102 protein-coding genes, 8 tRNA genes, 1 rRNA gene, 7 pseudogenes and 2 riboswitches (1 of these 120 running past the window's edge) are annotated in these 115,343 nt (G+C 43.3%); of the genes and pseudogenes, 35 read left to right on the top strand and 83 right to left on the bottom strand.

All coding sequences use genetic code 11. The features are described from left to right. From rsbRA to acpS, 6 genes are all read right to left on the bottom strand, one after another. Window positions 1-36, bottom strand: partial view of an RsbT co-antagonist protein RsbRA gene (gene rsbRA, locus M313_RS0111030; protein ID WP_010195164.1) — the start only. The gene continues 795 nt to the left of window position 1, outside the view; 36 of the gene's 831 nt are visible here — the first part of the coding sequence; the start codon lies at window positions 34-36; its stop codon lies beyond the left edge, outside the window. Window positions 37-333: 297 nt separating this feature from the next. Continuing rightward, window positions 334-684 (bottom strand): type II toxin-antitoxin system endoribonuclease NdoA, encoded by a 351-nt coding sequence (ndoA, locus tag M313_RS0111025; protein WP_010195163.1) that lies wholly within the window; start codon window positions 682-684, stop codon window positions 334-336. Between the two features lie 4 nt (window positions 685-688). Further along, a complete protein-coding gene (locus tag M313_RS0111020) occupies window positions 689-970 on the bottom strand; it encodes a CopG family ribbon-helix-helix protein (protein WP_010195162.1) in 282 nt (93 codons plus the stop codon). Window positions 971-1,115: 145 nt separating this feature from the next. Next, window positions 1,116-2,285, bottom strand: a complete 1,170-nt coding sequence (gene alr / locus M313_RS0111015; protein ID WP_010195161.1) for an alanine racemase — start codon at window positions 2,283-2,285, stop codon at window positions 1,116-1,118. A gap of 189 nt (window positions 2,286-2,474) precedes the next feature. Further along, on the bottom strand, window positions 2,475-3,497 hold the full coding sequence (locus M313_RS0111010; RefSeq protein ID WP_010195160.1) for a LolA family protein: 1,023 nt from the start codon (window positions 3,495-3,497) through the stop codon (window positions 2,475-2,477). 163 nt (window positions 3,498-3,660) lie between these two features. Next, entirely contained in the window at window positions 3,661-4,026 is a 366-nt protein-coding gene (gene acpS, locus M313_RS0111005) for a holo-ACP synthase (RefSeq protein ID WP_010195159.1), read from the bottom strand. A 118-nt stretch (window positions 4,027-4,144) separates the two neighbouring features. On the opposite strand from acpS, the gene M313_RS0111000 reads away from it, so the two are divergent. Further along, window positions 4,145-4,858 carry a rhomboid family intramembrane serine protease gene (locus M313_RS0111000; protein WP_010195154.1) on the top strand — a complete coding sequence of 238 codons (714 nt, stop codon included), beginning with the start codon at window positions 4,145-4,147 and terminating at the stop codon, window positions 4,856-4,858. Between the two features lie 36 nt (window positions 4,859-4,894). Here M313_RS0111000 and M313_RS0110995 read toward each other — a convergent pair whose 3' ends face one another. The 12 genes and pseudogenes from M313_RS0110995 to M313_RS0110940 all read right to left on the bottom strand — a co-directional run bounded on the left by M313_RS0110995 (window position 4,895) and on the right by M313_RS0110940 (window position 20,571). Next, entirely contained in the window at window positions 4,895-6,379 is a 1,485-nt protein-coding gene (locus M313_RS0110995; protein ID WP_029326451.1) for a PH domain-containing protein, read from the bottom strand. Next, entirely contained in the window at window positions 6,369-6,848 is a 480-nt protein-coding gene (locus tag M313_RS0110990) for a PH domain-containing protein (protein ID WP_010195149.1), read from the bottom strand. The genes M313_RS0110995 and M313_RS0110990 overlap by 11 nt, the downstream gene beginning before the upstream one ends. Window positions 6,849-6,921: 73 nt before the next feature. Next, window positions 6,922-7,898: pseudogene (gene uvsE, locus M313_RS23405) on the bottom strand (UV DNA damage repair endonuclease UvsE). 467 nt (window positions 7,899-8,365) lie between these two features. Beyond that, the gene (gene cshA, locus M313_RS0110980; RefSeq protein ID WP_010195146.1) at window positions 8,366-9,889 is read right to left on the bottom strand and encodes a degradosome RNA helicase CshA; all 1,524 of its coding nucleotides are present in this window, start codon (window positions 9,887-9,889) and stop codon (window positions 8,366-8,368) included. Between the two features lie 291 nt (window positions 9,890-10,180). Next, the gene (locus tag M313_RS0110975) at window positions 10,181-11,542 is read right to left on the bottom strand and encodes a UDP-N-acetylmuramoyl-tripeptide--D-alanyl-D-alanine ligase (protein ID WP_010195143.1); all 1,362 of its coding nucleotides are present in this window, start codon (window positions 11,540-11,542) and stop codon (window positions 10,181-10,183) included. A gap of 458 nt (window positions 11,543-12,000) precedes the next feature. Then, window positions 12,001-13,071, bottom strand: coding sequence for a D-alanine--D-alanine ligase (locus M313_RS0110970; RefSeq protein ID WP_010195140.1), 1,071 nt, complete (start codon window positions 13,069-13,071; stop codon window positions 12,001-12,003). 549 nt (window positions 13,072-13,620) lie between these two features. After that, the gene (locus tag M313_RS0110965; RefSeq protein ID WP_010195139.1) at window positions 13,621-15,825 is read right to left on the bottom strand and encodes a beta-propeller domain-containing protein; all 2,205 of its coding nucleotides are present in this window, start codon (window positions 15,823-15,825) and stop codon (window positions 13,621-13,623) included. 138 nt (window positions 15,826-15,963) lie between these two features. After that, window positions 15,964-16,590 (bottom strand): NAD(P)/FAD-dependent oxidoreductase, encoded by a 627-nt coding sequence (locus M313_RS0110960; protein ID WP_010195138.1) that lies wholly within the window; start codon window positions 16,588-16,590, stop codon window positions 15,964-15,966. Between the two features lie 15 nt (window positions 16,591-16,605). Next, window positions 16,606-17,475, bottom strand: a complete 870-nt coding sequence (locus M313_RS0110955) for a DUF8832 domain-containing protein (RefSeq protein WP_010195137.1) — start codon at window positions 17,473-17,475, stop codon at window positions 16,606-16,608. A 24-nt stretch (window positions 17,476-17,499) separates the two neighbouring features. After that, window positions 17,500-19,923: pseudogene (locus M313_RS23400) on the bottom strand (heavy metal translocating P-type ATPase). Between the two features lie 93 nt (window positions 19,924-20,016). Beyond that, complete coding sequence (gene copZ, locus M313_RS0110945; protein ID WP_010195133.1) at window positions 20,017-20,223, bottom strand: copper chaperone CopZ; 207 nt, start codon at window positions 20,221-20,223, stop codon at window positions 20,017-20,019. 12 nt (window positions 20,224-20,235) lie between these two features. Further along, window positions 20,236-20,571, bottom strand: a complete 336-nt coding sequence (locus M313_RS0110940) for a metal-sensitive transcriptional regulator (RefSeq protein WP_010195132.1) — start codon at window positions 20,569-20,571, stop codon at window positions 20,236-20,238. Window positions 20,572-20,673: 102 nt separating this feature from the next. On the opposite strand from M313_RS0110940, the gene M313_RS0110935 reads away from it, so the two are divergent. Then, window positions 20,674-21,225: a TVP38/TMEM64 family protein gene (locus M313_RS0110935; RefSeq protein WP_010195131.1), complete on the top strand. Its 552-nt coding sequence runs from the start codon at window positions 20,674-20,676 to the stop codon at window positions 21,223-21,225. Between the two features lie 436 nt (window positions 21,226-21,661). Here M313_RS0110935 and helD read toward each other — a convergent pair whose 3' ends face one another. Next, window positions 21,662-23,968: an RNA polymerase recycling motor HelD gene (gene helD / locus M313_RS0110930; protein WP_029326450.1), complete on the bottom strand. Its 2,307-nt coding sequence runs from the start codon at window positions 23,966-23,968 to the stop codon at window positions 21,662-21,664. Between the two features lie 271 nt (window positions 23,969-24,239). On the opposite strand from helD, the gene bioB reads away from it, so the two are divergent. Further along, entirely contained in the window at window positions 24,240-25,250 is a 1,011-nt protein-coding gene (bioB, locus tag M313_RS0110925) for a biotin synthase BioB (RefSeq protein ID WP_010195128.1), read from the top strand. Between the two features lie 45 nt (window positions 25,251-25,295). Here the strand turns inward: bioB and M313_RS0110920 are convergent, their stop codons facing one another. The 4 genes from M313_RS0110920 to M313_RS0110900 form a co-directional block, all read right to left on the bottom strand. Further along, on the bottom strand, window positions 25,296-25,625 hold the full coding sequence (locus M313_RS0110920; protein WP_010195125.1) for a YciI family protein: 330 nt from the start codon (window positions 25,623-25,625) through the stop codon (window positions 25,296-25,298). A gap of 552 nt (window positions 25,626-26,177) precedes the next feature. Then, a complete protein-coding gene (locus M313_RS0110910; RefSeq protein WP_010195123.1) occupies window positions 26,178-27,056 on the bottom strand; it encodes an SDR family oxidoreductase in 879 nt (292 codons plus the stop codon). A gap of 101 nt (window positions 27,057-27,157) precedes the next feature. Next, window positions 27,158-27,589, bottom strand: coding sequence for a hypothetical protein (locus tag M313_RS25850; protein ID WP_010195122.1), 432 nt, complete (start codon window positions 27,587-27,589; stop codon window positions 27,158-27,160). 251 nt (window positions 27,590-27,840) lie between these two features. Further along, window positions 27,841-28,029 (bottom strand): CsbD family protein, encoded by a 189-nt coding sequence (locus M313_RS0110900; protein ID WP_010195116.1) that lies wholly within the window; start codon window positions 28,027-28,029, stop codon window positions 27,841-27,843. A 245-nt stretch (window positions 28,030-28,274) separates the two neighbouring features. Between M313_RS0110900 and M313_RS25845 the strand changes: the two genes are divergently transcribed. Then, window positions 28,275-28,424, top strand: coding sequence for a lmo0937 family membrane protein (locus tag M313_RS25845; protein ID WP_010195115.1), 150 nt, complete (start codon window positions 28,275-28,277; stop codon window positions 28,422-28,424). A gap of 93 nt (window positions 28,425-28,517) precedes the next feature. Continuing rightward, window positions 28,518-28,664: a lmo0937 family membrane protein gene (locus M313_RS25840; protein ID WP_010195114.1), complete on the top strand. Its 147-nt coding sequence runs from the start codon at window positions 28,518-28,520 to the stop codon at window positions 28,662-28,664. 231 nt (window positions 28,665-28,895) lie between these two features. On the opposite strand, the gene M313_RS0110885 is transcribed toward M313_RS25840, so the two are convergent. From M313_RS0110885 to M313_RS0110855, 6 genes are all read right to left on the bottom strand, one after another. After that, window positions 28,896-29,477, bottom strand: coding sequence for a CDP-alcohol phosphatidyltransferase family protein (locus tag M313_RS0110885; RefSeq protein WP_010195113.1), 582 nt, complete (start codon window positions 29,475-29,477; stop codon window positions 28,896-28,898). 13 nt (window positions 29,478-29,490) lie between these two features. After that, on the bottom strand, window positions 29,491-30,468 hold the full coding sequence (locus M313_RS23385; RefSeq protein ID WP_010195112.1) for an ABC transporter ATP-binding protein: 978 nt from the start codon (window positions 30,466-30,468) through the stop codon (window positions 29,491-29,493). After that, the gene (locus M313_RS0110875; RefSeq protein WP_010195111.1) at window positions 30,465-31,268 is read right to left on the bottom strand and encodes an ABC transporter permease; all 804 of its coding nucleotides are present in this window, start codon (window positions 31,266-31,268) and stop codon (window positions 30,465-30,467) included. The genes M313_RS23385 and M313_RS0110875 overlap by 4 nt, the downstream gene beginning before the upstream one ends. A gap of 1 nt (window position 31,269) precedes the next feature. Continuing rightward, on the bottom strand, window positions 31,270-32,136 hold the full coding sequence (locus M313_RS0110870; protein WP_010195110.1) for an ABC transporter permease: 867 nt from the start codon (window positions 32,134-32,136) through the stop codon (window positions 31,270-31,272). Then, window positions 32,114-33,370, bottom strand: a complete 1,257-nt coding sequence (locus M313_RS0110865; protein ID WP_010195109.1) for an ABC transporter substrate-binding protein — start codon at window positions 33,368-33,370, stop codon at window positions 32,114-32,116. The genes M313_RS0110870 and M313_RS0110865 overlap by 23 nt, the downstream gene beginning before the upstream one ends. Window positions 33,371-33,912: 542 nt before the next feature. Then, entirely contained in the window at window positions 33,913-34,842 is a 930-nt protein-coding gene (locus M313_RS0110855; protein WP_010195106.1) for a manganese-dependent inorganic pyrophosphatase, read from the bottom strand. A 194-nt stretch (window positions 34,843-35,036) separates the two neighbouring features. On the opposite strand from M313_RS0110855, the gene M313_RS0110850 reads away from it, so the two are divergent. Then, a complete protein-coding gene (locus M313_RS0110850) occupies window positions 35,037-36,578 on the top strand; it encodes an FAD-dependent oxidoreductase (protein WP_010195105.1) in 1,542 nt (513 codons plus the stop codon). 80 nt (window positions 36,579-36,658) lie between these two features. Here M313_RS0110850 and M313_RS0110845 read toward each other — a convergent pair whose 3' ends face one another. Beyond that, window positions 36,659-37,057: a general stress protein gene (locus M313_RS0110845; protein ID WP_010195103.1), complete on the bottom strand. Its 399-nt coding sequence runs from the start codon at window positions 37,055-37,057 to the stop codon at window positions 36,659-36,661. Between the two features lie 93 nt (window positions 37,058-37,150). Then, on the bottom strand, window positions 37,151-38,860 hold the full coding sequence (locus M313_RS0110840) for an ABC transporter ATP-binding protein (RefSeq protein WP_010195101.1): 1,710 nt from the start codon (window positions 38,858-38,860) through the stop codon (window positions 37,151-37,153). Window positions 38,861-39,056: 196 nt separating this feature from the next. On the opposite strand from M313_RS0110840, the gene M313_RS0110835 reads away from it, so the two are divergent. The 5 genes from M313_RS0110835 to M313_RS23370 all read left to right on the top strand — a co-directional run bounded on the left by M313_RS0110835 (window position 39,057) and on the right by M313_RS23370 (window position 42,310). Continuing rightward, window positions 39,057-39,728: a response regulator transcription factor gene (locus M313_RS0110835; protein ID WP_010195100.1), complete on the top strand. Its 672-nt coding sequence runs from the start codon at window positions 39,057-39,059 to the stop codon at window positions 39,726-39,728. A 7-nt stretch (window positions 39,729-39,735) separates the two neighbouring features. Further along, window positions 39,736-41,103: a HAMP domain-containing sensor histidine kinase gene (locus M313_RS0110830; RefSeq protein WP_010195098.1), complete on the top strand. Its 1,368-nt coding sequence runs from the start codon at window positions 39,736-39,738 to the stop codon at window positions 41,101-41,103. Beyond that, the gene (locus tag M313_RS24595) at window positions 41,100-41,660 is read left to right on the top strand and encodes a PepSY domain-containing protein (RefSeq protein WP_010195096.1); all 561 of its coding nucleotides are present in this window, start codon (window positions 41,100-41,102) and stop codon (window positions 41,658-41,660) included. Before M313_RS0110830 ends, M313_RS24595 begins: the two co-directional genes overlap by 4 nt. A gap of 117 nt (window positions 41,661-41,777) precedes the next feature. After that, the gene (locus M313_RS24590) at window positions 41,778-42,134 is read left to right on the top strand and encodes a PepSY domain-containing protein (protein WP_010195093.1); all 357 of its coding nucleotides are present in this window, start codon (window positions 41,778-41,780) and stop codon (window positions 42,132-42,134) included. Next, on the top strand, window positions 42,131-42,310 hold the full coding sequence (locus tag M313_RS23370; RefSeq protein WP_010195092.1) for a PepSY domain-containing protein: 180 nt from the start codon (window positions 42,131-42,133) through the stop codon (window positions 42,308-42,310). The genes M313_RS24590 and M313_RS23370 overlap by 4 nt, the downstream gene beginning before the upstream one ends. A 570-nt stretch (window positions 42,311-42,880) precedes the next feature. Here the strand turns inward: M313_RS23370 and cydC are convergent. Both cydC and cydD read right to left on the bottom strand, forming a co-directional pair. Beyond that, window positions 42,881-44,605 (bottom strand): thiol reductant ABC exporter subunit CydC, encoded by a 1,725-nt coding sequence (gene cydC / locus M313_RS0110800; RefSeq protein WP_010195089.1) that lies wholly within the window; start codon window positions 44,603-44,605, stop codon window positions 42,881-42,883. Next, window positions 44,602-46,335: a thiol reductant ABC exporter subunit CydD gene (cydD, locus tag M313_RS0110795; RefSeq protein ID WP_010195088.1), complete on the bottom strand. Its 1,734-nt coding sequence runs from the start codon at window positions 46,333-46,335 to the stop codon at window positions 44,602-44,604. Before cydD ends, cydC begins: the two co-directional genes overlap by 4 nt. A gap of 281 nt (window positions 46,336-46,616) precedes the next feature. After that, window positions 46,617-46,737, top strand: a riboswitch (SAM riboswitch). A 127-nt stretch (window positions 46,738-46,864) separates the two neighbouring features. On the opposite strand from cydD, the pseudogene M313_RS23365 reads away from it, so the two are divergent. The 4 genes and pseudogenes from M313_RS23365 (at window position 46,865) to metH (ending at window position 54,496) form a co-directional block, all read left to right on the top strand. Next, window positions 46,865-47,982 (top strand): annotated as a pseudogene (locus tag M313_RS23365) (methionine biosynthesis PLP-dependent protein). Then, complete coding sequence (metC, locus tag M313_RS0110785; RefSeq protein WP_010195079.1) at window positions 47,979-49,181, top strand: cystathionine beta-lyase; 1,203 nt, start codon at window positions 47,979-47,981, stop codon at window positions 49,179-49,181. The pseudogene M313_RS23365 and the gene metC overlap by 4 nt, the downstream one beginning before the upstream one ends. After that, window positions 49,165-51,027 carry a bifunctional homocysteine S-methyltransferase/methylenetetrahydrofolate reductase gene (locus M313_RS0110780; protein WP_010195077.1) on the top strand — a complete coding sequence of 621 codons (1,863 nt, stop codon included), beginning with the start codon at window positions 49,165-49,167 and terminating at the stop codon, window positions 51,025-51,027. Before metC ends, M313_RS0110780 begins: the two co-directional genes overlap by 17 nt. Further along, window positions 51,020-54,496: a methionine synthase gene (gene metH / locus M313_RS0110775; protein WP_010195076.1), complete on the top strand. Its 3,477-nt coding sequence runs from the start codon at window positions 51,020-51,022 to the stop codon at window positions 54,494-54,496. The genes M313_RS0110780 and metH overlap by 8 nt, the downstream gene beginning before the upstream one ends. Before the next feature lie 288 nt (window positions 54,497-54,784). On the opposite strand, the gene M313_RS0110770 is transcribed toward metH, so the two are convergent. The 14 genes and pseudogenes from M313_RS0110770 to M313_RS0110710 all read right to left on the bottom strand — a co-directional run bounded on the left by M313_RS0110770 (window position 54,785) and on the right by M313_RS0110710 (window position 67,792). Further along, entirely contained in the window at window positions 54,785-55,813 is a 1,029-nt protein-coding gene (locus M313_RS0110770; RefSeq protein ID WP_010195073.1) for a LysM peptidoglycan-binding domain-containing protein, read from the bottom strand. Between the two features lie 376 nt (window positions 55,814-56,189). Continuing rightward, a complete protein-coding gene (locus M313_RS0110765) occupies window positions 56,190-57,482 on the bottom strand; it encodes a DUF4179 domain-containing protein (protein WP_010195070.1) in 1,293 nt (430 codons plus the stop codon). Further along, window positions 57,469-58,002, bottom strand: a complete 534-nt coding sequence (locus M313_RS0110760; RefSeq protein ID WP_010195068.1) for a sigma-70 family RNA polymerase sigma factor — start codon at window positions 58,000-58,002, stop codon at window positions 57,469-57,471. Before M313_RS0110760 ends, M313_RS0110765 begins: the two co-directional genes overlap by 14 nt. A 379-nt stretch (window positions 58,003-58,381) precedes the next feature. Further along, complete coding sequence (locus tag M313_RS26975) at window positions 58,382-59,212, bottom strand: methyl-accepting chemotaxis protein (protein WP_442778101.1); 831 nt, start codon at window positions 59,210-59,212, stop codon at window positions 58,382-58,384. A 111-nt stretch (window positions 59,213-59,323) separates the two neighbouring features. After that, window positions 59,324-60,229: pseudogene (locus M313_RS26970) on the bottom strand (cache domain-containing protein); the annotation flags it as partial. Window positions 60,230-60,469: 240 nt separating this feature from the next. Continuing rightward, the gene (locus M313_RS0110750; protein ID WP_010195063.1) at window positions 60,470-60,883 is read right to left on the bottom strand and encodes a hypothetical protein; all 414 of its coding nucleotides are present in this window, start codon (window positions 60,881-60,883) and stop codon (window positions 60,470-60,472) included. A gap of 3 nt (window positions 60,884-60,886) precedes the next feature. Then, entirely contained in the window at window positions 60,887-61,102 is a 216-nt protein-coding gene (locus tag M313_RS0110745; protein ID WP_010195061.1) for a helix-turn-helix transcriptional regulator, read from the bottom strand. 98 nt (window positions 61,103-61,200) lie between these two features. After that, window positions 61,201-62,304, bottom strand: coding sequence for an ABC transporter permease (locus M313_RS0110740; protein WP_010195058.1), 1,104 nt, complete (start codon window positions 62,302-62,304; stop codon window positions 61,201-61,203). Continuing rightward, window positions 62,305-63,567 carry an ABC transporter permease gene (locus M313_RS0110735; RefSeq protein ID WP_010195057.1) on the bottom strand — a complete coding sequence of 421 codons (1,263 nt, stop codon included), beginning with the start codon at window positions 63,565-63,567 and terminating at the stop codon, window positions 62,305-62,307. A gap of 12 nt (window positions 63,568-63,579) precedes the next feature. Beyond that, a complete protein-coding gene (locus M313_RS0110730; RefSeq protein WP_010195055.1) occupies window positions 63,580-64,512 on the bottom strand; it encodes an ABC transporter ATP-binding protein in 933 nt (310 codons plus the stop codon). A 67-nt stretch (window positions 64,513-64,579) separates the two neighbouring features. Then, window positions 64,580-64,756: a hypothetical protein gene (locus tag M313_RS25835; protein WP_010195053.1), complete on the bottom strand. Its 177-nt coding sequence runs from the start codon at window positions 64,754-64,756 to the stop codon at window positions 64,580-64,582. Between the two features lie 503 nt (window positions 64,757-65,259). Then, window positions 65,260-65,901 carry a response regulator transcription factor gene (locus M313_RS0110720; protein WP_010195052.1) on the bottom strand — a complete coding sequence of 214 codons (642 nt, stop codon included), beginning with the start codon at window positions 65,899-65,901 and terminating at the stop codon, window positions 65,260-65,262. Next, complete coding sequence (locus tag M313_RS0110715) at window positions 65,902-67,035, bottom strand: sensor histidine kinase (RefSeq protein WP_010195050.1); 1,134 nt, start codon at window positions 67,033-67,035, stop codon at window positions 65,902-65,904. A 79-nt stretch (window positions 67,036-67,114) separates the two neighbouring features. Next, window positions 67,115-67,792: an AlkZ-related protein gene (locus M313_RS0110710; RefSeq protein ID WP_010195048.1), complete on the bottom strand. Its 678-nt coding sequence runs from the start codon at window positions 67,790-67,792 to the stop codon at window positions 67,115-67,117. Between the two features lie 211 nt (window positions 67,793-68,003). Here M313_RS0110710 and M313_RS0110705 point away from each other — a divergent pair, with 211 nt between their 5' ends. From M313_RS0110705 to M313_RS0110695, 3 genes are read left to right on the top strand one after another with little or no spacing between them, the layout of a single operon-like run. Then, entirely contained in the window at window positions 68,004-68,336 is a 333-nt protein-coding gene (locus M313_RS0110705) for a PadR family transcriptional regulator (RefSeq protein WP_010195045.1), read from the top strand. Then, window positions 68,333-69,013, top strand: a complete 681-nt coding sequence (locus M313_RS0110700; protein ID WP_010195043.1) for a DUF1129 family protein — start codon at window positions 68,333-68,335, stop codon at window positions 69,011-69,013. Before M313_RS0110705 ends, M313_RS0110700 begins: the two co-directional genes overlap by 4 nt. 18 nt (window positions 69,014-69,031) lie before the next feature. Next, complete coding sequence (locus tag M313_RS0110695; RefSeq protein ID WP_010195040.1) at window positions 69,032-69,793, top strand: HAAS domain-containing protein; 762 nt, start codon at window positions 69,032-69,034, stop codon at window positions 69,791-69,793. Between the two features lie 41 nt (window positions 69,794-69,834). Here the strand turns inward: M313_RS0110695 and M313_RS0110690 are convergent, their stop codons facing one another. The 4 genes from M313_RS0110690 to M313_RS0110670 all read right to left on the bottom strand — a co-directional run bounded on the left by M313_RS0110690 (window position 69,835) and on the right by M313_RS0110670 (window position 72,773). Continuing rightward, complete coding sequence (locus M313_RS0110690; RefSeq protein ID WP_010195038.1) at window positions 69,835-70,284, bottom strand: SRPBCC family protein; 450 nt, start codon at window positions 70,282-70,284, stop codon at window positions 69,835-69,837. Next, window positions 70,284-70,625, bottom strand: coding sequence for a MerR family transcriptional regulator (locus tag M313_RS0110685; RefSeq protein WP_010195036.1), 342 nt, complete (start codon window positions 70,623-70,625; stop codon window positions 70,284-70,286). The genes M313_RS0110690 and M313_RS0110685 overlap by 1 nt, the downstream gene beginning before the upstream one ends. A gap of 448 nt (window positions 70,626-71,073) precedes the next feature. Further along, window positions 71,074-71,484, bottom strand: a complete 411-nt coding sequence (locus M313_RS0110675; RefSeq protein ID WP_010195034.1) for a hypothetical protein — start codon at window positions 71,482-71,484, stop codon at window positions 71,074-71,076. Between the two features lie 122 nt (window positions 71,485-71,606). Beyond that, entirely contained in the window at window positions 71,607-72,773 is a 1,167-nt protein-coding gene (locus M313_RS0110670) for an FtsW/RodA/SpoVE family cell cycle protein (protein WP_010195033.1), read from the bottom strand. Window positions 72,774-72,978: 205 nt separating this feature from the next. Here M313_RS0110670 and M313_RS0110665 point away from each other — a divergent pair, with 205 nt between their 5' ends. Beyond that, window positions 72,979-74,208, top strand: coding sequence for a hemolysin family protein (locus M313_RS0110665; protein ID WP_010195032.1), 1,230 nt, complete (start codon window positions 72,979-72,981; stop codon window positions 74,206-74,208). Window positions 74,209-74,260: 52 nt separating this feature from the next. Here M313_RS0110665 and M313_RS0110660 read toward each other — a convergent pair whose 3' ends face one another. Further along, entirely contained in the window at window positions 74,261-75,589 is a 1,329-nt protein-coding gene (locus tag M313_RS0110660) for a hemolysin family protein (RefSeq protein WP_034774788.1), read from the bottom strand. A gap of 437 nt (window positions 75,590-76,026) precedes the next feature. Next, window positions 76,027-76,794 (bottom strand): MerR family transcriptional regulator, encoded by a 768-nt coding sequence (locus M313_RS0110655; protein WP_010195030.1) that lies wholly within the window; start codon window positions 76,792-76,794, stop codon window positions 76,027-76,029. 261 nt (window positions 76,795-77,055) lie between these two features. Between M313_RS0110655 and M313_RS0110650 the strand changes: the two genes are divergently transcribed. Then, window positions 77,056-78,618, top strand: coding sequence for a glycoside hydrolase family 10-like protein (locus M313_RS0110650; RefSeq protein WP_010195029.1), 1,563 nt, complete (start codon window positions 77,056-77,058; stop codon window positions 78,616-78,618). Window positions 78,619-78,681: 63 nt separating this feature from the next. Here M313_RS0110650 and M313_RS0110645 read toward each other — a convergent pair whose 3' ends face one another. Together M313_RS0110645 and M313_RS0110640 are read right to left on the bottom strand one after the other, a co-directional pair. Next, complete coding sequence (locus tag M313_RS0110645) at window positions 78,682-78,996, bottom strand: YbjQ family protein (protein ID WP_010195027.1); 315 nt, start codon at window positions 78,994-78,996, stop codon at window positions 78,682-78,684. After that, window positions 78,977-79,183 carry a hypothetical protein gene (locus M313_RS0110640; protein WP_010195025.1) on the bottom strand — a complete coding sequence of 69 codons (207 nt, stop codon included), beginning with the start codon at window positions 79,181-79,183 and terminating at the stop codon, window positions 78,977-78,979. Before M313_RS0110640 ends, M313_RS0110645 begins: the two co-directional genes overlap by 20 nt. Window positions 79,184-79,331: 148 nt before the next feature. Here M313_RS0110640 and M313_RS0110635 point away from each other — a divergent pair, with 148 nt between their 5' ends. Next, window positions 79,332-79,994 carry a spore coat protein gene (locus M313_RS0110635; RefSeq protein ID WP_010195024.1) on the top strand — a complete coding sequence of 221 codons (663 nt, stop codon included), beginning with the start codon at window positions 79,332-79,334 and terminating at the stop codon, window positions 79,992-79,994. A 59-nt stretch (window positions 79,995-80,053) separates the two neighbouring features. Here the strand turns inward: M313_RS0110635 and M313_RS0110630 are convergent, their stop codons facing one another. The 8 genes and pseudogenes from M313_RS0110630 to M313_RS0110600 all read right to left on the bottom strand — a co-directional run bounded on the left by M313_RS0110630 (window position 80,054) and on the right by M313_RS0110600 (window position 85,896). Beyond that, window positions 80,054-80,857 (bottom strand): cytochrome c oxidase assembly protein, encoded by an 804-nt coding sequence (locus M313_RS0110630; RefSeq protein ID WP_010195023.1) that lies wholly within the window; start codon window positions 80,855-80,857, stop codon window positions 80,054-80,056. Next, window positions 80,854-81,324: a DUF2243 domain-containing protein gene (locus M313_RS0110625; RefSeq protein ID WP_010195022.1), complete on the bottom strand. Its 471-nt coding sequence runs from the start codon at window positions 81,322-81,324 to the stop codon at window positions 80,854-80,856. Before M313_RS0110625 ends, M313_RS0110630 begins: the two co-directional genes overlap by 4 nt. A 167-nt stretch (window positions 81,325-81,491) precedes the next feature. Then, entirely contained in the window at window positions 81,492-81,677 is a 186-nt protein-coding gene (locus tag M313_RS26145; protein ID WP_010195021.1) for a hypothetical protein, read from the bottom strand. A 118-nt stretch (window positions 81,678-81,795) separates the two neighbouring features. Continuing rightward, a pseudogene (locus tag M313_RS26965) lies at window positions 81,796-82,398 on the bottom strand (methyl-accepting chemotaxis protein); the annotation flags it as partial. Between the two features lie 576 nt (window positions 82,399-82,974). Continuing rightward, window positions 82,975-83,478 (bottom strand): peroxiredoxin family protein, encoded by a 504-nt coding sequence (locus M313_RS0110615; RefSeq protein WP_010195019.1) that lies wholly within the window; start codon window positions 83,476-83,478, stop codon window positions 82,975-82,977. A 15-nt stretch (window positions 83,479-83,493) separates the two neighbouring features. After that, complete coding sequence (locus M313_RS0110610) at window positions 83,494-84,165, bottom strand: haloacid dehalogenase type II (protein WP_010195018.1); 672 nt, start codon at window positions 84,163-84,165, stop codon at window positions 83,494-83,496. A 125-nt stretch (window positions 84,166-84,290) separates the two neighbouring features. Beyond that, window positions 84,291-85,121, bottom strand: a complete 831-nt coding sequence (locus M313_RS0110605; RefSeq protein ID WP_010195016.1) for a DUF2935 domain-containing protein — start codon at window positions 85,119-85,121, stop codon at window positions 84,291-84,293. Window positions 85,122-85,221: 100 nt separating this feature from the next. After that, on the bottom strand, window positions 85,222-85,896 hold the full coding sequence (locus M313_RS0110600) for a YdeI/OmpD-associated family protein (RefSeq protein ID WP_010195015.1): 675 nt from the start codon (window positions 85,894-85,896) through the stop codon (window positions 85,222-85,224). Between the two features lie 219 nt (window positions 85,897-86,115). On the opposite strand from M313_RS0110600, the gene M313_RS0110595 reads away from it, so the two are divergent. From M313_RS0110595 to M313_RS0110565, 7 genes are all read left to right on the top strand, one after another. Next, window positions 86,116-86,475 carry a cupredoxin domain-containing protein gene (locus tag M313_RS0110595; RefSeq protein ID WP_010195014.1) on the top strand — a complete coding sequence of 120 codons (360 nt, stop codon included), beginning with the start codon at window positions 86,116-86,118 and terminating at the stop codon, window positions 86,473-86,475. Between the two features lie 15 nt (window positions 86,476-86,490). Further along, window positions 86,491-86,658: a cytochrome c oxidase subunit 2A gene (locus tag M313_RS25220; RefSeq protein ID WP_010195013.1), complete on the top strand. Its 168-nt coding sequence runs from the start codon at window positions 86,491-86,493 to the stop codon at window positions 86,656-86,658. Window positions 86,659-86,685: 27 nt separating this feature from the next. Continuing rightward, window positions 86,686-87,159, top strand: coding sequence for a cytochrome c oxidase subunit II (locus M313_RS0110585; RefSeq protein WP_010195012.1), 474 nt, complete (start codon window positions 86,686-86,688; stop codon window positions 87,157-87,159). Continuing rightward, a complete protein-coding gene (locus tag M313_RS0110580) occupies window positions 87,156-88,814 on the top strand; it encodes a b(o/a)3-type cytochrome-c oxidase subunit 1 (protein WP_010195010.1) in 1,659 nt (552 codons plus the stop codon). The genes M313_RS0110585 and M313_RS0110580 overlap by 4 nt, the downstream gene beginning before the upstream one ends. Window positions 88,815-89,183: 369 nt before the next feature. Then, a complete protein-coding gene (locus tag M313_RS0110575) occupies window positions 89,184-90,896 on the top strand; it encodes a glutamine--tRNA ligase/YqeY domain fusion protein (RefSeq protein WP_010195008.1) in 1,713 nt (570 codons plus the stop codon). 103 nt (window positions 90,897-90,999) lie between these two features. Next, window positions 91,000-91,185, top strand: coding sequence for a hypothetical protein (locus M313_RS0110570; RefSeq protein WP_157182457.1), 186 nt, complete (start codon window positions 91,000-91,002; stop codon window positions 91,183-91,185). A gap of 13 nt (window positions 91,186-91,198) precedes the next feature. Next, a complete protein-coding gene (locus M313_RS0110565) occupies window positions 91,199-92,164 on the top strand; it encodes a nuclease-related domain-containing protein (RefSeq protein WP_010195004.1) in 966 nt (321 codons plus the stop codon). Between the two features lie 54 nt (window positions 92,165-92,218). Here the strand turns inward: M313_RS0110565 and M313_RS0110560 are convergent, their stop codons facing one another. Beyond that, window positions 92,219-92,416 carry a hypothetical protein gene (locus M313_RS0110560; protein WP_010195003.1) on the bottom strand — a complete coding sequence of 66 codons (198 nt, stop codon included), beginning with the start codon at window positions 92,414-92,416 and terminating at the stop codon, window positions 92,219-92,221. Window positions 92,417-92,738: 322 nt separating this feature from the next. On the opposite strand from M313_RS0110560, the gene M313_RS0110555 reads away from it, so the two are divergent. Both M313_RS0110555 and katG read left to right on the top strand, forming a co-directional pair. Further along, window positions 92,739-93,785, top strand: a complete 1,047-nt coding sequence (locus M313_RS0110555) for an NAD(P)/FAD-dependent oxidoreductase (protein ID WP_010195002.1) — start codon at window positions 92,739-92,741, stop codon at window positions 93,783-93,785. Between the two features lie 308 nt (window positions 93,786-94,093). Beyond that, the gene (gene katG, locus M313_RS0110550; RefSeq protein WP_010195001.1) at window positions 94,094-96,280 is read left to right on the top strand and encodes a catalase/peroxidase HPI; all 2,187 of its coding nucleotides are present in this window, start codon (window positions 94,094-94,096) and stop codon (window positions 96,278-96,280) included. A 120-nt stretch (window positions 96,281-96,400) separates the two neighbouring features. Here katG and M313_RS25215 read toward each other — a convergent pair. Then, window positions 96,401-96,787 (bottom strand): annotated as a pseudogene (locus M313_RS25215) (GNAT family N-acetyltransferase); the annotation flags it as partial. A gap of 30 nt (window positions 96,788-96,817) precedes the next feature. Beyond that, entirely contained in the window at window positions 96,818-97,489 is a 672-nt protein-coding gene (locus M313_RS0110540; protein ID WP_010194999.1) for a GntR family transcriptional regulator, read from the bottom strand. A gap of 221 nt (window positions 97,490-97,710) precedes the next feature. Here M313_RS0110540 and brnQ point away from each other — a divergent pair, with 221 nt between their 5' ends. After that, a complete protein-coding gene (gene brnQ / locus M313_RS0110535) occupies window positions 97,711-99,063 on the top strand; it encodes a branched-chain amino acid transport system II carrier protein (protein ID WP_010194998.1) in 1,353 nt (450 codons plus the stop codon). Window positions 99,064-99,189: 126 nt separating this feature from the next. Here brnQ and add read toward each other — a convergent pair whose 3' ends face one another. Next, window positions 99,190-100,191: an adenosine deaminase gene (gene add, locus M313_RS0110530; protein ID WP_010194994.1), complete on the bottom strand. Its 1,002-nt coding sequence runs from the start codon at window positions 100,189-100,191 to the stop codon at window positions 99,190-99,192. A gap of 58 nt (window positions 100,192-100,249) precedes the next feature. Continuing rightward, window positions 100,250-100,349, bottom strand: a riboswitch (purine riboswitch). A 198-nt stretch (window positions 100,350-100,547) separates the two neighbouring features. Here add and M313_RS0110525 point away from each other — a divergent pair. Genes M313_RS0110525 through M313_RS0110515 form a run of 3 tightly spaced genes read left to right on the top strand, consistent with a single transcriptional unit; the run spans window position 100,548 to window position 104,460 of the window. Then, complete coding sequence (locus M313_RS0110525) at window positions 100,548-102,161, top strand: spore germination protein (protein ID WP_010194992.1); 1,614 nt, start codon at window positions 100,548-100,550, stop codon at window positions 102,159-102,161. A 29-nt stretch (window positions 102,162-102,190) separates the two neighbouring features. Beyond that, on the top strand, window positions 102,191-103,282 hold the full coding sequence (locus M313_RS0110520) for a GerAB/ArcD/ProY family transporter (protein WP_010194991.1): 1,092 nt from the start codon (window positions 102,191-102,193) through the stop codon (window positions 103,280-103,282). After that, the gene (locus M313_RS0110515; RefSeq protein WP_010194987.1) at window positions 103,279-104,460 is read left to right on the top strand and encodes a Ger(x)C family spore germination protein; all 1,182 of its coding nucleotides are present in this window, start codon (window positions 103,279-103,281) and stop codon (window positions 104,458-104,460) included. Before M313_RS0110520 ends, M313_RS0110515 begins: the two co-directional genes overlap by 4 nt. Before the next feature lie 83 nt (window positions 104,461-104,543). On the opposite strand, the gene glmS is transcribed toward M313_RS0110515, so the two are convergent. From glmS to sigW, 6 genes and pseudogenes are all read right to left on the bottom strand, one after another. Beyond that, complete coding sequence (gene glmS, locus M313_RS0110510; protein ID WP_010194985.1) at window positions 104,544-106,349, bottom strand: glutamine--fructose-6-phosphate transaminase (isomerizing); 1,806 nt, start codon at window positions 106,347-106,349, stop codon at window positions 104,544-104,546. Between the two features lie 927 nt (window positions 106,350-107,276). Then, window positions 107,277-108,623, bottom strand: a complete 1,347-nt coding sequence (gene glmM, locus M313_RS0110505) for a phosphoglucosamine mutase (protein ID WP_010194983.1) — start codon at window positions 108,621-108,623, stop codon at window positions 107,277-107,279. Between the two features lie 20 nt (window positions 108,624-108,643). After that, window positions 108,644-109,894, bottom strand: a complete 1,251-nt coding sequence (locus tag M313_RS0110500) for a CdaR family protein (RefSeq protein WP_010194981.1) — start codon at window positions 109,892-109,894, stop codon at window positions 108,644-108,646. Continuing rightward, a complete protein-coding gene (gene cdaA, locus M313_RS0110495) occupies window positions 109,887-110,708 on the bottom strand; it encodes a diadenylate cyclase CdaA (protein ID WP_029326443.1) in 822 nt (273 codons plus the stop codon). Before cdaA ends, M313_RS0110500 begins: the two co-directional genes overlap by 8 nt. 340 nt (window positions 110,709-111,048) lie before the next feature. After that, window positions 111,049-111,678 (bottom strand): anti-sigma factor family protein, encoded by a 630-nt coding sequence (locus M313_RS0110490; protein WP_010194974.1) that lies wholly within the window; start codon window positions 111,676-111,678, stop codon window positions 111,049-111,051. A gap of 20 nt (window positions 111,679-111,698) precedes the next feature. Beyond that, window positions 111,699-112,264, bottom strand: a pseudogene (gene sigW, locus M313_RS23355) (RNA polymerase sigma factor SigW). A gap of 182 nt (window positions 112,265-112,446) precedes the next feature. Here sigW and M313_RS23350 point away from each other — a divergent pair. Then, window positions 112,447-112,629, top strand: a complete 183-nt coding sequence (locus tag M313_RS23350) for an aspartyl-phosphate phosphatase Spo0E family protein (RefSeq protein ID WP_010194972.1) — start codon at window positions 112,447-112,449, stop codon at window positions 112,627-112,629. 190 nt (window positions 112,630-112,819) lie between these two features. On the opposite strand, the gene rocF is transcribed toward M313_RS23350, so the two are convergent. The 10 genes from rocF to rrf form a co-directional block, all read right to left on the bottom strand. Next, window positions 112,820-113,722, bottom strand: coding sequence for an arginase (gene rocF, locus M313_RS0110475; protein ID WP_010194970.1), 903 nt, complete (start codon window positions 113,720-113,722; stop codon window positions 112,820-112,822). Window positions 113,723-114,197: 475 nt separating this feature from the next. After that, window positions 114,198-114,270, bottom strand: a tRNA-Ala gene (locus M313_RS0110470). Between the two features lie 34 nt (window positions 114,271-114,304). Next, window positions 114,305-114,377 (bottom strand) — tRNA-Lys (locus M313_RS0110465). Between the two features lie 2 nt (window positions 114,378-114,379). Next, window positions 114,380-114,454, bottom strand: a tRNA-Gln gene (locus M313_RS0110460). A gap of 134 nt (window positions 114,455-114,588) precedes the next feature. Continuing rightward, window positions 114,589-114,672 (bottom strand) — tRNA-Tyr (locus tag M313_RS0110455). Between the two features lie 8 nt (window positions 114,673-114,680). Further along, window positions 114,681-114,756, bottom strand: a tRNA-Val gene (locus M313_RS0110450). 79 nt (window positions 114,757-114,835) lie between these two features. Further along, window positions 114,836-114,910, bottom strand: a tRNA-Glu gene (locus tag M313_RS0110445). Between the two features lie 13 nt (window positions 114,911-114,923). After that, window positions 114,924-114,997, bottom strand: a tRNA-Thr gene (locus M313_RS0110440). A gap of 1 nt (window position 114,998) precedes the next feature. Then, a tRNA-Asn gene (locus M313_RS0110435) sits at window positions 114,999-115,073 on the bottom strand. A 9-nt stretch (window positions 115,074-115,082) separates the two neighbouring features. Next, window positions 115,083-115,199, bottom strand: a 5S ribosomal RNA gene (gene rrf, locus M313_RS0110430). Window positions 115,200-115,343: the final 144 nt, after the last annotated feature.

Raw genomic sequence — 115,343 nt, 5'->3', positions numbered from 1 at the left:
GTTTTCATCAATATACGTGATTATGTTTTGATTCATTATCCCGGCTCCTTTTTTCAGTAATAGATATATTTATAAATTCGACAAATAATTTTAGCTATACTAATACAACTATAAATTTTTATTGTTTTAAAAGTCAAATATGTTTAATCCCAGTTCATCCATAAATGTGGTTTATTTACCTAATTATGGTGGTATCTTCTTAGAAATGAGTGTTATTTGGTACAACACCGCTGTTGATTTCCGCATACAGCTAGGGGTATTCTGTCGATACAAAATAAAAAAGCTACTCACGCGCTTGTGAATAGCTTCTTATCGAAAAAACGGATTCAAATATTAAAAGTCAATAAGTCCTAAGCTTATTTGAAGCGCCTCATCCACTTTGTCCATCATCTCTTCGTCAAGATGAGTAATTTTGTCCGTTAATCTTTGTTTATCAATTGTTCGAATTTGTTCGAGCAGGATAACAGAGTCACGTTCAAAACCATAACGCTTCGCATCGATCTCTACATGTGTTGGGAGTTTGGCTTTTTGGATTTGAGCAGTAATGGCAGCTACTATAACGGTCGGGCTAAATCGATTTCCGATATCATTTTGGATGACAAGTACTGGTCGAACGCCTCCTTGCTCAGACCCAACAACCGGGGATAAATCAGCAAAATAAACGTCACCGCGTTTGACAATCAAATGATTACCCCCCGCTAACTAAGCGTTCAACCGTATGCTCCGCCTCATATTCAGCCAAGAAAGCTTCAGATGCAATGTTTAGATTGATTTTAGACATTTCCATGTAGCCACGTCTCATGGACTCGCGAATTTGACGCTTTTTGCGCTCGCGAAGATACATCTTTGTTGCTTGAAAGATTAATTCGTTTCGATTGCCGTTTTCTTGTTTTACCAAACCATCTAATTCCGACACTAAGTTTTGAGGTAATCGAATCAAGATTTCAGTTGTTGCGCTGGATTCAGACACAGCATACACCTCCAAGAACTACAGACACATAATACTATTCCATATTCCATAATACCATCATTGCCGATAATTGCAAAGTCCATTTAGCGAATTCTTCTCTATTATCACTATATAAACCCTTTTTTATGCAGAAAATTACCATTTACTATTCTAATGGTTTGTCTTGCAAATAGTTTCTCACTTCCATTATACTCCCATTCCGCAAAAACATGCGGGGCACACGGTAGCTGATCATACACGGCACCTCGTAGTTGATGGTGTCAAGCTTGGCAGCAACATCGTTTGAGCTGATCTTCTTGCCGTCCTGTTTTCCTATAAGCGTCACCTTGGTTCCAATTGGAAGTTCATGTGGCAATTTAACCATAAACTGGTCCATGCAGATTCTTCCAACAATTGGAGCGAACTTTCCGTCTACAAGAATGTTCATTCCTTGTAATTTTCTAATCCATCCATCCGCATAACCAACCGGCACCGTTCCGATCCATTCTTCTTCTTTTGTCGTGTAGGTGGCCCCATAACTGACGCTCTCACCAATGGATAATTTTTTTACATGTACAAGTTTGGTATGAAGGGAGAATGCCTCTTTTAGCGGAAAAGGCAGTTCTGGTTCCATTTCCAGTGATGGCGTTAGCCCATACATCGCTATCCCAACACGTACCGCATTGAAGATCCTTGTAGGAAATCTTAGCGTAGTGGCACTGTTTCCGCAGTGGATCATCGGGATGCTGTATTGGTTTGTGACTTGATTTAACAAAGAGTGAAACCTTTCAAATTGTTGTTCCACATAACTTGATTGCAACTCATCCGCGGTAGCAAAATGCGTATAAATCCCCTCAATTTGCAGGTTTGGGGCTTTGTCAATCAACTCTAGTATTTGGGCGACTTCTTCTTGTGTTCTCGCCCCTATTCTTCCCATCCCCGTATCTAGCTTCAGGTGCAGTTTAACCACTTCTGTACCTTGATATGCGGAAGTTGCTTCTTCTACCCATTCTTTTTGGAAAACCGTAAGCGTGATATCCTCTTTCGCAGCAAGCGGCAGGTCTGAAACCCTTGAAGCACCGAGTACAAGGATTGGTGCCGTTATTCCTTGCTGTCTTAAAGACATCGCCTCATCTAAAAAAGAAACAGCAAGATACTTTGCACCTGCTTCCAACGCCACGTTTGCCACTTGCACATCTCCATGCCCATATGCATTCGCCTTCACGACCGCAATCACCGTGACATCCTTTGTCACATGCTCCTGTATCGCCTGCACATTTTCATAAATACAATCCAAATCTACCTCAACCCAAGTATCCCGATGAAAGCTCGACATCTTCCTTAGCACTTCCTTTACCTATCTACAACCTCAAATTAATATGTACCTATCATAACCAAAAAACGCCCCAAAGTCATGTGAAGAAAGCCCCTTCGACATAGAGAGCGAAATTCCTGTGAGGGTCTGACCCCTTTTCGAAAAAAAAATACAGGCCCGTCTGCAACGGGCCTGCTGATTGTTGTTTGTTTATTTGATGGCTGCGCCTTGGACGGAGCGGGCGACCATGAGCATTTCTTCTTGGGAGAGGTCTTTGGATGCTAGGGTGAAGTCTACGCCTTGGTAGGTCCATGTTAGGCTGTTTTCTGTCATGGCGCCGACTGTGAAGCCTAGGTCCGCTGGGTTTCCGTTGACAAGCTGGGATGTCGGCACTTCGGAGTTGCGCGCCTTCTCTTGGATCAACGTAAAGGTCTTGGTGCCTTCATACGTCATGACGACGCGTTTTCCATTTGCTGTTTCCACGACGGTTTCTTCTTTAAGATCCGTACCGGCTGGCGTATCTAGCGGTGTCATAGCGGAAAATTCATCCGACTCTTCGGTAACCGGGCCAGATGCAGGCAGTTCTAGGCTTGCACGGGCACCCGTCATGTTCTTTTTCACATCAAATGCGTCGGCATCAAAGCTTGCATCAAATTTGAAATCAGAGAATTCCACTAGAACCAACGGCTTTTTATCTGGATCCATCACCTTTACAGAAACAGGTGACAAGTCTTTTTTGCTCAGTGTAATCTCCTGAGTCGGAAGAAGCTTATTATTTTGATAGTTTGTTTTCGTTTCAAATACATAATGTTCCTCTGTTGCGGTGAATTTCGCTTCCGGATCATTTTTGATGTCATTTACAAGCGACTCAAACAGATAAGCCTGGCTGCTGTTTTGCGGCCATTCGCTATGGAAGCGGAAGCTCTTGTTAAGCGCCGGTGTTAAGACAAATACACCTTCGTCATTGCGGATGATGATCTGGCTTTGATCTTTTTCCGCATTTTTCAAATTTACTTTGTAATAGTTCGGTTTGTTGTGACCGATTTGCACCTCGTACACTTGTGGCTCCGCTCCAGTTTGAAGGGTCATCTTCGCATTTGATTCATACCCCTTCATCTCTTCTACTTTGGCACCAAGTGAAGCTGTTACATCTTCTTGCGATTTCGTACCGCACCCTGCGAGAACAAGGATACTCACAAGGCCAACCACTACCAATAGCCATGCTTTTCTCAAATTATTCATCCCCTTTGCCTTCATTACATGATTATCTTAGAGAAAAGTGAGAGTGCAGAGATACCAGGCCATCCCTCCAGACACAGGTAGGCAGAACCTCTACTTGTACACCTTGTCTCCTTTCTGAATTATGTATATGAGCCAGTTTCGGGGATTATGCAGACTAGCTTGACAAGCTTTCGATAATTACTTGGGCGATGGCATATTGATCACTATGGGAAATGGACAAGTGGACATTACCACCTGTTATTTCAGGCTCAGAAAAATACGGCTTCCCTTTCTCCGTTGACCCTATAGTCATGTCTTGAAAACTGAGTTCCTTCCCTATGCCTGTTCCTTTCGCCTTGGAAAAGGCCTCCTTTGCCGCAAAGCGACCTGCGAGGAATTCCACTTTTCGTTTTTCACTTAGCGTTATGAACCTCTCTTTTTCCAGCGGTGTGAGGATACGGTCCACAAAATTAGGTTGGCGGTTCATCAATTTCTCGATGCGCCCAAGCTCCACAATGTCGATTCCAGTTCCGATAATCATACTTTGACCAACCTCTTTCATATAGTAATGATATATTTTCTGATTCTCCTAAAAAGACTTTTAGGAGCTAACATGATAATCTGAAAAGAGCTAATTTAAAGAACAAGGGGTGAAGCGGATGTTCGTCCGAACGGAAAACTTTCGTACTTTTAGAAGATTATATCCTATTATTACCACAATTGTTGCCATCCACCTTATACTTTGGCTGGTTGTACAATTTTCTCCGACTTTCTTAAACCTTACCGTCGGATTCAACCTATTTATATGGCAAGGAGAATGGTGGCGGCTAGTTACCCCAATTTTCCTGCATGCCAGCTTGACTCACTTCTTATTTAACTCCCTGTCGCTTGTCCTGTTCGGACCGGCCGTAGAGCGGATGTTAGGAAAAGGGAAATTTATTACCTTCTATTTATTAGGTGGTATTCTAGCAAACGTTGCCACCCTACTATTAAAACCTGACATTTACAGTCATCTCGGAGCTTCCGGTGCCATATTTGCGATATTCGGCCTCTATTTTTACATGGTATTCTTACGACCGGACCTATTGGACAGAGCAAATTCCCAAGTTATTTTGACCATTTTGGGAGTCGGGCTTGTGATGACCTTCCTGAATTCTAATATCAATTGGATTGCGCACTTATTCGGATTCTTTGCCGGTACCGTGTTAGCACCATTTTTCCTGGGAAGAGGACCAGCCACATCTCCTAGATCATTGCGCGCCATATTCCCTAATATCGGCAGACCGAGCGCACCACGAGGCGGAAAACAAAATATTTTTTGGATCGTCTTAGGCGCATTAGTGTTGTTTGGAATTCTTTCAAGGTTTATGTAAATTCTATTTTCAAAAACAAAAGCAAGGGTTGTCACCTCACATGACATCCCCTTGCTTTTTTTCATAAGAATACCACTCGTAAATTTGTTCGCCGTCAAGCTGCTCCACATCCACCACTTGAAAATTTTTGCCTCCAAGACCGGTTTTAATGGCAGCTTTAATTGTAAACAGTTTTCTTTTCCCTTGAAAAAATGACTCCCGCAATTCAAAGGATTGAATTCTTTTTTTACGCACAAGCACAGTGTTCTTACTTAAATGTCGATAAGAAAGTTGAAGTTGCTCATTTTCCATTGCCCATCCTGCAACCTTATATTGGCTGTAGCCTAGCAATCCGGCAACCGCCACAGACAAAAAGGCAAGATACCCATACGGTTGAAAGAAATAGGCAATCGGAATAGATAAGAGTGTTGCAGGGACCATTAAACGGATAAGATACCGAATCACCGACCTCTTCGGCAGACCGTGAACCTCTTGTGCCAGAAAGTACGACGGGACGAACTCCTTCAAATGGGCTTCCACTTCAGAAACCTTCAACAACGGAAATAGGATCGTGGAAAAGTCAGACTCTTTCCCTCCTGAACTTCCTGCACTCTCCACATAAACGGTGGCATATCCGAAAGGTTGTCGTAAGAGGTTTTGTGAAATCCTAATTGCTTGTATTTTTTTCAAGGAAATCGTCAATTGCCGTTTTTCGATTATCCCCCTTGAGATTAGCAGTTCATCGTCTTGCTTAGTGACAGTGAAATTACCGTATTTAAACATGGTCATCACAATAGAGATAAGCCATGACACCAACAGTACAACAAAAACGATCGAGGCAATCAAATACACACTTGTCTGCAAGACCATCCCAAAACGGTCGATAATATCCTCGTATGGGACAAATTGATCGAATTGGGAAGTGAACGCGATGACCGCCGACAACACAACACCGATCCCACCTGAAGTTGTTCCCACAATAAAGAGTGTTTTCCAGGATGCTTTATATGTTGGCTTTTCTACAGGCTCCGCGCTCGGTTCTTGCTGAACAGGCAGTTTCGGCCCATATACATCAACGTTTTCGTCTTTATTTTTGTAATACAATAAAGCGTCCCTCAGCCTGATTGCCTCGTGTTTTGTTACAGCCGTCAAACTTGCTTCCGCTTCCGTTCCGCCACCGGCTGTTTCTATTTGCACTTTTACTAAACCGAAGATACGCTGGATAATCCCTTCCGAAGTATCCAAAGTCTGAATCCGCTCTTGCGGGATGAACCGGCGTTTTTTCACAAAAACACCGTATTCCATACGCAGCTCCCCATCTTCTATCCAATAGTAAAATCGATACCAAGAGACCACACCGATTGCAATTAAACCCGCGAACCATAAAACCATTACAGCTATGTAAATGATGCTGAAAAAACCTTCTCCAGAACTACTCCCAAAGAATACGAAAATAATAATCGGAAACAAAAGCTCACGCAGTTGTTTGAAAAAAGCTACAACGATGGCGGCCGGATGCATCCTCTTTTTATCAGACATCATCTTCTGTCACCCTCGCAAGCCTTGATATGTAATCCCTGACTTTGTCTGCTTGTTCTTCGTCAAGAGCCGGTATCTCATGAATGGTTGCCGCGGTTGAAATGAGCACCGTGGAGAGGTGGAACTTTTTCAAAATCGGCCCCTGCCGTGTATCAACATGTTGGACCCGGACCATCGGCACCAAGGTTCTTTTTTTGATAAAAATGCCATGTTGCAAGTCAATTTCATGTTCATGCACTTCAAATCGCCAGCGCTTCCACTGCATAGATGGGAAAATAACGACGGTAAATAAGAAAATCAGTACAAACAGAACCCCCGCAATTAGCAGTGTCCACCAAGGGAATTCAAATGAACGTTGTATAAACCAATACCCCACAATAAGCAGGACGTAAAATATAGAATTCAGTGCGGCGGAGATTCTCCATACCGACAAAGCTTTTCTATCTATCATCTGATTAGGCTCCGGCCTCATTTGCTCTCCCTCCAAATCACTTTCTAGCTATCGCTTTTCCTAGTATACTATGGATGCCCTCTGTTGGAAAATTCTATTTAAATTTGAAGGAAGCACCGTCAATAATCTCTATTTCAGGATAACTTTTCATTTCTTTCATCAATTGAAAATAGTGCTTCATCCTTTTTCTTCGCCTCAATCATGCAATGGATTTCGGGCACGCTTCCTTTGATCCCTTTGGAGGAAATCCATAAACATTTTAGGATCCACATAATCGGCATGTGCACGGAAGTTCTTTTCGTCCCTCGGACTTGATATATGCATCTTCACAGGCAGGGACGAATGCTCCCACGTTTGCACTACTCGGTCCCAATCTTTTTCCCACCCCTCTGCATCCTCATCAAAATGCGCAAGGTGATGGTGATAATCAAAAACGAAGCGGCACATTCAGTTTTTCACAAACATATAAAGCATCGCGCAAGTGGAATGTCGTATCATCATTTTCAAGGATCAGCATTTCCTGAATAGGTTGCGGTACAAGCGCAAAAATTATGGATAAACTGCTCAAGCGCCAGCTCCCTATCATCATACCCCCCACCAATATGAAGGACACAACGGTGCTGTGTGGGAACCCTCATTCCTTTTAAAAGAGAGCGGTGCATACTGAGCGTCTTGATGGTCTGGTTGATGATTTCTTTTTTCTTTAGAATTCAGCAGCACAAAATGATCCGGGTGAAAATCTACACGCATCGGGTTTTCTTCGATATAGTCGGCTATTTGGGATAGGATTTCTTTTAGCGGCCGCATAAATTTCCAGTCGTTCACCTCTTCGTGGTTTGCGAGCGGAATCAGTTTGGAGCTGAACCGGAAAAATCGAATATCGTTTGCGACATTGTGCTTGAGTAGGCGCAGGCAGTTTTCTAGGTTTTCAACTGAGATGCGTTCTAGCTTTTCGATTGCTGCGTCCCGGTCCTTGATTTTACTGAACTGAGCAAAGGTCATCGTTTTGGACGGGGAAGCGTTGGTGAGATGCACGCTCATGGCGACGTAGCCGAGTTTTACGATGGTCATGGTGGTATGGGACCTCCTTTTGGTTGGGAATTGTTTAGAGGTAGTATGCCCAAGTGAGGGGAGATTTGTTCTTTTTGGGTGATGGTCTGTTGGCGGGTTTATATGGAGGGAGTTGGGTTGTAAATTAGGAGAACTGGAATTTATATGGGTTCTATTGGACGTTTCGCGTTGATTGTGTGAGGGTTCGGGCATATAGAGGCGTTCTATTTGACCAATCACTCCGATTTCTTGATTGTTCGGGCGTATAGAGGCGTTCTATTTGACCATTCACTCCGATTTCTTGGTCGTTCGGGCGTATAGAACCGTTCTATCTGCCCTTCCAACCCGGTCCCTTCTCCATTCGGGGGTATAGAACCCTTTTATTTACAATTCACCTCACTGGCGGCACCCCCCACCAACAATAAAAAAGCTCGAAAACCAACCGGTTATCCCAGTCAGTTTTCGAGCTTCTGCAATTAAAATGCTAATTATACGCGCTCTTTGCGAGAAGAACGTTTGTAGCCTTGGCGCTTAGCGTTTGCGTCTCTTGAACCAGAACCGCCGCCTGGCTTGCCGCCACGGCTGTCGGAGCGTTTGTTCCAGCCGCCTTTTCCACCGCTGCTAGAGCTCTTTCCGCCACCACGGTTACGGTCGCCGCCACGGCCACCACCACCGCCGCCGCCTCTTCTTGAGTGCATTGGAGCTTCTTCAGTAAGACGGATTGGAGTTTCGTCCGGCTCTTTTGTGAACAATTTCAGAGCTGCAGATACAAGTGTTATTGCATCGTGCTCTTCTAATAATTGTTCAGCTGCATTGCGATAAAAACCAAGGTTTTTTGCTTCAACAGCTTGCGTTAATTTTTCCATGGACATTTTTTGTTGGCCTTCTAGTGCTTCGTCTAGAGTTGGTGCCTTCAATTTATCCATTTTACGTTTTGTTACGCGTTCTACATGGTGCAAGTAGCTAACTTCACGCGGGCTAACGAATGTGATCGCCAATCCGCTCTTACCAGCACGACCTGTACGTCCAATACGGTGAACATAGCTTTCAGGATCTTGCGGGATGTCGAAGTTGTAAACGTGTGTTACACCAGAGATATCAAGTCCACGAGCAGCTACGTCTGTTGCAACAAGCACATCAATGGAACCTTCTTTAAACTTGCGAAGTACACTCATACGCTTCGCTTGAGAAAGATCACCGTGAATTCCCTCTGCAGAGTATCCGCGCACGTTCAATGCGTCAGATAGCTCATCTACACGGCGTTTTGTACGGCCGAAGATGATAGCAAGCTCTGGAGATTGGATGTCAAGAAGACGAGTCAATGTGTCAAACTTCTTCTTTTCCGGAACTTCCACGTAGAATTGTTGGATATTGGATATTGTTAGTTCTTTCGCTTGTACCTTTACATTTACAGGCTCGCTCATGAAACGCTCAGCGATTGCACGGATTGGTGCAGGCATTGTAGCAGAGAAAAGTAATGTTTGTTTCTTTTCTGGTGTTTCAGCAAGGATTTTTTCGATATCCTCGATGAATCCCATGTTCAGCATTTCATCTGCCTCATCAAGAACAACTGTGTTCACATTTTGAAGACGAAGAGTCTTACGGTTGATATGGTCAAGTAAACGACCTGGAGTACCAACTACGATGTGAGGGTTCTTTTTCAATGAACGAATCTGTCTGCTGATGTCCTGTCCTCCAAATACGGAAAGAACACGAGCACGTTTATGGTAAGAAGCTTTATAAATTTCTTCAGCAACCTGGATAGCTAATTCACGAGTCGGTGCGATAACGATACCTTGAATGGATTCGTTTGTCACATCTACATTTTCAAGCAATGGAAGACCAAATGCAATCGTTTTACCTGTACCTGTTTGAGCTTGACCGATAACATCTTTACCAGTTAATGCAACAGGAATCGTTTCCGATTGGATAGGGGTAGCTTCTTCAAACCCCATTCTGTCGATAGACTTCATTATATCTTCTGATAAACCTAATTCTTTAAATAACGCCAAATTATTCCTACTCCTTTATCTATACAAATTAATAAATTAGGCACGCGTCTGGGCGCTTGCCTAATCTTTATAAGTAGACATATTAAACACATTACCTGTTATCATAACACTTTGGCTACTAAATAGCAATAAAGGTTAATGCCAACTTATAGGAGGTTGCGCTTTCAATCGCGCCCCTCTGCCGAATAAATCGGCAAAATATTTTTCTTTCCGCACAACTTTGATCAAATGCAGCATGCTTACTATTAATTTTCTCTTTAAAAGAACTTTGTATTCCTTGAAAATAAGGAATTACTTGATTCCTTCAATAACCTCTTCTAATTTCATGCCTCGTGAACCTTTTACCATCACCACATCACCATTTTCTAAAAGCGGCCGCAGTTCGCGGGTTAATTCTTGCTTGTTCATGAACGGTTTCACATGAGAAGGTTCCATCACTTCCTGGGCACCTTTTGCAATCTCCATGCCGAGGGCACCGAATGTGAAGACATAATCCACATTCTTATCTTTTACATATTGCCCAATCTCATGGTGAAAAGTCTTTTCCATGTCACCAAGTTCCAGCATATCACCAAGAACGGCAATCTTTTTCCCATATCCGTCGAGGCTGCCCAATAAATCCAATGCAGCTCTCATGGACGTAGGACTTGCGTTGTAGGCATCATTGATGACCGTCCAACCACCGGAGGTCTCCACCACTTCATTCCTCATTCCCGTGATGACAAGTTGCTCCAAGCCTTTTTTTCGGTTCTCCTCAGACACACCAAAAAGTTCTCCGACGATGATGGCAGCAAGGGCATTTGTCACATTGTGGGCACCAAGTACCGGGATGAAGTACTCTGTTTCTTCTATTATAAAATGAGTGCCTATCCCTTTCAACATGATGTCTTTTGCCTGGTAGTCATTGTTAGCCTTCAATCCAAACGGAATGACGTTGGTCTTGCCTCCCACTCTGTCTGTCAATAACGGTTCATCACCATTGATGATGAGCTTGCCATCTTGCTTAAGGCCGGCAGCAATTTCAAGTTTAGCTTCTGCGATTCCTTCACGCGAGCCGAGATCCTGCATATGAGACTCCCCGATATTGGTGATAACGGCAGCGTCTGGCTTGGCGATAGATGAAAGCAGCTCGATTTCTCCTCGGCCACTCATCCCCATTTCCAACACTGCAACTTCCGTATCCTCTTTCATGGAAAGAATCGTTAACGGCAAGCCAATATGGTTATTGTAGTTTCCAGCCGTTTTATGCACGCGGAATGTTGTCTCTAACACAGAAGTGACCATATCTTTTGTGGTGGTTTTCCCGTTGCTTCCGGTGATTCCCACTACCTTCATACCGATTTGGTTTCGATAACTGCTTGCTAGGTGTTGCAACGCTTCGATGGTGTCGTCCACAACTATAAGGTTCAGGTCTGTTGGAGGCTCTGGTTGGTCTTTTTGCCAGAAGGAAGCAACCGCGCCTTTTTTCTCGATGGCATCACGGACAAATGCATGGCCGTTAAAATTCTCCCCGATAATCGGTATGTACAATTTCCCGCTCATGTCTTCACGTGTATCTTTTGATACGCCCTCTACCACGATGGCGCTGTATTCTGAAGAGATTGGCTGGCCTTGCGCCATTTCTTGTATTTGTTTTAGTGTTCTTTTAATCATTTTTGGCGTCCCTCCTATTCTCTATACACAGAGAAGGAGCTGACATCACGCGTTTATACTTTTCTCGTGATGACCCAACCCCTGCCTGTTTAAATTTCCGTTCCAGGTGTTCGCTTATCCAGAGGACGGTGCTTGAGCATCCTCGGCTTCGCCGGGGCCACTGAAAATGTAACTGATTTAATATGTTGTTTAGACACCGCTGTTGATTTCCGCAAATGGCTCCGCTTTCCTAGGGGCGCTGCTGGAGCCTCCTCGGCTACGCCTGCGGGGTCTCCACCTAGCACTATCTCCCTCAGGAGTCTTCGCCTTTTGCTCCAATCCACAGCTAGATATTAACTAAGCACATGATATATCAGTTTTTCAATGGCCTCGGCTTCGCCTGTGGGGTCTCAACCTACCGTTACTCCCCCGCTGGAGTCTCACACCTTGCACTTCAATCTACAGGAGAAATCTTTTTATTAAAATGTATGCTTGATTTTTTGTTTTTCTTCGTGGCGTTGTTGTGCGTATCCTACTAGTTTTTCGATTAGTTGTGGGTAGGACACATCAGTATGCTGCCATAATAATGGGAACATGCTGAACGGGGTGAAACCTGGCATTGTGTTGACTTCGTTGATGTACAGTTTACCCTCTTTTGTTAAAAAGAAGTCTGCGCGAACAAGGCCCGCTCCATCAATTGCTTTAAAAGCAGTAATAGCCATTTCTTTTACTTGCTCATAGATGTCTTCACTGATCTCCGCAGGGATGATCATGGCCGTATCGCCATCTTCATACTTTGCTTTGTAATCGTAAAACTCTGTCTTAGGAGCGATTTCTCCAATCACCGAGCATTCCGGCTCGTCGTTACCAAGGACGCCAATCTCGATTTCACGTGCACCTTCCAAGCCTTGTTCCACGATGATTTTGCGATCATAGTCGAACGCTTCACGGAAAGCCGTTTCCAATTCTTCGCGATTTTTCGCTTTACTGATCCCAACACTGGACCCTAAGTTTGCAGGTTTAACAAAGCATGGATACCCAAGCTCAGATTCTACCTTTTCATATGTTGTATCTGCAGCCTTTTCCCATTCAGAACGAAGGAAGTGTGCATAGCCAACTTGTGGCAGTCCTGCTTGGTCGAAAAGGTTTTTCATGATAACTTTATCCATTCCAGCTGATGATGCCAACACACCGTTTCCTACATAAGGAAGGTTTAAAAGTTCCAACATTCCTTGAACTGTTCCGTCTTCCCCGTTCGGGCCATGTAATAGTGGGAACACGACTGTTTGCGTCTGTTCCGTTTCTTCTTCGTATGTCAATGCAAGAGGTGCGATGGTTGTGCCGCCCTCTTCCAGCTTCAGTTGGTGTACGCTCTCTGCCGGTCCATTCAACAAGCCACCGCGCTTCCATTCTCCTGTTTCCGTTATGTATAACGGATATACTTCAAATTTATCTGTATCTATAGCCTTTGTTACAGCTAATGCTGTTTGCAAGGAAACTTGGTGTTCCGCTGATTTCCCGCCATATAATAAATGCAATTTTGTTTTCATATTGCTTCCCCCTCAAAGAGATGATCTATTTTATATTTTTCACCTTTATGTCCTTACTTCAATTATTTCATTATAGCACCTACATACAAGAATTCGAAACTGCTTCGTCCATTTAAGTAGGTGGAAAAGATAAAATCTTTTTCCTTAATATATGAATGTCATTCCACTGAGGTGTTGCCCGCAAACCTAAATGCCTAGATTATTTTCGACAAGTTTCTTTTCCTAGGAAATAAAATGCCGGCGATTGTTGTCATTATTTCCTGCTTTTTCGTGAAAAAAGAGAGCGGGGGCGATCCGCTCTCTCAAATTTTTATAGTTACATAATCGGGTTGATCTCCGTTCCAGGCGCTTCGCTTTCCCTGGGCGGTCCGGAAGCCTCCTCGGGCAAGCCCTGCGGGATCTTCCCTGTCCCTTCCTCCCATAGGACAAGGAAAGCTTCGACAGCAGTTCATCGCACGAAGAAAATGCGTTAGCATTTTCGAGGAGTCTGCGCGCCTTCCACTCCAATCAACCTGGTTTTTAAATAATTTCAAGTTTCTCTTCACTCTACTACCATGTAATTTTAGTCGCCTTTATTTCTTTTGGGGTAACGGTGTAGAGGTGGTCATCGATATAAAGAATACGTTGGACCATGTTCTCCCAGTCTTCATATAACGTGTTTTCCTGCTGATGCGTTATTTTGGTGTGCAGGGTAAACCCTTTTTCTGGATCAATTCCATATACCATTGCCCCTTCAAAATCGAGGCGGTAGCTGCCATCTTTTTGATTTTCGTTATACTTGGTGATTGGAAAGGCGAAAATATCTTTATCTTTGTTGAAAAGAAGTGCTTTATGATCGTGATTTAACGGCGAATTGGTAGATTGCCCACCGATAATCTCTGTATGTTTTTCAAGCGGATTTGTCGGGTCACTCACATCAAACAAGGAAATCTTCACCCCGTTTGTCAACACCCGTGTTCCCCATTGATCTTTTTCCAACTTCGTATCATAGCCAAAACCAATCAAATGATTTTCATCATACGGGTGCAAGTAATTACTGAAACCGGGGATCTTTAATTCCCCAAGCACTTTTGGCTCAGCCGGGTTGCTCAGGTCAAAGACAAATAGTGGATCTACTTCCTTGAACGTCACCACATACGCCTTATCCTGCATGAAGCGGACAGAATAGATGCGCTCTCCCCTTGCCAAGTCTTCCACACTGCTGACGACATTCATTCCACCATCTAAAATAAAGAGGTGGTTGCTTGACGGCGAGCTTTCATCCCATGCCTGCCCCTTAGTTGCGGCCACTCGAAAGTGCCCTTTATACTCATCCATGGAAAATTGGTTTAAAAGATGACCTGGAATGGCTCCATTGGCCCGGAATTCAACAGTCATGCCATCAACCGCAAATTTATAGACTTCCGTACTTTCATTATTTGCCCAGTTCGGCCCATACCCATAGTTCGGCACCGCGACATATAGGTTTTCTTTTGACATATAAATCTGATTTCCACTGCCCACATACGTTGTAATGGCCGCATCCTCTTGTGGTTGATTCAAATCGAGGGTGGCAATTGTCATAAAATTATCCTCTGTAGAATCAGGAAAATAACGGATATCCTCATAAGGGACACCTTTCAAATCTCCTTCTTCCTCCCCTTGTGTATCAGATACTCGCGGTCTCAAATCTGCCTCAGGGTGCTCTTCTAGCATCCAAAAATCAGCGTACTTGTTTGTGATTAAGTAAACGTGGTTATCTATCTTCCTGCTTGAGACATAACCCCCTTCTAGGGTGACTGTTTTTTGAACAGTTGGATTGGCTCGGTCTGTAATATCATAAACAATGGCCTTCGTTGCCTCATGCATCGGCATGATCATATCGCCTTCACTACTTTTACCTTCACCATAGCCGCCATACATCATCTTTTCATCCCAATAATGACCGATGACCACTAGCTGATTGCCATCCAAAAACAGTTGATACGGATTAAAGTCCTTATAACGTAGCTCTGTCAGCACCGTCATTTCTTCGACAGGGTCTGCCTCTGTAATCTTTAACTTTTGATCGGTTGCTTGATAGATGAAGTCGCCATCTGTTTTTACGATGTCCGCTTCATCCACTCCTTGAACCTGAACGTTTGTTTCGGAATGGCCGTCTGGACTGCCACTGCTGCTGGATTCGCTTTCGGTTGCCATATCGGCATTTGCAGCGCCGTCACTGTCCTCAGAGCTTGATGTTGATTCATCGCCACTCCTACCAAAGTTAAAGAACTGTTTACTTTCTTCCCTCTCTTGTTTCATTTGTTCCAGTCGGGCTGTTAACAATGAATTTAGTTCTTTATTGGAAGCAACCGTCGGCAATTGTTTCATAGCCGTGAATTTGATTTTCTTTTGTTTTCCGAGCGTTTTGCCGTCCACCGATTCAATTTCTCCGCTAATGTGAAGCTCATATGGTCCTTTGTTTGGGTCATAGCCGCCTTCTGGAGGAGAAACTGTGACAAAGTCTTTTGAAACTTCCAGATTTGCTTCTACCTTGTTGCCGTCCTTGTCCGTCACATAGATAGACTCATTTTCTTTGATGCTTTCTTGTTTGAACTCTTTGGTAAAAGTCAGCAACCATTTTTTATCTGAGAGTACGGTTTGCGTGTCTTTTTCGGAATAGGGATTGCCGGTGCCATTAACCGCGAAAGGTTCTCTCGATTGATAGATGAACGCGAAGATGATGGCCAGGCTTACTATAATAGAAGAAAAGATAATTACCTTTTTTTTCATGTAACTGCCCCCTTTTATACCGTTAGACGAGGGGGATGTAAAAAAGTTACATTGGAGGGAGGGAAATAAAAATACAAAAAGCCAGCAGACAATCAAACTCATCCACTGGCTTCCCGAGCAACACTACTACTCGACTTCCTATGCCATTACCTGCTCCTTCAGCTCATCAAGCCCGTAACGCCCGACAAACTTGGCAAACTGCTCACGCTTCTTGCCTTCTGCAACATATAAATCTATCAATCTATCAATATATACATACAGCGCGTCTTCCTCCAACCCGCCTGCAAACAATACTCCTGTTCTGGCATCAAGCCCCTTTGCTTTGCCCCCTACATAGAGGTCGAATCGTTCACCGTGTTGTTTGATCACGCCAATATCATTGACCAACGGCTCGCCGCAGCCGACCGGACACCCTGTATAGGCCGGCTTCAATGTAAAAGGAACCGGTCTTCCTGCAATGCGGCGGTTGATTTCTTTTGCCACAGGCATCCCTTCTTCTAGCTCTCCCTTACAGAAGTTGCAGGTGCGAAGACTTTTGACATAATTGCCGACAGGATAGCAGCTGAGCCCGACGCTTGCAAAGTCGGCCTTCACTACTTCCAAGCTGCTCTCGGGAACGTCCACATACAATTGTTGAAAGGTGGTGACTTCTAACTCCTGGTCTTCTCCCATATAGCGTGCAAGCATCAATAGCTGTTTGCCATTCAACTTAGCCCCAAAATCTATTCCTCCGTTGACCGCGAGCTTGACTAGTTTTTCTCCCATACCAACAAATCCCCTTTATTCTGTGATTTCCAACACATAAGGGAAGGCGTAAACGTTCCCGTCCAGTTTAAATTCGGCCCAAAGTTTATACATGCCAGGCTTGCTGAAGTGCGCTTCAAACACTGGTTCCTCCCCTTCGCGAGGGTGTACATGGATAAACTCGTCTAGCGCTTCATCCACCACGACCACATGTCCGAGCGCTCCAAGATAATCTTCTGGCTCTGCCCCTTCTATGTCAAAAGAAAGCACTACGTTTTCTTTTACCGAAAAGTTGTTCACATCAAGTGTTACCGAATAGCCCTCTTGTTCCTTCGTCCATTGTGTTTCTGGATCTAAATGGACATGAGCATCTTCATGCCCACCATGCTCTCCTACCATCACTGGATGGGCTTCATTTACATAATCCAGCTCACTTGGCTTGATATCGACAAACGCCTGGTACATGCCTTCTTCCAAATCTGCCTTCGCTGTAAAAACACCTTCAGAAACCTTTTCTGGATGTAAATGGTTGAATTTCTCCAAATCCTCACTGATTACAATTAGATGCATCAGTTTTTCGTGATTTACTTCAAGACTATCCATTGGGTTGCCTTCGAGATCTGTCAGGGTAATGGTTAGTTCTTCCCCATCTAGCTTTAAATCTGCTTGAACTTCACTAGCGGACTCTCCTTCATGTTCGCCATGATCGTCGTGCCCACCGTCATTCCCTTCCTCTTCATGTTCACCATGTCCTTCTTCCTCACCGTGCGCTTCTTCATCCTGATGTTCCTCATGACTGCCTTCCTCACCTTGCGATACATTTTCACTTGCATAAAACGAATACGCCGTATAGCCTCCGACCACTAACAACAGATAAACAAGCGCAGATCCAATCCATTTTTTCATCGTGTTCCCACCTTATCGACCTTATTAAAGTTTCACTTTTTGCAATCTGAGTGCATTCAATACAACCGATACCGAACTGAATGCCATTGCTGCTCCTGCCACCCACGGCGCCAAGAAGCCTAAAGCCGCAATTGGAATTCCCATGGAGTTATATGCAAATGCCCAGAATAGATTTTGTTTGATGTTAGTAATGGTTTTTTTACTCATAATGATGGCATCGGCAATGCTGTTTAGGTCACCGCGCATTAACGTGATGTCTGCTGCTTCCATCGCGACATCTGTTCCTGTTCCAATTGCCATTCCGATATCCGCTGTTACCAAGGCTGGAGCGTCATTAATGCCATCGCCGACCATTGCCACTTTCTTGCCTTGTTTTTTGAAGCTTTGCTACTTCTTCCGCTTTTTGTTCGGGAAGTACTTCGGCAATGACTTGATCGATTCCGGCATGGTGAGCAATGGCTTTTGCTGTCCGTTCGTTATCGCCTGTCATCATGACAACTTCCAGCCCCATATCCTTTTAACCGTTTTACTTGCTTGTTTAGAAGTATCCTTTATGGTGTCTGCAACCGCGATGATGCCTTTGTATTCTCCATTCACCGCAATGAGCATAGCCGTTTTTCCATTCGTTTCAAGCTCACGGACCACTCCTTCCGCGTGCTCAACAGAGACATGGTGCTTGTTCATTAATTTACGCGTACCAATCACCACTGTGTCTTCTCCTACGACCGCTTCGATACCATAGCCGGGTATTGCTTCAAATGACCCCACAGAGCCAAACTCGATACCTTTTGCTTGGATTCCTTCTACAATCGCTTGCGCCAGTGGATGTTCGGATTGTTTCTCCGCTGCTCCAACCATTGCAAGAATTGTCGCTTCATCCTCACCAGCTTCAAGCTTTACATCGGTTAGCACAGGTGCTCCATTTGTCACCGTACCTGTTTTGTCCAGCACAACAGTTGTAATGCGGTGCGTCTGCTCTAGGTGCTCGCCGCCTTTAAAAAGGATACCGAGTTCGGCTGCCCGTCCGGATCCCGCCATGATAGATGTTGGCGTTGCAAGGCCAAGTGCACACGGGCAAGCAATAACCAGAACCGCAATCAAGTTCACCAATGCTTGCGCGAAGTTTCCTGGATCGACGATAAAATACCAAACTAAGAAAGTAAGGACCGCGATTCCCACAACAATTGGAACGAAAATGCCGGAAATTTTATCTGCCAGGCGCTGAATCGGTGCTTTGGAGCCTTGTGCCTGCTCTACAATCCGGATGATTTGAGCAAGGGCTGTTTCTTTTCCGACTTTTGTTGCTTTCATTTTCAAGAAGCCGTTCTTATTTATAGTAGAACCATAGACAGAATCTCCTGATTTTTTATCGACAGGAATGCTTTCTCCAGTCAGCATGGACTCATCCATCGCTGATTGCCCTTCGACAATTTCGCCATCAACAGGAACTTTCTCCCCCGGCTTAACAGAAACGATATCTCCTACCAGGACCTCATCCAATGGAATTTCCATTTCTTTTCCATCTCGTAAAACAAGGGCCGTTTTTGCCTGTAGGCCCATCAATTTTTTGATTGCTTCGGAAGAGCGCCCCTTCGCTCTTACTTCAAAAAGCTTTCCTAAAATAATTAGGGTGATAATGACTGCACTTGTTTCAAAATACAGCTCGACCATATGCGCACCTGAACCAATTGATTCAACCGATAAATACAAACTGTACACATACGCTGCAGTTGTTCCGAGTGCCACCAATACGTCCATATTCGCACTTTTATTTTTCAGCGCTTTATAAGCACCTGTGTAGAATTGCCAGCCAATGAAAAATTGGACAGGGGTCGCAAGTGCGAGCTGCACCCACGGATTCATCAGCATATCAGGCAGATAAATAAAAGAAGTAATGGAAAAGTGACTCACCATTGCCCAAAGCAACGGGACTGTCAGGATTAACGAGAAAACAAACTTGCCTTGTTGCTTTTCTAATTCCTTTTGACGGAAGTTCTCGGCACTTTCACTTTTTTCTACTTTTTCCGTAGCACCGTAACCCGCTTTTTCAATAAGGGCAATGATGTCAGACGGCTTTAGCTTGGAAGGATTATATTCCACCGTCCCGCTTTCTAAAGCAAGATTTACATTAGCAGAATTCACGCCTTCCATTTTACCGAGCACCTTTTCGATTCTGCTGGAACATGCCGCACACGTCATTCCGGTGATAAGGAATTCTGCTTTTTCTTTCACGACATCATAGCCAAGGTCCTGGATCTTTTTCTCAATGTCTTTTTCAGATACTTGTTTCGGATCATAGATGACAGATGCGTTTTCAAGGGCAAGGTTCACATTGGCCGTTTCCACCCCGGCCAGTTTGTTCAATCCTCTTTCCACCCTTGTGGAACAAGCAGCACATGTCATTCCCGTTATCTGTAATCTGGTTTCTTTTTTCTTCTGATCACTCATCATGCTGACCTCCTTTATACCTATAGGGGGTATATTATTCTGCAAATAAAACGTGCTGTTCTCGTAAGAAAAGCACGTATCTGACCAGAGAGATTATGCTACTTCATAACCTTCTTCGTCGATTGTTTCCTTAATTTTATCCACTGTTACTTGCTCGCTTTTGTATTCTACCGCTACAGTTCCGGATGCAAGATCCACCTTAACGGAATTCACACCTTCAAGTTCCCCAACGCTTCCTTCCACCGCTTTTACACAATGACCGCAACTCATACCATTTACTTTTAATGTTACTTGTTCCATTTTTATCTCCCCTTATTTCATCAGTCTTTTAACTGTTACTAATAGTTCATCTATCACTTCTGTATCGCCATCTTGAATTCTTTCCACGATACAGGATTTCATATGTCCCTCTAAAAGCATTTTCCCAAGTCCATTTAGTGCAGACTGTACTGCAGAGATTTGAGTGAGCACATCATCACAATAGGTGTCCTCTTCAATCAAACGTTTAACCCCTCGCACCTGACCTTCAATACGGTTCAAGCGTGAGATCAACGCCTTCTTTTGTTCTTCAGAATGGTGACTTTTACGCTCACCTTTGTCTGTATGGCAACACTCTTCATTTAAAGTTTCAACTGGAAGGTTTTCCATCGTTCTTGACCTCCTATCTCTTATAAAGTAACATACCCCTATACGGTATGTAAAGGAATTGAATTTATAATTTTACAATAACTTCAGAAGAGGTACGTTACCATGTGGAAAGATCAAGTACTAGAATGGTTTTCAGCAGTAGGACCGTTTGCTATCCTACTTAGTATTCTTTTCAATACCATCATAAGCATACTCGCTTTTATGCCGAGTGTGTTCCTTACCGCTGCCAATCTGGCATTCTTTGGATTTTGGTGGGGGACGTTGATTTCGTTTTTAGGGGAATCGATTGGGGCAGTTGTAAGCTTTTGGTTGTATCGAAAAGGCATAAAGAAGTTCGCACCGGATGCGTTGATGAAAAATAAATGGCTGGTAAGATTGCAGGAGACTGATGGCAGGGAAGCATTTTTGTTAGTTCTCGCTTTACGATTATTCCCATTTGCGCCATCTGGACTTGTTACATTGGCAGGAGCTACAAGCAGAATAGGCTTGGTGGGGTTTGCCGTTGCGAGTACGGTCGGAAAGATTCCAGCTTTGATGTTAGAGGCAGTTTCTGTGTATCAGGTACTGCAATGGAATACGGCCGGAAAGGTAATCTTGGCTTTGGTGGCGGTTGGGGTTGTGGTGTTGGTGTTACGCGGGCGTTTGAAGAGATAGCTGGTATGATAAATAAGGAAAATTCAGTTTTAAAATTTTGAAGATTGTTTAAACGCCGCTGTTCCTTTCCACAAATGGCTTCGCTTTCCTAGGGGCGCTGCTGGAGCCTCCTCGGCTTACGCCTGCGGGGTCTCCACCTAGCGCTATCTCCCTCAGGAGTCTCCGCCATTTGCTCCAATCCACAGCTGAAAATTGAGTAGATGTTAGATACTTTTTCATAAACCCTTAAATGAATGAAGCCATCTTGTTGATTGGAGTGGAAGGCGCGTAGACGCCCGCGGGAGGAAGGGACAGGGAAGACCCCGCAACGGAGTGAGGAGGCTTCCGGACCGCCCGCAGGCAAGCGAAGCGCCTGGAACGGAAATCAACCGGATTATAAATTTTCCTTTTTTAATAAAAACAGAGCCCCTACTAAAAAGGCTCTGTATCAGCTCGTTTATTCTTCTATTAAGATCTTCCCCTCGGACACACTCCCAAGCAAAAAGTCACTTTCGTCATTTCCATAAAAACTTAAATGATGCAGCGGCCTTGTCATCGCCACATATAACAGCTTTACGTCAATTTCGGTTTCGGTGAAAACCTCATCCAACGTGCACAACAGCACAGCGTCAAACTCCAGTCCCTTTGCCAACTGCGCATGGACAATGACGACATCCTCCTGGTTGATTTCCTCATTTTCCAAGAGCAATTGCACCTTTAAGTCTGTATATTTGCTAAGCATCCCCTCAATCTTCTTACATTCCTTCTCGGTTTTCCCAATCACTGCGATCGTTTTTCGACCGTCTTTATACAACTTCACTATTTCCGCCTCTAGCATGCCCGCCATTTTAGCCGCCCCACCAGAGGTAGACCATTTATGAAAGGTCGGTTTCGCACCATGCCTCACCACAGGCTCCACTTTTGGGAGTTCAAAAGGCAACAGCTTTAAAATGTCATTAGCCGTTTCCATGATTTCCACTGTTGTACGATAACTTTTTTGCAACGTCGTGTAGGCAGCCCTTGGGAAAATTTCCTCCTTCACCTTGTTCCAATCCTGAATGCCGCGATAAGAATGGATTCCTTGTGCCAAGTCACCTACAATGGTGAACATATCCGTTTCCAACGCGCTTTTTAACGCTGCCAGCTGAAAATAACTGTAATCCTGCGCTTCATCAATGACCACATTCCGAGCACGCAAATCTTTATCTATCCCATACAAATAGTGCTGCAAATAAAGTAACCCTGCCAAGTCTTCTAGCTCATACTGCCTTTGTCTATGTAATTTCACTTGATGGTCGACAAAGTACTTAATCTGATAGTCATCCAAATAATCACTTGCATACTTCGAAAAAGTGGCACGGTCTGTTACCAGCTCTTTAAAATAATGAAAAAGTGTGTGCTTAGGAAGCTTGCGGATAAAAGCGTTAACGGCTGTTCTGGATTCCCGTTTAATCTCCTCTATCATCTCATCCTTTTTGTCCATCGCTTTTGTCACATAGCTTTTTCGTTTAGCAGGATCAAGGTTCATATTGAACAGAGCTTTGTCGAGTTTGTTGTCGTAGAATCTCTCCACTTTATGCAACAGTACTTTTTTCTCTGTACGCACATAGTTTTGCAGAACACTTTTCACCTTTTCCACTCGACGATAATACGGGAGGTAGGTATATTCGTTGCGAATCAGGTTTTCCATTTTTTCAGCGGTGTAGAGTTTGAATTTAGAAGTCAGATAGAAATCTTCTGTTGGAATGAGTGTTTCTAAGATGTCAGATAGATAGCGGTCGATGATGTCTTTGAATTCGAGCGAGCCTTTGAAGCTTGCTAACCATTGGACCATTTCGGGATCTTCATATTCGTGATTAATGAAGCCCATCAACTTTTCGGACGGAGGTCGCAATTTCACCTTTTTGCCAATGCAGCTTAAGACAAAATCAATAAATGTTGTCTGTAAGATCCGGTCCACCCCAAGCTCTGGAAGGACTTCAGAGATGTAGTCGATGAATAGATTGTTCGGTGCGAGGATCATCAGTTGTTCCGGTCGAAATTGATCCTGGTAGGTATAGATAAAATAAGAAATTCGGTGAAGCGCTATGGTCGTCTTTCCGCTCCCTGCCGCTCCTTGCACGATAATCGGTTTATTTAAATCCGCGCGGATGATTCTATTTTGTTCTTCTTGAATGGTAGAGACGATATCGGTCAGGCGGTTGCTGGAACTTCCGGAAAGCGATTCTTGTAGAAGTTCGTCTGTCGTTGTCAGGTCAACATCCCTTATGTCTTGGAGCTCGCCGTCTTCCATAATATATTGACGTTTCAAGGAAAGGTACCCGTCATACGTTTCCCCTTCCGCTTCGTACTCCACTTCACCAAGCCTGCCGTCATAGTATAGGTTTGCTATCGGGGAACGCCAATCAACAATGATCGGGTCTTGGGTTTCTCGATCAAATAATGAGGCCTTTCCAAAGTAAAGGACTTCCTCTTCTTCTTTGCCAGCCCGCTTGTAATCAATTCTGGCAAAGTAGGGCTTATGGTAGATTTTCTTGAGGCTGCGAATCTCTTCTGTCGATCGCTGGAGCATGTTCGCATTGGTGAGCATGTTCAAATAACTTAAACTACTGTCTGAAAAATCAGTTCCATCCAACGCTTCTTTAAAACTGGATTTAAACGATTCCTCATCCAACTCTGTTGCTTTGATGACAATGTCCATATACTTTTTGGTAAAGATAAGCCGTTCTACTTCCTGATTAAAGTCAGGATGCTTTTTCTTCATTTCTGCCAAACTCTTCACACTCCCCAGGTTTATGTAGAGACGCAAAAAACCATGAACTAGAGTTTTCTCCATTCATGGTAACTATCCCTTAAGGAACCTTTTCAAAGTACACAACGGTTTTCTGTTCTTTTTTGCCGGAAAAATAATTATAACCGCTTACAAAACAATTTGCAATTTTCCATCAGATTTGCTACTTTCCCTTGTCAGCTCCCGAACACAAATGTAAACTTAGATTATATTTTAGTTTACATATAATTTAGGAGTGATTACTTTGACTTGGAAACAGCTTGCAGAAAAAGTGGTAGAAGGTTATCACATAACACCCGAGGAAGCCTTAAGCATATTAAACGAAGACGACGACAACGTATTAGAACTCATCCAATCAGCCTTTCATATCCGCAAACACTACTACGGAAAAAAAGTAAAACTGAACCTGATCATTAACGCAAAAAGCGGATTATGCCCAGAAGATTGCGGCTACTGCTCCCAATCCATGAAAGCAGACACCGAAATTGACAGCTATCCGCTTGTCAGCAAAAAAATAATCGTCGACGGAGCGAAAGAGGCCAAGAAAAATAAAATCGGCACCTACTGCATCGTCATGAGTGGCCGAAAGCCTACAAACCGAGACGTGGACACAGTGGTGCAGGCGGTTCAAGATATTAAAAAAGATGTAGATAATATGAAGATTTGCGCATGTTTGGGGATAGTTAACGATGCACAAGCGAAGCTCTTGAAGGAAGCCGGTGTGGACCGATTCAACCATAACATCAATACAAGTAAAGGTCATCACAGCGAGATTACCACGACACATGATTACGAGGACCGTATCCGCACACTTGAAACACTGAAAAGTGCAGGAATCTCCCCTTGTTCTGGTGTAATTTGCGGAATGGGTGAAACGCTGGAGGATATCGTAGAAATGGCATTTTCGCTAAAAGAATTAGATGCGGACTCTATCCCAGTCAATTTCCTGCATCCAATCGAGGGGACAAAGCTTGCCGGTATGGATGATCTGACTCCCCTAAAATGCCTGAAGATCCTTGCGATGTTCCGCTATGTGAATCCAACAAAAGAGATCAGAATCTCCGGAGGCCGCGAATACAATCTTCGTACACTTCAAAGTATGGGGCTTTACATGGCGAATTCTATCTTTGTCGGTGACTATTTAACCACTAGCGGCCAAGCATCCAACCAAGATCACCAAATGATTAAAGACCTTGGTTTTGAGATTGAGGAAAATGCATTCGAAACAGAAAGCCAGCAGTTTGCCGGCGTGTAAGCAGCATTCATGGACAGTGGAACAGCCCGTGCCACTGTCCTGTTTTTATTTAACACCTATAGAGAACTTTTCATTCATTAACGCCAGGCGGTAAGGGGATAATTCTGCTGTCATAATTTCGCTTTGTACGGCAGGGTCGTTATTCATAAACCTTTCTGCTTCGGTTTCGTTACGTGCCAAGAATATAACAATCCCAAACCCCGTTTCATCCGTCTGTTCGGTTCTTCCCGCAAGTATGACCACTCCACTGTCCACATTCTTTTTTAAGTAGCTGAAGTGTCTGGATACTATTGTTTTTTCCTCTTCCGTCCAATGCTCAGGATCATATAATCTTTCGGGCAATCTTAGTAAATAGATATAGGTTTGCAGGCTCATGGATTTCCCCACTCCTTTCCTTTCCTTAAATTTCTACAAATTATGAGGAAATCCTTTTCCTGAAGGCAGAAAAACAATCACGTTAGAAAAACCGGGCAAAAAAACGCCCTGTCTTCTTCTGCTTAGCATAGAACCTCATTATTCTGTGGGCCACCGCTGTTCCTTTCCGCAAACGGCTTCGCTTTCCTAGGGGCCCTGCTGGAGCCTCCTCGGCAAGCCTGCGGGGTCTCCACCTAGCGCTATCTCCCTCAGGAGTCTTCGCCTTTTGCTCCAATCCACAGCTAGAAGTTATGGCATAGAAATGTTATTGGATGATCAAAATTTCTACTAGAAACTTTATTAAACTTAAAGTGAATGAAGTACCCGTGGTGATTGTAGTGGAAGGCGCGCAGACGCCCGCAGGAGGAAGGGACAGGTGAAACCCCGCAACGGAGTGAGGAGGCTCACGGACCGCCCGCAGGCAAGCGAAGCGCCTGGAACGGAAATCAACTTGTATTACATTTTCCCTATAAAAAAGAGACAGCATGAGCTGTCCCCAAAAAATAAATATTCTTAACCGTTCACTACCGTCCCACCGTTAATGTGAATCATTTGTCCGGACACATAGGAGGAATCCTCTGAAGCTAGGTAAACATAGGCCGGAGCTAGTTCAGCAGGTTGGCCCGGACGCCCCATTGGAGAATCGGTACCGAACTCCTCTACCTGTTCTCCATCAAAGGATGCCGGAATAAGAGGCGTCCAAATTGGTCCAGGTGCTACACCGTTCACTCTGATTCCGCTGCCCACGATGTTCTCTGACAAGGAACGCGTCAACGCTACAATTGCTCCTTTGGTTGCCGAATAGTCCATTAATACAGGCATTCCTTTATAGGCCACCACAGAAGCCGTGTTGATGATGGAGCTTCCTTTATCAAGATATGGCATTGCCGCCTGGATAAAATAAAAGTAGGAAAAGATATTTGTCTGGAACGTACGCAACAGCTGCTCTTCGGAGATATCCTCGATCTTCTTCTGCACATGCTGTTCGGCAGCATTGTTCACGAGAATATGTAAACCTCCCAACTCTTCTGCTGTCTGTTTTACTACATCTGTACAAAAATCCTTTTGGCCGATATCACCAGAATACAACAGACATTTGGCGCCGTATTGTTCCACCATTTGCTTTGTTTCTTTTGCATCATCATGTTCATCAAGATAAACAATGCTGATGTTGGCGCCTTCTTTTGCATAGGCAATCGCCACTGCACGGCCGATTCCGCTGTCGCCGCCAGTTATAATGGCATTTTTCCTTTTTAGTTTGCCGCTTCCCTTATATTCAGGGTTATCGCAGATTGGTTCTGGGATCATTTCATTTTCGTCACCAGGTTGTTTGCCTTGTTCTTGTGGCGGTTGGCCATCTGTTTGTACGGAATAAAATCGTTCTTCGCTCATTTTCTCCACTCCTTTTTGGAATTTGTTAATTTCCGCTGTTACTTTTTCTATTTTCGAATGATAAAGAGCAGCCTTTGTGCTTCGGGGCTGCCCTATAGTTCTTATCTATGGTTGTGGCATTTATGAATTGGAGTTCGAGTTGTTGCTGCTGTTGCTGTTATTGCCGCTATTGCTGTTATTGCCACTGTTGCTGTTGTTACCGCTGTTGCTGTTGTTGCCGCTGTTGCTGTTATTGCCGCTATTGCTGTTGTTGCCGCTATTGCTGTTGTTACCGCTATTGCTGTTATTCCCGCTGTTGCTGTTGTTGCCGCTGTTGCTGTTGTTACCGCTATTGCTGTTATTCCCGCTGTTGCTGTTGTTGCCGCTGTTGCTGTTATTCCCGCTGTTGCTGTTGTTACCGCTGTTGCTGTTGTTCCCGCTGTTGCTGTTGTTCCCGCTATTGCTGTTGGTGCCGCTATTGCTGTTATTCCCGCTATTGCTGTTGTTGCCGCCTTTTTGGCCGATTTCTTCAAAGTGCTCTCTGCCGTGTTCATTCAGCGTCTTGTTACCGCCTTTTTGGCCGATTTCCTCGAAATGCTCCTGACCATGCTCCTGCTTGGTCTTTTCTCCACCCTTACGGCCGCGCTCTTCGTAAGTCATTGTAGAGTTGTTAGAATTGTTGCTATTGTTGCCGCTGTTGCTGTTGTTGCCGCTATTATTAGAATTATTGTTACTATTGTTATTGTTGTTAGCCATCTTAAATCCTCTCCTTTAAGTAATTATTAAAAGATGCTTAAGTACTGACCTACATCCAATCGTCTACTTCACGTTCCGCCTCATCTTTTGACTTCCCGTGGCGCTCCTGAATTTTGCCTACCAGTTTATCACGATCTCCCTCAATTTGTTGAAGATCATCATCCGTGAGATTTCCCCATTTCTTCTTGGCGTCACCTTTCATCTGGTTCCACTTACCTTTCATGGTTGTCTGATTCATAATCAACATCACCTCCCACTTCAATTTGTGACATCTGATAGCTCGTCACTAGTTACTCCATTTCCTTTTTTACATAATTTAAAACCTAATTACTGGGACAAAATCTTATTCCAACTTTTGGCCTAAATCCACTCTTCTCCAAACAATTAAAAAAAATATTGGTTTAACATTTTACAGGCTAGGGAATTACCTTCTGTGTAGACGTTGAAAAAAAATAACCAAAACTATATTAGGAGGAAAATCATATGTTATGGACAATTTTTGCAGTACTTTTAGTTCTTTGGTTACTTGGTTTCGCAATGGAAATCGGCGGAGGACTAATTCACATTCTTTTAGTTCTTGCAGTGTTAGCTATCGTGTTTAACCTATTCGGAAGAAAACGTGGTGTCAGGTAACTCATCCATAAATTTCTACGATTAATTGAATTCTCTAAGGGAAAAACAAATAGTACAGTTACTTTAAGTCGGACGTTTAGGAGGCATATCACTATGTTATGGACAATCTTTGCAGTATTACTTATTCTTTGGTTACTTGGATTCTCTTTTGATATCGCAGGGAACCTCATTCACATTATTCTTGTATTAGCACTAATCGCTTTAGTCTTTAACTTATTCGCTGGCCGCAGAAGGCCTTAGGTATAGAAACAAAAGAAAAAAGCTGGAAAGAATCAGTGTTGTCACTGAAACTTTCCAGCTTTTTTTGTTGGTGAGAAAATCACACTGACGCCGCTGTTGATTTCCGCAAATGGCTTCGCTTTCCTAGGGGCTGACGAGAGCCTCCTCGGCAAGCCTGCGGGGTCTCCACCTAGCGCTATCTCCCTCAGAAGTCTTCGCCTTTTGCTCCAATCAACAGCTAGGATATCTTAGCTACTGCAATATCCTTTTTGCTTCGAAGAAACGTTGGAGGCCGGTGATGATTTCGACTGCCAGGAATATCAGGGTGGTCCATAGGACAAATGCAGGCAGCAGCATCATGAGGGAGAGCAAGATAAATCCTTCTGTTCTTTCTGCAAGCCCGGCTTGATAATAAAAGGACTTCATCCCCTGCTTTTCAGAAACCGCCCCGACCGTCAAAAAGACCGTAATGGAGAAAATAATGGACACGCTCAACAATAACAATGCCCACTGTATTTCGGGATAGACAAAAGCTACACCGAGGATGACGCTGATCTCAACCAGTCGATCAAAAGTGACATCCATCACCGTTCCCCATGGAGAGGACTTCGTTTTGCGAGCCATGGTGCCATCGACCGCATCAAGAAAGCCCGAAATCCACAGAACCAATACTGCTATGATGGGCAGACCAAAATAGAAGAAAGCTCCGGATGACACGCCAATGAAAAAAGAAATGACAGTCACCTGGTTTGGTGTCAATCCTAACTTCAACAATTGCTCCGCCGTATTTGATATCAATGGTTGTACATATTTTCGGGCATGCGTATCAAGCATAAGAACCTTCCTTTTATAATGAATTTTTAAAATGTACGATATCCTGTTCTTTTTTCACCGAGACCCATAAGTGTTCGCCCAGCTCTAAATTTTCCATTGAAGGAAGTGTGAGCTTTTGATGGAGGGATTCTATTTGAATATCATAAAAAAGACTGCCGTGTTTTACTTTTTTCTGTACTACTTTACCTGCATGGGATTGATAGCAGTCCTCTGATAGTTCTTTCACTAAGGTTAATTTTTTGGAATGAATAAAGGCATCCTTTCCAATTAAAAGACCATCAGAATAGAATTTTGCCACAAATGGTGTTGCCGGCTCTTCATAAACGTCCATCGGTTTGCCAATCTGCTGGACTTTTTGCTCTGCAAATACTACGACCCTATCGCCCATCAGCATGGCTTCTTCTATATCATGGGTGATAAAAAGGCTTGCAATACCTTCTTCTTTCAATAAATTTCTCACCCATAATCTGAGTTCGTCCCTTTTTTCATTATCTATGCTGCTAAACGGCTCGTCCAACAACATAAGCTGCGGATTTGTTATCAATGCGCGGGCCAGTGCCACCCTTTGCTGCTGCCCGCCGGAAAGTTCATAAGGATAATTTTTTCCGTAGCCCTCAAGTCCAACTTTCATGAGAAAATTAGCAGCCTGCTCTTTTCGCTCAGCTTTTGTCCCTTTTCTTTTAAAAGATAAACCGCTCATGACATTTTCCAAGACAGTCATATGCGGAAACAAAAGCGGTTGCTGAAACATCATTACGATTGGACGCTGATTGGCCTGCATGGAGGTGATATCCTTTTCCCCTACTTTAATGCTTCCTGCTGAAACGGGTTCCAGTCCTGCAAGGCACTTCAATAAAGTCGATTTTCCGCTTCCTGATGGGCCGACAACACTGATGATTTCTCCTAGATCAATCGTTAAACTCATATTACTAATGATGCATTTCTCACCATAACTTTTCGATAATTTTTTGATTACTATTTTTTCATTCAATCTAAAAACACCCTTTTCTGATAAGGAATCACCAGTCGAAACACTAGCTCAAACCCGATCATCACACAAATCGGTAGCAGTGCAAACACGATCGAAAAACTAGCAATGACTGCTTCATCTACTGACGACAAGAACGGAAAATATAGCATTGCCAACGTCAACACGTTTCCACCACCGATGATGGATGTTAGCGCGTATTGACTTAGGGAAATCACAAAAATTAAAAACACCATACTTCGAAAGCTTGGCAATAATTGCGGCAAGTAAATTCGGTAGAGGATTGCCATTTTTGTGCCACCAAGGGAGCTTGCTTGTTCCTCCCACTTCTGCCCCAGTCTTTCAAAGCCCGATCGTAATATTTTTATAGAATAAGGTACTGTCGGGATGAGGTGAACCAACACAACACCAAGCCACTGATCCGCCAAGCCCAACCGTATCATGGTGATATGAATTCCCATCGCCACCGCGAGGCTAGGAATAAGGATTGGGAGGAGGAGCACCACTTCAACGAGCGATTTTCCTCTGAAAGTGTGAAAAGCCAGTGCCCTTGCAGCCGGTACAGCGATCAACAAATTTAGGAGAATAACCATAATCCCAATCAAAAGCGTCATTCCAATTGCCGAATAAAAGCGTGAATCATTTAGCAGGACGGTAAAGCCTCTGACAGAAAATGATGTTGGAATAATTTCGCCCCACCGCCAACCGTACGATACGCTCTTCACCAGCAATAGCAGGACAGGAAAAAAGAGAACGGACGCGAAAATGATATACAAAATACTCAAGTTTCTATTCTTTCTCATCCTACATCCCGTTTCCTTTCATCATCCGATACCGTGACCTTGACACCATACTTAACAGGATGATAAGCAGACCAAAGATTATCGCGGTCACTGTCATCATCACAGCAAATGATTCCGGCCTTTTGCTCCAGTCCCCTTGATAAAACCACTCATACGCTAGGACAGATACCATTTTCGGATAAGTCGTCCCAAGTAAATACGGCACTTCAAATGCCGCCAATATAAAGGCAAAAACAATCAGCCCCGCTTCCATCAGCACCGGAAACAACCACGGCCACTCCACTGTTTTAAAGACATGCCATTTGTTGCCGCCAAGAGTCATCACCACATTTGGCAAATCCCGGTTGAGCTGTGCATATACAGGCAACAACATTAGCACGACAAAGGGAATTTCTTTTAACGTGTACGTTATGATGATGCCAATCCCTAAGCGGTCATTGGTCAGTACCGGAAATTGATCCGGACTATCTATGATGGACATGGCATACAACAGGGTGGAAAACCAACCTGTTTGCGAAAAGAGCAGAATCATCATATATCCCCAAACAAAATGAGGAAATAGCATTGGCAACCAAACAACTGACCTTGCCAAGTGGTTGTTCAAGGTTTCAAATAGGAATTTAGTTAGTAAAAGACCACATACGAGAGACAGTGCCGTTGAAACGAAGGCAATCCTGAGACTGTATGTTAACGACTCCAGAAAAGCCTCGTTCTCAAATATGTTTTTATATGCATCCAAGGAAAAGCCGTTTAAGGTTGTCACACTCTCTTGTGCCGCCATAAACAGCCCATAGACGACAAGGCAGAATGTAAAAAGAAAAGCTGGTAGGAGCGCAAGACTCCAGCTATTGCTTTTGAACCACTTCATTGACCCAATGCTCCTTCAACCAATTCACATATTCTGCATCCACTTCTGGTAACAGGCTTTCACTCAACTTTTCCGGTGACAGGACAGAAGCTCCGCGATCCATATCGGCTAGCTTTTTCTGTGATTCTTCTGGCAGCTTTGTTGGATCCAGCGCCATATTTTCTCCCCAATATGTCGACTCGTATTTGGCAAGTTGTGCATCTGGGGACATCAAGAAATCAATCGCCACCATCGCTCCTGCTTTATTTGGACTGTTAAACGGGATCGCCAGAAAGTGCGTGTTACCGATAGAACCTGAATATAACACAAAAGATTTCGTGCTTTCAGGGAAAACGCCGTCCTTGATAAGACTTTCCGCCCTGGCCTCGTTATACCCCATCGTCATCCAGACTTCCCCTTGGCTGTAGAGGCGGTCGAGATCGGTTAGAGTTGCTGGGTAGGTTTCCCCGTTTCTCCATAAGGACGGCTGGATTTCTCTTAGATAGCTCCAGATGTCTTCTTCGTGTTCCGCTAAAACCTCTTCATCGAAGCCGTTTTCTAATAATTTCTCCGGTCCGCCCACCGCATCGTAGAGGACATGTCTAAGGAACGCATTCCCTGTAAAATCATTGGCATCAGGATACGTGAACTTTCCTGGGTTTTCTTTTATCCAATCTTTTAACTCTTCAAAGTTGGCAGGAGGGGTTGGGATTTTTTCTTCATCATATTGAAAGACGAACTGCACTTTCCCCCAAGGCGCCTCCAGTCCTTCCACTTCCGTACCGAAATCATATTGGACGTCAAGACTTTCTGTGTCGACATAGTTCTGATAGTTTGGGAGTTTTTCGCTGAATGGACCGTAAAGTAGTTCAAACTCCTTGGCGTTCTTGAAGTTTTCCCCGTTTATCCAGATGATGTCGATGGTGCCTTCTTCTTTGTTTGCACGCTTTTCCGTAGATAGTTTTTGAAGGATTTCATTTGTATCCATTGGGACTCGTTCTAGTTCGATATTATGCGCTTCTTTTAGATTCGGTGCGACCCATTCATCCATGTAGCGGTTGATTCCGTCATCTCCGCCCCACATAAAAATGCGCACTTTGGAGCCGTCGGCAAGATTGGTGATGTCGCTCCATTCTTTTTCTTTTATTTCTTCGCCGGCGTTGTCGTTGCTTGAGTTTGAGTTGGTGTTCGAGCAACCAGCTGCTATTAAAAGTACGATTATTAATGATAATGCCAGTAACCTTGTCTTTATCATAGGCGTCCCTCTTCTCTCTTTATCGAATCTCTCTATCTATATATATAACACTATCCTTTTATACTTTAAAATGTTGGTATGTTTAGGGTGGGTTTAGGTTCTTTATGAACCTAACGTTTTGGGTTGAGGATTTGGATCACTTTTGGGTGAATTTTGGTCGGAACGCTGATGGACGGGGGGTCTGTAAGATGATTTATCTTCCATTTTGGACAAATGTCCGAAGTTTTTCAGTTTTTGACCGAAGTTTTGGCAAAGTTGACCGAAGTTTTTACAAAAGTGTCCAAAGATTTCCGGAATTTGACCGAACGAAATTTTCAAATGACCGAACGTCTTGAAATGTTGACCGAACCTGACTATGAATTTGTCCGAACTATTGCCAAAAAGTAGCTAAAATTGTCCGAAGCATCCGCTTAATTGACCGAACGGTTTAAAAGCATCTAAAAAACATAAAAATCATCTAAAAAACCCTTCATTTTCCCCAAAAACTAAAAAAACGCATGGACCAACTCACTAAAAGAATCAATCCATGCGTTTTTTTTATCTTATTTTGTTAATGCATCCGTCAACACAGGTACAACCTGCTTCTTACGGGACACAACACCCTTCAACAAAGCAGTGTTGTTCTCAAGCTTTACGTTGTATGCTTTCTCCACAACCGGAGCTTGGGATCCTAGTGCAAGTGCAACAGAATCATTCTCCAAGATATCCGTTACGACAAGTAAGAACAAATCTAAGTCCTTGTCCGCAACGTTGGCTGTTATTACTGCTTCTAACTCTGCTTGTTTTGCAAGAACGTCGTTTGTATCCACCGTGTTTACTTGTGCGATTTCCACTTTGTAATCACCCATTTGGAATTCTTTAGCGTCCAGAGAGATAAGCTGCTCTACTGTTTTGTCGCTAATGTCCGCTCCCGCTTTTAACATCGCTAAGCCGTACTCCTCTGCATTCACACCCGCGATTTCTGCAAGTTCTTTAGCAGCTTGTACATCTTGTTCTGTGCAAGTCGGGGATTTGAATAATAGAGAGTCAGAAATGATGGCAGAAAGCATCAAACCTGCAACCGGTTTGGAGATTTCCACGCCATTTTCTTTGTAAAGCTTGTTCAAGATTGTCGCTGTGCAACCAACAGGCTCTGCACGGTAGTATAAAGGATCTGCTGTTTCAAAGTTTGCAATACGGTGGTGATCGATTACTTCAAGGATGCGAACTTGATCGATATCACTTACGCTTTGTTGGCGCTCGTTGTGGTCAACCAAAATTACTTCCTTTACTTCGTTTGCAACAGTTTCCACAAGGCGCGGAACTTCACTGTTGAATTCTTTTAACGCATATTCTGTTTCACCGTTAAGTTCACCTAAGCGAACCTGCTCTGCATCCATGCCTAATTGTTTTTTTAACTCTGCATAAGCGATGGCTGAACAGATGGAATCTGTATCTGGGTTTTTATGTCCTAGTACTAAAACTTTTGTCATGAGTACTCTCCTTGCGTATATGTTTTATCGAGCTAATTCTACTAACTCTTCCACTTTGTATATTACCTTAAAACAACTTTTGTTTCAAAATGAAAATCTATTTGTCCTATCACTTTTCCAAATACTCTGCAGAACGATATTTTCCCATCAGGTTAGGGTAGGAATTAGTAACACTATTTAATGGAGGGTCTGATATGCCTAATCATTCAAAATTACCTACCTATCCTGCTTCCCTATGGAAGGAACAAGACTCAGACAATACCTTTTCCCCGCTTACGGAGGATGTCTCAGCGGATGTGACTGTCATCGGTGCTGGGATTACCGGGATCACAGCCGCTTATCTGCTTGCAAAGGAAGGGTTGAAAGTCGCTCTCCTTGAAGCTGGGAGGGTCATCGGCGGGACCACCGGGTTTACCACTGCCAAGATTTCCTCTCAGCATGGATTGATTTATCAAGATTTGATTAATCAACATGGCCAAGAAAAAGCGCGGCTTTATTATGAGGCAAATAAGAAAGGCTTATCTTTCATTCAGGACTGCATCAACGAACTTCAGATAGATTGCGATTTCCAGACACTCCCTTCATTTATTTACTCGACAAGCAAGGAAATGGAGCAAAAAGTGGAGGAAGAGGCAAATGCCTATCTTAAGCTTGGGATAAATGGGGGCTTTGCTCATAAGGGAGATCTTACCCTACCCTTTTCCATAAATAATGCTGTGATGATGCGGGACCAGGCACAGTTTCATCCAGTCAAATACCTTAATGGACTGCTGCGGGCTTTTACAAAACTTGGCGGGAAAGTGTTTGAGGATACAAGAGCTACTGACATACAGAAGAATTCTTCGATTGTTGAAACGGAAAACGGGTTTGAGGTAAAAAGTAAGCATATCATCGTCAGCACCCATTACCCCTTCAATGATAGGAACGGTCTTCTCTTTTCCAGATTACATGTGGAACGCTCTTACGCCCTGGCAGCAAAAATAACTGAAGAAAACATACCGGATGGCATGTACTTGAATGCCGAAAAACCGACACGCTCCATCCGCTCTGCAACTGGTCCTAATGGAGAGAAATTATTGCTTCTTGGAGGGGAAGGTCATCCTACCGGACAAAATGATCGAGACACCCTCACCAATTATGAGAAACTTGCCGATTTTGGAGCCCGGTATTTTGATATAGATGAGATTCCGTATCATTGGTCCTCACAGGATATTTTTTCGCTTGACAGCCTGCCTTACATCGGTCCCATTCAGTCAGGAACTGAAAATGTGTTAATAGCTACCGCCTATGCCAAGTGGGGAATGACAAACGGTACTATTGCTGCTTGTATATTGAAAGATACTATCCTTAACAAAGAAAATCCCTACAAGGACCTTTTCCATCCGAGCAGAAACGAAATGGATTTCAGCAGCGCCAAAAATTTTGTGAAGGAAAATGCAACAGTTGCAAAAGAGCTCATAAAGGGAAAAATAAAAAGAGAGTCCCGTAGCATCGAAGAACTGGAATATGATGAGGGAGGCATCATACAGCTTGATGGCAAAAAAGTTGGAGCCTACAAGGACAAGGAAGGCACATGTCACATCTTGAAGCCTACCTGTACCCATATGGGGTGCGATGTGGTGTGGAATGATGCGGAGCGTTCGTGGGATTGTCCATGTCATGCATCAAGGTTCTCCTATAAGGGGGACGTATTGGAGGGGCCGGCAACGAAGCCGTTAAAACGGATTGACTCATAACACTTCTCACCTCTATGAACATAAAAAGAGGAACGCCCCCACTATAGGGAGCGTTCCTCCAATTTTATAAGTCTACCTGTCTAGTGCATTTCCTGCTGTTCACGATCTCCCACACATGGCTCAACTGTACGTGCTTCCTGGCTCTCTTTTTCATTCGTCAGCACCAGGATTCTGCCGTTTTCCACATCTGTTGCATACATTGGTGCATCTCGGTCGGATAGGCCTAGTTCAAGCAGCTTGTTGCCCACTCCTCTTGGAGCCTGTGCTTCATCCGGCAAAAGGAGTTTGTCTACCACAGAATCGTCTTCTTCCAGGGTAATGTGTTCTACCCTTGTTCCTGTTGGATAGTCGGATTCCATTTCATCACCAAGTGCAACCACGACGATCTCTTCCGCCCGGTATCCTTGGACAATCAATCCCTCCACTACATTTCTGGCTTTTTTCTCTGTATCATATACACCTAATATCGTTTTTTTCATTGTCGTTTCCTCCTAGGAAAAATGATAGCTCTTTTCTCTATACATTCCCCCGTGGAGACAGTTGAAACACCCTTACAGAAATTTCCTCACTCTTTAACCGAATTGTGCATGATGCAGTCTGCTATAGATTCCTTCTGCCTCAATCAGTTCCTCATGTCGGCCTTGTTCGGCGATGCCATCTTTTGTCACGACCATAATACGGTCCGCATTTTTGATGGTGGCAAGGCGATGGGCAATGACTAGCGTTGTCCGGTCTTTGGAAAGCTCGGTCAACGATTCTTGGATAGCGCGTTCCGTTTCGGTATCAAGTGCGGAAGTCGCTTCATCTAAAATAAGGATTGGTGGATTCTTCAGGAAAATCCGTGAAATGGCAAGGCGTTGCTTTTGGCCGCCAGACAGTTTCACTCCGCGTTCCCCAATGACGGTATCAAGTCCCTGTGGCTGTGTGGAAATGAATTCATCCAGTTGGGAACGTCTTGCCGCCTCCATGATTTCTTCATCTGTCGCATCAAGTTTTCCGTATGCAATATTTTCTCGAATCGTTCCGGAAAATAAAAATACATCCTGTTGCACGATTCCAATCTGGCTTCGCAAGGATTCTAGCTTTAGTTCGCGCGTATCATAACCGTCAATAAGAATGCTGCCTTCCTCTAGTTCATAGAACCTTGGCAAAAGACTACAAAGCGTTGTTTTACCGGCACCTGACGGACCAACAATTGCCACTGTTTCCCCCGCTCTGACGGTAAGGTTAATGTTTTTCAATACTCGCTCGTTTCCTTCATAACCGAACGAAACATTACGGTAGTGAATCTCTCCTTCAAGATCTGCATGGACTGCATCTGATGCATCTGCAATATCAGGTTCTGTATCCATGATTTCTGTGTATCGTTTGAACCCGGCAATCCCTTTCGGATAGCTTTCGATTACCGCATTTATTTTCTGAATCGGCCCTAATAAAATATTGGACAGAAGGATGAATGCGACAAACTCCCCGTAGCTAAGCTCTCCGCGAATGACGAAGAAAGTACCAAACAACAGGGTAAATAATGTGACAAGACGCATCAGCATATAGTTAGCTGTGACATTCTGCGCCATTATTTTATAAGATGCGAGTTTCGTAGAACGGTAACTTTCATTGTTCACGGCAAATTGCTTCTGTTCATGTTTTTCGTTGGCAAAAGCCTGCACCACACGGATTCCTCCGATGCTGTCTTCTACTCTTGCATTAATTTCTGCGACGTCACTGAACATTCTGCGGAATGTGCGTGTCATTTTTTTATTAAAATGAATGGCAAGAATCATTAATAGTGGAATGACTAGGAATGATAGAATAGCAAGCTTCCAGTTGATAGTAAGCATGATGAAAAATGCGCCGATAAGCGTCATCAATGCCACAAAGACATCCTCAGGTCCGTGGTGGGCAACTTCTCCGATTTCTTCTAAGTCCTTGGTAAGCCTTGATATGGAGTGCCCTGTTTTATTGTTGTCGTAATAACCAAACGAAAGCTTTTGCATGTGCTGAAATAACTTTCTGCGCATGTCGGTCTCAATATTAATCCCGAGCATATGCCCCCAGTAGGTAACCACATAATGTAGCCCGGTATTGATGGCATAAATAGCAAGCAATCCAATGCACGCCCAGACGATGAGCGTCCAATTTTCTTGCGGTAAAAGTCTATCAATCACCTGGTTTACGGCAAGCGGAAACGCAAGTTCCAGCAACCCTACTAAAACGGCGCAGGAAAAATCCAAAATAAACAGCCACTTATATGGCTTATAATACGAGAAAAACCGTCTTACCAATACTTCCACACCCTTTTTAAAATAGTTATGTATATTAATTTCTTTTACTTCGATACCCTAATGATAATCGTTATCATTTAAACTCTACTATACTACCCTTTCCACATAAACGTCAATGCTAATTATATTAGGAAACAGACGCTACCTATGTTATAAAGAAATCAAAAGATTCCTTTAGAGAGTAGGAAAATCTGCGATGGCAAACATATTGATTATTGAAGACGAAAAAAAGATTGCCCGTGTCCTTCAATTGGAGCTTGAGCATGAGGGCTATGAAACAGACGCCGCATTTACTGGCACGAGCGGCTTAGAAAAGTTCAAAGAGAACCATTGGGACTTGGTGTTGCTTGATGTGATGCTACCGGAGCTTAGCGGTTTAGAAGTATTAAGGAGAATTCGCGCCACTGACACCAGTACTCCCGTCATCCTATTGACCGCCCGCAATTCCATTCCAGATAAGGTAAGCGGTCTGGATCTTGGCGCAAATGATTATGTGACAAAACCTTTTGAAATAGAAGAACTTTTGGCAAGGGTACGCGCCTCCCTCCGCACGGTACAATCGGGCACAGAAAAGAACGCCGGCGTGCTGACCGTGAACGATTGGAAGGTGAATGAAAAAACCCGGGAGGTTTCCCGCGGCGATGAACATGTCGACCTTACCCCTAAAGAGTTCGATCTGCTTGTTTATTTTATCGAAAATAAGGGGCAGGCTTTAAACCGCGAACAAATTCTCAATCGCGTATGGGGATTTGATTATTACGGAGATACCAATATTGTGGACGTCTATGTAAGGCATCTTCGTAAAAAATTGGACCTATCTGAAGTGCTAGTGACCTTGCGCGGTGTCGGATACCGATTAAAGGAGTAGCAAACCTATGAAAATAAAAAGCAAAATCCTCTTGTTTTCTACCGTCTGGCTTGTCATCATGTTGCTCCTTGTCAACGGGGCGATCTATTTTCTTTTCCAAAAAAACATCTTGGATAATGACTTGAACCGGGTGAAGGATCATGCGGAATCGGTGACAGCGGCCGTAAACCGGGCGATAAGCGAAAACGAAACAGATTTCAGCTCCCTGCTCAACGCCTATCTTCCTCCTAACGGAATGATCCGCATCGTCACAGAAGACAATACCTCTGTTGCGAACAGTGCGAAGGAGTATGACTTAAGGCTTATCCCCACTAAGTTTCAAAATCAGCAATTTTCCACTGTCCGAACACTGGAGGGCACTCCTTACGCCGTTGTCTCTTACCCGCTCATTTGGACGGACGGAAATATCGTGATGCTTGAGGTGACCGAAAAACTCGAAGATTCTAAACGCACCATCGACACGTTGCTTATTGTATTGCTTTTGGCATCTGTCTTTCTCTTAATCCCCGCATTATTTTTCGGCAATGTATTAAGCCGCATCATCTTGACGCCAATCCAGGCCATGACCAAGACGATGAAGCAAATCCAACAGACCGGGGATTATCAGAAGCTACAATTGCAAGGAAACTCTAAGGATGAGTTGTATACGATGGGGCATACGTTTAATCAGATGATTGATATTTTGGAAGGCAACTATCAGAAGCAGCAGCAATTTGTTTCAGACGCCTCTCATGAATTGAAGACTCCGCTCACTGTCATTGAAAGTTACGCAAGCATGCTGAAACGCTGGGGCATGAATAAGCCGGAGCTGCTGGAAGAATCCGTGGACGCCATCTATTCAGAGTCGATTCGAATGAAAGAAATGACCGAGCAAATGCTGCAGCTGGCAAATGCTGATAATGATATGGTGTTGAAAAAAGAATCAGTCGATCTGCATTCCCTTTGCAAACAAGCGGCGCATAATATGGAGGTTTCTTTTGGCAGGGACATTCTTATTAATGATCGGGGGCTTTCCTCTTCTGTCTTCGCCGACACCAATAAAATAAAGCAATTAGTATATATCCTTTTAGATAACGCGCGGAAATATAGTGAAGCGGAAATTGTGGTGGAGCTAGATGAGATGGCTGGCAACTGCTATTTTTCCATCTGTGATAAAGGGATGGGGATACCAAAAGATGACCTTGATAAAGTCTTTGATCGCTTTTACCGTGTAGATAAAGCCAGAAACCGCGAATCAGGCGGCGCTGGCCTTGGTCTTTCCATCGCCAAGCAGATTGTTGATGCGCACCAGGGGACCATTGACTTTGTAAGTGAAGAAGGAAAAGGCACCACGGTAAAAGTAATGTTGCCAAGAAAGGACAGTGAGGCCGAATGAAAAATAAAAAAGTTTTTACGACTCTTATCGCAGGTGCTTTCCTGGTACTTTCGGGGGCTGCCATTTATTATTTATTTTTCAACAAAACAGAAGCGCTGGCTACGGAAACAGAAGTGCGGGAACTGGTGGAAAGCCAATATAGCGGCAGTATCATCACCTCCTTGGAGCAAAAAGAAGAAATGTATGAAGTATATATGGAAAATGACATGGGAGAATACGAACTCACAGTCGACGTCCGAACAAGCGAAATCACCTCTTTGAAACTCGTGAACCGTAAAGGGAAAACAGGTGTCGGCGAGAAGGAGCCTGCTGACGATCCAGTGGGCGAAAAACCAGATGCGCCCGCGACAGAAGAACCGGCACCGAGCATGCTGACCCGAGAAGAAGCAATTGAAATTGCCACACGGGAAGTGCCGGGCAGAGTGGAAGATATCGAGCTAGACGAAGAAGATGGCATCAAAGTGTATGAGGTGGAAATGGAAGTGGATGATGAGTCGGAAGCAACCATCCTCATCAATGCCTATACAGGTGAAATTCTGTCTTTGACATGGGATTAAGATAAACAGCCGTTTCATTAAGATTTTTTAATGTTATCCTCCTTTTCTATTAATGTTCACTGGCTATGATGTAAGTGTAGCAAACGAAACTACTAAATATTCAAGGAGGAACAACATATGAAAATCTTTACAGCAGTAATGGCAGGAGCAGTCCTTATCGGCGGAATCAGCGTGGGAGCGGAAGCGTTAAAGAATAAGGACACAAAGGAAACGTTGCAGCAGGTTCAAGTTGCTGAGCCGTCAGGAGAAAAGGCTGGTATCACATTAGCCGAGGCATCTGACATTGTATTGGCGAAAGTCGAAAACGGCGTGATCCATGAAGCAGAAAAAGACCGTGAAAACGGACGCCTTGTGTATGAAATTGAAGTAAAGAATGATGAGTATGAGTTTGAATTCAAGGTGGACGCTGAGAATGGCGAGATCATTAAGGAAGAAAGAGAGGAACGCCGCGGACAAAAAGCAGCTTACTGGTGAAAACGGAAAATACAGAGAACGCAGCCAAGGATGAAGCCGTGATTTCCATCGGAGAAGCCAAGGGAATTGCGAAAAAGGAAGTACCGGGAAAGCTTGAAGATATTGAGCTTGAGCGCGAAAACGGAAAGCTTGTGTATGAAGTCGAAATCAAAAAACCATCAAAACGGCGACGATGACGATGTAACGGTCTATGTGGACGCCATTACGGGGAAAGTATTGTATGTGGAGTGGGATGATTAATAGTTAGGTAAGTCGAGGCGGCCCTTTGATGGGGCTGCTTTTTTTGGTGCGGGAACGTTTTGACTCCTTGAGGGGCGAAGAAAGGTTTTTTGGAAAGCTGTTTAGCAAATTAGGGTTTGAACTTTCGAGTTTTATTGATTTTTGGTGTAAAAAGAGTGGGGAATGAGCAACTTTTGGGGTGTGAAAAACCATTCGGACAACTTTCCCATTGGTTCAGACATTTTATTACCTATTTTGGTGGGGGTTCGGACATTTACAGGCGGATGTTCGGTCAAATATTTTGGGCCTTCGGTCATTTAAAAAATTCGTTCGGTCAAATTCCTCAAAACTTCGGCCAACTTTGGAAAATCTTTGGACAACTTCGCGAAATCTTCGGTCAACTTTTTAAAAACTTTGGACATTTGATCTAACCCCTACCAACATCGTCACCAAAATAGCAGAAAAAACCGCCCAAGGGACCAACAAACTCTCCCCCAGACGGCCTAGCCAAAGCTAAAACCCCTAACCTACATAAACACACTCTTCTCAATCTCTTTCATCTCATAAAAATACCCTTGCATCCCCATCAACTCGTCGAATGTCCCTGCCTCCACGACACGACCATTCTCCATGACAACAATCTGATCCATCTTCTCGAGACCCGTCAAGCGGTGACTCACCAGCACCAATGTATCCTCTGCCGCCACCTCAAAAAGCTTCTCAAAAATTGCCGCTTCTGTAACAGCGTCCACGGAGGAAGTCGGCTCATCAAGCAGCCACAAACGTTCTCTCTTCAACAACGCACGCGCGATAGCAAGGCGCTGCTTCTCCCCGCCGGAAAGGTTCTCTCCCTTTTCGAGCACCTCATCATCTAAGGAAAACCCGTCAAGCTTCACCGCGCCTAATGCCTCTAACATCTCTTCATCTTTCAATCCATCTTTGGCAAGCGCAAGATTCTCCCGTATCGTACCGTAGAAAAAGTGATTTTCCTGCAGGACGACGTTTGCCACGCCCCACAAGTCTTCCTGATCAACAGAGGCATAATCCCATCCATCCAACGAGACATTCCCATCCTCAGTTTCATAAATTTTCAGCAACAATTGCAACAGCGTCGATTTCCCAGAACCACTAGGCCCAACAATCGCCGTCTTCGATCCAGAAGGCAAACTGATATTCACCCCATCCAGCGTCAAACGAGATTCTCCAGGATAGCGGAAGCGGACATCCTTCATTTCGAAAGAAAATGCCTGTTGTTCAGGTAGTTCTACAGCAGCACCAACAGTCGCTGCACCTCCAACCGGTTCTCTTTCCACCACATCATCCAATCTTACCGCAGCCCGTCTGCTCTCCTCATAATGATTCGGGAAAACAGCCATCGGCGCAGCATTTTCAAACACCGTCAAGGAAATCATCACTAGCATTGCCAGGAACAATCCTTCAAACTGGCCTTCCACGGTCAGGTATGCCCCCAGCGCAAGCAAGGCCCATGACACAAGCAACGTAATAAACGTGTTCATCGATTGATTGAACATCGCCTGTTTTCCTTCTCGCTCTTGCTCCGCTACATAAGAACCGGCAGCATCAGCAAGCAACTTCTCTTTTACATCGAGTTGCTGATAGATCTTCAAGTCGCGGAACCCATAAAACAGTTCCGTCACCTCTGTCGATAGCGCCCCTCTCTCTTCTCTGACACGACTTTGCAATCGGCGTTGCCCGAGCGCAAAGTACGCTGGCACCACAAACCCTGTCAAAATTAATCCGACGAACATTACCAATGCCAGATAAATAGAGAAAAAGGAAATGAAAAATATCGTACTTAAAAAGACGAGCACCAGCACAACCGGCGGGTAGAACACACGTAGAAAGAAGTTTTGCAAGCTTTCTACATCCCCCACAATTCGTGCAAGCAAATCACCGCTTCTGTATTTTTGGAAAATTTGCGGCGCAAGCGGCTCTATTTTTTTATAAAAAGAGACACGTAGATTACTTAAAATCGTAAAAGTTGCCCTGTGCGAATACAAACGTTCTCCATATCTACTAAATGCCCGCGCGAAACCGAAGAGCTTCAGGACCGCAATCATCACGGTCAAGGTATAGATCGGCGGAGCCAGTGCCGCTTTGGAAATGAGATATCCACTAGAGGCAAACAGTCCCACTGCCGTAATCCCCGCTGAGAACCCGAGCAAAATGGAAAGGAGTATGTCCTTTTTCTCCAACATGACCAGCTTTACAACATGTGCTAATTCTCTCATCCTGCGCTCCCTCCTTGCTGGACAGACACCATTTTACGGTAAGCCGGTATTGCTACGACCAACTCTTCATGTGTTCCTTGAGCAAGTAACTGACCCGCGTCTAATAGCAGTATGGAGTCTGCCTGTTTAATCGTATGCAATCTGTGCGCCACGGTAATTACCGTCGACGTTTTCGCCAGCTCCTTCATCGAAGCTTGGAGAATCCGCTCTGTCTGCAGATCCAGACCTGTTGTTGGCTCATCAAACAGGATGACAGATGGTTTTTTCAAGAAGGCTCGCGCCAATGCTAACCGCTGCTTCTCACCGCCCGACAAACCTCTCCCAGCTTCGCCGATTTTCGTTTCGAAACCTTCTGGTAACGATTCAATCAACGGAAGGATACCCGCTTTCTCTGCAGCACTTCTTATCTCCTCTTGTGTTGCATCCGCCTTCCCGCCAATTGCAATGTTATCGGCAATCGTTCCTGAAAAAAGATACGGATTTTGCGAAATATAGCTGACCCGCTCAAACCACGCTTTTTCCTCGTATTCATATAAAGGCTTTCCGTCCACCAGCACTTCCCCTTCTGACGGGCGAATCAACCCTGCCATCAGATTGAGCAGTGTTGATTTCCCGGCACCACTTCGCCCGATCAAAGCAAGCTGTGTAAATGGCGGGATATTCACTGTTATATTTTCAATAGCAAAGCCTTGGTCTCCATACCGGAATCCGAGGTTTTTCAATTGTATTGCAGGTGGACCCTGTTTCTTTTGAAAAGAAGCGTCTCCCCATTCTATAGGATTCTCTTCTACTGCAAGCTCATCTGTCACCTTTTTCGCGGCTCCCATGCTCCCACGTCCAGTATGAAAGGCGCTTCCAAGTTCCTTCAGATACAGGTAGAACTCAGGTGCCAATACCAATACAAAGAAAGCAGTAAAGAACGTAACATTTTTAAAAACAACAAGCTGCAAGCCTACTTCAAGTGCGATCAAACCAATAGCAAGCATCGAAATGAATTCCAGCATTAACGAAGACAGAAATGCTATTCGCAACACTTCCATCGTTGCATCACGGAAGCTTAAACTGCTGTTTTCAATTGTTTCTTGCTGCTTTGCTGAGCGACCGAAAAGCTTTAACGTCGTGAGCCCTTGCAACGTATCAAGAAACGTTCCGGAAAAAGCATTCAGTTTATCCATCTGCTCTTCTGATTTTTTCTTTGTTTTCAAGCCTACCACAATCATGAAAATGGGAATGAACGGCGCCGTGATTAGTATAATCAAACCTGTATTCACATGCTGGCTGAATGCCGCGATTAAGATCATGATCGGGATGATGCTCGATTGAATGACCTGTGGCACATATCTGCTGAAATACGGGTCAATCTCATCCACCGCATCCATCATCACGCTCACCTTTTGACCGGACTGCCCCTTAAGGGAAGCTTGAACCGGACTGTTGGAAAATTTCTTGAGCAACGCAATCCGGAAATCTCTCTTTACTTTTGCAGCAAGCTTCACTCCAGTAATGCCGCTCCAATAGGTCAACCCCGCTCGTGCAGCCAATACTACCAGGAGGCCACCCAGGAATGGCAGTATTTCTTGAAAAGTGTGGCCCTTTAGGAAGACTCGATCCACGATGGTGACGAAAAAATACGCCTGCCCGATAACCGTTGCCCCTGTCAGGATGGCAATCAAGATCAGCGTCATCCTTGTGCCTCTATGTGATTTAGCGATCGTATTTAAATCAGTCATTATGTTAAATCCCTCTTTTCTATTAATGAAAATCGGATTGTATAGTTTAGTTAGTGAAAAGTTTCACATACTTTATAGTTAACATTATATAACATGCTTCATTGAATTTCCTCTTTCGGGATTGACCATTTTATGACAAAAAAATTCTTCTACTACTTCACTTCTACCCCACTCCTTCACCGCATAAAATTAATTCATCCAGAAAAAAACATTGCATTTCACACCCACCTGTTGTAAATTAGTAAAATAATTAAATTGTTCAGATAATTAAATAGTGAACTTTCTTATCCAGAGAGGTTGAGGGAATGGCCCGAAGACACCTCAGCAACCAGCAGCGCCCGTTAGAATGGACGTTGAAAAGGTGCTAATTCCAGCAAGCTGTGATGCTTGCAGAGATGAGAAGAATGAACTTTTCGATAAAAGTCTTCTTCTTATAGAAGGCTTTTTCTTTTTATTCCGATAAAGCATTAAAGCCCCTGCCCTCTGGAAGAAACGATTGTCACTTACCATATAGGAGGCCCATTCATGTATAAAACGGAAACAAAAGCTTGCACAAATCGGAAATCGCTCAGAAACTGCCACTGGAACGGTCAATCCGCCTGTTTTATTTTTCCACTGCCTATCGACACGAAGGTATTGGGCAGTCAACAGGATACGACTATACAAGAACCGGCAATCCCACACGCCATGTGTTGGAAAAAGCAATTGCAGACCTTGAGAGCGGCGACCAAGGGTTTGCCTGCAGCTCCGGCATGGCGGCGATATTGACCATCCTATCCCTTTTCAAGTCCGGAGATCACCTTATCGTCTGTAAGGACTTGTACGGCGGCACGTACCGCCTTTTTGAAGAAGGCTATAAAAAATAGGGGACTGTGTTGTAGCTATGTGGACACAACCGACCTTTCAGAAATCGAAAAAGCTATTACTTCCCAAACGCAGGCTATCTTTGTGGAGACTCCAACTAACCCCCTGATGGTAGAAACAGACTTAGAAGCAGTCTCGGAGCTCGCGAAAGCGCACGGACTTCTACTGATCTGTGATAATACGTTCTACACTCCTGTTCTATTAAATCCCATAAAATTAGGTGCGGACATCGTCATTCACAGTGCGACCAAGTATCTTGGCGGGCATAATGATGTGCTGGCAGGACTGATTGTCGCAAAAGGCGTGGAGCTTTGTGAATCCCTTTCGCTTCACCATAATGCAGCAGGTGCGGTTCTCAGCCCATTCGACTCCTGGCTGTTGATCCGCGGCATGAAAACCTTGTCCCTTCGCATGGAACGGCATGAAAAGAATGCGCAGCGAATTGCGACATACTTAGCTCAGCATGATTCCATCACAGATGTACTTTATCCGGGAAGAGGCGGCATGCTCTCCTTCCGCATCCAAGACGAGGCATGGGTCAATCCGCTACTTCAAAACTTGAACCTTATTACGTTTGCCGAAAGCCTTGGCGGCGTGGAAAGCTTCATCACCTATCCTGCCACGCAAACGCATGCGGACATTCCCGAAAAAATCCGCATAGAGACCGGTGTATGCAACAGATTGTTACGCTTTTCGGTCGGCATTGAAGACGCAGAAGACTTGATTCAAGATTTAGAGGCGGCGCTGAAAGCTGCTTCCATCCAAAAGGAGGTCCTATCATGAGCCATTCTTTTCAAACGAAGTTGTTACACAACCGCCATAAGTTTGATAAAAGCAATGGTGCGGTGAGCGTGCCCATACAACACGCATCCACTTTTCATCAGCCTGATATCGATTCCTTTGGCAAATATGACTATGGACGCTCTGCCAATCCGACCCGGGAAGCACTCGAAGAAACAATTGCCCACTTAGAAGAAGGAACGCGAGGCTTTGCTTTTTCATCTGGAATGGCTGCGATCTCGACTGCTTTCCTTCTTCTTTCACAAGGTGATCACGTATTGATTTCAGAAGACGTATACGGCGGCACTTACCGGATGGTTTCTGAGGTACTTACCCGTTACGGTGTGGAGCATACGTTTGTAGATATGACAGATTTGGAAAAAGTGAAAGCAGCCATCCAGGCCAACACTAAATTGCTTTATGTAGAAACACCATCCAATCCATTGTTAAAAGTAACGGACATCACGGCTGTGGCTACTCTCGCCAAATCAATCGGATCTTGGACTTTCGTCGACAACACCTTCTTGACGCCTTCCTTGCAAAAGCCGCTGGAGCTTGGTGCCGACCTTGTTCTGCACAGCGCAACGAAGTTCCTGTCCGGACACAGTGATGTCGTGGCAGGGCTTGCGGTGGCAAAGGATCCTGTGCTTGCCGACCGTTTAGCCTTTTTGCAAAATTCCTTCGGCGCGGTGCTTGGTGTCCAAGATGCATGGCTCGTCCTAAGAGGGCTCAAAACGTTACATGTAAGGCTGGAGCAGTCCCAAAAGTCCGCTTATAAAATAGCCAGTTATTTAGAAAAACATCCTGCCGTTAAAAAGGTTTATTTTCCAGGATTGACGACACATCCTGGCTTCACCCTTCAACACAGACAGGCGCAGGGACCTGGAGCTGTCCTTTCTTTTGAATTGCACAGCGAGGAGGATTTAAGGAAGTTTGTCGGTAAGGTCGAGATCCCGGTTTTTGCAGTGAGCTTAGGGGCAGTAGAATCCATCCTTTCCTTCCCGGCGAAAATGTCCCATGCGGCAATGCCGGAAGCAGAACGATTAAAACGCGGCATCACAAACTCCTTACTCCGCCTGTCGGTAGGACTTGAAAGCGCAGATGATTTAATAGAAGACTTCGAACAGGCATTTCAACAAACCATTACAGTAGCAAGCGGTAACCAAGAACAACGGAGGGTATATCATGGGAATCTTAGATAGTTTACAACAAGACAAAATACTAATTGCAGACGGCGCGATGGGGACCCTCCTCTATTCCTACGGTTCTGATTGTTGCTTTGAGGAATTAAATTTATCGCAACCAAACCAAATCTATAATATTCATAAAGCTTATCTGAACGCCGGCGCCAATCTTATCCAGACCAACACGTATGCGGCCAACTACCACAAGCTCGAGCGCTATGGACTGCAGGATCAAGTGAAGGAGATAAACAGTGCGGCGGTCAGGCTAGCGAAAAGGGCCGTGGCGGATCACCCTGATGCGCATGTGGTCGGTACAATCGGCGGGATTCGCGCGATCAAGCCCGAAGCCATCCCGCTTGAAGAAATCAAACGTACCTTCCGCGAGCAGCTCTACTGTCTGCTACTTGAAGGGGTCGACGGTATTTTACTAGAAACGTTTTATGACCTGGAGGAATTAGAGACAGTCCTGCAGATTGCTAGAAAAGAAACGGATTTGCCGATCATTGCGCAAGTGTCACTCCAAGAGGTTGGTTATTTGCAGAACCGCGTGCACATCACAGACGCCTTAAACCGCTTAGAATCTCTTGGTGCTGATATTGTGGGGCTCAACTGCCGTTTAGGTCCCTATCATATGATTTCCACCCTGGAAGAGGTATCGATTCCAAAGACTGCTTATCTTTCGGCTTATCCGAATGCGAGTCTTCCCTCTTATGTAGATGGAAAGCTTGAGTATGACAGCGATGCGGATTATTTTAAAGAAACGGCATTAGCGTTTCGGGACCAAGGCGTAAGATTAATAGGAGGCTGTTGCGGTACCACGCCGGCTCATATCAAGGCCTTTTCCGATGCGCTTGAAGGCGTGGCTCCTCTAAAAGAAAAGCAGGTGAAGCGAAAGGAACGAACGATTATCCTTCCTTCTTCCAAAAAGAAGGACGTTCCGACACCACTCTTTGAAAAGGCAAAAAAACAACAATCCATCATCGTGGAACTCGATCCACCGCGTAAACTGAATACAGATAAATTCATGGCCGGCGCGAAAGCTTTAAAGGACGCGGGCATTGATGCGCTCACGTTAGCGGACAATTCCCTTGCCTCCCCAAGAGTCTGCAACACTGCTCTTGGATCCATCGTGAAATCAGATATCGGTCTGCGCCCACTGATTCATATCACCTGCCGCGACCGCAATCTGATTGGCTTGCAGTCACACTTAATGGGGCTACACCAGCTTGGAATTCATGACGTGTTGGCAGTCACTGGAGACCCAACGAAGGTCGGTGATTTTCCGGGTGCCTCCTCTGTCTATGACGTCACCTCGTTTGGTCTCATCAATATGATTAAACAGTTTAACCAAGGTGTCTCCCTTTCCGGAAAAGAACTTGGCGAGCGCACCAGTTTCTCTGTCGGAGCTGCTTTCAACCCGAATGTCCGCGTGATCGATAAGGCGGTCCAACGCTTGGAGAAAAAAATTGATGCAGGTGCGGATTATTTCATCAGTCAGCCTGTCTTTTCTGAAGAAAAATTACTGGAAGTCTTTCAGGCTACGAAACATATTGATGCCCCAATTTATATTGGGATCATGCCGCTTACAAGCAGCCGTAACGCCAACTTCCTTCACCATGAGGTGCCGGGAATCAAGCTGACTCCACAGGTGCTTGAGGTGATGAACCGCCATCAAGATGATCCACAACAGGCAAGTCTTGAAGGGTTGAACATTGCGAAGGGGCTGCTTGATGCCGCACTTGAACTATTCAATGGCATCTACTTGATCACACCGTTCATGCGCTATGAACTGACAGTCGAGCTTGCCAACTATGCCAAAAAATACGGTCCGTTCCATTCATCCAGGAGGGTTCAAAATGTCTAAAGCTATCACACTACTAGAACAACAGCTGCAAAAGAAAATACTGATTATGGACGGCGCAATGGGAACGATGTTGCAGCAGGCAAACCTTACGCCAGATGACTTTGGCGGCGAAGAATATGACGGCTGTAACGAGAACCTGAATATCACCGCACCGGACGTCATTGAACGGATTCATGTAGAATATTTAAACGCCGGTGCTGATATCGTGGAGACGAATACGTTCGGCGGAACAGATCTTGTTCTTGATGAGTATGAGCTTGGTTTTAAGGCTTACGAGATTAATAAGCTTGGCGCGGAAATCGCCAAGCGTGCGACCGCTCAAGTTTCCACCCCGGAGTGGCCGCGCTTTGTGGCAGGCTCCATTGGTCCGACAACCAAGACACTGAGTGTTACGGGTGGAACCACTTTTGACGCACTGACAGATTCCTATGAAGAGCAGGCCCGCGGATTGATAGACGGCGGCTCTGATTGTCTTTTAGTAGAGACGAGCCAAGATTTATTGAACGTGAAATGCGCGTTTCTTGGAATCCAGCGTGCTTTTGAAAAGACTGGTGTTACCGTCCCTGTCATCATCTCCGGAACCATCGAACCGATGGGAACCACCCTTGCCGGTCAGGCAATCGATGCGTTTTACGTATCTGTGGAGCACATGAAACCCCTTGCAGTCGGGTTGAACTGTGCGACCGGACCGGAATTCATGCAGGATCATATCCGGACACTTTCCAATTTGTCCAAAAGTGCGGTCAGCTGCTATCCGAACGCCGGCTTGCCAGATGAAGAAGGTCATTACCATGAAACACCACAGTCCCTTGCTACCAAACTTGGCGGATTTGCGGAACAAGGCTGGCTGAACATCGTCGGAGGCTGTTGTGGCACGACACCAGATCATATTCGCGCGATTGCGGATGTGATGAAGGATTACAAGCCACGAGCAGCAACTGTTTCCGACCACCACAGCGTTTCCGGGATTGAGTCATTCATTTATGACGACCCTTCCCTTCGCCCAATCATGGTCGGGGAGCGCACCAATGTCATTGGCTCCCGCAAGTTTAAGAGGCTGATTGCGGAGAAAAAATTTGAAGAGGCGGCAGAAGTGGCGCGTGCCCAAGTAAAAGGCGGCGCCCACGTCATCGACATCTGCCTTGCCGACCCGGACCGCGATGAGCTAGAGGACATGATAGCATTCGTGCAAGAGGTCGTGAAAAAAGTGAAGGTACCGCTTGTCATCGACTCCACCGACGAACAGGTCATCGAAGCAGCGTTGAAATACTCGCAAGGAAAAGCAATCATCAACTCCATCAACCTTGAGGATGGCGAGGAACGCTTTGAAGCGATCATTCCGTTGGTTCATAAATACGGGGCGGCGCTTGTCGTCGGCACCATTGACGAAGAAGGTATGGGCGTCAGTGCTGAACGAAAGCTTGAGATTGCACAGAGGTCCTATGATCTTTTGGTAAACAAGTACAAGGTCTCCCCTACTGACATCATCTTCGACCCGCTTGTTTTCCCTGTCGGTACCGGTGATGAGCAGTATATCGGTTCGGCGAATGCGACGGTGGAAGGAATACGATTGATAAAAGAACACTTCCCTGCCTGTCTGACGATACTTGGCGTCAGCAACGTTTCTTTCGGCCTCCCACCTGTCGGACGTGAAGTACTCAATGCCGTTTACCTCTACCACTGCACACAGGCAGGCCTGGACTATGCAATCGTGAACACGGAAAAGCTGGAGCGTTTCGCCTCCATCCCGGCCGAAGAGATCGAGATGGCGGAAAAATTGCTGTTTGAAACGACCGATGAGTCGTTGGCTGTGTTTACGGACTTTTACCGAGGCAAAAAGAAAGAAGCAAAGTCCAATATTCCGGATTTACCTCTAGATGAGCGACTTGCCTACTATGTGGTGGAAGGGACAAAAGAAGGGCTCCTTCCTGACCTTGAGCTTGCGTTGGCAGCTTACCCTACACCATTGGAAATCATCAATGGTCCATTAATGAACGGGATGAAAGAAGTCGGCCGCTTGTTCAATGATAACCAGCTGATCGTTGCGGAAGTGCTACAAAGCGCAGAGGTTATGAAAGCCTCCGTCGCATTTTTGGAGCCGCATATGGAAGCAAGCGATACCTCTTCTTCTAAGGGGAAGATCTTGCTTGCAACCGTTAAAGGGGATGTTCATGACATTGGGAAAAACCTGGTCGACATCATCTTGAGCAATAATGGTTATGATGTGGTCGACCTCGGAATCAAAGTGACTTCCATCGACTTGATTCAAGCTATTAAAAAAGAAAAGCCGGATATTGTTGGCCTATCCGGACTGCTCGTAAAATCTGCACAACAAATGGTGTTGACGGCGCAGGATATGAAGCAATCCGACATCTCCGTTCCTATTTTAGTAGGAGGAGCTGCGCTATCTCGAAAATTCACAGACAACAAGATCTCCAAAGAATACGAAGGGCTTGTCCTGTACGCAAAAGATGCGATGAACGGTTTGTCCCTTGCCAACCAGCTGCGTTCCCCTGAAGAGTTGGAAGTGTTGGTTAATGAGCAGGCGGAAAAACAGAAGAGATTGCGTGAGGCAGCGGCTGCTGCAGAGAGCGCGTCTGGTGCAACTGAGGACAGCAGTGCTGTAGCGACGGCCGTTAAGGTTCGCTCTAATGTTTCGAGGGATGTACGTGTATTCACGCCAAGTGATACGAAGCGTCACCTGCTGCGGAACATTTCCGTTTCCCATGTGGAACCGTACATTAACATGCAGATGTTAATTGGCCATCATCTAGGCGTAAAAGGAAAAATTGAGAGATTAGTAGCGGAAAAAGATGAGCGCACGTTGCAAGTGAAAGGTGTGGTAGATCAGCTGCTGACAGAAGTTAAGCGGAATAAACTCATCACTCCAGCTGCCGTGTATCAATACTTCCCTGCTCAGTCAGAAGGCGATACCCTGTTTATCTATGATCCGCAGGACACTTCTAAGGTGATAGAACAATTCGATTTTCCAAGACAGGCAAAAGCACCTCATCTTTGCTTGGCCGATTATGTGAAGCCCCGCTACAGTGGCGTCATGGATTATGTGGGACTGTTTGCCGTAACTGCCGGCCGTGGAATTCGCGAATTGGGTGCGGCTTATAAAAAGGAAGGCCGTTTCTTGGAAAGTCATGCCCTGCAAGCTTTGGCGCTTGAGACAGCAGAAGGTTTGGCTGAACTCGTCCACCAGCAAATGCGCGACCGCTGGGGCTTCCCGGACCCTGTCAGCTTTACGATGAAGGAGCGATTCTCAGCTAAGTACCAAGGGCAGCGATTCTCGTTTGGATACCCTGCATGTCCGAACTTGGAGGATCAGCAGAAGCTGTTCAAATTGATCCAGCCGGAGGATATCGGCGTGGAGCTGACGGACGGCTGCATGATGGAGCCGGAAGCATCGGTGTCGGCAATTGTGTTTGCGCATCCGGAGGCTAGGTATTTTAATGTGTTGTAGGTTGGAACCCCCGCGTGGTTGCGTGGGGTTTTTTTATTGAACAAACGTTTGATTAATTGCGGTGGTGGGATGGATTGCCGAGAGTTTTATGTTTATACAAACGTTTGATTAATAGCCGTTGGAGCATGCGGGGCAACGGATTGGGGACTTAAACAAACGTTTGATGGATGGTTTAATTCTATTGGTAGCCAGTTAATTATTTTTTAAACAAACGTTTGACCAAAGAATTCATTTCTTTCCTTTGCCAAAAGAAAAGGACCACCATAAGTGATCCTCCCCCTACAAATTCTAATAACCAAACTCCTCATTAGCAAACACAAGATCTACTAAAACAGGACTGATCCCCTTTTTATAAATGATAGACAGCTCCGCTCCTGAAATAATGTCATAATTAGGTGCCGTCCCGTAAGCAACCCTCAGAACAACCGGCTCCTTCTCTCCTTCTATCAGAAACTCCACTGAATTGCGATCTACTACTCCAGTTATGACCGCATTGGCTTTTATCATGCCGTCCGTTTGGATTTTCAATTCCTGACCTATCAGCACAAATTCCGAGGACATGTGGTTATCTTTCTTAATTTTATGTACGGACATATTGAACTTTTTGGCAATGCCCCACAGCGTTTCCCCTGGTGCTACGGTGTAAAATGCCTTTGTTACTTTTTCCTGAGACTTTTCCACCTCATGATGATTAGATGTAGGAATGATTAACTGCTGCCCTATGCGAATTGTATCCGTTGTGAGGTTATTCTCCTTTTGGATGGAACCAACCGTCACATTGAATTTTTCACTTATAGAGAAGAGGGTATCTCCAGTAATTACTTTATATAAAGTGGTTGTACCTCCAACCTTCAGGACCTGGCCAACTTTGATTAGGTCCGTTTTAAGGTTATTTACTTGTTTAAGTTCCAGAACAGAAAGACCATATTTCTTCGCTATTGAAAATAATGTATCTCCAGATGACACTTCATGGATTGATTTCTTGTTTTCTTCCACTTCTTTAGAACCAGTTTCACTCAGTTGCAAAATTTGACCCACTATTATGATGTCAGACTTTAGACCATTCAACTCTTTTAATTCCTTGACGGACACCCCATACTTTTGAGCTAGTGAAAATAACGTATCTCCAGGTTTTACTTGGTGTACTGCTTCATTCGCAAGCACTTCACCTCTGGCGTTAACTGTGATAAACGCACTAACCGCAAGAGTTCCAGCTAGGACATAACTAACAATTTTTCTATCTCTCTTCCCCTTGTTGATTCTCTTTTGCGTCTCAATTCTCTCTTTACGAGACCTAATATTCTGACTTTCCACCATAATCCCCCTCGTTTTCTACCAATATATTCTTCCGTTTGAAGTATTTTGTCGAAATCACAGAGATATTTCGTAAAGTAGTCACTAATTATTAGGGTGGGGCAAAAAGTAGGGAGAATAGTAATAACCATTGTATTTTAGTGGATTTTTATTGAGTAAATTTACTCAACCGACTGTAGTTTGCATTGTTTTTCGATTGCGGCTTTTGTCACGGAGGTGTATTTACGTTGATATCCATCCAAAAAGACCATTTATCCATTGTAAAATAAATATATCAACCGTAGATTCGATATATCCATTGTAAAATCGTTTTATCCATTGTAAAACGGATATATCCATTGAAGCAAAAAAGCGGCTGGATCGGCAGCCGCTTTTCTTCCTATTCTACCTCGATGGCCAGATCTTCAAAGAAATATTCCACTGGCTGATAGACAATATTTAAGTCTTCCTTCTTACCTTTTATCTCAAAGTACAGTTCAACGTAATTCCCTTTATCTCTATAGAACACATTCTTATACCTGTTAAAATTCTTATCTTCAATTTGGACATTTTGACCGATTAGCTCAGTTGGGACCCTCCCCTTATCCAATTTGACTAACAATCTATTTTCTTTATTCGTCATACTAACCAGCTGTATTGTTCCATTTTGGGAAGATAAAACTGCCCCTTGCTTCAAAGGCTCGGTAATTGCCTTATTATAATCAATTACATACGGTATAACTTTAAACGAATCCACTTTGCGTAATGGCGCAAACTCAGAGTGTGATGTATAACTCTTACTAACTTTCATCCGTTCAGCAAAGCCCCAATTGCCGCTCTGTCTGTAATAGCGATTTGATATAAAGGATCCATCAGGTTGTTCCCCCACCACAATCATTTCTAACAACATATCGTCTGTTATGGTTTTTCTAATGTCATCAGGTAAATAAAAACTTGTAGTCAGTTCGAGCCTGGAGGCCGTTTCTTCTAGGAGAGAAACTCTGAACCTGCTACCTTCGTCCTGCTTTTCAAGTCCAAGACCTCTTACCAGTAATCCTGGTTCTTTTTCCACTTTAACTTGGAAGTGCCATTCTCCTTGTTTTTCATTGAATTCACTAAATTCGACATTCAATTCGATTGTGCCGGCATCAGCAAGGTCTTCTGCATCAAAATCAAGTATGCCTCTATGTGTTTGATCGGCGGCTATATCCCAGTTTCCTGTGCCTCCACCAAGATCTTTACCGTTAAATGACACAGTAGAGTATACCTGCCCTTTCTTAGCTTCCTCCGCTTCCACCTCATACCCCACAGCAACACGGCTTTCATCAAAATATACCTCTTTTATCTTGATTGTCATTCCATTCGACTTTTCTTCCAAATTCAATGCGGTCGTTTTTCCCTCTTTGGCAACGAGGTTGATTCCAGGGTCACCGTGGTTGGAGAGAATGCTATCTTTTGCAACTGATCCGGATAGGTTTTCGTCTGCATTCCAAAATGACTGTGCAAGCACGGCAATAATCCCGACCACTAATATCGCAGCAAAATTGACCTTCAACAATTGCAGCCTATTGGATTTTTCCCGTTCCCGTTTCTGCCCGATCTCCAACGCTTTTTGCACCCTAGCATCCAGCTCTTTTGTCGGTACATATATATCCTCAAATTCAGCTCCAATTTCTCGGCTAAGCCTCTCCATACTTCTCTCCTCCTTCTTCGAGTTCCGCTTTTACCTGAGCCAACGTCCTGTGTAACTGCGATTTGATGGTCCCTTCCGGCTTGTCAAAAATCTGCGCCATCTCCTTGATTGAGTAACCGTAAGTAAATCTCATCATCAATAAGCTCCGTTGTTCCGGTTTGAGTCTTTCCAGCACTTCTGCCAGGTCTAATTTATGTATGGACAGGTGGGTTTCTTTGACAGACTGTTCATGATGTTTCTCTATATCAAGGAAGGTAATTTTCTTCTTTCTTCTCAATTCATTGATAGCGGTGTTGATCAGGATTCTGGTCATCCATGTAGAAAAATATTGTGGATTTTCCAGTTTCGGGAACGCCTTGTATGCGTTGATGACGGCCTCTTGCACCACGTCCAATGCATCCTGTTCGTTTTTCACGTAGGCAAAGGCTATTTTATAAAGCTTTTCCTGCTCGTTTTTTATCAGGGACTCGAATGTCGGGCCACTTGCGGACGGTTTGAACCACGATTTTAATATTTTCACTATGTTGTGACCTCCTTTCCCTTATTAGACAAGCGACTTTTGGGAAACGTTCCAAGAATGCAAGGAAATTTTGATGGGGTTTGGGGAATAATGGGGTATTTAAGGACCAAAGTGTCATGAAAAGCGTCTAGAAAATTGCTAATACCATCATAACCTAATAGATATCAAGAAATTTGATGATATATCAAGAAAAAATGAATTATATCAAGAAAATCCACCCACTTATCAAGAAAAAGCAAGATATATCAAGAAATCTAGCAATATATCAAGAAATAGCGACCTCAACGCACAAGTAGGTCCTCGCGAACACCCTAGAAATCTATACAAAAAACCCCGGCCATCCACTCTCGCACCCGGCCGGGGTTCCCAAAAACAAATCTTACAACTTAAACTTCTTAATCAACTCACTCAAGTTCTCACTCATTGCAAGCAACTCTTCAGCTGAATATGCTATACTGCTGATTGCCTTCACTTGCTCGTCTGTTGAAGCTGCAATTTCTTCCGTACCTGCAGCAGACTGCTCCGCGATGGCCGATATGCTTTGAACAGAAGCAAGCACTTCTTCCTTGGACTCATTCATGGCGTTCATGTTGCCCATAATGTCTTCGATGAATCCAATGATAGAGCGGATGTTGGTCGCGATTTCTCCGAATGACTCTCCAGTGTCCGTTACAGCAAGGCTTTGCTCGCTTGAGATCTTATTCGTTCTCTCCATCTCCGCCAAAATTACAATGGACTCTTCTTGAATACTTGAGATGGTCTCTTTAATGTGCTGGGTCGAGTCGGCTGTTTGTTCCGCAAGCTTTCTTACTTCCGTTGCCACAACCGCAAATCCACGGCCATGTTCGCCGGCACGAGCTGCTTCAATGCTTGCATTCAATGCCAACAGATTGGTCTGATTGGAAATTTCGTTAATGGTATGCGTAATTTCTTCTATACTATTAATTTTGTCCGTAAACTGGGTCATTAACGCATTAAGACTCATTACAATTTCTGTTGACTCATTTGTGTGGCCTTGCAGCACCCCAAGCTTCTTCAGACCGGTTTCATTCGCAGAAATAATCTGTCCAGAGAGCGCCTGAAGATTGTCTTGCTTGGATAACACATCCTCAATATTATCCGCTAGGTTTTGGGTACGAGAGCTTGTTCCTTCTAAATCGGTTGCCTGTTGGACCGCACCTTTTGACAGTTCCTCGATAGCGCGGTTCATCTCTTCGCTCGTTGCGGAAACCTCTTCTGTGACCGCACTCATATCTTCCACAGATGCCTTCACTTTTTGAGAAGAATCGGCCACCGTTCCAATCATCTCGCGCATATTCACTAGCATTGTTTTAAAGGACGTTGCCAACACACCAATTTCATCTTTGGAATCAACCTCAATATCCCCGGTTAAATCTCCATCGGCAACTTTGGTAACCTCAGAATTCAACCTCAATATCGGCCTAGTAATATAACGTGCTAATAGAATGGTAGAAATACTTGCCACCACAATAGCGATTAACCCTACAATTACAATTGTTCTCAAGATGCCATTTGCCAATTGGAGCATATCTTTTTCCAAAAACACTCCGCCTATTTTCCAGCCAGTTTCATTGACAGTGTTAAAAGCCAGCACCCTGTTCTCTCCGTCAAATGTATACCTTTGGACACCTTCCGTTTCTTCCTTGTAGATGTTATCGATGAACGGTAGGTCCTGATCTAACAGGTTTTCCCCAGTCAACGTAGGATGCACCAATGCAACTCCGTAATTGTCCAAAAGAATGCTATATCCACCATATCCAAGTTCTTTTTGTGCAACTAGCTCTTCCAAAGCGGTAATATTAATATCTGTTGCAAGCACTCCCTGTACAACTCCATCTCCTGTTACCGCTTTTGCTAAAGTGATGACCGGTTCACCGGTACTTGAATCTGCATAAACATCTGTATAAATGACCTCACCTGGGCTTTGCATAGCCTGCACATACCAAGCTCGAGTAGTAGGATCGAAATCTGATGGGAGATCCATGGCAGGAGAAGAATAGAACTCTTTTCCGGCGGTTGCCAAGTATAGGACCTGCATGTCAGGGAAATTCCCTAATACCTTGTCGAATCCCTCCAACATAGTCTCCTCATTTGCTGCGGATCCATCTACGAGAAAATTATCGACTAATGAGGTACTCCCATAAGAGCTAAGTATTTTAGAATAGTTATCTAGGTAAATATGAATCATTTCTTCAAGATCTACCATCGCAGCTTCCGCATCTGCAACGACGTCATGATCTATTTTCTTTTTGGCTTGGCTATATGTAACGGCGCCTACACTGGCAATGATCAAAAATATTAGTAACAAAAACGAAAATACCAGTTTGCCTCGTAATGATGTAAACATATTTAAGACTCCTTTATTTTTAACAGATAAACATTTTATCGACATAGTATCTTAAATGTTAAGAAACAAGATAGAAGTCAGTATTTTCAAAAAATGCCATTAAAGCCGCGCCGTCACTAGTGCTCCCATTCCAACGACGATAAACAAAATGCTTAGATACACAGCAAGCATTCCCACTTCTACCGTTTCCACGCCAAGAAGGGCAAGTGTCACGACAATAGCTGCGCTGCCTATGAACACCACATACAGGGCTCCCAAGAAATAGCGTTTCATCAATAGCATACTGCGCTCATCAAATTCGGGTAATTTCGGCTTTCTTTTTTTGCGGAAGAACATGATGAGGAGCACCAAAATTAGCCCTCCCAATGTACCTTGAAACATGGATAGTAGAAGGCTATAATCAAAAACCCCTTCTTCCCGGCCGATTATATAGATCCCCAAAGCTCCACCAATCTGCATGCAAATTAAGATGACTACAAATGCCAACCAGAACCACTTCTTATTATTTTTCATCCTCTACTCCCCTTTTTTCGTCTCTTCTAGATAAAACATTTCCTCAATCGGCACATCAAAGTAGGCAATCAGTTTGAGGGCCAACTCTAAGCTTGGATTGTATTTATTTTTCTCAATGGCATTAACCGTTTGCCTGGTGATTTGTAGATCTTCGGCCATCTTGATTTGTGTAATTCCACGCTTTTGCCGAATTTCTTTAATGTGATTGATTACTGCCACTGGCGTCCCCTCCATAAAAGGTAAAGATATCTTTACATACACTATAAACAAAAAAAGGAAATATGTAAAGATACCTTTACACACTTCCTTTAAAAAATTCACACTGTTGCTTTCCGCTCCATCAGGTTCAATCCAATACCCATAAAGAGGACACCCATGCAAAATAGTACTGAAGCCGGCAGCAAAAATTGCGACAAGGACCAATCCAACAACGTTGCACCCTTTAGCATTTCCATTCCATATGTCATTGGGATCAGTTTGGACAAGGTGAGCAAAGCCTCTGACTGAACGATTTCAAGTGGCCAGTAGGCGCCGCCGATCATGGCCATGCTCACTGATATCAACGGAATGACTGCATCCAATTGCCTTGGGTTGGTGGCAATCGCGCTGATCAGTATTCCAAGGGACACAATCGCAAACAAAAATGGGATAATCACAAGGAGAATCATTGGGTAGCCACCTTTTAAATCTACTCCCAATACGAAGTGAAAAAAGGAGAAAACCAGTGCCAGTTGCGCGTATCCAAGTAAAAAGCTGAAGCTTACATGCCCCAGATATAACTGCACTTTCGTTAACGGAGACAAGATCATCCTGTTCCACATGCCATTTCTCTTTTGCTCCAAAATAGTACTGACTGTATAGGTGACCGTAAAGATAACAAAGAAAAGCGAGAATCCGAACAAAGCCTGCAGAGAAGCATCATAGACGAATTCACTCTCTTTAAAAGATTTTTCCGAAACAGCAAACAATCCGCTGCTTTCTTCTACCTTTTTTCTCAAATCGTCTGGTGTAGCATTGAGTCTTTCCGCTGCGTCTGTGAGCGTGCCCTCTGACTGCACCACGTTCGCTACATGCGACTCTATCAGGGTGATATTGGGAGTGGTGGCACTAAGATAAAGTTTGTAGCTATCCCTCTCCAATTGTAACCCCATATCGATGGTGCCTTTTTCGAGTTTTTCTTTTACCGAGGATTCTTTTTCCGAAACAAAAACGGTATTCTCCGCTTTGGAATTTAGAGCTTGAATCAATTCTGCTTGTTCGGCCTCCGTTAGGGTGGTTGAAAATACAGGGAGTTCTACAGGTTCCCCTTGATTTACCTGTCCGAGTGCAAGGGCAAATACAAACGTTAGTACGATCATACCAATTACCGCAAATGGCTGCCTTCTTAAATACTGTAAATGGTTGATTAATATGGCCCTCATTTAAATCAACCTCCTTTTAGGAAAAATAGGGATGGCGATCAGGAGAAGGCCGATACTCACCACTGCTAGGCGGAAAAGGTTACCAGTAACTGTTGCAAGCTCTCCGCCACTTAATATTTTCAGGTAGCCTTGCAGGGCGGCACCGTTTGGCGTGAAAGATGCGATTGTAAACATCGTGTCGGAAACTTCATTCCAAGGGACAAAGCTTCCGCCCAAGAAAGCAAACACACTGACAAGGAATCCGGAAAACATCGTGGATACCCGTTGCGTTTCAAAGCGGTAATTCAAGGCGGTAATTAGCACTGCCATCGAACCGACCACAAAACTGAAGAAGAGCGTGATGGCAAGGAATCCTAGTAGATCCGGCCATATCACCTGATAAATCAGAGCGGCCAAACCGTATAACGCACACAATTGAAGGAAGCAAATGAGGACTGCTGAAAACCACTTACTTGACGCGTACATCCAAGGGTTCGTATTGGTTAAAAGTATTCGGTCATACACAAATGTGGCTTTTTCATAATAAGCATAGCCAGCTACAAAGGATACGACATATAAAGCAAACATCGTACTCATCCCCACCGCAAAATAACCAAAGGAATCCACTGGCACTTTTCCGTCCACCGTTACTGTTTCCCCTGTGACCTCCGCTACATTCTCGAAACTAGGGAACGCCTGATTCGTTTGTTGAGCCTCTTGTGTCAACACCGTTTGCAAACGCATCTGATCGGTAAAATTTTCTACCACATCTGAGATGATACTAGCTTCTAGCCCCTTATCTTCGTTTAAGTAGAGCTGCAATTCTTTTGTCGTTTCCTGGTTGAAAAATTGCCCTTTCCAAGTCTCCAAGCGAAGCCCCTCTGAAAATTGCAGAACCCCAGCGTATTCGTCATTGGCAAGAGCCGCATCCAGATCTGTTTCTTCTTTTACATTCAGCAAATTTTGAAGTTCCTCTTTCATTACCGTATCAACGAGCAACTCTGGCAAGGAGGTCTGTTCGGCCGCTTCAAGGATTGGTGCTCTGCCTTGGTCAGGAATATTTTCGGATTGCATCCATTCGTCGAATTGCTCTAACTCTGTTTGGAGATCTCCTTGGTCAAGGACCGCCACCTGAGCGTTCAGAGTTACTTCGTCGCCAGAGTTCCCCCCTAATGCAAACCCAAGAATCGTTATTAAAACAAACGGCATCGCAAGCAAGATCAGGACTTCTTTTTTATCCCGCAGCAAGTGAAGGAGGTCTTTTTTGATAAACGCACGTAACACGTTAGATTCCCCCTAATCCCGAAGCTTGCGACCTGTCAGATGCAAAAAGACATCCTCAAGTGTCGGCGCTTTTATTTGTATGCCTTTCAGCGGACTTTCTGTTTGCTTTGCCGCATCAAAAACATCTTCAAGCAGGTTAATTTTCTTTGGAGCAAGCAAGATAATTTTCTTATCAAGAGTAGTTACGGATGAAATTGCCGGAATGCCCTCGAGCTTTTCGATAAATGCCGGGTTGACCTTTTCCACTTCGACCTCGATAGTATGCTCGGAGGAAAGAATATTTTTCACTTCATCCTTTGTCCCGGAGGCAATTACTTCGCCGCGGTCCATAATATAAAGGCGCTGACAAAGAAACTCCACTTCCTCCATGTAATGACTTGTATAGAGAACCGTAATCCCTTTTTCTTCGTTCAGCTTTTTCACCGTCTCTAAGATGTAATTTCTAGATTGCGGGTCGATTCCGACAGTCGGTTCATCCATGATTAAGATTTCCGGTCTGTGAAGTAAGGCCACCGCAATATTAAGACGACGCTTCATCCCTCCGGAAAATTGCTTGACCGGTTCTTTTTGACGCTGCTCAAGGCCTACCAACGTCAGGACTTCTTCGATTCTCTGTTTTAATTCGTTTTTTGGCAGTTTGTAAATCTTCCCGAAAAAGCTCATATTTTCATAGGCAGTCAGTTCCGGGAATACCGCGATCTCCTGCGGCACGACACCCAAGATTTCTCTGAGGTGCTGCGGCTGATCTTTGACACTTTCCCCTTTGAGGAGCACATCCCCGCTTGTCGGGTGGACAAGGGAAGAAAGCATGGAAATCGTGGTGGACTTGCCGGCTCCATTTGGCCCAAGCAGCCCCACCGTCTCCCCTTTTTCTAAGTATAAGTTGACGCCTTTAACGGCTTGCGTGTTTTTGAACGTTTTGGTTAGTTGAATGGCTTCTAGCATGTTCGTTGCCCCCTTTGTTACTTCTACTATACTATCGGCATTGAGGAAGTTAACCTGAAGAAGGTCATTAGTTTGTGAGAGTGGGGGTGACTTTAGTCACTTTTTGTGGTGGAGAGTTTGGACGTAAAAAAGCCCGAATGGATTTCTCGAGCTTCAAGCATGCTTCATTAAAGTCCCCTGTTGCTTCATACCCTGCGGCAATCTCACCAACTTTTAGATGCTTTTTGTTCTGTTCGAGCTGCATCGAGCACTCTATTAGACGGAACGTGCAGTGTTACTTCTGCTTCGGGCGTATTGACCCCGCCTATTTGACCGAACACCAAGTTTCACTTCCGCTTCGGGCGTATAGAGCCCTTCTATTTGACCGAATTCCCGGTCTCACATCTGCTTCAGGCGTATTGACCCCGCCTATTTGACCGAACACCTTGTTTTACTTCCGCTTCGGGCGTATAGAACCCTTCTATTTGACCGAACTCCCAGTCTCACATCTGCTTCAGGCGTATAGAGCCCCTCTATTTGACCGAACTCCCAGTCTCACTTCCGCTTCGGGCGTATAGAGCCCCTCTATTTGACCGAACTCCCAGTCTCACTTCCGCTTCGGGCGTATAGAACCCTTCTATTTGACCGAACTCCCAGTCTTACTTCTGCTTCAAGCGTATAGAGCCCCTCTATTTGACTAAACGCTCCATTTTTAAAGGGCTTCAAGTCTTCAGGTGGATAATATTGGAATTAAACTACAAAACCCGCCTAAACAACCCCATTCCGAATCGCAAATATCGCAAGCTGCGTGCGATCCCGAAGCCCAAGCTTCTGTAAAATGACCGTCACATGATTTTTCACCGTTCCGATAGACAGATACAAGGCTTCTGCAATCTCCTGGTTATTTTTCCCCTCCCCGACTAATTGCAAAATGGACCGCTCCCGGCTGGTCAACTCGACCATCTCCATACTAGAGGGTGCTTGCCCCGGCCGATTAATCAACCTCGGAACCACCTTACCCGCTACAGAGGCATCGATGGAAATCCCTCCATTCAAACAGCTCTCGATCGAGGACAAAAGGTTCGCCGCATCCGCATCCTTCAATAGATAGCCTAATGCCCCAAGCCTCAACGCCTCCATTGCATATTCATCATCTGCAAAAGTCGTCAAGATCAACACCTTCGCTTTCGGGTCACGCTGCCTGATGACCTTCGTCGCTTCAATTCCCGTCATGACAGGCATCCGTACATCCATCAGCACCAAGTCCACCAGGTGCTTTTCATAAGCATCGACTGCTTCCTTCCCGTTTGCGACCTCGGCCACCACCCGAAACGAAGGATGCTGCTCAATCATCATTTTTATTCCTTGCCGAACCAACGCCTGGTCCTCTGCTAGCAATATATTAATCACTTAATATGTAACTCCCTTCAAAGGGAAAATTCCCTTCACTGTAAAATATCCCTCGGTGACTTCCCGCTCCATCCGTCCGTTCAAGCCTTCCATTCGCTTTCGCATATTTTGCAGTCCAAATCCTTCTTCCACAGGACCTGTAACCTCCCCTTTATTTTCCACTTTCACCTGAAAACTGTGTTCTCCGATAATTTCAAGTGTAACGGAGATTTCCTTCGAGCTACCATGCCTCATCGCATTGGTCAACCCTTCCTGTACAAATCGGTACAAAACAATGTTCTGCTCATTGCTAAGTGGCTGCGATAGCACGCCAGTTTTAGTCGTCAACTGCACCCTCATCTGACTTTCCGCTTCCAGCTTTCTAATCAAATGAATCACAGAAGAGATCCCCTGCTCCTCTTCCCCCTGCAAGGCCTTCACTGCTTTTCGCATCCCATCCAGGCTTTCTCTGGCCAACTGTTTGGACTGCTTCACAATGAAAGCAACCTTCTCTTCCCCGGCAGCCTGTTCCGCCACTGCCAACTGCATCATGAGTGCTGTCAGCTGGTGCCCCACAGAATCATGAATATCCCTAGCAATCCGGTTCCTCTCCTCGACTCTGGCAACCTCCTCATTTTCAAGGACCTGCCTTTTTAACACACGATACTCCACCAACAAACTTTTCCACTCTCTATCAAACTTCTCATTATCACGGTAGTATCGATGAATGAGCGCCCCCACCCCGATCAACATGATGAAAAGAAATAGATGATAGAAAAATAAATCAGAAACTGCCAGAACGCTAAGGGTGAACATAACAGGCAAAAGAACAGCCACTGTCGTGAGGACAGCCTGCTTGGTAACGGAAGATTGCATTCCTTCCACCAATAAAAAATAGACCAACAGCCAAGGCAACACATCAAACGGCGTCAGAATAAAGTGTTGCATCAACACTACGGCCCCAGTTGCCAAAAAATACGCAATCCACTTCTCTTTCCAAATCGGCATGGAAAAATAAAGCCCCAAATACATTCCCGCCGCCAAAAGATAGGCAGCCAACAGCGTGCCTGTCAGAGAATAATAGATTGGCATGATTAAAAGAATCGCGCACACAAAACAAAGTTTTATCCAAAGTGAACTAACCCTGCTACCCATAAATCATTCCCGCCTTTATTTTATGTGAATTCTTGTTGTTCCATGAATTGCACTTTTCTCATTTTGAACAAACGTTTGACTAAAAAACTCTCTTCAACTTCTTCATCGTCGCTTCTGATGTAAAACTTTCAAAATGATTCATCAGCTTTTCGGTTGCCTCTTCCTTTTTCAATTCCGGCACTTCTATATAATTTCTATCACACCAATGCTTCATCGTTTCATAAGACGTACTGCTCCACCCATTCTTTTCGCCATTTTCGTCCTGCTTTTCTTTTGTCCCCGATACCACAATATCAAGACTCCCTTGCAGCTCCAGTAATGCCTGGTCAAAGGCTTTCTTCTTTTCTTTTTCCTTCATTCCAGCTTTTGCTCGCAGTACTCTCGTATCAATTCCTTGGTTCTCCGAAATGAGGCTGAAAAGGGACAAAGCTTCACGGGACACTTCTCCTTTTTCGTATCGCTTCTCCACGGTTTCTGTACTTGCAAGTGCAACAAGCATTAGTGGAAGTAAATCCTTTGAGATGAACATCGCTTTTTTCTTAATGAACTTTCCATAAGCCGCCACTCCATCTGCAGCAAAAAGCGTCCTCCAAATCCACGGATCTTTCTCTGTGTCAGAATGCCATGCCTCTTTCGGCGTCATGCCTCCAAGCGATGGGTAATCCTCGAATAACGGCGCAAGCGGAAGCAAGCCCACTTCTTTAATCACTGCAACGGCCTCTTCATATGTATGGATGGTGCTAGTTTGTGTAGTCATTGTAATCCTCTCCTTATGTTTTAGAAATTCTACATCCACCGCAGAGAGTCCTTTAAAATTTTTCCAATTATACCTTGCAATACAAGATAGCTGTGCATATAATAAGAGTATCATGTAATACAAGATAGCCGCAGCACTTCGACTAAGTAACTTGTTATACAAGATACCGGAGCCGAAAATACTTTTTACCACAACCAAAGTAGGTGAACACATGGCAGCAAGAAGCCAGCTATTGAAAGGAATCCTCGATGCCTGCGTGATGGCAATTGTCGAGGAGAAAGCAGTCTATGGGTACGAACTTTCCCAGCAGCTGCAAAAAGTCGGATTGCCGGACATCAGTGAAGGCACCATCTATCCGGTTCTGCTCCGACTTCAAAAAAACGGATTCATCATAGGGGAAATGCGACCTTCCGCTTCCGGGCCAAACCGAAAATACTATTTTCTAACCGCTGCCGGAAAAGAAGAACTTGAACGAATTTCAAGCGAATGGATGCTAATCGCAGGTCCTGTAAGTCAATTATTGCAAAGAGGGGAAAACGGATGAGAGACACAAAGAAATTAATTGAAGAGAACAATGAAAAACGGAAGCTCTTGAGTGATGATAATTTGAAATTGTATGAGGATTTACTCTTATATATCCGTACGGATTTAAGAGTGGCGGAACATGAAAGCGAGGAATTACTGATGGACCTCCTCGACCATATGTTAGAAGCACAACATGAAGGGCGATCAGGAACAGAGCTGCTAGGGTCAGACCCCAAAGCATATGCAGATGAACTGATTGAAGGGCTTCCTAAAGATAAAAAGCGGGATGTGATTCCTTTCATAAGCACCCAGGTCAGTAATTCTTTAGGTTGGTTCGCTCTCGTGCTTTCCATTGTTCACTTGATCATGCCTTTTTTTACTGAGATAAAAGCACCTTCTCCTATAGGGAATTTAATAGTATTAGCTTTGGCTGTTCTAGGTGTGTCCGCTCTAGGAGTGAAAGTAATCTTCACCTTAGTTCGTTCGAGCCTTTTCAGTGAAAAGAAATCAGCTAAACGCGCCTATCTAAAAGCTGGCCTTTTTGGTGGAGGTTCCTTCGCGCTGATTTTATTGTTCTCCTGGCTTGTTCCTGATTTCGGCCCAAGAATTTTGATAGAATGGTGGATTTACCTGATTATCGCGCTCATTCTACTAGGCACAGGAAAATTGATTCAGCGCATCTATCAAACCCATTAAACGAAAGGAGAACACCAAATGAACCATTTACCATTATCCAAAAAGAGCCAAACGTTCATAGAAAATTTACGAATCTACCTATTTTCCTGTGGCAAAAAGACAAATGAAATTGATGAGATAACGGATGAGCTAGAAGTGCATTTATACGAAGCGGAAAAAGAGAATAAGAGTGTCGAGCATATCATCGGAAGCTCCCCGAAAGAATACATGGAGCAGATCTCCGGCGAAATGTCCTTTGATGTACGCGGCTGGGCTAAATATGTTCCAATCATTATACTTGGTGCATTCTCCGGCATCGTCCTGAAGGATATCGTCTTTGGCGGATTTCAATATTCGCTGGTGGAGCTGATTGGTTACCCGCTAGTTTGTATCATCTTGATCCTTGCCTACATGGGGACCTTCAGGCATATCGCCAGTCATACTTTTTCCAAGTCAAAGGAGTTCTTTTTCTTTGGTTTGGTGAGCTTTCTATCGATTGCCATGTTCCTTGGATTAATGTTCCTGCCAAATTATATCGATTCACCGATTATTATGCTCGGCTATTACGGCAACCTTATTGTCGCAAGTATGGCCATCTCGTTTTTAATTGGGATTTCAATTTGGAGTAAGACGATTGTTTCCATTGTGCTTCCTATCTTCTACATTGTACCGGAATACTTGGTAGCCCTTACCGACCTATCGGCAGAAAACCAGTTATTGAGCAGCAGTCTTATCATGTATGCATTAATCGGGGCTTATTTATTCTTCGAGCTTAAGAGGACATCCACCTCTGCAAAATAAAAACTGGGAGCTGCGCGTTTTTAATCACGTCAGCTCCCATTCTATTTCATCGATTCTGCTTCGACACGGTCCATATACTCCTGCACAACTTTATTATTGCTCTTCTCACTGCCAAGCTTCAACATCGCCCGCCCCACAAAGTTGACACCTTTGTTATGGCCTGCATAAATGAAGCGTGTATGCGTCTCATCCACCTTTTCCAGCGTAAAAGACAAATTGATTTCAAATGCCTTTCCGAGTACAAAAGCTATTTGTTTATGTTTCCTATCGGGCTTGTCCTCATAAGCAAGCGTCTCCACGATATACGTTTCCACCCGCTTGCCCTCGCGATATGTTTGGCGGTGTTTGGCCCCTACCTCTGTTTCTGTTTTTTCTATTAGCGTATGCTCTTCCACTTTCGGCATGGTTCTTTTGATATTTTTGTCGAGGAAGAGTTCCCACACTTTTTCAATAGGAACAGGTATCACACGTTCTTCTTGCCATTGAATCATTATTTTGTCTCCTTCCCTGACGCCAAGAAGGCATCTATTTCTTCTGATTTTTGTTGCAACTCTTCTATTTGGAGGCGGATCGTTTCTTTCTTTTGAATGAGTAAATCTTCAAGGTGTTCGAACGATTCATCTTCCATCACCGAAATCATCTCTTGAATGGTGAACCCAAAGCTCCTCAGTTTCACTAAAAGTAAGGCCAGAAAATAACTGCCATCATCGTAATACCGGTAGTTGTTATTAGGATCGATATAAGCGGGCTCGATCAGCTTCACTTCCGCATAATAGCGCAGAGTCTCCTTGCTGAGCCCGGTCATCTCGGAAAATTCACTGACTTTGTACATTTCTTGCCCTCCTTTGTTTAGTTTAAACTGTGTGGTGCACCACATGGTCAATGGGGAATTTTTAATTTGTGTGTGTTGAGATAGTTTTGCGCTAAAAACAGGCAAAGTAATACGTTTTAATGCAGTTCCAAAAGCGTTCGGTCATTTTGTTCGTTGTTTCGGACACTTTCCCCCCTTATTCGTAAGGGGTTCGGTCAATTGAGGGTATCCCTTCGGACAACTTTTTGCTACCTTTGGACACCTCAAAATTTCGTTCGGACAACTAAGGGAAATCTTCGGTCACTTTCGCCAAAACTTCGGTCAACTTTGGAAAATCTTCGGTCAAAATCCGGAAATCTTCGGACATTTGATCCTTCCGCCAACCCAGACCCCAAAACCATAAAAATTAAACCCACTTTTTAAAAAAACACCCAAGTGCAGCAACTAGCGCCTCCTTAGGTGTTCATCATTATTCCTTGCCTACCAACTCGACTAAGGTATACTCCTCAGTATCTAAATCATATTCAAAAGAAATCGTATACTCTTTTCCAACCTCAAACTGGCCACAGAATGCTTCTGCATCCTCTTTGTTCTCCGCTTCATAATGATAAGTCAGCCCATTATAATCTGTTTCGGTAACTGAACAACGATAAGCACCGTTCTCCGCTTCTGTCACGGCCACACTCTCCACCGTAATTTGATCCTCACCGGATGCTGAGGGGAAATACGTATACATCACAAACGTCGTAATGAGCAATATTGTACCAACAACAAGCGAAATGCGCCCTTTTTTCTTTTCTGATCGAACAAGCGTCGTGAACACACCGAATCCGATTAGACCAAAACTAATCGCAAATAAAACTAAACCAAAAATATACATCTCTGTACCCCCGTTTCTATTCTCTACTTCCCATTATATATCAGACAACCCATATCATTCATACTTTTTCATGGAGTTCAAAAATCCCCTACCACTCCAAGCGGTAAGGGATCAAAAACCTATCATTCAAAAAAATACTTCCTAGTCCTCATCTGCACGTTCAAAACAATCCCAACTGCGATCATATAGGTCAGAAGCGAACTCCCTCCGTAGCTGAAAAACGGCAGCGGGATACCTGTAATAGGAAGCAGTCCAATTGTCATCCCAATATTTTGGAACACTTGGAAAGTCAGCATGCCGATAACCCCTGCGCAAAGGTAAGTACCGTACGTATCATGGCATTCCATAGCGATGAAGGTAATTTTATAGATTAAGAAAAAGAATAACGAGATGACAACCGTCGCCCCCATGAAACCGAACTGGCTGGCAATGGCCGCAAAGATAAAGTCTGTGTGTGCTTCAGGCAGGTAGACATTCATCTCACCGTAGCCTGAACCCGTGTATTCCCCAGAACCGATGGCAAGCAAGGATCTTACCAGTTGGAAGCCTTGTACATCCTGGTATTCATAGGGATTCAACCAGCCGTAGAAACGGTCCAGTTGATATTCAGGGATTAGATACGTATGGAAAAATGTTGGGTGTGCAATGAAAATATATAAGAACAATGCAATGAATCCTAACGCTGCACCGACTAGTGATAGGATAATGCTCCATTTGATACCTGAAACGAGGATCATGGCTGCGATAATCGCACAGTATACCATGGTTGTCCCCATATCCGGCTGTTTCGCTACTAGAAATAATGGAATACTGGAGGCGGCGATTATTTTTCCAAGAAGCAAATAACTGTCGCGCAATGTCGCTACTTCATATTGGGCGCGATGGTCGGCAATAATTTTACTTAACACTAATATGATGGAAATCTTCATTAATTCTGAAGGTTGGATATTACCAAGGCCAGGCAATGTGTACCAACTTGTTGCCCCTTTTATCGTGCTGACAAGAGAAGATGGAACGTTAAACTCCAGCCCGAGTAACAGAACGACTCCCATGCCGTATGTAATCCAAGCCAAGTTTCGTAAGTAGTCAAAATGTATCAGCAATGATATGCCGATACCAATCGCTCCGACAACGAACCACATTAGCTGTTTTTGCATAAAGTTTATGTTCTGCAATACTGGCGGCAGGGTAGGTTCTACACTCTTTAACGCAAAAAGGCTTGCAACTACCATAATCCCCATAAGAAAAATCAGTGTGGTATCCAACTGAGGTTTATAGTCTTTTTCCACTGTTTTCTCTCCTATCTCTACTTATACTTTTTCTTTTAAGGTTGTTTATATTATTATTTAAGTTAATGATATGTTTAATAATAGAATAACCTATAAAGCATATTAGAGAAAAACATAAAGGTCAATCCATAAAATTATGGATAATGCATGTGAAGGTGGAAAAAGGGGAAATTAGAACTAACTTATTTTAGGAGGACTACATACTTTGTTTATTGCATTAGCTTTTTTCCTGTTTATGTCTTTTTTCTTATCTGGAAGTGAAACAGCCCTGACAGCTGTTAACAGGATGAAAATCCAAATTAGAGCAGAAAACGGGGATGTTGCTGCCCAGAAACTAATGAAACTGATTGAACGCCCTGATCAGTTTATTACAGCTATTCTTATTGGAAATAACATCGCTAATATTATGTTACCAACGCTTGTGACACTTATCGCAATTGATTACGATTGGAGTGTAGGAGTCGCTACGGCTGTATTGACTGTTGTACTTATCATTTGCGCAGAGGTGGTGCCTAAGTCCATTGCCGCTACTTTTGCTAATAAAGTGGCTTTCATTGTTGCACCTGTCATTTCCATTCTACTTTTTGTCTTAAAGCCCCTGATCTTTTTGCTTTCTATCCTGACTAATTTCATCATCCGCCTTCTTTCTAGAGGAATGGTCCAAGAGGCGACTCTTTCCAAGGAAGAGCTTAGAACGATGGTGGATATCGGCCGCACGGAGGGTACCTTTTACGAAGAAGAATCGCAGCATATTCTCGGTGCCATTGATTTTTATACCAAGGATGTCCGTGATGCGTTGAAGACACCGCGAATTGAGATTCACGGGTTGCCTTGTGATATTACTTTTGAAGACGCGAGAAGCTTTGTAATGGATAGCAGTTATACCCGTTATCCTGTCTATAAAGATAATATGGATAACATCATCGGTGTGTTTCATGCTAAATTTTTGTTGAATTGGTCTTTAAGACCGGAATTAGAAATTAAGGACTTTATGGACACAAGTCCACTGTTTGTAGCTGAATCCACTTCCATCGAAAAAGTATTTAAGATGATGCTCAAAGAGAAAAAACATATGGCGATTGTTATTGATGAGTACGGTGGGACGACAGGGCTTATCAGTCATGAGGATATTATTGAAGCGATGATTGGGCAGGAAATTGAGGATGAGACGGATGAGTCCGGGGAAATTCTTATTGAAGAATTAACAGACACTCAAATTATCTGTCATGGAAAAATTGCCATCCGACGTTTTAATGAAGTGTTTAAAACAAAGGTCCCCGAAGAAGAGGACACGGTTGCAGGGTTTCTTTTCAAAGAGCTTGGACATATTCCAACTGAGGGCGAATCCCTTGAATACCATCACCTTCACTTTGACATATTGAAGATGGAGGACAATGTCATCAAGCAAGTGAAAGTGAAGAAAAAAGCCAATTAAACGTAAAGAGGGTGTCGCTCTTCTTCTTGGAAGAGCGACACCCTCTTACTTTTTATGACTGTTGATGCTGATTTGTTAGTGCATGTAGCTGAAGGCCAACTTGCTTTACCTGGTGATTTTCCATTTCAAGTACAGTCCAAATGTTCTCACCATGTTTAATATGTTGCTCTTCATCGTCTTCCAAGTCCTGCAGCATTACCTGCATCCAGCCACCAATCGTATCAATATCATCTTTTTCATCAAATATTATCCCGAATTGGTGTTCAATATCTGTCAACAAGACAAGACCATTTATATGAAAAAGATCTGTTTCAATTTCTTGAATATCCTCTACTTCATCGGCATCAAATTCATCACGGATTTCTCCCACGATTTCTTCGAGGATATCTTCCATCGTAATGATACCTGCAGTACCACCGTATTCATCAATTACTAATGCAATATGAACTTGTTCTTCCTGCATTTTTAACAATGCGTCTTGCAGGGAGGTCACCTCATGAATTAGTGGAAGCTCGTGTAGGAAGTCTTTCATCTCCCCTGCTCTGCCAGCAGCGAAGTTTGTCAGCATTTCCTTTACGTTCACAAATCCGAGAATATTATCTTTGTCCCCATCCTCTGTAACAGGGTAACGGGTGTATTGGTGTTCATCCAATACGCTGATAATTTCTTCTTTAGACATGCTATTAGATAAAGTGACGATTTGCACACGCGGGATCATGATGTCCCTTGCGACTCTTTCGTCAAAAGTGAATATATTTTCCATGTAGGATAGTTCTGTTTGATTAATTTCTCCACTTTCAAAACTTTGCGTCATAATGATTTTAAGCTCTTCTTCTGAATGGGCCTGCTCATGACTTGCAGGTTGTACACCGAACATGCGAAGCAACACACGCGCTGAACCGTTCAATGTCCAGATTAACGGGTACATCAGTTTACCGAACCAATATAACGGTCTCGCAATAAGCAATGTCATTTTTTCTGCAAACTGAATCGCAAGCGTCTTTGGTGCTAACTCTCCCACCACTACGTGTAAGAATGTGACTAGCGAGAATGCCACCGCAAACGAAACAACTGTAGAAACAGACGTAGGTACTCCAAAGTTTTCAAATAAAGGATACAGAAGTCTTTCCACAGTCGGTTTTCCTAACCAACCAAGACCTAATGCTGTTACCGTAATACCAAGCTGACAGGCGGATAAGTAATAATCCAGATCCGCAATAAGCTTTTTGGCCACGACCGCTGTCTTGTTTCCTTCTGCAATCAATTGATCCACTCGGGACATACGCACCTTTACCACTGCAAACTCCGATCCAACGAAGAACGCTGTTAAACCTATTAACAAAGCCACTAAAAGTAAGTTCATAATTAATATACTGTCAATATCCAATTGTTTCCCTCAAAAAAAGGGATTCACCTCCGAAATTTTCCACTTTTATTTTTTCTACCTTTACCTTTAACTATTCCACCTAATTTTAGATTAGAACTCTCCCCCAGTCTGAATATTAAAAACCCTCCACCAAAAACTGGTAGAGGTTTTATTTGTAAAGTTATTTAACCTATACCTAAGTGGCAAAGGTCTCGCAAACAACATGTTTAATGTTGCCAGTTAAGCCGGTGACTTTAATTGTTGTCACGGATTGACGACATAACTGTCAGCTACTCCCCTTTGGAGTATTATAAGCTCTAAAAATCAGAGCGATAGTTTAAACTCATAAACTATCAAGAAAAATTCTATTATAGTTTTGTTGTAAAGTCAATATTTGTAGATTAGTAGAAAAATTCCTACTCCCTTTAAAAGGAGTAGGGACTTGGTATACCTTACTGTTTTTGCATTCCTGTGTAGATATAGATGGCATCCCGCAGGAATTCTGCTGTACCAGTTTGTTTTTTATCATAAAAAGCTGTAAATCGCTCGTCATCCACATACATCTGAGCAAGTCCGGCATGCGCTTCCTTGGAATAAGAGTCCCAGTAATAACCTAACCATTGGCGATGCAGGTCGGCGGCTTTTTGTGCAAGCTCTCCTGCAGGGTCACCAGTTTTGAATGCTTCGTTCAAGACGTTCAGCACCTCTTCCCCAAGCTTTTCTCCTTGTTCGTATTGACCCTTGGACATGCCTTTTACTTTAGCGTTGGATTTATCGATCGTCTCGTTGCCGTATTTTCCTCTGATTTCTTCGCCATATTTTTCTTCGTTTTCATCTATCATATTCTGCTTAAATGATTCAAACTTCTCTTTATCACTCATAGTAATACTCCCTTCTTTCGCAGCCAGTGTCCGGTCTACACTTTCAATGAGGCCCTCAAGCCGCTTTTGCTTTGTCAGAAGCTTGTCACGGTGTTCTTTAAGTGCTTCCACTTCATTAAAGGATGGAGCGTTGATGATTTTTTGGATGCTTTCGAGATCCAGTTCGAGCTCGCGGTAAAAGAGGATTTGCTGCAGCATATCCACTTCCGCCTGCCCGTAGATGCGATACCCCGATGCACTTATTCTCGCCGGCTTGAGAATCCCAATCTCATCATAATAACGCAGCGTCCTGCCTGTCACTCCAGCCAATTTTGCTAATTTCTGTACGGTGTATTCCACCATTGATCACCTCCTGACAAATTCAGTGTACACCTTGACGTTGCGTAAAGGTAAATAGGTTTTTAAAAAATAGGCCTATATGTTTACTGTTTAAGTTTGAATATTCTGCATTTTAATTCTTTCGTCTTATATCCCCTCACTTTCATTCCTTTTATAATGGAAACAGAAGTAATGTTTCAATTTTTCTGTAAATTATTGAAATTTTATTTCAGTTTTTTGTAAGCGTTTACTAATAAACAAAAAGAAAGCGAGGGGCTACAAATGAAATTTGGACAAGCATGTAAGTACATAATGATTACCGCATTATTATTCTCCTTCACTCTCCCTCTTTTTACAACGAAAGGGAGTGCAGAAATGAGTCAGCAGCCAAAGCATGAGATGAGGGCAGCCTGGATTGCCACAGTTCAAAACATTGACGTGCAAGCAGGATTGAACGAAGCAGACTATACAGCATGGGTAGAAGAAACGCTTGATTTTCTAAAAGGTAAAAACTTTAATACGATCATTTATCAGGTAAAACCTACAGCAGATGCTTTTTATCCATCTGAAATCGATCCTTGGTCCAAATATGTTACTGGAGGTGCACAAGGAACAGACCCAGGTTATGACCCGCTCCAAATTATGATTGATGAATCTCATGCGCGCGGTATCGAAGTGCACGCTTGGGTTAATCCGTATCGTGTGACGATGCCTTTTGAAACATTAGAAAGCCTTTCTGAGGAAAATGTTGCAAAGGAACATCCTGAATGGGTGGTTAGATACGGTTTTCAATACTACTTGAATCCTGGTATTCAGGAAGTGCAGGATTACCTACTTTCAACTGTCGAGGAGCTTGTAACGAACTATGACATTGAAGCGGTTCATATGGATGATTACTTCTATCCATATCGCAGAGCTGGAGAGGAATTCCCGGATCAAGCGCAATTTGAAGCAGATCCGCGCGGTTTTGATAATATCGAAGACTGGAGACGCGACAACGTAAACAACCTAGTGTCGGCCATCAATGACACGATCAAAGAAACAAAGAGCTGGGTACAGTTTGGAATCTCCCCATTTGGTGTTTGGAGAAATATCGCAATGGATCCGACAGGAAGCAATACACAAGCCGGCCAAACAAACTATGATGACCTATATGCGGATACAAGACAATGGATCAAAGACGGCAGTATCGACTACATCACACCGCAAATCTACTGGTCCCGCGGTTTTGCAGCAGCCGATTACTCCATCCTGCTTGACTGGTGGAGCAATGAAGTCGAAGAATATGCCCATAACCATCCGGTGAACCTGTATATCGGAACAGCGGACTACAAGGTTGGAGACAATTTTGACCAGAACTGGGATAACCCATACGAGCTTCCTGAACAGATTCTAGACAACCGCAAAGACGAGAATACGCAAGGACAGATGCACTTCTCGCTTAGACAAATCATTAAAAATAACATTGGTTATGCAGATATATTAACAAACGAAATCTATATAGAGCCTGCACTCGTTCCTGCAACTCCGTGGAACGGCGAAAAGCTTCCACAAAAGCCAAACACGGTGAAAGCAGTTAAAACAGAAGGCAGTATCACCCTAACAATCGATGATAAAAAGCATTCTGACGCAAGGAAATATGTTATCTACCGTTTCGATGGGATGAAAGAAGGAGATTATAACAATCCTGCGAATATTGTGGATGTTGTGTATGCAACAGAAGGTGTTACCACTTATATTGACAGCACCATTGAGGAAGGCAAGCGCTATACGTATGGCGTAACCTCCGTTTCCAATACTGGGTTGGAAAGTAAGGATGCGAAGATTGTAAAGGTTGTAAAATAAAGACACCTCTGAAAAAAGCGCTTGGCGGGCTACATTGCTAACCAAGCGCTTTCTCTTTTCTTATTAGTCCACCGTTACCGCCGTCCCATAAGCAATAATCTCGGATGCATTCGTCATGACGCTCGAGGTTTCCAAACGTACACAAATAATAGCATTCGCCCCTTTGCTCTTTGCATCCTCCACCATCCGGCCGATTGCTTTTTGACGAGCCTCCTGCATCATTTCCGAGTATTCCTTGATTTCACCCCCGACAATCGTTTTCAGTCCTGCCAATAGATCCTTCCCAATATGTTTTGATTGCACCGTGCTACCTTTCACAAATCCCTTCAGATCCACAATCTTTTTCCCTGGTACCGACTCAGTAGTCACTATAATCATTTTTGTCATCCTCCTCTTTTTCTTTTGCACGCTCTACAATAAGCACAATGAATAGTGCTAGGAGTGCAAGCACATAAAATATGTAAAACATAACTCCTAACCAAATATTAACTATAAGCAGGGCCACACCGACCACTTGCCCGAGGATTACTACAAGCACCAGCACCTTCTTTAGAGTTTCGATCATCCTCATCCCTCCACCACTACTATTCCCCACCCAACAAGAAACTCCTTGTACCATTGACATTATATTTTCCCGCCTCACTTTTCATACATGAATGGGACAAATTTGCTCATTATAAGATAGAATGCCACTTTAAGGAGAGATGAAAAACATGCAAAATCAACCTACCTCACAAGGACAAAATATGAATCAAAATCAGATGCCGCCAACAATGAACATGAACACACAAGGGACACAAGCTACCCCAAATACGAATCACGGCGGGCACGAGCTATTCGATGCACATGAAGTGATTGCCGGCATTATCAGCATGCTCGACCAATACCAAATGTACGAACAGCATATCCAGGATCCTGCGCTAAAAGATATCGTGAAACGCCAAACAACCTTTGTAACCCAGATGTACAACACCATCGTGGAAAGTTTCCGAACTGGTCAGAAGCCATCCGTTTCTACTCAAGTGTATAAAATGACCCAAACACATGACGTCGTATACGGCATCACACCTTCACAACCAAAAAAGCCGAACCAATCCGTCAATGAGCTTGCTGACAAAGGGCTTTCCGCTTATATGCTTGGACAAACAAAGGGGCTTGCGACGCTGCTTGCCATGACTGCGCTTGAAATGACCAATCCGGTCCTTCGTCGCGTCATTGCAGACAGTGTGCCAAACTTCATTGAAATGAGTTACGAGATTTTTCTTTATCAAAATAAACATGGTTACTATCAGGTACCGCAGCTTGCCATGCAGGATATGAATGCTATGCTGCAAAGTTATACAACTGTACCGAATCAGGGGAATATGACTCACTAAAAAATAAAGAAGCCAAGGAGGGAAAGTTCTCCACGGCTTCTTTTTCCAATCACTACTCCTTACCTTTTCAACGCTACCTCGCTAAGTGCTTTCGGCCGTGTAGCTTTATACCATTGATAGCACAGGATGACTATGATGATTCCATCAATTACATCGCCGCCATAGTACATAACCATTGCTCCACTTTCCGCTTGTTCTACAGGCACACCATTTGGAGGCCAAGAATAGATGAATTTCGATAGAATACCATGTCCGGCGAGTGCAAGGATGAAGACGATGGTCCGGTAGAGGTAGCTTCTTCTATGCGCTGTAGGGTCAACATAAATCATCGATATCGTAAACAAATACCCTGCCAAAAACACATGGAAATGTACGAAAAGAAATAGCCCTACATGCTGATGCATCGCTTCATACAATGAGGTTGTATATAGGAGCCATAATCCTCCGATATTTAAGACAGTAGCAACAGCTGGATCTGTAACAACCGAGATAGGTTTACTCTTTAGGAATCGTGTTAACTTTCTGGAAGCATTAACGCTAAGCGCCCTCATTAAAAGGGTCATAGGTGCCGACAAAGCAAGCAATAGCGGCGCCAACATCCCTAATAAAAGATGTGCATACATATGATAGGAAAAATCCACATGTGCCCTTTCTGCAATAGGACCTGCCAAAGCAATCACAGCAAAGATAATTCCACTAGTAAACAACAAAGTCCGCTTGAGCGGCCATTTTGTATATTTTTGATTGGATAGTTTCACTCCTGTTATATATAAAAGTAATGCAAATAAAAAAGGAACCACCAGAAGCTGACTGGTCCAACCACCTATCTCTGCCTGATGATGGATGTGTGTGAGTAGGCTCATGAAGCAACCTCTTTGGAACGTTGCCTATTATTCGTTTTGATCGTTAAAATCACACCCACCACTATCATCCCCGCAGCGATCGTATTCCAAATCACATCATAAATTATTACATTATCAACATACCGAATTTGATGAATGCGCATGATTTTGTGTTGAATGATCCCATCATATAATTGAAAAACTCCTGCCCCCAAATAAATACCGCCTATCCACCTTTTCCATACAAGCGACTTCCTTCTTCTTAAATCAGCAAATAAAAACAAGCCCCCAATCGTCGCAAACCAGCTGAAGGCATGAAATAACCCGTCGGAAACTAAACCCACACTTGTTGTGGACTTATCATAAAAATGATGCCAGTGAAGCAATTGGTGAAAGATCGTTTCATCTATAAAAGCAACCATCCCTAATCCAAAGAGAATCCCCGACCACAAATTACGTCTGCTATAGTTGGATGTAGCCTTATCCATTTCATCGTTCAACTCCTATTCTTAGAAAATAAACTTTCTTTCATAATTTCCCTAAAACTTGTCTTGTAATCAAGTTCTCACTCTTTTCTATCCACAATTCAGGGGGAATTAGTGAACGGAGCAAAAAAAACCGGTGAGAATGTAATCCCACCAGCATCTGTTATAAATTATTTCATCTCTTGCGTAATCATAGTCAAGCTATCTGCAGAATGAGCAACCTCTTCAAATGCCTTTCCCAAATCATCTACCACACCCACAAAAGACAATACTTCTTCGTTGATTTTGTTATTTTGATTAGAAGTTTTCCCTAACATATTTAAAATTTCTTCAAAGTGTTTTTCTGTCTGCTTCATGTTATCGTCGCCACTTTTGACTTCGACTCTTATTCTCTCTAAGGACTTTATCAATTCCTCTGCTTGCTTATTCGTATTCAGGATAAGAGAAGAAACATTTGTTACTGATTTTTTTGTTCTGTTCGGAAAGTTTTCGAACCTCACCTGCTACCACAGCAAAGCCGCGTCCTGACTCTCCAGCCCTTGCCGCTTCAATGGCAGCATTAAGCGCCAACAAGTTGGTCTGGTCCGCTATTCCTGTCACAATTTCTACGATTTCTTCCATCTGTTTTGATATGGTTAATAATACATCCACATCCCTTGAAATATCATTGACTGAACCATGAATATTTGTCATATTCAACGTTTGTTTATGTATTTGGCCCTTTCCATTTTCTGCATGCTCCTGTGCAAGTATGGAAAGCTCTGTTCCGTTGTTTGAAAGAGACACTATCTCACTAGAACGTGAGAGCAATTGTTGAAACGCCGCGTTCGTCTCTTCTGAAATAGCAGCTAAATTTTCAGATGCGCTCGCTACATTATCCCTAACGTGTCGCTTCTGTTCCTCCACAGCTCCTTTTAATCTTTCTGTTTCCTGATCATATGCCTCTAATACTAACTGCTGCTCCAAATTCAACAGCTTTGAAACGGCTCTGATTGCAAGAAGGCAGTCTTCTTTGTCTGAAATATTCTTATCAATGATGTTTATCAGCGATAAAAGCAAATCTTGGAATGCACACATATACCATTTCGTTTGCAACCCAATCTTTACATGTATTTGCGCTATCTTTATCCTTTTTGCAAAATAGGACTCATCGATCTTCCCATCAAACATTTCGGTAATATGTTGTTTAAGCGTCTTTTTAAGCCTTTCGATGGAGCTATTATCATTAATGATTGTCAATAACGCCGGTTCATTCTCTAGATTCTTGTAAAATCTCGCTACAATATCCTCGATTTGTGCCGTAACAAACGGTTGAATGGCGTTTATAATTTCCAAGTCCCTTTTGTGAAGGTCTATCATTTTTACTTGCTTGAGAATCTCACTATCTCTTTTCACCTCAAGACTCCCTTTTCCCTCTTCAAAACTGAAGCTTTTCCCTTGTTGGCGTTCCCTTTTGAATATCATCCTGACTCCCCTTTTTCATACAAAAAATCCCTCTCACTAGGAGAGGGGACTGCTTCATAACTTCAAGCAATTGTCTATTTTTAATAGTATAGGAATTTATCTCCATAGACAATGGCTTAAATTACTTAACTGGAAAATTTCAAGAATTGAAGGTGACGCGGGTTGGAGAAATGTAGATTCGCCTCAAGGTTACTTTAAATTCTTCCCAATGTATTTCACAATTTTTCGAAGCTCAGATACAGACGGTCTACCAAATGGACTTGTCTGCCTTTGTTGATAGAGTAGTTTTCCTTTTTCATCAATAAGGAAATAGGCTGGTTCCCCGTGAACTCCATGGTCTTCATATGGAGCATCTTCTCCATGATAATAGACACCATATGCTTCTAACGCTTCAAGTTTCGAGTCTGAAAGGACAGGCATAGTCAAATCATATTCCGATACCATTTCCTTTAGTTTTTCCACTTCCTCTGTAGCAATGGCCAAGACATGTACTTTTTTATCCTCAAAGTACCCCTTGCTTTCCTCTAGTTCCTTCAATTCATTTTGACAGACAGGGCACCATGAACCGCGGAAAAAGACGATCAAATGCCATGCCTCATGCTCCTTTTGGTGAGCGTCAAACGAGAAAGTTTCCCCTGTAGTTTGAGTAAGTTTAAATTCAGGAGCTTTGTCCTTTAATTTAAGATATCCCATGTTCATTTCCTCCTTTTATAATAAATCCAAAATGCCATCTAGTGAATCAAATGTGTAATCTGGGGCTAGCCCCAATTCTTCTTGGGGTAAATGATTTCTGTTAATCCAAGCAGTATGAAAACCAAAGTTTTTGGCGCCGCTGATATCCCATCCATTTGAAGACATAAATAGAACTTCTTCTCTTTTCACACCTATCTCTTTAAGGACTCCCGTATAGGATGCAGGTGTAGGTTTATACTGTTTCGTGTCATCTACACTTATAATGTGGTGGAAATACTCTTTCATCCCTGCTTGTTCGACCAAAGGCTCCAACATATCCCGCGACCCGTTTGAGAAGACCGCAAGAACCCTCCCATTCTCTTTAAGCGTGCTTAACACATTCTGTACTTCATCATAGGCATGCAAAGAAGTATATTGCACCATAAGAGACTCCACTTCTTTGTTAGAAAACGGAATGGCCAATTGCTTTAATGCATACTTCAAAGAATCTTTCGTTACCTCGGAAAATGTTTCATAGTTCCCCATCAGTTGGCGAAGAAACGAATACTCCAACTGTTTTCTCCTCCATATTTCACTGATTTCCGTTCCTTTTCCGTCAAATAATTCATCCGCTTTTTCTTTTACAGAATGAACATCAAATAAGGTTCCATACACATCAAATACGAATGTTGAAATAGTAGGGGGCAACTCTAACACTTCCTTTATGGTATTCTCTTTTTAAAATTCCCTCTTAAGAATAAAGTAAACTGTTTAATATGCTTATAAAAAAACACACCAACCTGACATAGAGGTAGTGTGTTTATCTACTATCATTAATTTAGGTTTCTTAACGTAGGCTTCGTCAACTTACATGCCGGATAGCTAATAGAAGGCGCGTAATAGGATAACTTTCTCATAAAATAGCAGGATTCCGGAAAGTGGTGTTCGAGAAATCGCAGTGTACTTTGATTAATGAGTTCGTCGTCCAAGTAAAGCTCCAGTACTTCGGCCACCAGATTATTAAACTTCACCACTTCGACTGACACTTCCTTTGCGAACCTCATCTGCGCAGGAAAGCCTGGTTCTGTAAAATGCAGATAGCCTTCCATCATGTCATTTTTCACAATAAACTGCGAAAACTTCCCTCTCACATGATTGGCTCGTTCCACCAGTGCAAACTCCACGCCATCCAACATCCTCAATAATAAAGAGGCATGCCCCAACTGATCATCCAGCCACATGCTTAACAATTCGACGAGAGTTAATGCAGGATAATCTTTTCCCTGGACGTAGCTTTCCAGTATCCTCAAGTACTCCCTGTTTTCCAAAAGCGTTCCATTCAGATAAGTCGGTGTCAAATTCAAATTGACCTTATTAAAGAGCCTCAGATTCAACAGGTTGCCTTCGAACAAGTAGTACTTGTATGCCACTTCATTCGCCATTTCCGATAGCCTGATCATCGGTCCTGAATCCACAGGTGCATCTTTAGGAACCCTCTTCAACTCCTGCTCCACTTTTCCAAAAGTCTCAATAAACGTCTCTGCCTGCTTGACCCATTTCTTTTCTTCCGGGGATAGATAATCTCTTATAAAATAGGCGTGGTCTTTTAAGATGCCCAGCCAAAATTCATGCTCTTCCCATGGGGTAATCGGTTCATAACTCATTCTGTCCCCCTCCTCTTTATACAACTTATTTGTCAGGAGAGGTTTTCATGATAAGGAAAAGCGCAGCCTATTAAAAAATAAGCTACGCCTTATCTTATTACTATTTTTTGCTTCGTCGATAAAGATCCATTGATTTATGGCCCTCATCAATGATTGCTACCATCTCGTGTAGTCGTTTTTCCTGCGTTTCTTCCCTTTTGGCACTATAGACATAACGCGCCCAATCCTTTTGGTAGCCATATGTCAGGTCGTTATATTTCGCCAATACGGCTTCATTATTTTTCAAAAAGCTCTTAATGTCATCGATATGAGCAATATAGTCATCCACACATTGGCTCTTTGCACTTGTCTTCTTTTTCGCTTTCTTAGGCGTGGATTTTAGCCCTACTACTGTGAAAACCTCATTCAGGCTGACCATTCTTGAAAATTTAAGCGTGCTGTTTGGCAGGTACTTTTCTTCATCCAGATTTAACTCCGCATAAAAGCTGTCCCGCTCAATGTATTCCGGGTAGACCAAATTCCCCTTTTTCGGATAGGCGACATACACATAGCCGTTATCAGAAAGCAACTGCTTCTCATTTATGATTTGAACGTACCTGTTGAAATCTTCCATGGAGAACATGAACAAGAAGATCAAATCATACTTGTCCTTTTTAATAGAAGTATCATAGTCCAGTCCTTCAAACTCCCCAGCATTCTCAGGCAACTGCAAAAATAAACGGTTCTCATATTTTTGCAGATTCAGTTTATCGACTATGGTTTTTTCGGCATTCATCTCTCTTACATCCCCCTCTGCTTCCTTACATTTCTATCTACTATTATAACAAAATCACGCATGATCAAAACGTGCTTTTCACTTTGCTCACTTGTTAACAAAATGTTCACCTTTTTCTTCCAGATGTGTGACTTTTATCACACTTTTATTTCCTTCCACCTTTTACAATGAAGGTGCATAGATCATTTAGATAAAAATTGGAAAAAGGAAGTGGCGAGTATGTTTTCTTTTAAAAAATTTTTGGTGTGCTGCTTTGCACTTGTCTTACTATTAGGGGTTATGACCGGTTGTGGTTCTGATGAGGTTTCGGTGGAAGATGCCGAGGCAGAAGTAACGATTAAGAGTTCGAACTGGGAATTCGATCAAGCTACTTATACTGCTCCTGCCGGCAAACCTGTTGCTATCCACAATGAAAACGTGGAAGGTCACCACGGAATTACCATTAAAGGAACAGATGTGAAGATTCAAGGGGATGGCAGTGTCGTTGCAAACCTTAAGCCTGGGGAATACGAAATCATCTGTGACATCATGTGTGGAACAGGGCACACAGAGATGGTTTCCAAACTGGTTGTGGAATAGAAAGGGGTGTCAGGGATGGCAAATGTACAATATGAACGTCCTGAGAAATCTACCGACAAGAAGCTCCCTCTGAAAGAAGAGGAAGCTTCATTAAAAGGAACATTGATTGCCGTATTTTTGTTAGGGGCGTTTATCGTCATTTCGTGGGTCAGCGTGTTCAGCTTATTTATTTCACGAAATTAGGAGGCAGAAAAAGGGGGGTACAAATAGATGCATTTACACCGTTATGAAAAATATTGGTTAATTTTTGGCGTTGGGACCTTGGTTGTATTTTTATCCGTCATTGGGTTTACCGCCTTTGCTCACGGGCACCATCCACCAAGTCATATGGCCACTGTGGATGCGGAGAATGTGAGAGCATCCGCTCCATTTGATGAGCCCGGATTGAAGAAAATCGACGAGAACACCTATGAAGCTACCATCATTGCTATGACATTTGGCTATGAACCTAATAAAATTACCGTTCCAAAAGGCTCTACTGTCAAGTTCCAGCTGACTAGCCAGGATGTCGTCCACAGCTTTACCATCCCGAAGACAAACGTCAACATGATGATCACACCTGGACACATCAACCAATCGGAACATACATTCAAAGAAGCTGGCTCTTACCTTGTCCTTTGCAATGAATATTGCGGCATTGGACATCAGAATATGCAAATGGAAATTGAGGTGACAGACGAATGAGACAGGCAGCGGAAGTAGACATTCATGATTCAAAATTAAGTATGGCCTATATTTATATCGCTTTTGCTGCGCTATTCTTGGGAACAATGGCAGGTGTGGTCCAAGGGCTTGTGCGCGGGGGACTAATTGAACTGCCTTACAGCATCAGCTATTACCAGCTGTTGACGGCACATGGTGTGCTTCTTGCACTTGTGTTGACGACCTATTTTATCTACGGTTTCCTTCATGCCGGGATGAGCAGAACATTGGGCACGATGACACCCTTTGAAAGAAGATTAGGCTGGGTCGGCTTTTGGGTACTCACGATCGGCACTCTATTAAGCTTTGCAATGATCTTAACGAATGACGCATCGGTCTTATATACTTTTTACGCGCCATTGCAAGCCTCTCCCCTCTATTATGTAGGGTTGACTCTGTTTGTGGTCGGAACATGGATTGGCGGGGCAAGTTTGTTGGCACATTATATCCGCTGGAAAAAGCAAAACCGCGGGCAAATAACACCACTGTTCAGCTTTATGACAGTCGGAACGATTCTATTATGGTATGTCGCTTCCATCGGGGTTGCCGCAACTGTGCTGCTTCAATTCTTACCTTGGTCGCTAGGCCTTGTTGATAACATCAATATTTTATTGAGCCGCACATTGTTCTGGTACTTTGGACATCCGTTGGTGTACTTCTGGCTATTGCCGGCTTACATCGCTTGGTATGTCTGCATTCCTAAAATCATCGGCGGAAAGCTGTTCAGTGATTCACTAGCTCGCTTGGCTATTGTGTTGTTCTTATTATTCTCGATTCCAGTAGGCTTTCACCATCAACTGATGGAAGCCGGGATTTCTGAGTTTTGGAAATACCTGCAGGTTGTTTTGACCTTTGCGGTAATTGTTCCTTCGCTTCTGACCGCCTTCTCTATTTTTGCCACCTTTGAATTGGCGGGTCGGGCTAAAGGAGCAAGAGGTGCCTTTGGGTGGGTACGAAAATTGCCTTGGGGTGACGCACGCTTTTTCGCACCATTTATGGGAATGCTGTTTTTCATCCCCGCTGGAACCGGTGGAATCATCAACGCCAGTAACCAAATGAATGCTGTTGTCCATAACACGCTTTGGGTGGTGGGACACTTCCACATTACCGTTGGATCCACCGTTATCCTGACATTCTTCGGGATCGCGTACTGGCTAATTCCAGTCTTGCGCGGCAGGGCCTTCACCGCACGCATGAACAAACTTGCGATGACACAGACGATTCTCTGGACGGTTGGAATGTTCTTTATGTCTGGTGCGATGCACTTGCTTGGGTTGTTAGGCGCACCACGACGTACCGCCTATACCACTTATCAGGATCATGCGACAGCTGCCGCTTGGTTTGATGGAGTTTTCACAAACCAGGTCACGATGGCACTCGGCGGGGTCATCCTGTTTGTCGCATCCATGCTGATGATCTACATCGTCATCAACCTTGCCTTCTTCGCACCAAAAGCCCATACGGAATTCCCGATCGGCGAGGTGGCGGAAGATGCACGGGAAACCCCACGCATTCTTGAAAACTGGAAGCTATGGATCGGAATTGCGGTGGCATTAATCTTGTTCGCTTACACCATTCCGTTAATGGATATGATACAAAATGCACCACCAGGATCACCTCCGTTCAGACCTTGGTGATGGAAGGTGATATGGGCAGTGGGAGGAAGGGGTCCCGCTGCTTTTTTATTTTGTGAAAAAGGGGAATTGGAGTGATCAAATAACCTAGCTGTTGATTGGAGCGATAGGCGAAGACTCCTGCGGGAGGAAGGGACAGGGAAGACCCCGCAAGGCGAAGCCTGAGGAGGCTTCCGGACCGCCCGCGGAAAGCAAAGCCTAGCGCGGAAATCAACAGCGGTGTTAAACCATTGCCTAATCTTCCCCTTCCCCTTCTTATAAGCTTTTGCGCTTGCCATTTCTTGTGTTACAATATTGACTATCATAAATGTGGGGAAAATAGCTAAAAAAGCCCGCTCCCCCGGCATTCTTATATAAGGAAGGTTGAAAAACTTGGAACATAACCCAGCAAACTCGAATTTTATTCGAAATATCATAAAAGAGGACCTGGAATCTGGCAAGCGCAACCATGTCATCACCCGCTTCCCTCCAGAGCCAAACGGTTACCTACATATCGGACATGCAAAGTCCATCGTCATCAACTTTGACCTTGCTGACGAGTTCAACGGAAAAACGAACCTGCGCTTTGACGACACCAACCCTTTAAAAGAAGACGTTGAGTATGTTAACTCCATCAAAGAAGACGTAAAATGGCTTGGCTATGATTGGGACGGACTATTCTTTGCATCTGATTACTTTGAAGAGATGTACAATCGCGCTGTTCTTTTAATCAAAAAAGGCAAAGCGTATGTGGACGACCTGTCTGCTGATGAGATCCGTGCTTACCGCGGTACTTTAAAAGAACCAGGAAAAGACAGCCCATACCGCGAGCGTTCTGTGGAAGAAAACCTTGATCTATTTGAGCGCATGCGTAAAGGCGAATTTGGCAGCGGAGAAAAAGTACTTCGTGCAAAAATTGACATGAAGTCACCGAACATCAACTTGCGCGACCCGGTCATCTACCGTATCTCTCATGCAACGCACCATAACACAGGAGACAAATGGTGCATCTACCCGATGTATGCCTTCGCACACCCAATTGAGGATGCGATTGAAGATGTGACTCATTCTATCTGTACCGTGGAGTTTGAAGACCAACGTCCACTGTACAACTGGGTCGTAGCGGAAACGGAAATGGCAGGAACGCCACAGCAAATCGAGTTTGGCCGTTTGAACATCACCAATGCCGTCATGAGTAAGCGTAAGCTGCGCAAGCTTGTGGAAGAAGGAATTGTGGACGGATGGGACGACCCTCGTATGCCGACAATTTCCGGACTGCGCCGTAAAGGTTACACACCTGAAGCAATCCGCGCATTCGTTCGTGAAACAGGTGTTTCTAAAGGATCCGGTTTTGTTGACTCGCAAATGCTTGATCACTTTGTACGTGAAGATTTGAAATTGAAGTCCCCTCGTACCATGGGTGTTGTACGTCCTTTGAAAGTGGTCATCACCAACTACCCTGAAGGACAAGTGGAAATGCTGGATGCGGAAAATAACCCGGAAAATCCGGAAATGGGAACAAGACAAATTCCATTCTCCCGCGAGATTTATATCGAGCAAGAGGATTTCATGGAAGATCCGCCGAAGAAATACTTCCGCCTCTTCCCTGGCAATGAGGTTCGCCTGAAGCATGCTTACTTCATTAAGTGTGAGGACTTTGTAAAAGACGAAGACGGAAATGTAGTGGAGATCCACTGTACGTACGATCCGGAAACGAAGAGCGGCACTGGGTTCACTGGCCGTAAAGTAAAAGGGACATTACACTGGGTAGAAGCTTCCCAAGCGGTCCCTGCTGAATTCCGTTTGTTCGAGCCGTTGCTATTGGACGAGGAGCCTGAGTCGGAAGTGGAAGCTGAAGTCGCAAATGTAGCTGGCACGGAAGAAGAGTCGATGGAAGTTATCGAAAAATCCTTCCTGGACCAAGTAAACCCGAATTCCATGAAAGTGTTGAACGGATTTGTGGAGGAAAACATGAAGGATGTGGCACCACAGGAGAAATTCCAATTCTTCCGCCACGGCTACTTTAATGTGGATCCGAAACATACCACAGCTGACAAGCTTGTGTTTAATGAGATTGTGTCGTTGAAGAGTTCGTTTAAGTTATAGAGTAGAGTGATTGATGGCCCCTGTTCGTGAACGGGGGTTTTTTGTTGGTTGGGTGGGGCGGGCACGTGGCTCAATTGTTGCAAAATTTGCTGAGGTTTGTCGAATGGCGGTTATATGGGTGAAAGTAGTGGATAAAACGAAAAAGTTCGCGGATAAAATCAAAATCTTCGCGGATAAAACGAAAAAGTTCGCGGATAAAATCAAAATCTCCGCGGATAAAACGTATTCTTTCATGCTTCAGGCAGGAATTCATGACTCCACAGGCGAAATAGAGAGGGAATATCTCTGAAAAGGAGACTACCATGATAACAAAAGACAGAGAAAAACCACTCAGGTTGCTCGCGCATGAAGCCGCAATGCGAAGGGTCCCCAAAACCCATCCAAAACACCCTCAAATTGAACATGAATTCTACCGTTTACACTATGGATACAAAGGCGAACAAGCAATGGACTACTATTCATCCTTCCTGCCCCATGAAGACTATAAAGTGTTGCATGGCTTAAGGATTCCAGACACAAAAGGGCGACACTTCCAGATGGACTCACTCCTTATCTCTCCTACTCATTGCCTCATATTAGATTCCAAGTATGTTTCGGGAAAAATTGAGTTTGATGAAGATACCGGAAGTCTGATCCGCCACAATGAAACTGGACAAGAAAGACTTGGAGACCCGTTTGCGCAGCTAGCGCGACACAAAATACAGCTTTCCTCTATCATCGAAGGTCTTAAATTACCTCAAATTCCCATCTACACTCAAATCGTCATAACACATAAAAATGCTACCTTATTAAAAAAATCCCCCCTCATCTTAAAGAATGTAGTCTTTCACACAAATCTCCCAACAAGAATAAAAGAAATTGATAACACCCAAACCCACACTTACTTTTCAAATAAGGACGCCAACAAGCTTGTGAAAACACTATTAAAAATTCATCAAGATGAGAACTTTAACTTGATGAATTACTATGGCTATGGATTTTCTTCTTCTTCGTTTATTAGAGGAGTGATTTGCCCTATTTGCTCCCATGCACCTATGCAGAAATCTTATCAGAAGTGGTTGTGCTTAAAATGTGGACATTCAGAAAAAGAGCTTCTTCAACAGACAATTAAGGACTATCCATTACTTGGATTTGGGAACAAGATAACAAACAGAGAGTTCCGAGAGTTCATATGTCTTCATTCCTCACACATTGCTTACAGAGAGCTCCTATCATTAAATATCCCCCACCAAGGCAACAAAAAAGCCCGCATATATTTTATTGAATAAAAATACAAATGACCCCCGCGAAGTTAGACTCCCGGGGGCTTTTAACATTACATCCTACACAAACCATCTCAAATAAACAACAAATCCAACGATAATAACAACAAACAACGCGATATAAATATACGTAAGTCGCCTTACATTCCCCTCTGATTTCTTCTGATAATCGTGATCTCCCTTTCCCGCTACCTGAAGTGTTGCAAACAGCCCGCCAACCAAAACTAGCACTCCTAAAACGCCTAAAACTAACATCATATGCTCTCTCTCCATTTCGGAAACTCTCTATACATTGAACGGTAGCTTATAAAAGGTTTTTTTTCAACTATACTAACTTAGTTTATCTGCTTATTACTGCGATATTTTGCTGGATTGTACCTTTTCGAAGGGTTATTGTAACTCTTTTGCCGTGGATTGAAACTTTTATAATGGTCATTATAACTTTTCATCGTGTTATTGTGACATTTACAAAATATCAACCAATCCCCCGCCTCCATATTGCATAAACTAGTAAAATAGTTATATACTTAAATGAGAATGATAATCAATTTTATCTATTTCCTACAGGGAGTGAATAAGGGTGAAACTGGATTTATTTGATGTAACGATTATTGGTGGCGGTCCTGCAGGCCTTTACTCTGCATTTTATAGTGGTCTTAGAGAAATGAAGACAAAGCTGATTGAGTATCAGCATCAATTAGGCGGAAAAATTCATGTGTATCCTGAGAAAATGATTTGGGATGTCGGGGGACAGACGCCTCTTCCCGGAGCAAAACTGATTGAACAGCTTGTTGAGCAAGGCCTAACCTTCAATCCTGAAGTTGTATTAAGTAGAAAAGTAGAATCTATTACACGAAATGATGAAGGCCTCTTTGTGCTCTTGGATTCCAATGGTGAACGCCATTTATCCAAAACGGTCATTGTTGCTGTAGGTGGAGGCATCCTTCATCCGCAAAAGCTGGCTATTGAAGGAGCAGAGAGATTTGAAGTAACAAATTTAAATTATACCGTTAAGTCACTTCAACGCTTTAAAGACAAAACTGTTATCATATCCGGCGGAGGCAATTCAGCTATAGACTGGGCAAATGAACTGGAGCCGATTGCTAAACAAGTATATGTAACATATCGAAAAGATGCGCTATCCGCTCACGAGGCACAGGTATCACAACTGCTGAACAGCTCGGCAAAATGTCTATTCCACACCTCCATCACGAAGTTAATTGCGAGCGCTGACCATGAAGTAATCGAACGAGTTCAGCTTACCAATCATGAAACCGGGGATATCTCCACCTTTTCTATTGATGAAGTCATTATCAGCCATGGATATGAACGGGACGGAACATTAATCGAGAACAGCGAACTGCCAATTGAAATGGTGGACACATATTACATAGCGGGAAATTCAAAAAGTGAATCCTCCATACCAGGACTCTATGCTGCTGGTGATATTTTAAATCATGATGGGAAATTGCATTTAATTGCTGGGGCTTTCCAGGATGCAGCAAATGCCGTCAACAAAGCAAAACAATATATACAACCTCATGCAAGCAAAGTAGCAATGGTTTCCTCACACAACGAAGTATTTAAAGCTAGAAATAAAGAATTGATTAAGCAAATGATTCGGTAATGCACAAAGCAAGTAACTACCTAAATAAAATGTATGCCAATCCTATCACGGTAGCGATTGGCTTTTTCCTGTTCATTAATAGGTATTAAATTCCAATAAAAAGGCATCTTAATTATTGGCGACAATCCCCTAATAATATTAATTTCAGAATATTATTAAAAATTAAGTGCATATTTCTTTTTATTCTGCTGATTATTTATTATAATTACAATGTAAGAATTGATGTTGTCTCATTTTGTGGTTTCGTACGTTGTAAGGCTAGTTATTATGCTATTTACTCTTCTCAAAACAGAAAGGGGAAAAGATGTATGGACAATGAGAACGTTGGAAAGTGCCCATTTACTGGGGAAAGCAGTTCTGAAAAACCGATCAGAGGCACGAAAAACAAAGACTGGTGGCCGAATCAACTTGATTTGAATGTGCTTCACCAGCATGACACAAAGACAAACCCACTAGGGGAAGATTTTAACTACGCAGAGGAATTCCAAAAGATCGATTATGCAAGCCTGAAAGAGGACTTACATAATCTTATGACAGATAGCCAAGACTGGTGGCCGGCGGACTATGGTCATTATGGGCCGTTCTTTATTCGTATGAGTTGGCATGCAGCTGGTACATATCGTCAAGTAGATGGACGCGGAGGCGGCGGAAGCGGGTCTCAGCGTTTTGCACCGTTGAACAGTTGGCCTGATAACGGAAACTTGGACAAGGCCCGCCGACTGCTATGGCCGATTAAAAAGAAATATGGCAACAAGCTTTCTTGGGCAGACTTGCTCGTTTTTGCAGGAAATGTTGCGATTGAATCCATGGGCGGAAAAACGATTGGATTCGGTGGCGGCCGTGAAGATATCTGGCACCCTGAAGAAGATGTGAACTGGGGGCCGGAAAAGGAATGGCTTGGTGACAACCGTTATTCCGGTGAGCGTGACCTGGAGAACCCGCTTGCTGCTGTGCAAATGGGATTGATTTACGTTAATCCGGAAGGACCAAACGGCGAACCAGATCCCAAGAAAAGTGCCTTTGATATCCGAGATACATTCAAACGAATGGGAATGAATGATGAGGAAACCGTGGCATTGACTGCCGGCGGACATACATTCGGGAAAGCCCACGGTGCCGGAGATCCGTCTCATGTGACAGAAGAGCCAGAAGGAGCAGGCCTTGAACACCAAGGTTTCGGTTGGAAGAGCAGCCATGAAACCGGCCACGGTGCTTTCACCATCACAAGTGGAATTGAGGGTGCATGGACGCCAACTCCTACTCAGTGGGATATGAGCTATTTTGATCTACTGTTCGGATATGAGTGGGAACTGACGAAGAGTCCAGCTGGCGCCTACCAATGGGCACCGATCGATCCTGATGAAGAGCATTTAGCTCCAGACGCTCATGATTCATCCAAAAAAGTAAAAACAATGATGACGACTGCGGACATGGCGATGCGCATGGACCCAGAATACGAAAAGATCTCCCGCCGCTTCCATCAAAATCCGGATGAGTTTGCTGATGCCTTTGCCCGCGCATGGTTCAAGCTACTTCACCGTGACATGGGGCCTCGCGACAGATACTTAGGACCTGAAGTGCCAGAGGAAGAATTCATTTGGCAAGATCCGGTACCAAAGGTTAACTACACATTAACAGACGCAGAGATTGAAGATCTTAAAGCTAAACTTTTAAATTGCGGTCTTTCTGTAAGCGAGCTTGTAAAAACTGCTTGGGCTTCAGCGAGCACGTACCGTCATTCGGACAAGCGTGGTGGCGCTAACGGTGCCCGCGTTCGCCTTTCCCCTCAAAAGGATTGGGAAGCAAATGAGCCGGAGCAACTTGCAAAGGCATTGAATGTATTAGAAGACTTGCAACATAGCCTAGATAAAAAAGTCAGCCTTGCCGACCTTATCGTTCTTGGCGGAAGTGCAGCCGTTGAAAAAGCGGCCAAGGACGCTGGCTTTGATGTAAAAGTTCCGTTCACTCCAGGTCGCGGTGATGCCACTCAGGATCAAACAGATGAAGAGAACTTCGAAGTGTTGGAGCCTGTATCTGACGCATTCCGCAACTACCATAAGAAAGAATACTCCTTAAAACCGGAAGAGTTCATGGTGGACAAAGCTCAGCTTATGGACCTTTCTGCGAAGGAATTGACTGTTCTTATCGGAGGTTTACGTGTCCTTGGTGCAAACCACGGTGATACTAAGCATGGCGTATTCACGGAGAAAGTCGGGACGCTCACGAATGATTTCTTCTTGACCCTGCTTGATATGGGTGTAGAATGGAAGCCGGTTGAAGGAGAAGGTTACTACGAAGCACGTGATCGCCAAACAGGTGAACTCGTACGGACTGCTACAAGAGTAGACCTAGTATTTGGTTCCCACTCCGTTCTCCGTGCGCTTGTTGAAGTGTACGCCCAAGATGACAGCCAAGAAAAATTTGTAAATGACTTTGTGGCAGCATGGGTGAAAGTAATGAATGCAGACCGTTATGACGTGAAAGTGAATAAATAATAAAAGAAAAGCCAGATGGAGGTTAACCACTTCATCTGGCTTTTCTTTTATTTTAGCAGTCTTTTTTTCATAAAGCTTAATCGAGCCGCCGCCTGGTCCATATGCGATTCCGCTATTTTTCCAGCCGTATCTCTCATAATAGTTATCTAAATCTGTTGTTAGGTATAGGTTGTCATAGCCTTTTTCAGCAACCACTTCTAGTCCGTGCTCTAGTAGCTTGGCACCTATCCCCTTCCCTCTATGCTCTTCCGTCACATAAAGGCAAGCCAACCATGGACACAAGTCCTGACGGCTATTTATATCATTTCTTAAAATTGCATACGTACCAATGATTTCCCCCTCTTCCACTGCCACATAAAATCGCGGTATATCAGAAGAGGTGGTAGCAGATTGGAGAATCGTTTCTTCGTAAAATTTGAAGTTTTCCTCACTTCCCCACTGCGTCCAAAATACTTGAATTGCCTGGTCAAGAAATTGGTTCTTATTTCTCAGTTCGATAATTTCCATTGTTATGCTCCATCCGAATATATAGTTAAACTATTCCCTACTATCTTTCTGCCCCGCATAAAACTCATCAATCGCTCGCAGCCAGTTAGTGCGGGCTATTTTAGCCGCCGTTTCTTTATCTCGATTTTCAAATGCTTTTAACATGGATTCGTGCTCTTCTATAGAAGCACTTGTCAATATAATGGATTGGTGGAAATAGAGACGCAAAACATGTGCCTGTAGATTTGATACTGAGTTAGCCAGATAAGGGTTCTGTGCATTTTCTACAATAATATTATGGAACTGTTCATCCTGCTTTAAAGCGGAATAAAAGTCCCCTTTTTTTATAGCGTGGGCAAATGCAGTATTTATCTCACGCAATGTATCTATAGTATCTTGGGTAATTAAGGGTGTTGCCAGTTCAGCCGCTAAGGCCTCTAAAGCCCCCAAGGGAGGCAGAATCTTGGTTATGTCTTCTTTTTTAACAGAGGTGACTTGCGTGCCGACCCCTGGAAACATTTCTACTAAACCTTGAACATTCAATAATTGCAGCGCTTCCCGTATCGGCGTTCTGCTCACACCTAAAGCTTGTGCAAGCTCCGCATCATTCAGCTTCTCTTTCGGTTGAAGCGTTCCATCAATGATCCACTCTTGTATTTGAGAAAAGGCGCGCTTTTTGGCAGACACACGAGTGGGTGATGAATAGTTGGAAGGTATGGGCATGATGATCAACCACCTTTATAAAATTCGAGTTAGATCTATTAAAAGTGTATAGCATTCTGTCTTAAAATACAATATATTACATGTTGCAACTCTACGTAATATATTGCATAAATATTTTGCATATGATATCTTGTGTTATGCAATATATTACCTTACTAAAATAATTATCTATATATTTATGCGAGATCAACCAGATCACTAAACTACCAGGGGGAATTAAGATGAATAACAAAATGCCTTTTTCATTCGTACTAGCCATTGGTTTCATGCTTTTCGCCTTATTCTTTGGCGCAGGGAATTTAATTTTCCCAGCCATGCTAGGTCAATCTGCAGGGACAAATATCTGGTCTGCTAATGCGGGCTTTATCGTAACGGGTGTTGGCTTGCCTCTACTTGGCGTACTAGCTTTGGGCTATTCGGGGAAAAGCGATCTCCAGTCTTTAGCGAGCAGGGTACATCCCGTTTTTGGACTTGCTTTTACGGTTATATTATATCTAGCCATTGGGCCACTTTTTGCCATCCCAAGAACGGGAACGGCGTCCTTTGAAATGGGAATCAGACCATTCTTATCAGAAGAGAGCAGCAGCCTTGGGTTATTAATCTTCACCATTATATTTTTCGGCGTTACTGTATTCTTTTCTCTGAAATCTACTAAAATAGTTGATATTGTCGGGAAAGTTTTAACACCACTGCTATTAATTTTCATAGGAATTCTGATTGCAACGGCCTTTATTTTTCCTATTGGAAGCTTCCAAGCCCCAACAGAGAGTTATGTAGACGGCTCCTTCTTCAAAGGATTCCAAGAAGGATACCTGACAATGGATGCACTTGCTGCCTTTGTATTCGGTATCGTTGTCATTAATGCCGTTAAAGCAAAAGGTGCGACAACGAAGAAGGAAATCATGATCGCTGTCACAAAAGCAGGCAGTATTGCGGCAGGACTTCTTGCCATCATCTATACTTCCCTATCCTATATTGGAGCTTCAAGTGTGGAAGCATTAGGATTATTAGAAAATGGAGGAGCAGTGCTATCGGGTGCATCCAATCACTTCTTCGGCGCTTACGGTGGACTATTACTAAGCCTGATCGTTATTGGCGCTTGTTTAACAACAAGTATCGGTCTTATCATTTCATGTTCTTCCTATTTTAATAAACTATTGCCAAGCATTTCTTACAAAACCTTTGTCATCGTGTTATCCACAATCAGTGCCATTTTTGCAAACGTGGGCTTAACGCAATTGATCGCAGTATCCGTTCCAGTGTTAGTAGCGATCTATCCATTTGTTGTCTGCTTGATGGTCTTAACATTCTTGCACTCATTCTTTAATGGAAGAAAAGAAGTATATCAAGGAAGTATGATTTTCACTTCCATTGTGGCATTCTCTGATGCGTTGAAGGCTGCTGGTATGAGCATTATGCCGGTTGAAAATCTATTTACTGAATTGCTACCGTTATATGGAGTAGGTTTAGGCTGGATTTTCCCTGCGATTATCGGTGGTGTGTTAGGGTTTGTTTGGGGGAAGGTTAAAAAGGAACAACCGAAACGTGTACAGCTTGAAAGAAAAGCTAGTTAATCACTAGCCTGAATCATGTACACGTGCATAGTTGTTGTATATTGTGAGAGCGACAAAACACTTAAAATACCGTTTCTTTACTGAAACGGTATTTTATTTTTATTGGGATTTAACATGCGAATAAATTTAAATATACGGTAAATATTGCTTCAGACTTTCCTTTACCTCTGCATTTGCAAAAGAGGCTTGCACGCTATTCATGTAAATCTGTTTATACTCTACATCACTCATAGCAAATTCATTCCAGACTAAATCACATTCCTTTGTCATCGTTGTGTTCGAAACCGTTCTATTGTCTGTATTAACGGTTACTTTTATTCCATCCCTGTGAAAGTCATAGATTGGATGGTCACTGATTTGGTTTACTGCTTTGGTTTGGACATTACTTGTTGGACACATTTCAAGTACTACCTGTTTTTGCTTCACAATATTATAAGCTTCTACACAATCATGAATGAACACACCGTGCCCAACTCTTTCAGCCTCTAACCATCTAACAGCCTCAAGCACATTTTTTCCGATTCCAGTTTCACCTGCGTGGATCGTGACTCTAAAGCCATATTCTTTAGCCAATCTGATTGGTTCAATAAACTCCCTGCAAAAACCTTCCTCCTCAGAAGCACACAAATCAATTGCCACAACCCCTTTCCCTAAGAATTCTTTCCCCTTCTCCACGACCTCAAAAGCACTTTCCACTGTCATCGTTCTCATACATGACAATATAATATTTCCATATATATCAAAATTCTCTTCTGCCTCTTTCATTCCCTCTATCACACTTAAGATAATTTCTTCTATAGATAATCCCATTTTCGTATGAAGTAAGGGGGCAAATCGAACCTCCATGTATTTTACATTTTCCTTTGCTGCATCTTCATAAAGCTCATAAGTAATTCTTTTCAAATTTTCTTTTGACTGCATTACTAAATTAGGAATAGAAAATCTTTTAAGATATTCATCTAAGGATTCGCAGTTGAGTGGAGCAATTAGTTCTTCATTTATCTCTTCCGTATCAAAGGAAGGAATACGGATGCCGTCTTTCTTTGCAATGTCAATGATGGTCTCCGGTCTAACACTCCCATCCAAATGGCAGTGAAGTTCAATTTTAGGCATTTTAGAAAAATTCATTGTTGGACCTCCTATTTTTTAACAAAAAAAATCCTGATTACGAAGAAAGCACAAGATAAAATTCTTGTATTTCCTTCGTAATCAGGAATTATTGGTACCTGGTAGAAACCTCCAAACCATATTATTGGAGTTATACGAATTTAAGTATTTTATTAATAAGTTCTATATAAAAATAATAAAATTCATCTACATTGTCAAGGAGCTAGTTTTACATTCTAATCTCTCAGGAACAATCACTTCTCCTGTTATGTTCGATAATTCAATAATGACACGCATAGTTTTTAGGTCATGAGTGATAATATATCCATGATAAGTTAATTGAATTACCCTCTCTTTTAGCTTTAGGAGGTCCCTGTGTGCATATTGTTGAATCTATAAAAAATTTTCTTCCAGAAGCAAATATCTATGTGTATACCATCATTACTCTTTTGGTTCCTTTGGCCCTGTCTAAGATTACCGGTTATTTGCAAGGCGATAAAGAAAAACCTGTAAATAAACAACAAGATAAGGAAGTTCCTGCTATACTTTCGAATGACTTATCTGCCAATGTTGATGAAATAAACAAGAATTTCGGGACAAACAAGGACATTATTACAAGAAAGTTCACCTTTGGGAAAGAACAGACTAGAGCTGCCATAATTTTTGCCAAGGGTCTTGTAGATACAGCAATTATTAATAGTAATATACTAGAACCATTATTAGTAAATCTTCCGGATCATGTAAATCCACCCACTATTCAAATAAAAAATCTTCTACCAATTAGTGAGATTTCCGAAGAAAACCGGATTGATGTAATCAACACAAGTATTCTTAGAGGGCAAACGGTATTATTTTTACAAGATATCGATTATGCTTTTGTATTAAAAACCAGCAATGCTAAAGGTCGTAACTTGGAAGAACCTGTATCTGAGTTGCAGGTTAGAGGACCACGAATAGGCTTTAATGAAAACTTGATAGATAATGTGACCCTTCTTCGGAAAGCGGGCGTTAATACTGAACTACGGTTTATCACCCTTCAATTAGGCAAACGATTCAACAAAGAGTTAGTCATTACCTATGTAGAAGGGATAGCAAATCCGGAAATCATTGAAAATGTGAAACAAAAAATTGAGTCTATCGATATTGATAATATACCTGAATCAGGATATGTGGAGGAATTAATTGAAGAAAATAATTTCTCCCTTTTTCCACAGGTTCAGAGTACAGAACGTCCTGATCGGGTTGTAGCTGCCCTCACTGAAGGAAGAATTGCCATTATATTAGATGGGACTCCTTTTGCATTAATTGTACCTGCTACTATTAATATGTTTTTGCAATCCCCCGAAGATTACTATGAGCGCTGGATTGCAGGCAGTTTAGTCCGCTTCCTAAGGTATGTAGCTGCCTTTATAGCAGTTTTCACACCTGCATTATACATATCATTCGTATCGTTTCATCAAGGGTTAATACCTACAAAACTCGCCCTTTCCATTATTAGTTCCAGGGAAGGGGTTCCCTTTCCAATCCTTATTGAAGCTCTTCTGATGGAGGTATCTATTGAGATACTGAGAGAAGCAGGTTTAAGGCTGCCGAAACCAATCGGCCAAACGATTGGAATCGTTGGTGGTTTGGTAATTGGAGATGCAGCCGTTCAAGCTGGTATCGTTAGCCCAGTAACTGTTATTGTCGTAGCTCTTACGGCTATTTCCTCCTTTTCGCTTCCACAATATAATTTAAGCATTTCGTTAAGAGTTTTAAGATTCATTGCCATGTTCTTTGCTGCAACATTGGGATTGTATGGGGTTATAGTCTTTTTTATATTTTTCAGCATACACCTTGTTCGCTTAAAAAGCTTTGGAGTTCCTTACCTTAGCCCTGCAGTACCTTATCAGACCAATGATTGGAAGGACTTTTTAATACGACTTCCTATATCAGCTATGAAAAAAAGACCAAAAATTTTCAAGCCAACTGACACTATCCGGAAAGGTTAATTTATTTATTAGGGAAGGACCTATTGATTATGAACCCACAACAGGAAAATCTAATTTCGCCTGCTCAAGCGATTATTATCATCATCAACTATATTCTAGGCGTAGGGATACTTACTTTACCTAGAGCACTTGCTGATGAAGTCGGAACTCCTGATATATGGATTACCATCCTGATTAGCAGCATCTTTCCTTTGGCAGTAGGCTTCATTATTTTAATGCTTAACAATAGATACCCTAAGAAAACATTCTATCAATACAGCTCCAAAATTGTTGGTAGGATATTAAGCATCATCATTTGTCTTTCGATGGTCATATATTTTATTACCTTAACAAGTTTTGAAGTGAGGATTTTAGCTGAGGTTACGGAAACATATCTACTGGAAGACACTCCTATCCAAATCTTAATCATTCTCTTTTTATGGCTTACCCTTTATTTAAATGTAGATGGCCTTAATTCAATCGCACGGATGTTTCAGATCATTTTTCCTCTTACCGTTTTTATTTTTATATTATTAGCGTTAATGAGCTTAGGATTATTTGAATTAAAAAACTTAAGGCCAGTTCTTGGCGGCGGTATTGGCCCTGTGTTAAAAGGAATTAAAACGACTTCTTTGTCTTACATCGGCATTGAAATACTAATTATTCTCTCTGCCTTTTTAACTGATCCCAAGAAAGGCAAGAAAGTTGTATTTGTCGGAGTATTAATGCCGACTATATTCTATCTTGTCACTATTGTGATAGTAATTGGAGCCTTATCGCTTGATGGAGTAGGCAATTTAACATGGCCTACGATAACACTGATTCACTCTTTTGAATTTCCTGGAATATTCTTTGAAAGATATGATTCCCTCTTTTTAACGATTTGGATATTACAAATTTTCGCGACAATATCTATTACGTTATATGCAGCATCTTTGGGACTATCGCAGCTTTTCAATAAAGAGATAAAAACCTTTATGTACATTCTCCTTCCCGTTGCCTTCTTTATTTCGATGTTACCTCAAAATCTGCAGCAAGCTTTTTCGCTAGGTGACATGCTGGGAAATGCAGCAATTGTTTTATTTGGCATAATCCCCATTATGCTATTAGTTCTCTCTTTCTTAAGGAGGAAGCACAGTTGAAGCATATATTTATTCTCTTAAGACGCTCTTTCCAACTGGTTATATTAATTCCACTACTTACCGGCTGCTGGAGTTCTAGGGATATTGAAAAACTGGATCTCTTGATTGGCGTTGGAGTGGATACAGCTCAAGAAGAGAATATTACTTCTTCTTACTATGGAGCGGATTCCCTACTAACTGTTACCTATCAAATGGCAAAAATAAAAAGCAATCAAGGTCAAAATACTAAAAAGCAAGAAGATAAACCCTACACTAACGTGGAACAGACAGGAGCCTCCCTCATCGAAACAGCTCGAGAAATTATACAATTAAGAAAAAACACAGTGAACGGTCAACACCAAAGGTTAATTATCATAAGTAGAGAGGTAGCAGAAAATCGAAGTATAAGAGAAATTCTTGATTTTTTCATCCGTGAACCTGAGGCCAGAATGAGTATGCTTGTCATGATTACAGACGGGCTGGCAAAGGACATATTAGATTATATGGAGACAGACGATATCCCTTCTATGCATATATATGATATCACTGAAAACTTTGATAAATCGAATAAGCTACTTGAACGGAAGTCCCTTGCAAAAATAAACGCTTTAATGGAAGCACAAGCAAGTTTTATACTACAAAACGTCGTACAAACGGATGGTGAACTTAAACTGTCCGGTGCTGCTGTAATAAAAGGAAGTACATTGAAGCTTATTGGTTTCTTAACGGAAGAAGAATTAAAAGGAATAAACTGGATTACTGCACAAACTAATGGCGCTATTGTAAAAGTTGAGGAAGAAGGCAGTGATAAACCAATAATTTACGAACAAGAATTATTAAAAAGTAAGATCACTCCCACAATAGAGGACGACAAGCTTTCTTTTCAAGTAAAAGTTAAATCAGAAGGCCTTATCATTGAGGTAGCAACCAACACCGAAAGCTTTTCAGAGGAAAAAACAAGAAGAAAATTAGAGGAGCAAATTGCGGAAGAAATAAAAAAAGAGATTCAGACTACCTTAGAAAGAATTCAAAAAGATTTACAAGTAGATGTCATTGGCTTTCATGATTATGTGAGGATTAAGTACCCAGAATTTTGGAAAGAACATCAAAGTGACTGGGATACTATTTTCAGTCAGGCTCCTATCGATTATGAAGTACAGATCACAATCACTGACTTTGGCTTGGGGATACAGAACTAACAAGATATAAAAAGCACCTTACTAGTTACAGTAAGGTGCTTCTCACGTTTAACCTTAATAGTAGTTTTCACTACTTTACAGAACTATTCCACCGTAACACTCTTCGCAAGGTTACGTGGCTTATCTACGTCACAATCTCTGTGAAGTGCTGCGTAGTAAGAGATCAATTGCAACGGAATAACTGAAACTAGTGGAGATAGCAGTTCGTTTACTGGTGGTACAACGAAGCTGTCTTCTTCTGTTTCTAGGCCTTTCATGGAGATGATACATGGGTTGGCACCACGTGCTACTACCTCTTTCACGTTACCGCGGATGGATAGGTCCACTTGTTCTTGAGTGGAGATGGCGATAACTGGTGTACCATTTTCAATTAGGGCGATAGTTCCGTGCTTTAATTCTCCGCCAGCAAATCCTTCTGCTTGGATGTAGGAGATTTCTTTTAGTTTCAATGCACCTTCAAGACCTACATAGTAGTCCATTGTACGGCCGATGAAGAAGCAGTTTCTTGTTGTTGCCAAGAATTTGCGAGCAATATCTTCAAGCTCTTCTTTAGCGTCACATAGAACTTCCATTGCATTTGCAACGATACCTAGATCTTGCACTAGGTCAAATTCTAGGTTATGTCCTTTAGATTCCGCTAGCACTGCTGCGAAAATGGACAGAACACCAAGTTGTGCAGTGTAAGCTTTTGTAGAAGCTACTGCAATCTCAGGGCCTGCGTGAAGTAGCAATGTGAAATCTGCTTCACGGGATAGTGTTGATCCTTGTACGTTTGTTACTGTAAGTGCTGGGTAACCAAGCTCTTTCACTTGTACAAGTACTGCACGGCTGTCCGCTGTTTCTCCACTTTGAGAGATGAAGATGAATAGCGGTTTTTCAGATAAAATTGGCATGTTGTAGTTGAACTCACTTGCTACGTGTACTTCTACAGGTACCTTTGCAAGCTTTTCAATCATTTGCGCTCCAACAAGACCTGCATGGTAGCTTGTTCCTGCTGCTACGATGTAGATGCGGTCAGATTGGTTAACAGCGTTGATGATGTCAACGTCAATCGTCAATTCACCATTTTCGTTTTGGTATTTTTGGATGAGCTTACGAATTACTAATGGCTGCTCATCGATTTCTTTTAACATGTAATGTGGGTATGTGCCTTTTTCGATATCACTTGCATCAAGTTCAGCAGTGTATGGCGCGCGCTCGACGATCTCACCGTTCAGCTTTTTGATTGTCACCGCTTCTTTCTTTACGATAACCATTTCTTTGTCCATAAGCTCAACGAATTGATCCGTCACTTGAATCATCGCCATTGCGTCACTTGCCACTACGTTGAAGTCACCTTTTCCTACTCCAACTAATAGAGGGCTCTTATTTTTCCCTACATAGATTGTTTCTGGATCTTCGTTGTCCAATAAAGCAATCGCGTAAGAACCTTTAAGAATGGAAAGAGTGCGACGCATCGCTTCTTCCACATGCTGTCCTTCGTTTGCAAACTTCTCGATGATTTGTACAACTATTTCTGTATCTGTTTCACTTACTAGTTCTACGCCTTGTAAGTGTTCGCGTTTTAATTGTGAATAGTTCTCGATAACTCCGTTGTGCACAAGTGTAAAGCGACCAGACGTGCTTTGGTGTGGATGCGCATTTACTTTACTTGGCACACCATGAGTTGCCCAGCGAGTGTGACCAATTCCAGTTGATGCTAAAACGTCATTGTCCACTACTTCGCGAAGGTCTGCAATACGGCCTTTTTCCTTGAATACGTGTACGCCGCTCTCGTTCATTACCGCAATACCAGCAGAGTCATATCCACGGTATTCAAGCTTTTCTAGACCTTTTAAAAGAATTTCTTTTGTATCCTGTGTTCCGATATATCCTACGATTCCGCACATAAATAGTTTCCTCCCTAGAGTTGCAGGGACAAGAAAGCACACCATAGTAAGGGGCGATCCTGCCCCCACATTACCTATAAAAAATTTTTGTAATCATAGTAACAGTCTTTGTACATAAAGTTGCCTTTATGCTTTAAACTGTCCCTAGAGTCGGTTGTGATTGGCAACCGGGAGGCATCCGCCGATAGATCGATAAACCTCCTCCTCGTCAACTAAGCGTTGTTTCGTCCGTCGCTTAGTTCAGGCGCTTTGTGTATCTAGTTATAGTTGTCTGACTTTAATGCTCCTTTCCATTCTTGAATAGCAACAAATAATATCTTACCTTCCATACCCCAATTCGTCAACAATTATGTGGATTATTTCCAATTACTGCAAAGGTGGGGGCATTTTGACTTATGCTACTGGTGTGAATTGGGTAGTAAGTTAGAGATGCGTATGGATTACCCAAAAAAGACGTTTTGGTTGTAAAAATGAGCAAATTTATCGCCTTTTGATGGGTTAAAAAAGCATTCGGACACTTCCCCATACAGTTCGGACATTTCCGTACGGGTTTTGGGGTGGGTTCGGACAATTGATAGGTACTGTTCGGTCAAAAATCCACGCCGTTCGGACATTTGAAAATTTCGTTCGGACAATTGTGTCCAATCTTCGGTCAAAATCGTGAAATCTTTGGTCAACTTTGCCGAAACTTCGGTCAAAAACGGCAAAACTTCGGACAATTACAATAATCTAAGCATTTCTCGTAGAAATAAACCTAAATCATAACCCCGAATCAATAACCAGTAACCAACCCGCACTTAAGACATAAAGAACCCTCGCCCGCTTCTAACCAAGATTCCCACACCATATAAAAAAGATATGCATCCACCGCTCCATAAGTGCGGTATATGCATATCTTTCTCGTTCATCTAGACGTTTATTCGGAACTTATTCCATGCCCATTTCCGCGCGCACAACAGCTGCGATACGTTCTACGTACTCATCGCATTGCTCTTGAGTTGGTGCTTCGGCCATTACACGTACAAGTGGCTCTGTACCAGAAGGACGCACAAGGATACGGCCGTTTCCGTTCATTTCCGCTTCTACTTCTTCAATGACAGCTTTCACTTTCTCGTTCTCTGTTACACGGTGCTTATCTGTCACTTTAATGTTCACAAGAAGCTGAGGGAACTTTGTCATTTCGCCAGCAAGCTCAGACAGGCTCTTTTTCGTAAGCTTCATGATGTTCACAAGCTGAAGGCCTGTTAACATGCCGTCACCAGTAGTGTTGTAGTCAAGGAAGATGATGTGGCCGGATTGCTCCCCGCCAAGAAGGTAATTGCCGTTCTTCATCTCTTCCACTACATAACGATCACCAACTGCTGTTTGTTTTGTTTCTACGTTAGCAGCTTCTAATGCTTTGTAGAAACCTAGGTTACTCATGACTGTGGATACTACTGTGTTATGACGAAGACGACCTTGTTCGCTTAAGTATTTTGCACAGATGAACATGATTTGGTCACCGTCAACGATTTGTCCCTTTTCATCAACTGCGATGATGCGATCTCCGTCGCCATCAAACGCAAGACCGATATCTGCACCTTTTTCAAGCACTAATTGTGCAAGTGCCTCTGGATGAGTAGAACCTACACCGTCATTGATGTTCAATCCATTCGGAGATGATCCCATTGTGGAGATGTCTGCCTCCAGGTCTGCAAAAAGATGTGTCGCATGAGAAGATGTTGCACCATGCGCGCAATCAAGCGCAATATGGATACCGGAGAAATCCTCATCCACCGTTTGTTTTAGGAACTGAAGGTATTTTTGTCCGCCTTCGAAGTAGTCGTTCACTTGTCCAAGGTCAGCACCGACTGGACGTGGCAGGCTGTCGGTCTCTTCGTCCATTAACGCTTCGATTTCCGCTTCCTGCTCGTCAGATAGTTTGAATCCGTCTGGTCCGAAAAACTTAATTCCGTTGTCTGCAACCGGATTATGAGAAGCAGAGATCATCACACCAGCTTGGGCACCCAATGCTTTTGTCAGGTAAGCCACACCAGGAGTGGAGATTACACCTAAACGCATGACTTCTGCGCCAATGGATAGTAAACCTGCCACTAACGCTCCTTCCAGCATGTGTCCTGAAATACGCGTGTCACGGCCAATCAACACTTTCGGACGCGTTTGGTCCTTTGTTAACACATAACCTCCCAAACGTCCTACTTTAAATGCCAATTCAGGTGTTAATTCCGAGTTCGCTACTCCGCGCACTCCATCCGTACCAAAATATTTACCCATTTCGTAAATCTCTCCTTTTACTACTCATTAGTTTCTTCTATTAATCTAAACTTTACATTTCTTTTTGGCAGGTCCCACGAAACGTTTTGCGGACCGTTTATCTCAAGAGGGGCTTCATGCTCCCCTGCGTTCAAATCTGTTACATTGATGTACATTTCCATATCCGAGCTATTAACGCCCTCAAGGGTACTTGGGGCACCGAGTACGGTAAGATCCATTAAACCACTTTCCGGGTCAATGAATTCTAATTCCAGCCCCTCTGATAGTCCAATTTGTTGAATAGGAACGTTCGTAAACGTTTTTTGTTCTTCTTTTTCCACTTCCACATTAATCTTCACCTTCTCCGGTACAACGCGCTTCACGCCGTCCGGTACAGGTACATCAACTTCGATGGTTGTGCTCTCTGTGATCTCTGTTAAATCCAATTCTATATTATCAATGAACTCCAACTTGTCAATGGCGCTTTTCGGTCCATAGACAGTTACTTCATTCGGTTCTGCTTCTATCTTGGTAATGCTCAGGTCCTCTTTTAATGACCCTTTGCGATTTATTTTCAACGGAACTGATTTAAAAGGACTCGTAATCGGAACATTCACATCTACAACCGGAGGATCAATTTCCACATTCAACGTGTTTCCTTCTCTGTCGTAGACTGTCACACGGGACTGTTGTTCAATGGACTCATTGACACCTTTAAGATCCACACGCGCTTTCACCAATGCGATACTTTCAATCAATTCGCGAGATCCTGTTACTTTTACAATATTAGGCTTTACAATAGGTTGTTCTGCCTGATAGCCTTCTTCCATTTGGCCTCTGTTAATAAAATCAACGTCCACTGGGAAATCCTCAGAAATCCTTTCATGGATGGTAACGGAAGCTACGGATGGTTCGATTGCTACACTTAATCGTTCAGAAAGATTCCGAGACTCCAACGTTACTTGGTGTGTCCCGATACCTAAATTAGAAAGATCTGCAATTATTTCAAAATCCTTCTGCAAAGCTGTTGGTTTAACAGATGCCGTCGGACCTTCAAGTGTAACCGTAACACTTTGTGGTACACCGGATACCACCAGGTTCTCCCTGTCATATAATGTTTCCACCGGAACATCTGTTACTGTTTGCACATCCGTGGATCCGGAAAAAGGAGAAGGCTTGGAGTCTGTTTGCTGAGTGGCACTATTCTCGATGCTGACCGACATGTACAGCATAAAGGCCAGCAACAGCGCGATAATTTTCATCACCCAACGGTTATTGATAAACTTATCCATCCTTGTGCCCCCTCCACTGCCAGCGATTCGAAGTAGTGTTCTTCACACTTGTATCCAATTCCTTCTTTAAAAGCTCGCTGAATAATTCAGGTTCTAGGTCACGGTGCAATTCACCGTTTTTTGTAACAGATATACTACCCGTCTCCTCTGATACGATAATGGTGATACTATCTGTCACTTCACTGATTCCAAGTGCTGCCCTATGCCTTGTACCAAGCTCTTTTGAAATAAAAGGACTCTCAGACAATGGCAGGTAACAAGCTGCTGCAGATACTTGGCTCTTTTGTAAAATAACCGCTCCATCATGAAGTGGTGTATTCGGAATAAAAATATTAATTAAGAGCTCGGAAGAAACTTTGGCATGCAACGGAATACCCGTTTCTATGTAATCTCCCATTCCGGTCTCTCTTTCAATCGAAATCAACGCTCCAATACGGCGTTTGGCCATATATTGAACGGACTTAACGACTGCTTCAATCATTTTGGCGTGCTCTTCCTCATCATCTATACCGCTTCTTGAAAACAATTTCCCTCTACCCAATTGCTCCAAGGCGCGACGAAGCTCTGGCTGAAAGATAATGATAATCGCCAGGAATCCCCATGTCAAAGCTTGGTCCATCAACCATTGTAAGGTACTGAATCCTAAAAAGTTACTAATGATCCTTACCACTACAATGACTGTTATTCCTTTTAATAACTGAACCGCCTTTGTCCCACGGATGACCATGATAAGCTTATAGATAACAAACCAAACGAGTAAAATATCTATGATATTTGCAAGATAACTTAAATATGGCATATCTCCAAAAGGTATTTCAAAAGGCATCCTCACACTTCCTTTAACAGTACAAGATTTATGTATCAAGTACGAAAACCGTAACCATGTTATTATAGCATATTTTTAATAATCAGGTAGAAATGGCCTTTTAAATCATGTTTTGCAATATTATTATAATCTCCTTGAAATATAAAAAGATGCTTGAATTGTTTCAAGCATCTCATTTGATATCATTTAACAGTTGATCTACGTTTCAGGCGGTTCGCTTTTCCTGCGGGCGGACCGTGAGCCTCCTCACTACGCCTGAGGGTTCTCACCTGTCCCTTCCTCCCGCGGGAGTCTTCGCGCCTTCCGCTGCGATCAACTAGGTTATTGTCTAGTCGTTAAACACACCGACTGCTTTTTTGAAGCCGTCTTTCATGGTGTACCAGATCCATTCAAAAGCCTTGTCGATTTCTTCGATTTCCCCAGTTACTTGGCCTGCGGAAGCGAGGTAGTTTTCACCGTCGATGACTTCACCATTTATGACCGTCACATTTCCTCTAACTTCACCATCAACGCGGATATTCCCGTTTTTCACGACAACATCCCCTTCCACAACCTTACCTTCTGGAACGACAACTGTATTATCCTCGACTACAAGATTCGGCTCGTTGGTAAATGCAAACTTCTCTTCTTGCCAGCCACCAAACAAACTTCCACTCATTAAAATAAAGAAAATGGCGGCAGCTACAAGCATCGGATGGGAACGCACCCAGCGATTCCAACTGATGGTCTTCTTTTCTTTCGGTAAACTATTCATCACTCTTTGCGTGAAATCATTTGGTGCAGATATATGAGAGGTGCTTTGCACAAGCGCAATCGCCTTCTCCAGCTCATGGAACTGCTGGTAACATTCCTTACAGTCATGGAGATGTGCTTTCAGCTCTTTTTCTCGTTCTTTTTCTAGATCACCATCTAAATACTCATGCATATACTGGACGATATGTTCCGGGCATTTATTCATTGTTTATAACACCTCCAGAATTAAACATGGCGCAATTGCTGTCTCAGCGCTTCTCGCCCTCTATGGATTCTAGTCTTTACTGTTCCGACCGGAATTTCTAGGATTTCACTGATTTCAATCAATGATAACTCGTCAATGTACTTTAAGACAATTACCGATCGGTATTTATCCGGAAGCTTCAGTATTTGGCGCTGGATTTCTCCTTGCAGCTCCATTGTTTCCACTTCCTCCTCAGGTAAAGAAATATCTGCTGCTACCTGGGAATACATCGTTAAACCTTCTGTACCTGCTACTTCTGCATCTAAATAATAATCCGGCTTCTTTTTGCGTATGCGGTCAATCGTCAGGTTTGTTGCAATCCGATATAGCCAAGTCGAAAACTTACGATTCACATCGAAGCTGTTGATGTTAATATATGCACGTATAAAAGCTTCTTGTGCAATATCTTCTGCTTCATGCGAATTGCCAATCATTCGATAGACCAAATTGATAAATCTTGTCCTTAAACAATTCCACAATTTCCGCAAATGCATCCTGATCGCCTTTTTTTATTTGTTTTTATTCTCTTTCTGATTAATTCTTCCATTCCGTTCCCCCGTTGTCTGGCGGTCGACTAGTAATACGTCCCTTCGCCCTAAAAGGTTTCATTTTTCTTTATAAAATATATTCTAACAAATATTTACTGAAATTGGTTTTGAAAAAGGATAAAAGAGGGTAAAAACTACTAATTAGTTTTTTTGAAGCCTAATGAATAAGGGGTGTTGTATAGTGGCCGTCCATGCTACCGTCCATTTACAAGAAGCAATTGAGAGAAAAAGAGAAGAAATGATTCGACTTTCCTCATCCAACCATCTTCAATCCAAGGAAGTAATTGATGCGAGCACCTCGCTTGATTCATTGATAAATCAATACCTATACTTACAAATCAAACGAAAACCAGCAACTTCTTAAGTATTAGTTGCTGGTGTTTTTTTTATAAGTGGAATTTATTAGCTGTTGATTAGAGCAGTAGGCGTAGACTCTTGCGGGAGATTAACGATAGTTTGAGACCCCTGATGCGTTGTGAAGAGGCTCAAATACCATCCCGTGAAAAGCGAAGCCATTTGCGGAAAACACCAGCGGTTATTAACAAATTAAATATTTAAAGAAGTTTTTCACCAAATAAAGATCCCATCAACGCTACAGCTACCGTCGCTGTTTTGTTGCGCTCATCTAGAATTGGGTTCACTTCCACAAATTCTGCTGAAGTCAGGATATTTGCTTCTTCCAGCATTTCCATCGCCAAATGACTTTCGCGATAAGAGATACCCCCAAGTACTGGTGTCCCCACTCCTGGTGCATCATGAGGGTCTAGCCCATCAAGATCCAAGGACAAATGAACCCCATCTGTTTCTCGTTCCCTTAAGTAAGCAATAGCCTCTTCCATCACGGCAGCCATCCCCATTCGATCAATCTCATGCATGGTAAATACTTTAATTCCTTTTTCCTTAATTAATACTTTCTCGCCTTCATCCAATGACCTTGCACCAATAATGACAATATTCTCTGGCTTGATTTTAGCATGGTCTCCACCGATTGACGTCAATGTTGGATCACCAATGCCTAAGCTCACTGCAAGCGGCATCCCATGAATATTACCTGATGGGGATGTTTCGCCCGTATTCAGGTCTCCATGTGCGTCATACCAGATAACCCCCATGTTGGAATAGTGCTTGGCAAGGCCAGCCAATGTCCCAATCGCAATACTATGATCACCACCGAAAACAAGAGGAAACCTGCCATTTGAAAGTACTTCGTCTACTTTGGAAGCCAGGTTCTCACTCGCCTCCGCAACCGCTTTCAAATTTTTAAGATTGCTTTCACCAGTTGCTGTTCTCTCTCTACTGCCAATTTCAATATCTCCAAGATCTTCTATCGTCTTTGTTAAATTTTCTAGTCGCTCCACTACCCCTGCATATCTAATTGCACTAGGACCCATATCCACTCCGCGGCGCGTCTGGCCCAAGTCCATTGGTACTCCAATAATACTGATATCTTTCTTCATGAATCGTGTCCCCCTTTATGTAATCTAGTTCTATTGTATAGGGAAACTATCAAATGACTCAACTCGACATAGTTTTGAATATATATGCAGTTTGGAATTGTCGGATTATTGTTGGCAGGAGAGGGAATATGAGGATACTTTAAAATTAGGGCAACCATTCTAAGAATGAGCGGCCATTTTTACGTTTCGCCCGATAAGTGGTGATTTTCGCCCGTATTTTTTTAAAATCGCCCGTAATATTTTATTTTCGCCCGATTTTCCAAATTATCGCCCGTAAATCTGAAAAATTGCCCGTAATTCAAAATTATCGCCCGATTAATTTACGGAGCCCTCTTAGTCTTATGGTACGAGTGAAACCTTTTCGTACTTCCTTTTACCGAATCCCCTTCTAAGTAAGAGCATAGAAAAGAGCATAGAAAAGAGCATACAAAAAAGCCATAAACCAATGGTCTATGACTTAAACTTTATTAGAAAGTGGAGCCTAGCGGGATCGAACCGCTGACCTCCTGCGTGCAAAGCAGGCGCTCTCCCAGCTGAGCTAAGGCCCCTTATGTAGTTATAATAAAGCTTTGTAAAAAGATATGTGCCATGAAGGACTCGAACCTTCGACCCTCTGATTAAAAGTCAGATGCTCTACCGACTGAGCTAATGGCACGTTGGCTGGGCTAGCTGGATTCGAACCAACGCATGTCGCAGTCAAAGTGCGATGCCTTACCGCTTGGCTATAGCCCATTAATTATAGTTGTTTCTCTATGTACCATATACCAGTCATCAGTGATAACTAACTTCACTTATTATCTCTGAATTCAGGAAGCTTATACATTTCTTCAAACAAAAACTCCGGAATTTTCATTTCGAAGTTAAAATGGTGGAGGGGGGCAGATTCGAACTGCCGAACCCAAAGGAGCGGATTTACAGTCCGCCGCGTTTAGCCACTTCGCTACCCCTCCAAGGGATATGGTGGAGGATGACGGGATCGAACCGCCGACCCTCTGCTTGTAAGGCAGATGCTCTCCCAGCTGAGCTAATCCTCCAATGTATTATTAATTTAAAAGTAAAGTTATTTTGCTGACGCAAAAAAACATAGTTCTTTTCACTATCGTGAAAAAACTTTGGTGACCCGTACGGGATTCGAACCCGTGTTACCGCCGTGAAAGGGCGGTGTCTTAACCGCTTGACCAACGGGCCAATTTTTTGTATAAGCTTCCAACCGGGCTCGAACCGGTGACCTCTTCCTTACCATGGAAGTGCTCTACCTAACTGAGCTATGGAAGCATGGCTCCACCAGTAGGATTCGAACCTACGACCCTTCGGTTAACAGCCGAATGCTCTACCGCTGAGCTATGGTGGAACAATACTAGCCTGGCAACGTCCTACTCTCACAGGGGGAGATCCCCCAACTACCATCGGCGCTGAAGAGCTTAACTTCCGTGTTCGGTATGGGAACGGGTGTGACCTCTTCGCCATCATTACCAGACAAATAATATTATACAAAATTGAGAAAGAAAATCAAGATGTTTTTGCATCTTTCTTGTTCCTTCAAAACTAGATAATGTGTTCTATCAAGATATTCATATCGTTCACTTATTTCAATACTTAATTGGGTTAAGTCCTCGATCGA

The sequence above is a fragment of the Bacillus sp. m3-13 genome (assembly GCF_000175075.1).
GTDB lineage: Bacteria > Bacillota > Bacilli > Bacillales > Bacillaceae_I > Sutcliffiella_A > Sutcliffiella_A horikoshii_C.
The sequence above is the reverse complement of the archived record's forward strand: the minus strand, read 5'-3'. Positions and strand labels throughout refer to the sequence as shown.

Bases quoted from the DNA above. Each gene is read 5' to 3' on its own strand.
- alr (WP_010195161.1), bottom strand. From the start codon at position 2,285: ATGTCGAGCTTTCATCGGGATACTTGGGTTGAGGTAGATTTGGATTGT.
- acpS (WP_010195159.1), bottom strand. From the start codon at position 4,026: ATGATTATCGGAACTGGAATCGACATTGTGGAGCTTGGGCGCATCGAG.
- M313_RS0111000 (WP_010195154.1), top strand. From the start codon at position 4,145: ATGTTCGTCCGAACGGAAAACTTTCGTACTTTTAGAAGATTATATCCT.
- M313_RS0110995 (WP_029326451.1), bottom strand. From the start codon at position 6,379: ATGATGTCTGATAAAAAGAGGATGCATCCGGCCGCCATCGTTGTAGCT.
- M313_RS0110990 (WP_010195149.1), bottom strand. From the start codon at position 6,848: ATGAGGCCGGAGCCTAATCAGATGATAGATAGAAAAGCTTTGTCGGTA.
- M313_RS0110975 (WP_010195143.1), bottom strand. From the start codon at position 11,542: ATGATTAAAAGAACACTAAAACAAATACAAGAAATGGCGCAAGGCCAG.
- M313_RS0110970 (WP_010195140.1), bottom strand. From the start codon at position 13,071: ATGAAAACAAAATTGCATTTATTATATGGCGGGAAATCAGCGGAACAC.
- M313_RS0110965 (WP_010195139.1), bottom strand. From the start codon at position 15,825: ATGAAAAAAAAGGTAATTATCTTTTCTTCTATTATAGTAAGCCTGGCC.
- M313_RS0110960 (WP_010195138.1), bottom strand. From the start codon at position 16,590: ATGGGAGAAAAACTAGTCAAGCTCGCGGTCAACGGAGGAATAGATTTT.
- M313_RS0110955 (WP_010195137.1), bottom strand. From the start codon at position 17,475: ATGAAAAAATGGATTGGATCTGCGCTTGTTTATCTGTTGTTAGTGGTC.
- copZ (WP_010195133.1), bottom strand. From the start codon at position 20,223: ATGGAACAAGTAACATTAAAAGTAAATGGTATGAGTTGCGGTCATTGT.
- M313_RS0110940 (WP_010195132.1), bottom strand. From the start codon at position 20,571: ATGGAAAACCTTCCAGTTGAAACTTTAAATGAAGAGTGTTGCCATACA.
- M313_RS0110935 (WP_010195131.1), top strand. From the start codon at position 20,674: ATGTGGAAAGATCAAGTACTAGAATGGTTTTCAGCAGTAGGACCGTTT.
- helD (WP_029326450.1), bottom strand. From the start codon at position 23,968: ATGAAGAAAAAGCATCCTGACTTTAATCAGGAAGTAGAACGGCTTATC.
- M313_RS0110920 (WP_010195125.1), bottom strand. From the start codon at position 25,625: ATGAGCCTGCAAACCTATATCTATTTACTAAGATTGCCCGAAAGATTA.
- M313_RS0110910 (WP_010195123.1), bottom strand. From the start codon at position 27,056: ATGAGCGAAGAACGATTTTATTCCGTACAAACAGATGGCCAACCGCCA.
- M313_RS25850 (WP_010195122.1), bottom strand. From the start codon at position 27,589: ATGAACACGGCAGAGAGCACTTTGAAGAAATCGGCCAAAAAGGCGGCA.
- M313_RS0110900 (WP_010195116.1), bottom strand. From the start codon at position 28,029: ATGAATCAGACAACCATGAAAGGTAAGTGGAACCAGATGAAAGGTGAC.
- M313_RS25845 (WP_010195115.1), top strand. From the start codon at position 28,275: ATGTTATGGACAATTTTTGCAGTACTTTTAGTTCTTTGGTTACTTGGT.
- M313_RS25840 (WP_010195114.1), top strand. From the start codon at position 28,518: ATGTTATGGACAATCTTTGCAGTATTACTTATTCTTTGGTTACTTGGA.
- M313_RS0110885 (WP_010195113.1), bottom strand. From the start codon at position 29,477: ATGCTTGATACGCATGCCCGAAAATATGTACAACCATTGATATCAAAT.
- M313_RS0110875 (WP_010195111.1), bottom strand. From the start codon at position 31,268: ATGAGAAAGAATAGAAACTTGAGTATTTTGTATATCATTTTCGCGTCC.
- M313_RS0110870 (WP_010195110.1), bottom strand. From the start codon at position 32,136: ATGAAGTGGTTCAAAAGCAATAGCTGGAGTCTTGCGCTCCTACCAGCT.
- M313_RS0110865 (WP_010195109.1), bottom strand. From the start codon at position 33,370: ATGATAAAGACAAGGTTACTGGCATTATCATTAATAATCGTACTTTTA.
- M313_RS0110855 (WP_010195106.1), bottom strand. From the start codon at position 34,842: ATGACAAAAGTTTTAGTACTAGGACATAAAAACCCAGATACAGATTCC.
- M313_RS0110850 (WP_010195105.1), top strand. From the start codon at position 35,037: ATGCCTAATCATTCAAAATTACCTACCTATCCTGCTTCCCTATGGAAG.
- M313_RS0110845 (WP_010195103.1), bottom strand. From the start codon at position 37,057: ATGAAAAAAACGATATTAGGTGTATATGATACAGAGAAAAAAGCCAGA.
- M313_RS0110835 (WP_010195100.1), top strand. From the start codon at position 39,057: ATGGCAAACATATTGATTATTGAAGACGAAAAAAAGATTGCCCGTGTC.
- M313_RS0110830 (WP_010195098.1), top strand. From the start codon at position 39,736: ATGAAAATAAAAAGCAAAATCCTCTTGTTTTCTACCGTCTGGCTTGTC.
- M313_RS24595 (WP_010195096.1), top strand. From the start codon at position 41,100: ATGAAAAATAAAAAAGTTTTTACGACTCTTATCGCAGGTGCTTTCCTG.
- M313_RS24590 (WP_010195093.1), top strand. From the start codon at position 41,778: ATGAAAATCTTTACAGCAGTAATGGCAGGAGCAGTCCTTATCGGCGGA.
- cydC (WP_010195089.1), bottom strand. From the start codon at position 44,605: ATGAGAGAATTAGCACATGTTGTAAAGCTGGTCATGTTGGAGAAAAAG.
- cydD (WP_010195088.1), bottom strand. From the start codon at position 46,335: ATGACTGATTTAAATACGATCGCTAAATCACATAGAGGCACAAGGATG.
- metC (WP_010195079.1), top strand. From the start codon at position 47,979: ATGAGCCATTCTTTTCAAACGAAGTTGTTACACAACCGCCATAAGTTT.
- M313_RS0110780 (WP_010195077.1), top strand. From the start codon at position 49,165: ATGGGAATCTTAGATAGTTTACAACAAGACAAAATACTAATTGCAGAC.
- metH (WP_010195076.1), top strand. From the start codon at position 51,020: ATGTCTAAAGCTATCACACTACTAGAACAACAGCTGCAAAAGAAAATA.
- M313_RS0110770 (WP_010195073.1), bottom strand. From the start codon at position 55,813: ATGGTGGAAAGTCAGAATATTAGGTCTCGTAAAGAGAGAATTGAGACG.
- M313_RS0110765 (WP_010195070.1), bottom strand. From the start codon at position 57,482: ATGGAGAGGCTTAGCCGAGAAATTGGAGCTGAATTTGAGGATATATAT.
- M313_RS26975 (WP_442778101.1), bottom strand. From the start codon at position 59,212: ATGAACCGCGCTATCGAGGAACTGTCAAAAGGTGCGGTCCAACAGGCA.
- M313_RS0110750 (WP_010195063.1), bottom strand. From the start codon at position 60,883: ATGAAAAATAATAAGAAGTGGTTCTGGTTGGCATTTGTAGTCATCTTA.
- M313_RS0110740 (WP_010195058.1), bottom strand. From the start codon at position 62,304: ATGAGGGCCATATTAATCAACCATTTACAGTATTTAAGAAGGCAGCCA.
- M313_RS0110730 (WP_010195055.1), bottom strand. From the start codon at position 64,512: ATGCTAGAAGCCATTCAACTAACCAAAACGTTCAAAAACACGCAAGCC.
- M313_RS25835 (WP_010195053.1), bottom strand. From the start codon at position 64,756: ATGCAGCTCGAACAGAACAAAAAGCATCTAAAAGTTGGTGAGATTGCC.
- M313_RS0110715 (WP_010195050.1), bottom strand. From the start codon at position 67,035: ATGGGTAGCAGGGTTAGTTCACTTTGGATAAAACTTTGTTTTGTGTGC.
- M313_RS0110710 (WP_010195048.1), bottom strand. From the start codon at position 67,792: ATGACTACACAAACTAGCACCATCCATACATATGAAGAGGCCGTTGCA.
- M313_RS0110705 (WP_010195045.1), top strand. From the start codon at position 68,004: ATGGCAGCAAGAAGCCAGCTATTGAAAGGAATCCTCGATGCCTGCGTG.
- M313_RS0110700 (WP_010195043.1), top strand. From the start codon at position 68,333: ATGAGAGACACAAAGAAATTAATTGAAGAGAACAATGAAAAACGGAAG.
- M313_RS0110695 (WP_010195040.1), top strand. From the start codon at position 69,032: ATGAACCATTTACCATTATCCAAAAAGAGCCAAACGTTCATAGAAAAT.
- M313_RS0110690 (WP_010195038.1), bottom strand. From the start codon at position 70,284: ATGATTCAATGGCAAGAAGAACGTGTGATACCTGTTCCTATTGAAAAA.
- M313_RS0110685 (WP_010195036.1), bottom strand. From the start codon at position 70,625: ATGTACAAAGTCAGTGAATTTTCCGAGATGACCGGGCTCAGCAAGGAG.
- M313_RS0110675 (WP_010195034.1), bottom strand. From the start codon at position 71,484: ATGTATATTTTTGGTTTAGTTTTATTTGCGATTAGTTTTGGTCTAATC.
- M313_RS0110650 (WP_010195029.1), top strand. From the start codon at position 77,056: ATGAAATTTGGACAAGCATGTAAGTACATAATGATTACCGCATTATTA.
- M313_RS0110645 (WP_010195027.1), bottom strand. From the start codon at position 78,996: ATGATTATAGTGACTACTGAGTCGGTACCAGGGAAAAAGATTGTGGAT.
- M313_RS0110640 (WP_010195025.1), bottom strand. From the start codon at position 79,183: ATGATCGAAACTCTAAAGAAGGTGCTGGTGCTTGTAGTAATCCTCGGG.
- M313_RS0110635 (WP_010195024.1), top strand. From the start codon at position 79,332: ATGCAAAATCAACCTACCTCACAAGGACAAAATATGAATCAAAATCAG.
- M313_RS0110630 (WP_010195023.1), bottom strand. From the start codon at position 80,857: ATGAGCCTACTCACACACATCCATCATCAGGCAGAGATAGGTGGTTGG.
- M313_RS0110625 (WP_010195022.1), bottom strand. From the start codon at position 81,324: ATGGATAAGGCTACATCCAACTATAGCAGACGTAATTTGTGGTCGGGG.
- M313_RS26145 (WP_010195021.1), bottom strand. From the start codon at position 81,677: ATGAAGCAGACAGAAAAACACTTTGAAGAAATTTTAAATATGTTAGGG.
- M313_RS0110615 (WP_010195019.1), bottom strand. From the start codon at position 83,478: ATGGGATATCTTAAATTAAAGGACAAAGCTCCTGAATTTAAACTTACT.
- M313_RS0110605 (WP_010195016.1), bottom strand. From the start codon at position 85,121: ATGAGTTATGAACCGATTACCCCATGGGAAGAGCATGAATTTTGGCTG.
- M313_RS0110600 (WP_010195015.1), bottom strand. From the start codon at position 85,896: ATGAATGCCGAAAAAACCATAGTCGATAAACTGAATCTGCAAAAATAT.
- M313_RS0110595 (WP_010195014.1), top strand. From the start codon at position 86,116: ATGTTTTCTTTTAAAAAATTTTTGGTGTGCTGCTTTGCACTTGTCTTA.
- M313_RS25220 (WP_010195013.1), top strand. From the start codon at position 86,491: ATGGCAAATGTACAATATGAACGTCCTGAGAAATCTACCGACAAGAAG.
- M313_RS0110585 (WP_010195012.1), top strand. From the start codon at position 86,686: ATGCATTTACACCGTTATGAAAAATATTGGTTAATTTTTGGCGTTGGG.
- M313_RS0110580 (WP_010195010.1), top strand. From the start codon at position 87,156: ATGAGACAGGCAGCGGAAGTAGACATTCATGATTCAAAATTAAGTATG.
- M313_RS0110570 (WP_157182457.1), top strand. From the start codon at position 91,000: ATGGCGGTTATATGGGTGAAAGTAGTGGATAAAACGAAAAAGTTCGCG.
- M313_RS0110565 (WP_010195004.1), top strand. From the start codon at position 91,199: ATGATAACAAAAGACAGAGAAAAACCACTCAGGTTGCTCGCGCATGAA.
- M313_RS0110560 (WP_010195003.1), bottom strand. From the start codon at position 92,416: ATGATGTTAGTTTTAGGCGTTTTAGGAGTGCTAGTTTTGGTTGGCGGG.
- katG (WP_010195001.1), top strand. From the start codon at position 94,094: ATGGACAATGAGAACGTTGGAAAGTGCCCATTTACTGGGGAAAGCAGT.
- M313_RS0110540 (WP_010194999.1), bottom strand. From the start codon at position 97,489: ATGCCCATACCTTCCAACTATTCATCACCCACTCGTGTGTCTGCCAAA.
- brnQ (WP_010194998.1), top strand. From the start codon at position 97,711: ATGAATAACAAAATGCCTTTTTCATTCGTACTAGCCATTGGTTTCATG.
- add (WP_010194994.1), bottom strand. From the start codon at position 100,191: ATGAATTTTTCTAAAATGCCTAAAATTGAACTTCACTGCCATTTGGAT.
- M313_RS0110520 (WP_010194991.1), top strand. From the start codon at position 102,191: ATGAACCCACAACAGGAAAATCTAATTTCGCCTGCTCAAGCGATTATT.
- glmS (WP_010194985.1), bottom strand. From the start codon at position 106,349: ATGTGCGGAATCGTAGGATATATCGGAACACAGGATACAAAAGAAATT.
- glmM (WP_010194983.1), bottom strand. From the start codon at position 108,623: ATGGGTAAATATTTTGGTACGGATGGAGTGCGCGGAGTAGCGAACTCG.
- M313_RS0110500 (WP_010194981.1), bottom strand. From the start codon at position 109,894: ATGGATAAGTTTATCAATAACCGTTGGGTGATGAAAATTATCGCGCTG.
- M313_RS0110490 (WP_010194974.1), bottom strand. From the start codon at position 111,678: ATGAATAAATGCCCGGAACATATCGTCCAGTATATGCATGAGTATTTA.
- rocF (WP_010194970.1), bottom strand. From the start codon at position 113,722: ATGAAGAAAGATATCAGTATTATTGGAGTACCAATGGACTTGGGCCAG.